Annotated in this window: 92 protein-coding genes and 1 pseudogene (1 of these 93 running past the window's edge); 38 read left to right on the top strand and 55 right to left on the bottom strand. The window is 34.1% G+C overall.

The genetic code is table 11. The features are described 5' to 3' along the window. The 9 genes from glgB to rpsA all read left to right on the top strand — a co-directional run. Positions 1–641: the final stretch of a 1,4-alpha-glucan branching protein GlgB gene (gene glgB / locus FQU23_RS14785; RefSeq protein ID WP_147674510.1), read on the top strand. The gene continues 1,267 nt to the left of window position 1, outside the view; the window shows 641 of its 1,908 coding nt (coding positions 1,268–1,908); its start codon lies beyond the left edge, outside the window; its stop codon occupies positions 639–641. Positions 642–839: 198 nt separating this feature from the next. Then, entirely contained in the window at positions 840–3,239 is a 2,400-nt protein-coding gene (locus tag FQU23_RS14780; protein WP_147674509.1) for a glycoside hydrolase family 31 protein, read from the top strand. Positions 3,240–3,330: 91 nt separating this feature from the next. Beyond that, positions 3,331–4,149: a M48 family metallopeptidase gene (locus tag FQU23_RS14775; RefSeq protein ID WP_147674508.1), complete on the top strand. Its 819-nt coding sequence runs from the start codon at positions 3,331–3,333 to the stop codon at positions 4,147–4,149. 142 nt (positions 4,150–4,291) lie between these two features. Continuing rightward, a complete protein-coding gene (locus FQU23_RS14770; protein WP_147674507.1) occupies positions 4,292–5,599 on the top strand; it encodes an MFS transporter in 1,308 nt (435 codons plus the stop codon). Between the two features lie 238 nt (positions 5,600–5,837). Beyond that, positions 5,838–8,288 (top strand): endopeptidase La, encoded by a 2,451-nt coding sequence (gene lon, locus FQU23_RS14765; protein ID WP_147674506.1) that lies wholly within the window; start codon positions 5,838–5,840, stop codon positions 8,286–8,288. Between the two features lie 188 nt (positions 8,289–8,476). Beyond that, on the top strand, positions 8,477–9,496 hold the full coding sequence (porQ, locus tag FQU23_RS14760) for a type IX secretion system protein PorQ (RefSeq protein ID WP_147674505.1): 1,020 nt from the start codon (positions 8,477–8,479) through the stop codon (positions 9,494–9,496). 37 nt (positions 9,497–9,533) lie between these two features. Next, positions 9,534–10,229 (top strand): (d)CMP kinase, encoded by a 696-nt coding sequence (gene cmk, locus FQU23_RS14755; protein ID WP_147674504.1) that lies wholly within the window; start codon positions 9,534–9,536, stop codon positions 10,227–10,229. 72 nt (positions 10,230–10,301) lie between these two features. Continuing rightward, positions 10,302–11,678, top strand: a complete 1,377-nt coding sequence (locus FQU23_RS14750; RefSeq protein WP_147674503.1) for a nucleoside permease — start codon at positions 10,302–10,304, stop codon at positions 11,676–11,678. Positions 11,679–12,115: 437 nt separating this feature from the next. Beyond that, positions 12,116–13,894: a 30S ribosomal protein S1 gene (gene rpsA / locus FQU23_RS14745; protein ID WP_132112718.1), complete on the top strand. Its 1,779-nt coding sequence runs from the start codon at positions 12,116–12,118 to the stop codon at positions 13,892–13,894. A 355-nt stretch (positions 13,895–14,249) separates the two neighbouring features. On the opposite strand, the gene FQU23_RS14740 is transcribed toward rpsA, so the two are convergent. The 3 genes from FQU23_RS14740 to FQU23_RS14730 all read right to left on the bottom strand — a co-directional run bounded on the left by FQU23_RS14740 (position 14,250) and on the right by FQU23_RS14730 (position 16,621). After that, positions 14,250–15,194 (bottom strand): tRNA dihydrouridine synthase, encoded by a 945-nt coding sequence (locus tag FQU23_RS14740; RefSeq protein ID WP_147674502.1) that lies wholly within the window; start codon positions 15,192–15,194, stop codon positions 14,250–14,252. A 111-nt stretch (positions 15,195–15,305) separates the two neighbouring features. Beyond that, entirely contained in the window at positions 15,306–16,091 is a 786-nt protein-coding gene (locus tag FQU23_RS14735; RefSeq protein WP_147674501.1) for an anti-sigma factor domain-containing protein, read from the bottom strand. Continuing rightward, complete coding sequence (locus FQU23_RS14730; protein ID WP_132112712.1) at positions 16,091–16,621, bottom strand: RNA polymerase sigma factor; 531 nt, start codon at positions 16,619–16,621, stop codon at positions 16,091–16,093. Before FQU23_RS14730 ends, FQU23_RS14735 begins: the two co-directional genes overlap by 1 nt. A 243-nt stretch (positions 16,622–16,864) precedes the next feature. On the opposite strand from FQU23_RS14730, the gene FQU23_RS14725 reads away from it, so the two are divergent. From FQU23_RS14725 to FQU23_RS14705, 5 genes are all read left to right on the top strand, one after another. Continuing rightward, positions 16,865–17,515 carry a DUF4331 family protein gene (locus FQU23_RS14725; RefSeq protein ID WP_147674500.1) on the top strand — a complete coding sequence of 217 codons (651 nt, stop codon included), beginning with the start codon at positions 16,865–16,867 and terminating at the stop codon, positions 17,513–17,515. 28 nt (positions 17,516–17,543) lie between these two features. Further along, a complete protein-coding gene (locus FQU23_RS14720; protein ID WP_147674499.1) occupies positions 17,544–18,143 on the top strand; it encodes a DUF4331 family protein in 600 nt (199 codons plus the stop codon). A 190-nt stretch (positions 18,144–18,333) separates the two neighbouring features. Then, on the top strand, positions 18,334–19,632 hold the full coding sequence (locus FQU23_RS14715) for a tetratricopeptide repeat protein (RefSeq protein ID WP_147674498.1): 1,299 nt from the start codon (positions 18,334–18,336) through the stop codon (positions 19,630–19,632). A gap of 9 nt (positions 19,633–19,641) precedes the next feature. Next, on the top strand, positions 19,642–21,855 hold the full coding sequence (locus tag FQU23_RS14710) for a TonB-dependent receptor (RefSeq protein WP_147674497.1): 2,214 nt from the start codon (positions 19,642–19,644) through the stop codon (positions 21,853–21,855). A 161-nt stretch (positions 21,856–22,016) separates the two neighbouring features. Beyond that, positions 22,017–22,604: a glutathione peroxidase gene (locus FQU23_RS14705; RefSeq protein WP_147674496.1), complete on the top strand. Its 588-nt coding sequence runs from the start codon at positions 22,017–22,019 to the stop codon at positions 22,602–22,604. 104 nt (positions 22,605–22,708) lie between these two features. Here FQU23_RS14705 and FQU23_RS14700 read toward each other — a convergent pair whose 3' ends face one another. Then, positions 22,709–23,206: a GNAT family N-acetyltransferase gene (locus tag FQU23_RS14700; protein WP_147674495.1), complete on the bottom strand. Its 498-nt coding sequence runs from the start codon at positions 23,204–23,206 to the stop codon at positions 22,709–22,711. A gap of 95 nt (positions 23,207–23,301) precedes the next feature. Here FQU23_RS14700 and menD point away from each other — a divergent pair, with 95 nt between their 5' ends. Continuing rightward, positions 23,302–24,963: a 2-succinyl-5-enolpyruvyl-6-hydroxy-3-cyclohexene-1-carboxylic-acid synthase gene (gene menD, locus FQU23_RS14695; RefSeq protein ID WP_147674494.1), complete on the top strand. Its 1,662-nt coding sequence runs from the start codon at positions 23,302–23,304 to the stop codon at positions 24,961–24,963. A gap of 129 nt (positions 24,964–25,092) precedes the next feature. Further along, a complete protein-coding gene (locus FQU23_RS14690; protein ID WP_147674493.1) occupies positions 25,093–25,434 on the top strand; it encodes a DUF2853 family protein in 342 nt (113 codons plus the stop codon). Between the two features lie 85 nt (positions 25,435–25,519). Here the strand turns inward: FQU23_RS14690 and FQU23_RS14685 are convergent, their stop codons facing one another. The 6 genes from FQU23_RS14685 to FQU23_RS14660 all read right to left on the bottom strand — a co-directional run bounded on the left by FQU23_RS14685 (position 25,520) and on the right by FQU23_RS14660 (position 34,080). Continuing rightward, the gene (locus FQU23_RS14685; RefSeq protein ID WP_147674492.1) at positions 25,520–26,140 is read right to left on the bottom strand and encodes a TlpA family protein disulfide reductase; all 621 of its coding nucleotides are present in this window, start codon (positions 26,138–26,140) and stop codon (positions 25,520–25,522) included. Positions 26,141–26,222: 82 nt separating this feature from the next. After that, on the bottom strand, positions 26,223–27,320 hold the full coding sequence (locus FQU23_RS14680) for an efflux RND transporter periplasmic adaptor subunit (protein ID WP_147674491.1): 1,098 nt from the start codon (positions 27,318–27,320) through the stop codon (positions 26,223–26,225). Positions 27,321–27,339: 19 nt separating this feature from the next. Beyond that, positions 27,340–30,498: an efflux RND transporter permease subunit gene (locus tag FQU23_RS14675; RefSeq protein ID WP_147674490.1), complete on the bottom strand. Its 3,159-nt coding sequence runs from the start codon at positions 30,496–30,498 to the stop codon at positions 27,340–27,342. Positions 30,499–30,508: 10 nt separating this feature from the next. Further along, positions 30,509–31,888 (bottom strand): TolC family protein, encoded by a 1,380-nt coding sequence (locus FQU23_RS14670; protein ID WP_147674489.1) that lies wholly within the window; start codon positions 31,886–31,888, stop codon positions 30,509–30,511. Between the two features lie 114 nt (positions 31,889–32,002). Further along, positions 32,003–32,404 carry a hypothetical protein gene (locus tag FQU23_RS14665; protein ID WP_147674488.1) on the bottom strand — a complete coding sequence of 134 codons (402 nt, stop codon included), beginning with the start codon at positions 32,402–32,404 and terminating at the stop codon, positions 32,003–32,005. A 323-nt stretch (positions 32,405–32,727) separates the two neighbouring features. Next, entirely contained in the window at positions 32,728–34,080 is a 1,353-nt protein-coding gene (locus FQU23_RS14660) for a M28 family metallopeptidase (RefSeq protein WP_147674487.1), read from the bottom strand. A gap of 323 nt (positions 34,081–34,403) precedes the next feature. On the opposite strand from FQU23_RS14660, the gene FQU23_RS14655 reads away from it, so the two are divergent. The 8 genes from FQU23_RS14655 (at position 34,404) to FQU23_RS14620 (ending at position 43,079) form a co-directional block, all read left to right on the top strand. After that, positions 34,404–35,258 carry a S1 RNA-binding domain-containing protein gene (locus tag FQU23_RS14655; RefSeq protein WP_147674486.1) on the top strand — a complete coding sequence of 285 codons (855 nt, stop codon included), beginning with the start codon at positions 34,404–34,406 and terminating at the stop codon, positions 35,256–35,258. A gap of 728 nt (positions 35,259–35,986) precedes the next feature. Next, positions 35,987–36,817 carry a 1,4-dihydroxy-2-naphthoyl-CoA synthase gene (locus tag FQU23_RS14650; protein WP_147674485.1) on the top strand — a complete coding sequence of 277 codons (831 nt, stop codon included), beginning with the start codon at positions 35,987–35,989 and terminating at the stop codon, positions 36,815–36,817. Positions 36,818–36,900: 83 nt separating this feature from the next. Beyond that, positions 36,901–37,416, top strand: coding sequence for a PH domain-containing protein (locus FQU23_RS14645; protein WP_147674484.1), 516 nt, complete (start codon positions 36,901–36,903; stop codon positions 37,414–37,416). Next, complete coding sequence (locus FQU23_RS14640) at positions 37,417–38,919, top strand: PH domain-containing protein (RefSeq protein ID WP_147674483.1); 1,503 nt, start codon at positions 37,417–37,419, stop codon at positions 38,917–38,919. It begins immediately after the preceding gene. 55 nt (positions 38,920–38,974) lie between these two features. After that, positions 38,975–39,937, top strand: coding sequence for a 1,4-dihydroxy-2-naphthoate octaprenyltransferase (gene menA, locus FQU23_RS14635; RefSeq protein ID WP_147674482.1), 963 nt, complete (start codon positions 38,975–38,977; stop codon positions 39,935–39,937). Positions 39,938–39,951: 14 nt separating this feature from the next. Then, on the top strand, positions 39,952–40,629 hold the full coding sequence (locus tag FQU23_RS14630; protein WP_147674481.1) for a metal-dependent hydrolase: 678 nt from the start codon (positions 39,952–39,954) through the stop codon (positions 40,627–40,629). Positions 40,630–40,745: 116 nt separating this feature from the next. Continuing rightward, positions 40,746–41,945 carry a hypothetical protein gene (locus tag FQU23_RS14625; RefSeq protein WP_317165208.1) on the top strand — a complete coding sequence of 400 codons (1,200 nt, stop codon included), beginning with the start codon at positions 40,746–40,748 and terminating at the stop codon, positions 41,943–41,945. A gap of 78 nt (positions 41,946–42,023) precedes the next feature. Beyond that, entirely contained in the window at positions 42,024–43,079 is a 1,056-nt protein-coding gene (locus tag FQU23_RS14620; RefSeq protein WP_147674480.1) for an o-succinylbenzoate synthase, read from the top strand. Here the strand turns inward: FQU23_RS14620 and FQU23_RS14615 are convergent. The 4 genes from FQU23_RS14615 to FQU23_RS14600 form a co-directional block, all read right to left on the bottom strand. Continuing rightward, the gene (locus tag FQU23_RS14615; RefSeq protein ID WP_147674479.1) at positions 43,063–44,796 is read right to left on the bottom strand and encodes a PAS domain-containing hybrid sensor histidine kinase/response regulator; all 1,734 of its coding nucleotides are present in this window, start codon (positions 44,794–44,796) and stop codon (positions 43,063–43,065) included. The two genes, FQU23_RS14620 and FQU23_RS14615, sit on opposite strands and share 17 nt — an antisense overlap. Before the next feature lie 278 nt (positions 44,797–45,074). Further along, positions 45,075–45,974: a mechanosensitive ion channel family protein gene (locus FQU23_RS14610; protein WP_147674478.1), complete on the bottom strand. Its 900-nt coding sequence runs from the start codon at positions 45,972–45,974 to the stop codon at positions 45,075–45,077. Between the two features lie 3 nt (positions 45,975–45,977). Then, positions 45,978–46,787 carry a mechanosensitive ion channel family protein gene (locus tag FQU23_RS14605; RefSeq protein ID WP_147674477.1) on the bottom strand — a complete coding sequence of 270 codons (810 nt, stop codon included), beginning with the start codon at positions 46,785–46,787 and terminating at the stop codon, positions 45,978–45,980. A gap of 56 nt (positions 46,788–46,843) precedes the next feature. After that, positions 46,844–48,589 carry an APC family permease gene (locus tag FQU23_RS14600; protein WP_147674476.1) on the bottom strand — a complete coding sequence of 582 codons (1,746 nt, stop codon included), beginning with the start codon at positions 48,587–48,589 and terminating at the stop codon, positions 46,844–46,846. 331 nt (positions 48,590–48,920) lie between these two features. Between FQU23_RS14600 and FQU23_RS14595 the strand changes: the two genes are divergently transcribed. Then, positions 48,921–49,403 carry a hypothetical protein gene (locus FQU23_RS14595; RefSeq protein WP_147674475.1) on the top strand — a complete coding sequence of 161 codons (483 nt, stop codon included), beginning with the start codon at positions 48,921–48,923 and terminating at the stop codon, positions 49,401–49,403. Between the two features lie 55 nt (positions 49,404–49,458). Here FQU23_RS14595 and FQU23_RS16265 read toward each other — a convergent pair. The 15 genes and pseudogenes from FQU23_RS16265 to FQU23_RS14525 form a co-directional block, all read right to left on the bottom strand. Continuing rightward, positions 49,459–49,698 (bottom strand): annotated as a pseudogene (locus FQU23_RS16265) (hypothetical protein); the annotation flags it as partial. Positions 49,699–49,954: 256 nt separating this feature from the next. After that, complete coding sequence (locus tag FQU23_RS14590; protein ID WP_165425776.1) at positions 49,955–50,431, bottom strand: heme-binding protein; 477 nt, start codon at positions 50,429–50,431, stop codon at positions 49,955–49,957. 128 nt (positions 50,432–50,559) lie between these two features. After that, entirely contained in the window at positions 50,560–50,973 is a 414-nt protein-coding gene (gene uraH / locus FQU23_RS14585) for a hydroxyisourate hydrolase (RefSeq protein ID WP_147674474.1), read from the bottom strand. Between the two features lie 6 nt (positions 50,974–50,979). Then, positions 50,980–51,432, bottom strand: a complete 453-nt coding sequence (locus FQU23_RS14580; protein WP_410503924.1) for a GlcG/HbpS family heme-binding protein — start codon at positions 51,430–51,432, stop codon at positions 50,980–50,982. Between the two features lie 115 nt (positions 51,433–51,547). Further along, positions 51,548–52,138, bottom strand: coding sequence for a Crp/Fnr family transcriptional regulator (locus FQU23_RS14575; RefSeq protein WP_147674472.1), 591 nt, complete (start codon positions 52,136–52,138; stop codon positions 51,548–51,550). A 7-nt stretch (positions 52,139–52,145) separates the two neighbouring features. Continuing rightward, positions 52,146–52,739 (bottom strand): cysteine hydrolase family protein, encoded by a 594-nt coding sequence (locus FQU23_RS14570; RefSeq protein WP_147674471.1) that lies wholly within the window; start codon positions 52,737–52,739, stop codon positions 52,146–52,148. A 327-nt stretch (positions 52,740–53,066) separates the two neighbouring features. Further along, a complete protein-coding gene (locus tag FQU23_RS14565; RefSeq protein WP_147674470.1) occupies positions 53,067–54,749 on the bottom strand; it encodes a CoA-disulfide reductase in 1,683 nt (560 codons plus the stop codon). 817 nt (positions 54,750–55,566) lie between these two features. After that, the gene (locus FQU23_RS14560; RefSeq protein ID WP_147674468.1) at positions 55,567–56,097 is read right to left on the bottom strand and encodes a CIA30 family protein; all 531 of its coding nucleotides are present in this window, start codon (positions 56,095–56,097) and stop codon (positions 55,567–55,569) included. A 299-nt stretch (positions 56,098–56,396) separates the two neighbouring features. Continuing rightward, positions 56,397–57,254: an EamA/RhaT family transporter gene (locus FQU23_RS14555; protein ID WP_147674467.1), complete on the bottom strand. Its 858-nt coding sequence runs from the start codon at positions 57,252–57,254 to the stop codon at positions 56,397–56,399. A 125-nt stretch (positions 57,255–57,379) separates the two neighbouring features. Further along, positions 57,380–58,093 carry a YebC/PmpR family DNA-binding transcriptional regulator gene (locus tag FQU23_RS14550; RefSeq protein ID WP_132112632.1) on the bottom strand — a complete coding sequence of 238 codons (714 nt, stop codon included), beginning with the start codon at positions 58,091–58,093 and terminating at the stop codon, positions 57,380–57,382. A gap of 104 nt (positions 58,094–58,197) precedes the next feature. After that, the gene (locus FQU23_RS14545; protein ID WP_147674466.1) at positions 58,198–60,231 is read right to left on the bottom strand and encodes a S41 family peptidase; all 2,034 of its coding nucleotides are present in this window, start codon (positions 60,229–60,231) and stop codon (positions 58,198–58,200) included. 231 nt (positions 60,232–60,462) lie between these two features. Next, positions 60,463–61,545, bottom strand: a complete 1,083-nt coding sequence (gene gcvT, locus FQU23_RS14540; RefSeq protein WP_147674465.1) for a glycine cleavage system aminomethyltransferase GcvT — start codon at positions 61,543–61,545, stop codon at positions 60,463–60,465. 312 nt (positions 61,546–61,857) lie between these two features. After that, positions 61,858–62,574 (bottom strand): AAA family ATPase, encoded by a 717-nt coding sequence (locus tag FQU23_RS14535; RefSeq protein WP_147674464.1) that lies wholly within the window; start codon positions 62,572–62,574, stop codon positions 61,858–61,860. Between the two features lie 285 nt (positions 62,575–62,859). Next, the gene (locus tag FQU23_RS14530) at positions 62,860–64,257 is read right to left on the bottom strand and encodes an alpha/beta hydrolase family protein (protein WP_147674463.1); all 1,398 of its coding nucleotides are present in this window, start codon (positions 64,255–64,257) and stop codon (positions 62,860–62,862) included. 47 nt (positions 64,258–64,304) lie between these two features. Continuing rightward, a complete protein-coding gene (locus tag FQU23_RS14525; protein ID WP_147674462.1) occupies positions 64,305–65,840 on the bottom strand; it encodes a S10 family peptidase in 1,536 nt (511 codons plus the stop codon). A 152-nt stretch (positions 65,841–65,992) separates the two neighbouring features. On the opposite strand from FQU23_RS14525, the gene FQU23_RS14520 reads away from it, so the two are divergent. The 3 genes from FQU23_RS14520 (at position 65,993) to FQU23_RS14510 (ending at position 68,096) form a co-directional block, all read left to right on the top strand. Next, positions 65,993–66,865 carry an NAD(P)H-hydrate dehydratase gene (locus tag FQU23_RS14520; protein ID WP_410503923.1) on the top strand — a complete coding sequence of 291 codons (873 nt, stop codon included), beginning with the start codon at positions 65,993–65,995 and terminating at the stop codon, positions 66,863–66,865. 75 nt (positions 66,866–66,940) lie between these two features. Continuing rightward, positions 66,941–67,735, top strand: a complete 795-nt coding sequence (locus tag FQU23_RS14515; protein ID WP_147674461.1) for a HipA family kinase — start codon at positions 66,941–66,943, stop codon at positions 67,733–67,735. Beyond that, positions 67,713–68,096, top strand: a complete 384-nt coding sequence (locus FQU23_RS14510; RefSeq protein WP_147674460.1) for a DUF3037 domain-containing protein — start codon at positions 67,713–67,715, stop codon at positions 68,094–68,096. The genes FQU23_RS14515 and FQU23_RS14510 overlap by 23 nt, the downstream gene beginning before the upstream one ends. Before the next feature lie 53 nt (positions 68,097–68,149). On the opposite strand, the gene FQU23_RS14505 is transcribed toward FQU23_RS14510, so the two are convergent. Then, positions 68,150–68,659 carry a GNAT family N-acetyltransferase gene (locus FQU23_RS14505; RefSeq protein WP_147674459.1) on the bottom strand — a complete coding sequence of 170 codons (510 nt, stop codon included), beginning with the start codon at positions 68,657–68,659 and terminating at the stop codon, positions 68,150–68,152. Between the two features lie 285 nt (positions 68,660–68,944). Beyond that, positions 68,945–69,529, bottom strand: coding sequence for a fasciclin domain-containing protein (locus FQU23_RS14500; RefSeq protein WP_147674458.1), 585 nt, complete (start codon positions 69,527–69,529; stop codon positions 68,945–68,947). Positions 69,530–69,863: 334 nt separating this feature from the next. On the opposite strand from FQU23_RS14500, the gene FQU23_RS14495 reads away from it, so the two are divergent. Continuing rightward, positions 69,864–70,709: an alpha/beta hydrolase family protein gene (locus FQU23_RS14495; protein WP_147674457.1), complete on the top strand. Its 846-nt coding sequence runs from the start codon at positions 69,864–69,866 to the stop codon at positions 70,707–70,709. Positions 70,710–71,016: 307 nt separating this feature from the next. On the opposite strand, the gene ygiD is transcribed toward FQU23_RS14495, so the two are convergent. The 4 genes from ygiD to FQU23_RS14475 all read right to left on the bottom strand — a co-directional run bounded on the left by ygiD (position 71,017) and on the right by FQU23_RS14475 (position 75,156). Further along, positions 71,017–71,904, bottom strand: a complete 888-nt coding sequence (gene ygiD / locus FQU23_RS14490; protein WP_147674456.1) for a 4,5-DOPA dioxygenase extradiol — start codon at positions 71,902–71,904, stop codon at positions 71,017–71,019. A gap of 90 nt (positions 71,905–71,994) precedes the next feature. Continuing rightward, positions 71,995–72,561 carry a YceI family protein gene (locus FQU23_RS14485; RefSeq protein WP_147674455.1) on the bottom strand — a complete coding sequence of 189 codons (567 nt, stop codon included), beginning with the start codon at positions 72,559–72,561 and terminating at the stop codon, positions 71,995–71,997. 325 nt (positions 72,562–72,886) lie between these two features. Next, on the bottom strand, positions 72,887–74,275 hold the full coding sequence (gene lpdA, locus FQU23_RS14480) for a dihydrolipoyl dehydrogenase (protein WP_147674454.1): 1,389 nt from the start codon (positions 74,273–74,275) through the stop codon (positions 72,887–72,889). 311 nt (positions 74,276–74,586) lie between these two features. Continuing rightward, positions 74,587–75,156: a pentapeptide repeat-containing protein gene (locus FQU23_RS14475; RefSeq protein ID WP_147674453.1), complete on the bottom strand. Its 570-nt coding sequence runs from the start codon at positions 75,154–75,156 to the stop codon at positions 74,587–74,589. A 366-nt stretch (positions 75,157–75,522) separates the two neighbouring features. Between FQU23_RS14475 and FQU23_RS14470 the strand changes: the two genes are divergently transcribed. Both FQU23_RS14470 and FQU23_RS14465 read left to right on the top strand, forming a co-directional pair. Then, positions 75,523–76,746, top strand: a complete 1,224-nt coding sequence (locus FQU23_RS14470; protein ID WP_147674452.1) for an exonuclease SbcCD subunit D — start codon at positions 75,523–75,525, stop codon at positions 76,744–76,746. Positions 76,747–76,757: 11 nt separating this feature from the next. Continuing rightward, entirely contained in the window at positions 76,758–79,802 is a 3,045-nt protein-coding gene (locus FQU23_RS14465) for an SbcC/MukB-like Walker B domain-containing protein (RefSeq protein WP_147674451.1), read from the top strand. Positions 79,803–79,817: 15 nt separating this feature from the next. Here the strand turns inward: FQU23_RS14465 and FQU23_RS14460 are convergent, their stop codons facing one another. The 6 genes from FQU23_RS14460 to FQU23_RS14435 form a co-directional block, all read right to left on the bottom strand. Beyond that, positions 79,818–80,090 carry a PLDc N-terminal domain-containing protein gene (locus tag FQU23_RS14460; RefSeq protein WP_245181126.1) on the bottom strand — a complete coding sequence of 91 codons (273 nt, stop codon included), beginning with the start codon at positions 80,088–80,090 and terminating at the stop codon, positions 79,818–79,820. Positions 80,091–80,188: 98 nt separating this feature from the next. Continuing rightward, positions 80,189–80,635, bottom strand: coding sequence for an META domain-containing protein (locus tag FQU23_RS14455; RefSeq protein WP_147674450.1), 447 nt, complete (start codon positions 80,633–80,635; stop codon positions 80,189–80,191). Between the two features lie 215 nt (positions 80,636–80,850). After that, a complete protein-coding gene (locus FQU23_RS14450; RefSeq protein WP_147674449.1) occupies positions 80,851–81,426 on the bottom strand; it encodes a hypothetical protein in 576 nt (191 codons plus the stop codon). Positions 81,427–81,474: 48 nt separating this feature from the next. Beyond that, entirely contained in the window at positions 81,475–81,681 is a 207-nt protein-coding gene (locus tag FQU23_RS14445; protein WP_147674448.1) for a hypothetical protein, read from the bottom strand. Positions 81,682–81,780: 99 nt separating this feature from the next. Then, positions 81,781–82,284, bottom strand: coding sequence for a YqiA/YcfP family alpha/beta fold hydrolase (locus FQU23_RS14440; RefSeq protein WP_147674447.1), 504 nt, complete (start codon positions 82,282–82,284; stop codon positions 81,781–81,783). 80 nt (positions 82,285–82,364) lie between these two features. Then, entirely contained in the window at positions 82,365–82,511 is a 147-nt protein-coding gene (locus tag FQU23_RS14435) for a hypothetical protein (RefSeq protein WP_165425775.1), read from the bottom strand. 656 nt (positions 82,512–83,167) lie between these two features. Here FQU23_RS14435 and FQU23_RS14430 point away from each other — a divergent pair. The 5 genes from FQU23_RS14430 to FQU23_RS14410 all read left to right on the top strand — a co-directional run bounded on the left by FQU23_RS14430 (position 83,168) and on the right by FQU23_RS14410 (position 93,590). Next, positions 83,168–84,685 carry a sensor histidine kinase gene (locus FQU23_RS14430; RefSeq protein ID WP_147674446.1) on the top strand — a complete coding sequence of 506 codons (1,518 nt, stop codon included), beginning with the start codon at positions 83,168–83,170 and terminating at the stop codon, positions 84,683–84,685. After that, complete coding sequence (locus FQU23_RS14425) at positions 84,672–85,064, top strand: response regulator (RefSeq protein WP_147674445.1); 393 nt, start codon at positions 84,672–84,674, stop codon at positions 85,062–85,064. Before FQU23_RS14430 ends, FQU23_RS14425 begins: the two co-directional genes overlap by 14 nt. Before the next feature lie 723 nt (positions 85,065–85,787). Then, the gene (locus FQU23_RS14420; RefSeq protein WP_147674444.1) at positions 85,788–92,132 is read left to right on the top strand and encodes a PAS domain S-box protein; all 6,345 of its coding nucleotides are present in this window, start codon (positions 85,788–85,790) and stop codon (positions 92,130–92,132) included. Positions 92,133–92,134: 2 nt separating this feature from the next. Further along, entirely contained in the window at positions 92,135–92,575 is a 441-nt protein-coding gene (locus tag FQU23_RS14415; RefSeq protein WP_147674443.1) for a response regulator, read from the top strand. Positions 92,576–92,579: 4 nt separating this feature from the next. Next, complete coding sequence (locus FQU23_RS14410; RefSeq protein ID WP_147674442.1) at positions 92,580–93,590, top strand: response regulator; 1,011 nt, start codon at positions 92,580–92,582, stop codon at positions 93,588–93,590. Between the two features lie 149 nt (positions 93,591–93,739). Here FQU23_RS14410 and FQU23_RS14405 read toward each other — a convergent pair whose 3' ends face one another. From FQU23_RS14405 to FQU23_RS16415, 9 genes are all read right to left on the bottom strand, one after another. Continuing rightward, positions 93,740–94,816 (bottom strand): calcium:proton antiporter, encoded by a 1,077-nt coding sequence (locus FQU23_RS14405; protein WP_147674441.1) that lies wholly within the window; start codon positions 94,814–94,816, stop codon positions 93,740–93,742. Positions 94,817–94,992: 176 nt separating this feature from the next. After that, positions 94,993–95,979, bottom strand: coding sequence for an FAD:protein FMN transferase (locus tag FQU23_RS14400; protein ID WP_147674440.1), 987 nt, complete (start codon positions 95,977–95,979; stop codon positions 94,993–94,995). A 10-nt stretch (positions 95,980–95,989) separates the two neighbouring features. Next, complete coding sequence (locus FQU23_RS14395; RefSeq protein WP_147674439.1) at positions 95,990–98,188, bottom strand: PepSY domain-containing protein; 2,199 nt, start codon at positions 98,186–98,188, stop codon at positions 95,990–95,992. Positions 98,189–98,200: 12 nt separating this feature from the next. Beyond that, a complete protein-coding gene (locus tag FQU23_RS14390) occupies positions 98,201–98,683 on the bottom strand; it encodes a DUF2271 domain-containing protein (protein ID WP_165425774.1) in 483 nt (160 codons plus the stop codon). Positions 98,684–98,689: 6 nt separating this feature from the next. After that, positions 98,690–100,153, bottom strand: a complete 1,464-nt coding sequence (locus tag FQU23_RS14385) for an ankyrin repeat domain-containing protein (RefSeq protein WP_147674438.1) — start codon at positions 100,151–100,153, stop codon at positions 98,690–98,692. Positions 100,154–100,243: 90 nt separating this feature from the next. After that, entirely contained in the window at positions 100,244–101,602 is a 1,359-nt protein-coding gene (locus FQU23_RS14380) for a hypothetical protein (protein ID WP_147674437.1), read from the bottom strand. Between the two features lie 13 nt (positions 101,603–101,615). Continuing rightward, positions 101,616–104,024 carry a TonB-dependent receptor gene (locus FQU23_RS14375; protein ID WP_147674436.1) on the bottom strand — a complete coding sequence of 803 codons (2,409 nt, stop codon included), beginning with the start codon at positions 104,022–104,024 and terminating at the stop codon, positions 101,616–101,618. A gap of 440 nt (positions 104,025–104,464) precedes the next feature. Beyond that, complete coding sequence (locus FQU23_RS14370) at positions 104,465–105,400, bottom strand: IS3 family transposase (RefSeq protein WP_410503922.1); 936 nt, start codon at positions 105,398–105,400, stop codon at positions 104,465–104,467. Between the two features lie 35 nt (positions 105,401–105,435). Continuing rightward, entirely contained in the window at positions 105,436–105,642 is a 207-nt protein-coding gene (locus tag FQU23_RS16415) for a transposase (RefSeq protein ID WP_410503921.1), read from the bottom strand. Between the two features lie 284 nt (positions 105,643–105,926). Between FQU23_RS16415 and FQU23_RS14365 the strand changes: the two genes are divergently transcribed. Next, the gene (locus FQU23_RS14365) at positions 105,927–108,242 is read left to right on the top strand and encodes a glycosyltransferase (protein ID WP_147674435.1); all 2,316 of its coding nucleotides are present in this window, start codon (positions 105,927–105,929) and stop codon (positions 108,240–108,242) included. A gap of 119 nt (positions 108,243–108,361) precedes the next feature. Here FQU23_RS14365 and FQU23_RS14360 read toward each other — a convergent pair whose 3' ends face one another. The 5 genes from FQU23_RS14360 to FQU23_RS14345 form a co-directional block, all read right to left on the bottom strand. Then, entirely contained in the window at positions 108,362–109,822 is a 1,461-nt protein-coding gene (locus FQU23_RS14360; protein WP_147674434.1) for a glycoside hydrolase family 130 protein, read from the bottom strand. Positions 109,823–109,975: 153 nt separating this feature from the next. Beyond that, complete coding sequence (locus FQU23_RS16335) at positions 109,976–110,146, bottom strand: DUF892 family protein (protein WP_317165207.1); 171 nt, start codon at positions 110,144–110,146, stop codon at positions 109,976–109,978. A 76-nt stretch (positions 110,147–110,222) separates the two neighbouring features. Further along, positions 110,223–110,360, bottom strand: a complete 138-nt coding sequence (locus tag FQU23_RS16370) for a DUF892 family protein (RefSeq protein WP_317165209.1) — start codon at positions 110,358–110,360, stop codon at positions 110,223–110,225. A 200-nt stretch (positions 110,361–110,560) separates the two neighbouring features. Then, a complete protein-coding gene (locus FQU23_RS14350) occupies positions 110,561–112,693 on the bottom strand; it encodes a catalase (RefSeq protein WP_147674433.1) in 2,133 nt (710 codons plus the stop codon). A 357-nt stretch (positions 112,694–113,050) separates the two neighbouring features. Continuing rightward, a complete protein-coding gene (locus FQU23_RS14345) occupies positions 113,051–114,067 on the bottom strand; it encodes a helix-turn-helix domain-containing protein (protein ID WP_147674432.1) in 1,017 nt (338 codons plus the stop codon). A gap of 459 nt (positions 114,068–114,526) precedes the next feature. Between FQU23_RS14345 and FQU23_RS14340 the strand changes: the two genes are divergently transcribed. Beyond that, positions 114,527–114,826 carry a transposase gene (locus tag FQU23_RS14340; RefSeq protein WP_147674431.1) on the top strand — a complete coding sequence of 100 codons (300 nt, stop codon included), beginning with the start codon at positions 114,527–114,529 and terminating at the stop codon, positions 114,824–114,826. Positions 114,827–115,343: the final 517 nt, after the last annotated feature.

The raw sequence follows: 115,343 nt of genomic DNA, 5'->3' as shown, positions 1-115,343 counted from the left end.
ATGCGTTTTCCGAAAATTTTATGTTGCCGCTTTCCCATGATGAAGTGGTTTATGGAAAAAAATCTATACTAGGCAGAATGCCTGGAGACGAATGGCAGAAGTTTGCTAATTTACGATTGCTATATGGCTATATGTTTGCGCATCCTGGAACAAAATTACTATTTATGGGATGTGAATTTGGTCAAAGTGCTGAGTGGAATTTCGAAAGTAGCCTTGATTGGCACCTAAATGAATATCCGTACCATGACGGTGTAAAAAAGTTGATCACAGATCTAAATAAGTTATATAAAACGGAACCGGCATTATACGAAAAGCAATTTATTCCAGATGGATTTGAATGGATCAATTATTCAGATCATCAAAATGCAGTGATGTCCTTTATTCGAAAAGGAATCAACGTAAAAGATGATGTTGTGGTCGTTTGTAATTTTACTCAGGTAGTTCGTGAAAATTATAGAATAGGTATTCCTAGAAAAGGGAAGCTAAAAGAAGTTTTTAATAGTGACGCAAAGATTTACGGAGGTAGCGGAATAAAAAATGCTGTTAAGTTAACTATAGAAGCAACGCCATATGACGGACGCGACTATTCAATAGCGCTTACGTTGCCGCCGCTAGCTGTTGTTATTTTTAAAATTATATAAAATAAAGAGATATTGGCCAGCTTATAAAATTAAAACCTAAAGAGACAAACAGTATTGATTCAAAAGGAACAATACAGTTTGTTTTTTAGTTTAAAATTTATAACGATTTCGCGAATAAAGAAGTTTTCTACAAAGGAGGGTTTAGATTTTTTGTAGTTTTGGAAGCGAATAAAGGCCTTAAAATTAATAAGATATAAGATGATTACAAATACAGAATTAGAATTTAAAGGTGATTTATACCCTTCAAAAATAGTTTCTTTCGAACGTGAAGTTGATTCCGTTTTTTTTAATACAGATAACAGTGTAGTTCTAAAAATTACCGTACTGAGAGATAGTATGATACGCTTTCGTTACACCACAAAAGGATATTTCAGTAATGACTTTTCATATGCTATTGATAAAAGCCATACGCATGGATATAACTTTCTGGAAGTTACTGAAGAAGCAGATTATTATCAAATACAAACTAGTAAAGTAATATGTAAAATTCAAAAAATAGATATGAGAGTTTCTATTTTTGATTTAAGCGGTAGTGTTTTGCTCGAAGATGAATTGGGTTTCCATTGGGAAGAAAGTTATGAGTATGGCGGTAACATCGTTAAAATGAGTAAGGCTTCAAAAGAAGGAGAATGCTTCTATGGCCTTGGCGATAAAGCGACCCAAATGAACTTAAAAGGGAAAAGATTAGAAAACTTTGCTACAGACCAATATGCTTTTCAAAAAGATCAAGAACCTTTATATAAGGTAGTGCCTTTTTACATTGGTTTACAAAATAAACAAGCTTACGGTATTTTTTTCGATAATACATTTAGAACATTTTTCGACTTTTGTCACGAAAGAAGAAATGTAACAAGCTTCTGGTCTGAAGGTGGAGAGATGAATTATTATTTCATTTATGGACCTCAAATGGAGGATGTAGTTACAAGCTATACTGATTTGACAGGAAAGCCAGAATTACCGCCATTGTGGGCTTTGGGATATCACCAATGTAAATGGAGTTATTATCCTGAAAGTAATGTAAAAGAAGTTACAGCAAAATTCAGAGAATTAAAAATACCATGTGATGCCATTTATTTGGATATCGATTACATGGAAGGATTTCGATGTTTTACTTGGAACAAGGAATATTTTCCTGATCCCAAAAGAATGGTGGCAGAGTTAGCTGAGGATGGTTTTAAGACGGTCGTAATCATTGATCCGGGAATTAAAATTGACAAGGAGTATTCTGTATATCAAGAAGCATTGGAGAAAGATTATTTTTGTAAACGTGCCGATGGACCTTATATGAAAGGAAAAGTTTGGCCGGGAGAATGTAATTTTCCAGACTATACAAACCCCGAAGTAAGAGAATGGTGGGCGGGTTTATTTAAAGAATTAATTTCAGATATTGGCGTAAAAGGAGTGTGGAATGATATGAATGAGCCTGCAGTTATGGAGGTTCCAAATAAAACATTCCCAATGGATGTGCGTCATGATTATGACGGAAACCCTTGTAGTCATAGAAAAGCGCATAATATTTATGGAACCCAGATGGCGAGAGCCACTTATCATGGTGTAAAAAGATTTGCTTATCCAAAGAGACCTTTTATTATCACAAGATCTGCTTATGCAGGTGCACAACGTTATAGTTCTTCTTGGACTGGTGATAATGTAGCGACTTGGGAACATTTGTGGATTGCAAATGTACAAGTGCAAAGAATGTCAATTTCTGGAATGGGCTTTACCGGATCAGATATTGGTGGCTTTGCAGAACAACCTTCAGGAGAGTTGTACACGCGCTGGATTCAATTGGGTGTTTTTCATCCTTTTTGTAGGACACATTCTTCAGGAGATCACGGAGATCAGGAACCTTGGGCATTTGATGAAGAAGTTATCGATATTACAAGAAAATTTGTAAACCTACGTTATCAGTTGCTTCCGTACTTGTACACTATGTTTTGGCAATATATTGAACAAGGAATTCCGATGCTTAAACCATTAGTGTATTATGACCAAAGTGACATACAAACGCATTATAGAAATGATGAATTTGTTTTTGGAAATCAAATTTTAGTTTGTCCTATTTTAGAACCTAATGCTAAAGGTAGAAGAATGTATATTCCTCGTGGACTGTGGTATAATTACTGGACAAATAGTTTAGTGACTGGCGGGAAAGAAATCTGGGTGGATACTAATTATGATGAAATTCCAGTGTTTGTAAAAGCTGGGGCTATTATTCCAAAGTATCCTGTGCAACAATACGTAGGAGAATTAGAGTTTGATGAGCTGACTTTAGATTTATATTATAAAGAAGGAAAAGAAAAGTCGGTGGTGTACGAAGATGCGCAAGACGGTTATGACTATAAAAAGGGAAGGTACAGTTTCTTGACTTTTAGAGTAACAGGAAAAGAAAAAGAACTTAATGTGCAATTGCATAAAGAAGGTAAGTACGATACTAATTATTCGAAGTATAAGATAAATCTAATTGGATTTCCTTTTAAGGTTAAAAGTATAAAAATTGATAATGAAGAAGTTCCATTCGACAGTGCTAAATTCGAGCAAGATAACTATCTTATTGTAGCTAAAGAATTTAATACTTTGCATATTACTGGAGAATAATAAAAAACAAAAATGTTGAAACATTTGATTTTAATTTTGCAAATACAAACTCAATTATTGTCGTATTTTTGTTTGTATAAAATATAGTATTATGAAAAAACATTCAATATTAGTAGCGATTTGTACATTGGGATTAGTATTCTCATGCGCAACAAATCCACTAACAGGAAAGAAAACATTAAATTTTGTTTCGAACAGCGAACTTTTTCCTTCTTCGTTTGCGGAGTATGGAACTTTTCTGAAGGAAAATAAGGTTATTGTGGGTACTGCTGATGCGAGAAAAGTAGAATCCGTAGGTACAAAAATAAAATTGGCAGCCGAAAAGTATTTGAATTCTTTAGGACAACAAGAATATTTGAATGGTTACCAATGGGAATATAAATTAATTAATGACAAACAAATTAATGCTTGGTGTATGCCCGGTGGAAAAATTGTCGTTTACTCGGGTATTTTACCAGTAACTAAGGACGATGCAGGTCTAGCTACGGTAATGGGACATGAAGTTTCACACGCACTAGCTAACCATGGAGCACAACGTATGAGTGCAGCACAACTTCAAGGTCTTGGAGCTGTAGGAGTAGCGGTTGCTACCGGAGGGAAAAGTGAAGAGACGCAACAAACATGGCAACAAATTTATGGAGTGGGTTCTCAAGTGGGAGTAATGTTACCTTATGGTAGAAATCATGAAACTGAGGCTGATAAAATAGGTCTTGTGTTGATGGCTATTGCGGGTTATAATCCTGAAGAAGCGATTTCTTTCTGGGGCAGAATGGCAGCAAGTTCAAACGGTCAAGCTCCGCCAGAATTTTTAAGTTCGCACCCATCTGATGCTACTAGAATTGCAAACTTAAAAGCGATGGTTCCAGAAGCTAAAGCTATAGCAGCAAAATTTGGAATGATCTATAAATAGTAAAATATAGTATGAAAAAACAGAAGAGCCAATTCATTTGAATTGGCTTTTTGTATTTTTAAATAAATCCAGGTAGGAAGTATTTACACTTTTTTATCTGTTTCCTATCAAAAAATAGATAAATTCGTATAAAAAATAATCTATGAGCGCATTACAAAAAGGAGATAAAAAGTTGATTAATGCATGGGCTTTTTATGACTGGGCTAACTCCGTATATACTTTAGTGATTGCTACAGCCGTTTTTCCTATTTATTATGAAACGGTGACCAGTGATAATAATGGAGTAGTTCAATTTTTAGGTTTTGAATTTAATAATTCCTCCCTTTTATCTTATTCCTTATCATTCTCTTTTTTAATAGTTGCTTTTATGTCTCCCATTTTGTCAGGAATAGCTGATTATACGGGGAATAAGAAACGATTCATGAAATTCTTTTGTTATTTGGGATCACTCTCGGTGATGAGTTTGTTCTTTTTTAAGAGCCAAGATACCTTGTGGATTGGAATATTTGGTACCGTTTTAGCAAGTATTGGTTTCTGGGGAAGTATAGTTTTTTATAATTCCTATTTGCCGGAAATTGCTTTTCCCGAGCAACATGATAGAGTAAGTGCCAAAGGCTTTATGTTAGGATACGCAGGTTCTTTAATATTGCTTGCTTTTAATCTAACGATGGTTATGATGCCGGAAATGTATGGAATATCAGATGCTTCTCTACCAGCGCGTATTTCTTTCTTATCAGTAGGTATATGGTGGATAGGATTTGCTCAAGTTACTTTTCATTATTTACCTAATAACGTGTTTCATAAAAAACCAGAGAAGGATTATATTTTCAAAGGATTTAGAGAGCTTAAAGTAGTATGGCAAAGTTTAAAACGAATGAAAGTTTTAAAACAGTTTTTAGCAGCATTTTTTCTATATAGTATTGGTGTTCAAACAGTAATATTGTTAGCAGGACTTTTTGGAAAAAAAGAATTAGGTATAGATACTAGTAAATTGATAATTATAATTTTACTAATAAATGTAGTTGCTATTTTTGGAGCTTTCCTATTTTCGAGACTGTCAGAGAAAATAGGGAACATAAATACATTAAAAATTACAATCGTAATTTGGGGTTTTATTTGTGTTGCGGCTTACTTACTAGATGCAAAGAGTACGTACATAGATATTCAATTTTATGCTCTTGGAGCTACGATAGGAATGGTTTTAGGAGCGATTCAGTCCTTATCTCGTTCTACCTACTCAAAATTATTACCGCAGACACAAGATCACGCTACCTACTTTAGCTTTTTTGATGTAACCGAGAAAATATCGATAGTAGTAGGAACCTTTGTTTTTGGATTTGTAGCAGCAATTACAAATTCGATGCGAAATTCATTTTTTATTCTCGCTGTTTTCTTTTTACTGGGTTTTATTGTTTTAAGTTTTATGAAACAGACAAAAGAAGCGAAATAGAATTAAAGGAAAATTACAATAATCAAATGGGATTCAATGTTTATCTTTTAAGAATTAGCTTACAGGAAGCATTAACTTTATCTGGATCTTTTTCTTATTATGGCACAGAGATTGCATTTTTATACCAACTAATGAATTATAGGGCTTAATATCGGTTTTATTTACTTTTATACTGCCGATGCTCTATATTTGTTAGTTACACGAAATTTTTTAATGACAAAAAGACTCAAATAACAATATGTCAAATCATAAAATACTTACTATTGACAATCTGTCACTACAGGAATATGACTCAGAAGCTGAATTAATACCATTATTGACTCCTGAAGATGAGGAAGAAATGATAAACGAGGAATTACCTGATTCTTTGCCAATCTTACCTTTACGTAACATGGTTTTATTTCCAGGCGTTGTAATTCCTATTACTGCCGGTCGTGATAAATCCATAAAGCTTATTAATGACGCTAATGCGGCAGGAAAAATTATTGGTGTTGTTGCGCAAAAAAATGAAGAGGACGAAGATCCTACAAAAGAGGATATTCATACAATTGGTACCGTAGCTAGGATTTTACGCGTTTTAAAAATGCCTGATGGGAATACGACTGTTATTCTTCAAGGGAAAAAACGTTTCGAAATAGATACTGTTACTTCTGAAGATCCTTATCTGACGGCTACTATTAAAGATTTTCCTGAAAATAGACCTAAAAAAACGGATACTGAATTTTTAGCAATTCTGGAATCGATTAAAGAAATAGCAATCCAAATTATAAAAGAAAGCCCAAATATTCCGACAGAAGCAACATTTGCTATCAAGAATATCGAAAGCCAATCTTTCTTGATCAATTTTGTCACTTCAAACATGAACTTGTCTGTTAAAGAAAAACAGGACTTGTTAGCGATCAATGACTTGAAAGAAAGAGCGTTGGAGACGCTTCGTTATATGAATATTGAGTTGCAAAAGCTAGAATTAAAAAATGACATCCAGTCTAAAGTTCGTTTTGATTTAGACCAACAACAAAGAGAATATTTCTTGCACCAACAGATGAAAACGATCCAGGAAGAGTTGGGTGGCGCTACACAGGAAGAGGAAATCGAAGAAATGTTGGTTAAGGCGAAAACGAAGAAATGGGATGAAAAAACCAAAAAACATTTCGAAAAAGAAGTCTCAAAGATGCGTCGCATGAATCCGCAAGCTCCTGATTTTGGAATTCAAAGGAATTATCTGGAGCTGTTTTTAGAGTTGCCTTGGAATGAATTTTCAAAAGATAATTTTGACTTAAAACGCGCTCAGAAAATTTTAGACCGCGATCATTTTGGGCTAGAAGATGTAAAGAAAAGAATGATAGAACATTTGGCAGTTTTAAAATTGCGAAATGATATGAAATCCCCTATTATCTGTTTGACAGGACCTCCTGGAGTGGGTAAAACCTCTATTGGACGTTCAGTTGCAGAAGCTTTAGGTAGAGAATATGTACGCATTTCCCTTGGTGGTTTGCGTGATGAGTCTGAAATTAGAGGACATAGAAAAACCTATATTGGCGCGATGCCTGGAAGGATTATTCAAAGTTTAAAGAAGGCTCAGACATCAAATCCAGTTTTTGTATTAGATGAAATCGACAAATTGTCTGTAAGCAATCAAGGTGATCCATCATCAGCATTACTGGAGGTATTAGATCCTGAGCAAAACAATTCTTTTTATGACAATTTCTTAGAAATGGGATTTGACTTGTCTAAGGTGATGTTTATTGCGACTTCTAACAATATGTCAACCATTCAACCGGCTCTAAGAGATCGTATGGAGATTATAAAAATGTCTGGTTATACTATTGAGGAAAAAGTCGAAATAGCGCGTCAGCATTTGCTTCCAAGGCAATTAAAAGAACACGGATTGACTTCTAAAGATTTGACAATTGCGAAAAAGCAATTGGAAAAAATTGTAGAAGGATATACTCGCGAGTCTGGTGTACGTGGACTAGAAGCGAAAATTGCGCAAGTAATTAGAAATGCGGCGAAGTCAGTTGCTATGGAGGAAGAGTACAATAAAAAAGTAACAGATGAAGATATTGTAAAAGTACTGGGTGTTCCAAGGTTAGAAAGAGATAAATACGAGAGCAATGACGTGGCTGGAGTAGTAACTGGATTAGCTTGGACAAGCGTAGGTGGTGATATTCTTTTTATAGAATCTTTGATTTCCCCAGGTAAAGGAACGATGACAATTACCGGAAATTTAGGAACGGTAATGAAAGAATCGGCGACTATTGCTTTAGAATATATCAAAGCCAATGCGGAACTTATGGGTTTAAATCCAGAGATGATATCTAAGTATAATATTCATTTGCACGTACCAGAAGGAGCAACGCCTAAGGACGGACCAAGTGCTGGTATTGCCATGCTGACTTCTTTAGTTTCTGTATTTACTCAAAAACGAGTAAAGAAAAATATTGCAATGACGGGAGAGATTACGCTAAGAGGTAAGGTATTACCTGTAGGCGGAATCAAGGAAAAAATCTTGGCTGCTAAACGTGCAAATATTAAAGAGATTATTCTTTGTCACGAAAATAAAAGTGATATTGACGAAATAAAACAAGAATATATTCAAGGACTTACATTTCATTATGTTAAGGAAATGAGCGATGTTTTGAAAATAGCAATTACAGAGCAAAAGGTTAAAAACGCTAAAGTATTGTAATCCTTTTCGAAAATTTATATTAGAATACTGATGTAATATATACATAATGGATTTAAGCATAATAAATTCCATCTTCCAAAACTTGATTGATAAGAATTGGAATTTGGAATTTGTTTTTTGATCATTTTTAAATTTATAATTTTATCTTCGCCACGGCGTTCTATTTTCTAAAAATGTAGATTTAAAGTATGTTCAAAAAGCTTTTATTATACCTGTTGTTTTTTGTTTGTACTGTAAGTTACAGTCAAGTAGGAGGCAAGTATACCTATCAGTTTTTAAATTTGGTAACCGCTCCAAGACAGGCAGCTCTTGGCGGAAAACCCATTACGATTTATGACGATGATGTGAATCAGGTGAATTTTAATCCTGCAGCAATAAATGTAGAAATGGATAACCGTTTAGCATTAAATTATGGTAATTATTACGGAGAAGTAACTTACGGTAATGCTTCTTATGCTTATACATATGATCGACATTTACAGACATTTCAGGCGGGAGTGAATTATGTGAATTACGGCAGTTTTGATGGTTATGATGAAAACGGTCAGGCCACAACATCCTTTACAGGAAGTGAAATTGCTCTTTCTTTAGGTTATGCGTATAACATTCCATCTACAGATATACATGTAGGCGCCAGTGCGAAATTGATTTCTTCCAGTTTAGAAAGCTATCATTCTTTTGGCGGAGCAATAGATCTTGGAGCTATTTTTATTGATCAGAGAAATGATGTAAACTGGGCTTTGGTTATTCGAAATATAGGAACACAATTTTCTACTTATAATGGTCTCAATGAAAAGTTGCCATTAGAAATCATCTTGGGTGTCTCTCAAGAATTAGAACATGTACCGATACGCTGGCACCTTACGGTAGAAAATTTACAGCAATGGAATATTGCATTTTCAAATCCCGTACGATCAGAATCTTCATTTGATGGAGAATCAACCGAAGAAAAAATATCGTTTGTGAACAATGCATTGCGACATTTAGTTATGGGAGTAGAGCTTTTCCCGAAAAAAGCATTCAATTTGCGTCTTGGATATAACTTTAGAAGAGCTGAAGAATTAAAAATTCTGGAGCAGCGTAACTTCTCAGGAATTTCAGTTGGTTTTGGACTTAAAATGAATAAAATCAAATTCAACTACTCTTATTCGAGATATACCTTAGCTGGAAATACGAGTCTTTTTGGCTTAACGGTGAATTTCCAATAATGATTTTGATAAAACATAAAACTTAAAATAATACATTTTGAATAAAAAAATTACTATCGCGATTGATGGATTTTCATCTACTGGAAAAAGTACTTTGGCAAAGCAGCTCGCTAATCATTTAGGGTATGTTTATGTTGACACTGGAGCAATGTATAGGGCTGTTGCGTTTTTTGCTATGCAAAACGGCTATATTAGTACTGATTTTTTCGAAAAAGAATCATTAATAAATAGTTTGCCATTTATTAAATTACAATTCAAATTTAATGCTGATCTAGGTTTTGCCGAAATGTATTTGAATGATGCGAATGTTGAAACTGAAATTAGAACGATCGAAGTTTCGCGATTTGTTAGCAAAGTGGCTGAGGTTTCTGAAGTTCGAAGCAAGCTAGTAGAGCAGCAAAAAGAAATGGGAAAAGACAAAGCAATTGTCATGGACGGTAGAGATATAGGAACTGTGGTTTTCCCTGATGCCGAGCTTAAAATATTCATGACTTCTAGCGCAACAACTAGAGCGCAAAGGCGTTACGACGAACTGGTACAAAAAGGAGATAGTGTTACATTTGAAGAGGTACTGAAAAATGTTGAAGAGCGAGATTATATCGATACCCACCGCGAAGATTCGCCTTTGGTGATGGCTGACGATGCTATAGAAATTGATAATTCTCACCTGGACAGGAAGGAGCAATTTGACCTTGTTTTAGAATTGGTAACAGATACTATTAAATCAATATAATTATTTGCATATTTCTTTTTTAATAGTAGATTTACGCCCTGTTATTTTTTTTAATAAAATACAATTCATCTTATGGGAATTAAAAATAGATTGGTAATAATGAGTTTTCTACAATTTTTTGTTTGGGGAGCTTGGTTGATTACAATTGCAAATTACTGGTTCGGGACGATGCAATGGGATGGAACTCAGTTTGGTCTTGTTTTCGGCACAATGGGAATTGCTTCTTTGTTTATGCCAACATTAACTGGAATTATTGCAGATAGATGGGTAAATGCTGAAAAGTTATATGGAGTTCTCCATATTCTATATGCGGCTGTTTTATTCTATATTCCGCAAGTTTCAACACCGGAATCCTTTATCTACATTATGCTTCTAGCCATGTGTTTTTATATGCCAACGATTGCTTTGAGTAATTCTATTTCTTATACGGCCCTCAAATTAAATAATAAAGACCTTATTAAGGATTTTCCGCCAATAAGAGTATGGGGAACCATAGGTTTTATCGCAGCGATGTGGATTACAAATTTAACTGGCAATAAAGCGACGGAATACCAATTTTATATCGCAGGAATATCAGCAATAATTCTGGGTGTTTATTCTTTTAGTTTACCAAAGTGTAAGCCAGAACGATTGACCAAGGAAAATGCTACGCTAATGGAAACTTTGGGTTTAGAATCTTTTAAGTTCTTTGCCGACTATAAAATGGCTTTGTTTTTTATTTTTTCTATGTTTTTAGGAGGCGCGTTGCAATTAACTAACGCTTACGGTGATGTGTTCTTGGATGAATTCAAGCATTTTCCTAAATATGCAGATTCATTTGTGGTAGAATATTCGACAATTATAATGTCAATATCTCAAATTTCGGAAACCTTATTTATTCTTGCTATTCCTTTTTTTCTAAAGCGCTTTGGAATAAAACAAGTAATGTTAATAAGCATGTTGGCTTGGGTATTGCGTTTTGGATTGTTTGCTTACGGAAACCCAACAGACGGTTTGTGGATGATTATAATGTCATGTGTAGTGTACGGAATGGCGTTTGATTTCTTTAACATTTCAGGATCTTTATTTGTGGAGACCAATACAGAACCTAAAAATCGTTCGTCTGCACAAGGAATGTTTATGATGATGACTAATGGTTTTGGCGCGGTTCTAGGAAGTTTTACTTCAGGATGGGCTATTGATAAATATTTTACAAAATCATTTAATAACACTAATGAATTGGCAGGTTTTCTAGAAACAGAGATATCAAACCCAAAAATGCTAGAGTTTATTAAAAGCCAAGGAACGTCAATTACTACAGATGGTTTATTGAGTAAAGATATTTTCATGAAAGACTGGCATACAATTTGGTTGGCTTTTGCGATTTATGCCTTGATTATCGCTATCGCTTTTGCCATTTTATTTAAACATAAACACGATCCAAAAATGGTGGAGCAATTTACACATTAAAAGCAATTTTAAATTATTAATGCAACCCGACAGACTCTTTTAAGATTTGTCGGGTTTTTTATGGATTGATTTTTTTATTCAAAGATAATTTTAGCCATAGATTAAACAGATTTTGGTAAATTAGTATGGATGATTGATGCTGTAAATCCTAGTTTATCGGTTTTATCCTAATCATACAGGTGTAGTTTTTATTCCAAGTCAGCTTAGCTAACAGCATTGATTTTTTTACATCCTGAGGGTTAGTTGTTTATGTTTAGAATCTCCATTGATTATCGTTGTTCAAATATTTTGCTAATTAAGATTAAAGTGTTACTTTTGCAAACCTTTTGGTGAATAAGAGTTTCCATTGGGGTTCAATTAATTATACAAACAACTTCTGTTGTTTTCTAGCACATTAAGAAACTCGAGAGAATACAGAATACAAATTTTTTATCAGCATGTCTGAACAAATCCAATCACAAGAAGAGTTTTTAGCAAATTTTAACTGGCATAACTTCGAAGAAGGTATCGATCCAGTTGATCAAGAAAACTTAAAAGAATTCGAAGCATTAGTTACAAAAACATTTATTTCTACTGATCAAGAAGAAGTAGTTGATGGAACTGTTGTTAGAATTACAGATAGAGACGTTATCGTTGATATCAACGCAAAATCGGAAGGTGTTATTTCTTTAAACGAATTCCGTTACAACCCAGCATTAAAAGTAGGTGATACTGTTGAAGTATTAATCGACATTCGTGAAGACAAAACTGGACAACTAGTTTTATCTCATAGAAAAGCTCGTACTATCAAATCTTGGGATAGAGTTATTTCGGCTAACGAAACAGGAGAAATCGTTAATGGTTTTGTAAAATGCAGAACTAAAGGTGGTATGATCGTGGACGTTTTCGGAATTGAAGCGTTTTTACCAGGATCTCAAATTGATGTTAAACCAATTAGAGATTACGATGTATACGTAAACAAAACAATGGAATTCAAAGTTGTGAAAATCAACCACGAATTTAAAAACGTTGTTGTATCTCACAAAGCGCTTATTGAAGCGGATATTGAAGTACAGAAAAAAGAAATCATCGGTCAATTACAAAAAGGACAAGTATTAGAAGGTGTTGTTAAAAACATTACTTCTTATGGTGTCTTTATTGACTTAGGTGGAGTTGATGGATTGATTCACATTACTGACCTTTCTTGGTCAAGAATTAACCACCCATCTGAAGTTCTTGAATTAGACCAAAAATTAAATGTTGTAATCCTTGATTTCGATGATGAGAAAACAAGAATTCAATTAGGATTGAAACAATTAAACGCTCATCCTTGGGATGCTCTAGATGCTAAATTAGCAATTGGAGACAAAGTAAAAGGTAAAGTAGTTGTAATCGCTGATTACGGTGCATTTATCGAAGTTGCTGAAGGTGTTGAAGGTTTGATCCACGTTTCTGAAATGTCTTGGTCTACTCATTTACGTTCTGCTCAAGATTTCGTAAAAGTAGGTGATGTTGTTGAAGCTGTTATCTTAACATTAGATAGAGATGACCGTAAAATGTCATTAGGTATCAAACAATTGTCTCAAGACCCTTGGACTGATATTACTTCTAAATACCCAGTAGGTTCTAAACATTCAGGTATCGTTAGAAACTTTACAAACTTTGGTATCTTCGTAGAACTTGAAGAAGGAATTGATGGATTAATTTACATCTCTGACTTATCTTGGACTAAGAAAATCAAACATCCATCTGAATTTGTAAATGTTGGAGAGAAACTTGATGTAGTAGTATTAGAATTAGATGTTGATGGACGTAAATTATCTTTAGGTCACAAACAAACTACTCCTAATCCTTGGGATCAATACGAAGGTTCATTTGCTGTTGGAACTATTCATACAGGTGAAATCGCTGAGATTGTTGACAAAGGAGCTACTGTAGAATTTGGAGATGATATCGTTGCTTTCATTCCTACTCGTCACCTTGAAAAAGAAGACGGTAAGAAATTGAAAAAAGGTGAATCTGCTGATTTCAAAGTAATCGAATTTAACAAAGAATTCAAAAGAGTAGTTGCCTCTCACACTGCTATCTTCCGTGAAGAAGAAGAGAAAAATGTGAAAACGGCAACTGAAAATACTTCATCTGCTTCGTCTACAAATGCACCAGCTGCAACTTTAGGAGATAACAATGATGTATTAGCTGCATTGAAAGCTAAAATGGAAAAATCAGAGAAAAAATAATCTCTTAATCTTTCTTATAATACATAAGAGGCTGTTTCAAATTTAATTTGAAGCAGCCTCTTTGCTTTTTACGATATTCTCGAAAATCGAATTTTTCTTTATTTTGATTTTATATATTATTTTTCTTCCGTGTAAAACCACAATACTAAAAGACAGAAACGTCACGATAGATTGTAGTTGCTTTAAAGCTATTTAATAGTAGTTAGTTAATTTTCTAAAGCGATAATTGAGGCTATATATTATCGAAAGATACTGCATCCGCAGAAAAAATTTCTCAGAACAAAATATTGCTGTGAGAAAATCAAATTGAAGATTTATCTGAGATAGATTTTATAATTTAATAAGCGGCTCGAAACTATCCCGCTTTTATAATTTCTTTAACCGTTTGTTCGTAATTACGGATGCTTTTTGCTTTTCGAATATTTTTCGCCACTTTGTGGGGATTTGAAAAGATAACAGAAAAGTACTCCCATAAGTGATGCATTTTCAATAATATGTGAGTGGAGCCAGATAAAGATTCGCTATAGCCAGCATATAAAGTGTCATGAAAAGCACTGAATAATTCCATTTTGTTTTCAGGATATTCTAGGCTGTCGCTTTTAATCATACTTGGCAAGAAAGGATCAGAAATTAACCCTCTACCTATCATCCAATGGTCTATACTAGGAAAACGCGCTTGCATTTCGCGGAACTTCGCTACCGAAGTAATATCACCGTTGTAATACAATTTAAGTCTAGTATTATCAACACATTCTTGAAAAGCGTCTAAATGTACGCCGCCTTTGTAAAGCTGTTTTCCAATGCGGGCATGAATAGCCACATTTTTAATTGGATACGTTTCTAAAATGGGTAATACGTCAAGAATTTCTTCTGTATTATCATATCCTAAACGCATTTTCATCGAGACAATTATATCCGACTCTGAATGGACTTTGTGCAGAATATTATTTATTTTCTCTGTATTACTAATAAGTCCTGAACCCATGCCACATTTAGTCACCATTGGATACGGGCAACCCAGATTCCAATTCAGTTCTTTATATCCTAATTCCTGAACATACTTGGATACAAATAGAAATTCATCAGCATCGTTTGTTATTATCTGAGGAATTACTTCTAAATCAAGGTTATTCTCTGGTAGAATATCTCTTTCATAAGATGCTTTAATGACAAGTTTTCCGTTTAAACGGATGTAGGGAGAATAATAAGTATCGATACCTCCAAAGTATTTGTTTACGGCGTTTCTAAAACGAAAGTCGGTAAATCCTTGAAGAGGTGAAGAGAGTAGGGTATAGCTCATGAAAATTTTAATTGTGCAAATATAGACAATGAAAACTATAACTATATGAAACAAAAAAAAAAGACTTTCGATTGAAAGTCTTTTTAATGATTTTATGAGCGCTTTAGAAAATTAAACTTTTCCTAAAGTATAGAGTTGCTCCATTGTAGGGCTTAAACTTCCGCCTGCGGGTTCAAGTGTAATTCCGAAGGCTTCTGCATCACCAGTGCTGTTGACAGCAAACATACGTTGATTGTTTTCATCAAATTTATCCAGTAATCCAATGCTCGTAGGAGTTAGAGGATTTAATTTAAGAGCCCAAACCTGATACACCATTCCTTTTGGTGGTTCTGGTAACCCTGAAGCATCTACATAGACAACTTGGGTTTCTTTGTTCCAATATACTTTTGCAAATGATTCTGGCGCTACAGCTTGACCACCAAGTGCTACAACTGTATTTTTAGTATCACGTACAACGGCTAAGCTAGTTTCGTTTAACTTATTTTTAAGTACCAATTGATTGAGTTCATTTTCAATTTTTACTTTTTCCATCTCCGTACTTACAACTTGATCGTTAGTTTGTTCTAATTGGTTGTATTGGAATCCAATTCCAACTAATAACAGTATCGCAGCTGCCCATCCAATGTATTGTGACCAATTTCTGGACGTTTCCATTTCTATTACAGGAGTATGCTTAAGTTCTAATTTGGCTTTGATTTTCTCATAATTAGCCACTGAATGCCAGGGCGAAAAACTAGAGGACAAAGCCACAATTACTTTTTCGATAGCAATAATTTCATCCATAATTTCAGGATGCGTGTTAGACATAGTTGTTACTTCTTCACTTTCGGTTTCGCTTAGTAAACCATAAACGTAAAGTTCTAAAATTCCGGAGTCGATATATTCTTTTGCTTCCATTATACTTTCAAATAATTTCTTAGATCATTAATACAATTTCTATTGTGCGTCTTTACAGTACCTAAAGGAATTTCCAACTCATCCGACGCTTCTTGTTGTGTATAGCCTTTAAAGAACAATAAATCTATAATTTGAATACATTTTGGTTTCAGTTTTTTTACAAACTCTTGAATTCCAATGGTGTCCATTTTATTGGATAGATTGCTGCTGCTGTCTAATAGATGTACGAAATTATCTGAGGAAAGGTTTTTTTGACTGTTGTTAAAATTTTTAGAACGTAGTTTATCGATCGAGGTATTTCTGGCTATGTTTAAGATCCAAGTATAGAAACGGCCTTTACTCTCATGATAAGAATCTATATTTTTCCAGATTTTAACAAATACATCTTGAAGAACATCTTCTGCTTCTTCTCGGTTTCTTACAAGGACATTTATTACTGAAAATAAACTTTTCGAATACATATCATACAAGTGAGTAAATGCCTTATCGTCCTTCTTATATATTAATACCAATAATTCGTCTTGGGTCATAATTAATTAATTTTAGTTATACAAACATATACATTCTTATCAACAATTAAGATAATAGCTATAAACTTAGTATGAAAAAACATGAAATGTTAATTATTTAGTTCTTTTATTTGTTAGTCAATACATTGTATATTAAGTATTTATGTGTTTTTTAAAAAAATATTTAGAATTATTTAAGATTTTTTAAAACCATAACGGAAACAATCCCGTAAATGACTTTATAACCTTTTAAATTATAACAAAATGAAAAAAACAAAAATGTTATTAGGTCTATCGCTAGTGGCGGTTTCAGGCTTAATCTTAGTAGCAGCGGATCACATTGATGCTCCGGCAGTAACAGGTAATGCAGCAGACATTACAGATTTTTATGCTTTCCAAGGACAAGACAACAACAACATGGTATTTGTAGTGAACACTCAAGGGTTATTGACCCCGAATGCGACGGCTGCAGCAACATTTAATGAAAATGTAATGGTTGAAGTTAATATTGATAATACGGGAGACAATGTAGAAGACTTGGTTATTCAAGCGATCAAAAGAGGAAATAAAATGTATTTCTTTGGACCATACAAACCATCAGCTGCAGGTACTTCTAGTACAATTGATATTAGTAAAGCTTCTGGATCTGTAGATATTTCAGCTTATAAAGCAACTCCAATAACATCTACACAAGCAGGAATGAAATTCTTTGCAGGACCAAGGGACGATCCATTCTTTTTTGATCTAGGTCAATTTCAAAAAATCCTTGGAGGGACAGCAAGTGGATTTACGAACCCAGGTACTGACACATTCAAAGGAACAAATGTTTTATCAATCGTTGTAGAAGTTCCTAAAACAATGTTAGGTACAGCGGCAACTTTAAACACTTGGGCTGAAACTAAGAAAAAACAATAATTAAGTATTATTTCTAAAATTAACAATTATGAAACTACAAGTTCACGAATTCAGAAAAATATTAAATAAAAATATCATGAGTAAAGCAAGTAAATTTAAATTGATAGCATTAGCAGTTGTAACTGCAGTTGTTTCAGTTAACTGTGACGATAATAATAACGATTCTCCTGCAGCAAGTGCTAATTTTTCAGGAACTTATGTTCAACAAGATCAAATGGCTAGACCAGCAATTAATACTGTGTTTATTGCGTCAGGAACACCAAAAGATAATTTTAATGCAACTGTTCCATCCATGATGGGTGCAAGTTATACGAGTGTATTTAAGGCAAGATTATTAGCATTAAATTCTGCATATACTACAAATGCTTTGACTCAAACTGCAGATCAGTTGTCAGGACTTTTGGCTACAGATGTATTAAATGTTAAAACTTCTGGTACAACTACGTTTTTTGATGGTACAAATGTACTAACAGGTAGAGCATTAGCAGATGACGTTATTGATGTTGAGTTGCTATTGATTTTTGGTGGTCCAACAGGCGCATCTAATCCTGGACTTACAAAAGATAACGTAGGAGCAAACGATGCCCCTTTTCTATCTGCATTTCCTTACTTAGCTGCGGCTTGGTAGTAAGTTGGTAACTTAAATAAAAACAGAGTGCTTTCTTATTGATTAATGATAGTACTCTGTTTTTTAATTTTCAAATAAATCTACAATCGTACAAAACATTTTAGATTTTGAATTATTACGCTTAAACAAACAAACAAACAAACAAACAAACAAACAAACAAACAAACAAACAAACAAACAAAAACAGATTATGAAACCGTACAAAATTATCCCTGCATTGGTTTTTACAATCCTTTTTATTTTCGCTTGCGATACTAAAAAAGAAAACCAAATTACAAATACTTCTGATTATAATAAATACTTGACTATTGAAGGAAATAAATCATTGGATTTTGCTAAAAAGGAAATTGATTTTTGGCAAAAAAAATATGATGCAGCTCCAAACCAAGATACTTACCTAGGTTTAATGGCTTCACATTATGCAAAAGTTTTTGAATGTACAGGAGATATAGAAAATTTATATAAAACCGAAGAGTTGTTGACTAAAGTGAATGTTGACAATAACTACTCAAGAGTGTCAAATTTAAGATCATTAGGAAGAAACTATATATCGCAACATAGATTTAAGGAAGCTTTAGTTTTAGCTAATAAAGCTTTAGCAATTGGCGAAGGTCTTAAAGAATCTCAAAAACTACTTTTTGATGTCCAGATGGAACTAGGAAATTATTCTGAAGCTCTAGCAAACTTAAACGCTATAAAGGATATGAATGATTTTGATTATTTAATTCGTTTGGCTAAATGGAATGATCATATTGGAGATCTGGAAACTGCAATCAGTTTCATGGAAAAAGCCAAAGATATTGCTGAAAAGGAAGATAATAAAACCCTAAAAATATGGTCGTATTCTAATTTGGGTGATTTTTATGGTCACGCTGGTAGATTGCAAGAGTCTTATGATAACTATTTAAAAACATTAGAAATAGATCCCAATTACTCCTACGCTTTAAAAGGAATTGCTTGGATTGTGTTTTCTCATGAAAGAAATACCAAAGAAGCAAAAAGAATTGTAGAAGCTATCGAATTGACACACAATACACCAGATTTTTATTTACTAAAATCGGAGATTGCTGAATTTGAAGGAAATGAAAAAGAAGCATTAGTGAATAAAAATGCCTATTTTGCAATGCTCGAAAAAAACAATTATGGAGCAATGTATAATAAGTACAATACTTTAATTTATGCTGATTCGAAAGAAACGGCTTCAAAAGCTTTAGAAATTGCAAAAATTGAAGTGGCTCATAGACCTACTCCGGATTCTTATAATCTATTAGCTTGGTCGTATTTAAATATGGGAGAGAATAAAAAAGCGTTGGAAATAGTAAATAAACATGTTGTAGGTAAAACTTACGAACCTAATGTGCAATATCATTTGGCAATGATTTACAAGTCAAATAATGAAATGAACAAAGTAGCACCCATAAAAAAAGAACTACTTGCTAGCATTTATGAATTAGGACCTAACATGGAAGAAAAAATAAAGCAACTATAAAACTATTACATGAAACATTTTTATATAATTCTAATTTCCCTCATGGGAATGGCTTCCTATGGACAAATCACAAAGGGAGTTGTTGTAGACGACTTTGGGAATGCAATTGAGAACGCATATATCGTAAATAGTAACACAGATTCACATGCCCATACGAATGAGTTGGGAATGTTTAGTGTAGATAAATCACAAGTGGGCAATGTTTTAAAAGTATCTGCTTTCGGATACAAGAAACTAAACTTTACTGTAAACAGTTCAGAAGTTAGAATTGTTTTAGAAGGCGATATCTTTAGACTTGATGAAATTGTGATCCAACAGCAACTTTCGGCAATGAATGTTATTTCGAAAATAGATTTGCAAACCACTCCGGTGAATTCCTCACAGGAAATTTTGAGAAAAGTTCCTGGATTATTTATAGGACAACATGCTGGCGGAGGAAAAGCAGAGCAAATATTTCTTAGAGGTTTTGATATTGATCACGGAACTGATATTGCTATTTCAGTAGATGGAATGCCAGTAAACATGGTCTCTCATGCACATGGTCAAGGCTATGCTGACTTACATTTTGTAATTCCAGAAACAGTGGAGAAGATAGATTTTGGAAAAGGGGCGTATAATGCGAGTAAAGGGGATTTTGCTACAGCAGGGTACGTCGCTTTTCAAACTAAAGAAAAGTTAGACAAAAGCAGTATAAGTGTCGAAGCAGGCCAGTTTAACAGTTTAAGAACAGTAGGATTATTTAATCTTTTGGGAAACCAAAAAAAACAGGCTGCATACATCGCTACCGAGTATATTTTAACAGACGGTCCATTTGATTCTCCTCAAAATTTTAATAGGGTTAATCTATTAGGGAAATACTCGGCCATACATAATGACAATAGTAAGTTTTCAGTTGCTGCTTCTCGTTTTTCTAGTACTTGGGATGCCTCTGGACAAATACCACAGCGATTAGTAGATAATGGAACTATTTCCAGATTTGGAGCAGTTGATGATACCGAAGGAGGCAAAACGTCCAGAACAAATATTAATACTTCACTAAGCAAACCCATTGATGCAAACACATTCTTGAAAGCGAATGCTTTTTATTCTAAATATGATTTTGAGTTGTACTCTAATTTTACTTTTTTCTTAGAAGATCCTGTTAATGGAGACCAAATCAAGCAAAAAGAAGACCGATCTATTTATGGGATGAATGCAGAATTAAATAAAAAAGTAAAAATGAGTGATTGGGATGCTTCGTTTCAATTGGGTGTAGGTTTCCGCGCTGATGCTACTATTGACAGTGAGCTTTCACACACTTTAAATAGAAGTATCATCTTAGAAAATATTAAACTGGGTGATATAGATGAGACTAATATGTTTACCTACTTAAATACAGAGCTAAAGTTTGGTAAACTAACGATAAATCCAGCTGTACGACTGGATTATTTCAAGTTTAATTACAAAGATAAATTAGCGTCAGTTTATAAGAGTCAATCAGAAACTGAAGTAAAAGTGTCACCAAAATTGAACTTTATTTATTCTCAAAATAACAACTTACAATTTTTTGTAAAATCAGGAATAGGATTTCATTCGAATGATACTCGTGTTGTTGTTGAAAATAATGGAAAACAAATATTACCAAGTTCAATTGGAGCAGATGTAGGTACAATTTGGAAACCGTTTCCTAAGTTAATTGTTAATTCGGCACTTTGGTATTTGTACTTAGAACAAGAGTTTGTCTATGTAGGCGATGCGGGAATCATTGAACCAAGCGGAAAGACAAGACGTATGGGAGCTGATTTAGGATTGCGTTATCAATTAAATGACTGGTTGTACTTTGATACTGATGTGACTTATACCTATGCAAGGACTATCGATGAAGTAAAAGGACAAGATTATATTCCGTTAGCACCAGATTTTACAACTACTGGCGGATTGAGTTTTCAAAATTGGAATGGGTTTTCAGGAGGTCTTCGTTATAGATACTTAAAAAAAAGACCAGCAAACGAAGATAATTCGATCGTGGCCACAGGTTATTTTGTAACAGATATGAATGTGAGTTACGAGTACAAGTCGGTTACTTTTGGAGTTTCAGTAGAGAATTTATTGAATACAGAATGGAATGAAACCCAATTTGCCACGGAATCAAGGTTAAAGGACGAAACAAGCAGTGTAGAGGAAATTCACTTTACACCTGGAACACCGTTTTTCATGAAAGCTAAAATAGCTTATAAATTTTAGTTTAAAAATTTGTTTGTTTTGTTAGAAAGGCCTGCCTAAAATAGTATTTCATATTCTATTTTCTGGTAGGCTTTTTGTTTTAACATTTGTTGAACTAAAATAATTGTAAAGAATGGACTGCTATAATTGTGAGTTTGCTTAATTTTATAAAAAATATAAAAATGAAAAAAATAATAGTATTGGCTTGCGCATCGCTGTTGCTTTGTGGAAATCTGGGTCAAGCTCAAAGTAAAAAAGCAAACAAAATTAAAAGTGAAAACCCTATGTCAAAACAAAACATTTATCAATTTAAGGTCGAAGATCTATCAGGAAATGAATTTGATTTTTCCACTTTAAAAGGTAAAAAGATCATGATTGTGAATACCGCATCCAAATGTGGATTGACACCGCAGTACAAAGATTTGGAAGCAATTTATAAAGAATACCAAGACAAAGGTTTTGTGATTGTAGGCTTTCCAGCAAACAATTTTGCATCGCAAGAACCAGGGACAAACGAAGAAATCGCAACTTTTTGCCAGCAAAATTATGGTGTTTCTTTCCCAATGATGGATAAAGTATCGGTAAAAGGAGACGATATGTGTGCATTATATCAGTTCTTGACCCAAAAATCAAAAAATGGATTGCAAGATTCGGAAGTAGCGTGGAATTTTCAAAAATACCTAATCAATGAGAATGGGGAACTAGAAAAAGTGATTGCACCTAAAACCTTGCCTACAGATCCAGAAGTTATTGCCTGGATAAAAGCATAATTTTTTTCTCAAAATAAGTAGCCGCAGACTTTAAGATTATAAAAACGTATATGTTTTGATCTTGAAATCTGCGGCTTTATTATGGATTAGGTAAAGTGAAATTTCTATTTCAGCATCAACTGCATAAAGACGGAATTAAGCCAACGGTCAAATTTATAACCCGATTCTTTCATCGTACCTACTATTTCAAAACCGAACTTTTGGTGAAATAAAATACTTCCCTTGTTTTCAGAATCAACAACACCTATCATCGTGTGATAGCCTTGTTTTATTCCCAACTGAATGAGTTCTGCTAACAAGAATTTTCCGGCACCTTTTCCAATAAATTCATCTGCAACATATACAGAGTGTTCCACTGTAAATCGATATCCCACTTTTTCTCTAAAAGTGCCATAAGTAGCGAATCCGATAGGAGTATTTTCTAACTCAGCCACAATTACTGGAATGTTATGCGCTAGTTTGTCGTCAAACCATTTCTTTTGCGCTTCAAAATCACGAGGCTCATAATCGTATATAGAAGTACTGTGAAGAATCTGGTGATTGACGATTTCCAAAATCGTGTCTAAATCTGAAAAAATGGCTGGCCTGATCTTGATTTGCATAGTAAGTCTATTTTTGCTCAAATTTAATAAAACTATTTTTAGATTAGATAAAAACCCTTACAACTTTGTATCTTTGTTACTCAGAAAAATAGACAATGATTTACCCTAAAATACCTTTAGCGCAAAGCATAATTGAAATTTGCGTAGCCAAAGGAATTACCAACATAATAATTTCACCTGGATCCAGAAATGCTCCTTTAACGATAGGTTTTGTAAATAATCCCGCCTTTAAATGCTACAGTATTGCCGATGAACGTGCAGCCGCTTTTTTTGGTTTGGGAATCGCACAACAAACAAAGCAGCCTGTCGCGTTAGTATGTACCTCAGGTTCGGCTTTATTGAATTATTATCCTGCAATAGCCGAAGCGTTCTACAGTCAGATTCCATTAATCGTGATTTCTGCAGATCGTCCGCAAAATAAAATTGATATTGGTGATGGACAAACTATTCGTCAAGAGGATGTGTTTGCGAATCATTCTATATATAACGCCAATTTAAATGAGAATTTTTCTGCCGAAAACGATACTAAAATTATTGAGGCAATTTCTGTTTCAATTGCTCAAAAAGGCCCAGTACATATTAATGCCCCTTTTGAAGAGCCTTTGTATGAAACGACGTCTGAGCTTTCTGTGAATATAATTGTTGCCGCTTCCGCAAAAGATAAGTCGTTGTTTTCAGACGATGAGGTAGCGGAGTTCGCGACGATTTGGAATAAAGCCACAAAAAAAATGGTCCTAGTGGGCGTGAATGAACCCGATGCCATAAGTGAAAATATAATTGAATCCTTAGCAGCTGATGATTCGGTGGTGGTTTTGACTGAAACAACTTCAAACCTGCATCATCCTACATTTATCAATACCATTGATACTTTAATTACGCCTTTTACCCACGAAGATTTTGAGGATTTCAGACCTGAAATTTTAATTACTTTTGGAGGAATGATTGTTTCGAAGCGAATCAAAGCTTTTTTACGAAAATACAAGCCAAAACACCATTGGCATATCGATTCCTTGCGTGCATACGATACATTCGATGCGCTGACAAAACATTTTGAAGTAGAGCCAAATGTATTTTTTGATGCTTTTTTACCATTGACAAAATCAGTGGCGAGTAATTATTTCAAGGAATTGGATGCTGTGAAAAAATTGCGCACATTAAAAAGTAAAGTTTACTTAGATAAAATTCCGTTTTCGGACTTTAAAGTATTTGAAAAAGTGATTCCGAGTTTGCCAAAAAACGCACAGTTACAAATCAGCAACAGCTCAGCTATTCGTTATGCTCAGCTCGTTGAGGTAGATCCTTCAATCGAAGTCTATTGCAATCGAGGAACAAGCGGAATTGATGGAAGTACTTCGACCGCTATTGGTGCGGCTGTAGCCAATGAAAAACAAACGGTCTTTATTACAGGAGATATTAGTTTTTTATATGATAGCAATGCGTTATGGAACAATTATATTCCAAAAAACTTTAAAATAATAGTGATAAACAATGGAGGAGGCGGAATTTTTAGAATTTTACCTGGTCATAAGGAAACTGCTGTTTTCAACACTTACTTTGAAACTTCCCATTGTTTAACAGCAGAACATTTAGCCAAAATGTTCGGTTTTAACTACACTATTGCGAGTGATGAGTTCAGTTTAGAAAAGGGTTTAGCACATTTTTACAGTCAAAACGAAAAACCTGGGATACTAGAAATATTTACACCAACGCTTGAAAACGATTCTATTTTATTGCAGTATTTTAAGGAATTGGTCTGATTATGTAAAAAAGCGATGAAATGACTTTGTATTTTAGTAGTTTTTTACTTAAAAAGAAGCGGTGCTTCGAATTAATGTTTAAATTTGAGATTGTAATAAGCTATTAACCAAAATATTAAATTTTTATTTATGAGCAAGAGAGACGAATTAATTGAAAAGTATGCTGCAGATTTAAAAGATAAATGTGGTGTAATTCCAAATATGGATTTATTGACAAAAGTTACCATTGGTTGCGGTCCGTCAATATATAATTCAGATGCTGCAACGGTAGCTGGAAGTCAGCAAGCAGAATTAGATACAGTTAAAAATAATTTCCTAATCAAAAAATTAGGTTTAGCAGATGGAGCAAATTTAGATGCAGGAATTGACGCCGTAATGGAAAAATACGGACGTTCTAATGCAAATAAATATAGAGCTGTCGTTTATTACTTATTAGCAGTTCACTTTAAAAAAGAGAGTATCTACAATTAACAGTATATTTTAAATTGTAAAAGCGCCTTTGGGCGCTTTTTTTATTTCTGTGCCATATATAAATAGCCTTTCGGTTATACTAAATTTATTCATCAAGCAGCTGCTGTACCTGAATATGAAATTTTTCCCCGCTATAATCAGCAAAACCTGTATGGCGCATTCTAACGATTCCTTTTTTATCTAATACGACTGAAGTAGGTAATGAGCCAGAATAAATTTCTTCGGGAACCTTAGATACCGCTTGCGCTATTGGCATTGAATAGTTTTTCTTCTGGAAAAACTTTTTCCCTGTGGCAATATCATCATCCAAATTTATCATCACAAATACAATCTTATCATTGTCTTTAAATTCCGAGTGAAACTTTTCGATAGAAGGAAATTCGGCAATACACGGTGGACACCAGGATGCCCAAAAATTGATAAAAACAACTTTCCCTTTCAAGTCAGCTGTACTTCGAATATTACCTTCGTAATCCTTAAAATCAAAATGATTTTCGAGTGTATTATCTGTAGAATTGACCGAGGAAATTTCAGCGTTAAAGAGACCAGTGAACATTAACTGCTTAATTAGAAATGATTTCGCATCTGGACTGAATATTAGAAGTCCAAAGACTATTAGCATTAAAATTGATGAAAAGTGTTTCTTGATTTTATTTAAAACTACAAGCTTAGTAGTTTGTTTCTCGTTTTTATTATTTTCAATCATTGTTATTTATCTTAAATTATATTTTATAGAATAATTTTTTGAAAACCAAGTAACAACGCGTTACTTGGTTTTCAAAAAATTATTATTTAATGATTCCTTCTTTCATCTCTTCCGAAGGTTTTAGAATTATTCGATCTTCATTTGAAAAATTCCCAAATACCTCTGCCAAGGTATCTAATTTAATACCTTCTTTTACAACGACTTTTTTAATTTCATTATTATTAAGTGTAAGAACAAATGTTCCTCTCTGAGTGTTAAGAATACTTCCATTTGGTACCCAATACGATGGTGATTTTCTTTGCAGTTTAAGGTTAACTTCGGCATAATCACCGCCTTGTAGTTCTCCAGAGGTATTATCAACATCAAATTCTATAGTCAAAGAACGATCGTTTCTATTCAAGAATCCTGAACTTCGCGATAGTTTTGTTTCGAAAGTTTTTCCGGGTTGTGAGCTTATCGAAAAAGTGGCTGGCATCCCTTCCGTAATTGAAGCAGCGTGTTTTTCAGGAAGTGAGAGTGTTAATCGCAAGCGGTTCGCTTGCGCAATCATAAACAAAGGAGCACTTGAACCTGTTCCCGCTAAAGCTCCTACAGAAATATTTCTAGCAGTTATTATCCCGTCAAAAGGAGCGGTGATGCGTAAATATTTTTGAAGTTGCGCTGTTCCTGCCGTTCCTGCACTAGCACTTTTATAAGATGCTTGGGCGCTTTCCATTGTACTTTTTGATCTTTCCAGTTCTATTGCCGCAACAGCTCCAGCCGTTTTTGAAGCATCTAGCATTCGGTCATAAGCTTGTTTTGCATACAAGTAATCACTATATGATTTTTGCTCAGATGACTTGTCTGAAATGTGTTTTTGGTTCATTTCTGGAGCCACAAGTTCCGCTAATAATTGTCCTTTTCTGACCTTTTGGCCGCGCTCCACAAATATTTTTTGAACAAAACCGCTAACTCTTGCATAAACTGCCACTTCTTCGTACGGTTGCAATTCTGCTGGCAATGATATTTCGTATTCTGGTTTTATATGTTGGATCACCACTGTCTTAAGATTTTGTAATTTTAAAATTGGTACTTCAACCTTTTTTAAATTCTCTTCTTTCTTATCAGAACAGGCAGTAAAAACAAATAATGAGAAGGTTGTAATCGCTGCAATTTTTATTTTTTTATTTATATCGTACATTTTTTTATTTATTAAAAAGTTATTTTACAAAGTATTGACTCTCTTCATCATCTGGGTCGAGGGATGGATTTTTAATCGCAGTTCTGGTTAGCATGGACGAAAAGAAATGCGGAACCAATAATAGTATTGTTGCGGTAGAAGCTATTAGCCCACCAATCACTGCTCTGGCTAAAGGAGCAACTTGTTCAGCACCATCACCAAATCCAATTGCCATCGGTAACATTCCTGCAAGCATTGCGGCTGCCGTCATTAATATAGGTCTAAGTCTTGACGAAGCAGCAAGGCGCGCTGCATTTGCAGGTTTAAGTAATAAGTTTTTTCGATAAAACTCAGCTTGATTGACTAGTAAAACGGCATTGGATACAGATACACCAATTGACATAATGATTCCCATATAGGACTGCAAATTGAGCGTGCTTTGTGTGATAAATAAAATCAATAAACTTCCTGCGATGACTGCTGGAACCACCGACAAAATAATTAAGGGCACTTTGTACGACTGATAATAAGCCGCCAACATTAGAAATATCGCTATAATTGCAACACCTAATCCCGCTAATAAATTGCTTAATGTCTCATCTAAAAGCTGAATGGTACCTTCGGTCCAAACTTTAACTCCACGCGGTGGTTCTCCAACATCTTTAATTGCTTCTTTTACAGCAGCTGAGGCAGTTCCTAAGTCTTTTTCGTGCAAATTTGCAATTATTGTTACGTAGCGGTTGGCACCTTGTCGATTTACTTGTGCTGGAGTACTTACTCTTCTTACAGTCGCAACATCTTCCAGAACAGGTCTCGTACTTCCTTTCTTTAATGGTAAGGATTTAAGTTTTTGTTCCGATGACATAATTGCTTCGGGAATTTGTACCTGCACCTGAAACACAAGTCCTGACTTTGGATCTATCCATAAATTCTTATCAGTAAAACGAGTCGAGGAAGTCGCGGCAACCAAGCTCTTTGTAATATCTTGAACCGTCAAGCCAAATTGTCCTGCTAGATCTCGATTTATTTCAATTTCTAAGGTAGGATATGCGACAGGTTCTGCAATTCGAACATCTCTCAAGTAGGGAATCGTTTTTAAATTGGCTTCAATTTTAGAGGCAAAAGCAAAAGCGGCTTTCAATTGTCCGGCACCCACTTTTACTTCAATAGGAGTCATGGCACCTTGGCCCATTATCTTTTCAGTAAGTTCCATAGGTTCAAAATTAAGAGCTACTTGCGGATGACTTTTCTTAACCGCTATCCTAATTTGTTCCTTTAAATCTTGGATTGATCCAGTATATAATTCTTGATCAATTGATACTTGTAGAATGGCCTCATGAGAAGCGTTCGTAAAAGTAAAAATCGGATTAATAGGCGAGTTTGCTGGCTGCATCCCAACAAATGCTGACGATATTGCTAGGCCATTTTCAGGAACTAGCGTTTTAATTTCCTGCAAAACTTCTTTTACGATTCTTTCTGTTTTTTCCAATCTACTTCCCGTAGGAGCTTGGATGCGAAGTTGGAAATCACCACTATTCGATAGTGGCATGACATCAGTACCTACATTTGGTAACAATATCGCTACTAGACCTACCGCCACAAATATGTAAAGTAGAAGAAGGGAGATCGCTTTTGTAGACCATTTACGCATTCGATACGAATAATTAACACGAAACTTTTCGAAGAAAGCACGCTTTCTAGGAGTATTAGCCACTTCATTTTTTTTCATTTTCATCATCCAATTTGCCAGAATAGGAACAAATGTTTGAGAGGCGATAAAAGAAGCAACCATTGCAAAAGCTACTGCCATTGATAAAGGCATAAACATATCTTTTGGTATTCCTGTCATAATAAACGCGGGCGTTAACACGGCTAGAATACAAAGTAAAATTAGGAGTTTCGGAATCGAAATTTCAACAAGTGCATCGCTAATCGCCCGCTGTTTGGGTTTGCCCATTTCCATGTGTTGATGAATGTTTTCAATGGTGACCGTGGCCTCATCTACTAATATTCCGATGGAAAGTGCTAGTCCGCTTAAGGTCATTATATTTATTGTTTCGCCTAAGAAATAAAGCGCAGCAACCGCACTTAAAATAGCGATTGGGATCGTTAGAACAACAATTATTGCACCTCGAGTGTCACCTAAAAATAGAAAAATTACCAATCCTGTAAATACAGCACCTAGTATTCCTTCGTGAATTAAATTGGATAGGGAAGTTTCGATGTATTTTGATTGGTCAAATTCATATTTTATACTCACATCTTCAGGAATTTGATCCTTCAACATAGGTAAAGATGCTTTCAAATTTTTAACAGCGTCAAGTGTTGATGCATCTGCTTTTTTTATAATAGGAAGATAGACCGAACGTTTGCCGTTAATTAAAGCATATCCCACAGTTTGATCTGCTCCATCTTGAACACTCGCAACATCTCTTACGTAAATGGTGCGTGAATCATTTGTTTTGATTGGTGTATTAAGAAATTCTTCTGGACTTTTTGCTATAGAATTAATAGGAGCCATTAAATTTTCATCGCCTATACGAATGTTACCAGCAGGCGAGGGTAAACTGTTCTTTGTAATGGCAATAGTAATTTCTTCGGCACTCAAACCATTGGCTTGCATTGCTTGTGGATCTATATTGACAACAATAGATCGTGCGTTTCCACCAAAAGGTGCTGGCGCCGTTATCCCTGGAATGGCAACAAACATGGGACGTACTTTTGTAAGTACTAAAGTCTGAATTTCATTAATGGAACGCTGGTCACTTTCAAATACCAATTGGCCAACCGGTAGTGAACTTCCGTCGAATCGCACTACCATAGGCGGAACGGCTCCTGGTGGAAGAAAGCCCATTGCTCTGGAAACAGAGGTCGAGACTTCACCAGCGGCTTGTGCCATGTTTGTTCCAGGATAAAAAGTCAGTTTCATTAGGGTCAATCCTTGAATACTTTTGAAGTCCATACTTTTTACTCCGCCCACAAATAAAAGGACTTTTTGAAATTCGTTGGCCATGAAACCATCCATATAAGCAGGAGAAAGTCCGCCGTATGGCATGGCGATATACATTGCAGGAAGTTCTACTTCAGGAAATATATCAACATTTATTTTTTTTATTGACGTAATGGATAAGAAAACAATTGCAATAACAGCAACAATTACTGAAATGGGTCTTCTTAACGCAAATCTTATTAAGTTCATCTAAGTAGAATTAAAGATTAGTAAAGAGAAAATTAAAATTCGAAGTGAGCTCTGCTTCATAGGCTACTAGCATCCAGTATTCCCGTGACGCTTCTAAATGTGAATTTTCGGCAACTTCAAATAATTGTTGTATTTGCAGCAGTTCGTTCAAACCTATAAGACCACTTTTGTAGCGAGATAAATACATCGTATATCCATCGCCAGCCTGTTTTACAGCAGAAGATGTTTTTTCGATTTGTTTGAATTGTTGCCTAATTCGAACTTGCACAGCTGTTAAATCTGCTTGCATTGCTTGTTCGTACTGTGCGTGAAGATTTTCTAAGCTTTCGGCTTCCTTTGTTAATCCTTGACTTTTATAGTTATTGGTTAGCAAATTTGAAATGTTCCATGTTATTCCAACTCCTGCTAGAAAATTATTGGCATTATTCGAAAAACCATCCTCCCATTTTCCAGAAACATAGCCGTCGTTGTCAATGCTAGTACCTTTATAAGATAATCCACCTAAAAAATGTACTGATGGCAGCGGAGCGCTTTTTTCAACAGCACTTTTAGAAGTAAAAAAGTCAGCTTGATGTTTTAATGTAGTAAGAATAGGATGTGAACTTTCAATTAATCCACTTCTATGTTCAAGATAAGGAACTGGAGAAGAGAAATGATTAAGTGAACTATTGAGTTCAAAAACTTCTTTTCCAGAAAGCTCCTTTAGCTTAATAAAGGCGGCACTGCTGTTTCCTTCTAATTTATAGTTTTCAGCAAGTGATTGCGTGTGAGCAGAAGAAGCCAGTAAACTGTCAGCGGCAGGTTTTATGCCCGCTTTTGACAAACCAGAAGTGATGGATCGAATTTCGTCTAATCGTTTCACTGTTTTCTCATTCCAGGTAAGTTTAGTTTTGTTGTATAAAAGCGTGATATACCTTTCAGATAAAAGCTTTTTTAGACTCAGTAAATAAGCGTCTTTTTCGCTATTTTTTTTATTTGTTGCTGCGCGAGCGGCTTGATTTTCTTTTCGAAGTTTACCAAAAGAAAAAACTTCCCAATCTACAACTGCAGATCCAAAGGAGTTTGAAGATAGAGAAGCGCCATGCAGAGAAGCATCACCACTAACATTAAAAAAGCCGGCTTGCGGAAAAAAGGCACCACCGCCGCCGTTGTACGTTCCATAGGTGCTTTGTACTTGCGCTTTGATTTGAGGCAACATATTCGATTTTACGGCACGCTCATTTAAGGCTGCAGCATCAGCAGAAGACTGTTTGGCTTTAATACCTGAGTAATTTTCTTCTACGTTTTTCCATAAATTTCCCAATGTCTCGGGAGATTGTTGTGCATATAAGGGAAATGATATTCCCATGACAAGCCACACAAATATGACCGTCAAAAGAGGTTTGACCATAATAAAATAATAGATTTTGAGATCAGATTTTGATCAACTAATTAAAAAATTGATGTACTGAAAGATGCCATAGCGGAGGGTTTCCTTATGGCAATTCTAAAAACTATTAGGGTATCAAATGATCAGTTTGCGGTAAAGCAAAAATATGGGAAAAGAATCACTTATTTTTAAGCTATTGTAAAAAGGGTGTTTTCTCTTTTCTTTTTCAGAAACAGAAAAAAGAAGAAATACAATTGCAGATAAGGTAGCAATTGCTACTAAATTAGCAGTAATCGAAGTTGTTTTTACAGATTGTAATAAATCGGAAGCAAAGGTTTGCGAGCAGAAATTTGTAACGGTGCTAGAAAAAAGAGTAGTTCTTTGGTTTCCCATTTGCTCCAAAGCGATTGGAATTCCGATAATTTCCTTTATTTCATTTTTTATGAAACAGCTAGAAAATAGGACTACGGTTATTGCAACAAATGTAAAAAAATGTCGCAATATTAATTTCGCACTATTTTGTAAAGTCCTATTCATTGCCGCGAAGATATGTTTATTGAGAGCAAACACAAACCACAATCAATATTTTAAGCGTTTTTTAACTTCTCTATAACTTTTCGGTAACTATTTCGAAGTCTTTGTAATTATGTCGTTTTTGATATTTTTTTCGAAAATCGAAAAACTTTATAGGTCTCAGAATATAGTTGAAACTATTTACATTAATATTTTAAATGTATTTCGCCACGAATTTCACTAATTAGCACTAATTAATTAGTGAAGGTTTGTGAAATTCGTGGCGAATTTTTTGGTAGAGCAGTTAGATGCTATAGAATCCATTCTTTCCTGAAGTCTAGAACTCCTTAACGAATTGGAATTGGAAAAACCGGTAAGCTGGCATGTCCTAATTCGTCTATTGCTTGAACTGCAAATAGGAAATTATCTTTAGAATAGGGTATTGTTGCTTTTGTATCTTTTACAAATATTGTTTTCTCCCAGTTTGTTGCTGATGTTTCTCTAATTAGGATTTGGTAGCCGTACACTTTTGTGTTTTCAGCTGCTTTCCAGAGCAGAGTTGAGAAATTTGTCAGGTCTTTTACTTCTATTCCTACATTTGTAGGTGCTTTTGGTGCCCAAGCTAGATTAGCCAACGTGGCTAAATTGGACGCAGAAATTTTTCGAAGGTACTCAAAATCCATAAATTCAGGTAAGTCACCATATTTAACGTCGTTTTCGGTACGTAAGTCTTGATGCTGATGGTTGTAGTTTTCGTTCATTTCGCAAAAACGAATCGCAGTAAATCCATTTTGACTAAAAGGAGTGTGATCACCACCGCGTAAAAAACGATCGTTTCTGTAGACAAGATTTACCTCTAATTGGGCAACATATTGATCCGTTACCGTTCTAATGTAGCGGGCTAATAATCTAGAAGGACTGTCGTTGTCTCTATTGGTTAGTTTTCGCATTTTTCCTTCTTCTTCCGTTTCTAAGTAGGGAGTTGCTTCGCTAAATACTCTTACTTTAGTGTTGTCTCTTAAGTTTGTTCCGCTGGATAAACTATTTCCTATCATATCGTTGTTTATCATCGCCACAATATTCCAGTTTTCTTTTTTGGCAAGTTCTGCTAAGTGTCTGGCACCATATAGTCCTTGTTCTTCGCCTGTTACCGCAACAAAAATGATAGTATAGGGAAATGACCTTTTACTCATGATTTTGGCTAGTTCCATCATAGCTGCTACACCAGATCCATCGTCATTAGCACCCGGCGCATCCGATTTGGAATCCATAACATCTGAAACGCGGGAATCCAAATGACCACTGATAATTAGTACGCGATCATCGCTAGAATCAGTTCCTTTTAATGTTGCCATTACATTTCCCAGTTGGCTGTCGACTGCGATACGTCTTCCATCTGCTTTTATAGTGAAATAATCGATTTTAGAAGTCAATCTTCCGTTTGATTCTAATGCATATTTTTCGAATTCAGATTGTACCCATCGTTGAGCTGCGCCAATTCCGCGCGTTTTACTTTTAGTATCGCTTAAAGTATGTCTAGTTCCAAAAGAAACGAGTTTTACTACTGTATTTTCAAGGTTTTCAGCTTTAATTTCAGTAATCATTTTTTTGATTTCGGGATCGTCAACGATTATTTGGGCGAAGCTCATTTGAGTGAAAAGCAATAAAGCAAAGAGGTAACAAAGAGGATTTGGTTTCATTTATTTTTTGGTATTTTATTTAAAGAATTTAAAATTAAGTAAAAAAAGAAAGTTAATAGCTAGTATAATTAATTTTAATAGTTGTTTAATGAATTTTTTGTTGGTTTATTAAGGAACAAAACGCTGTAATTTAGCCCCGATAGCAGCAAGTATCCTTTTTGGGCTGGGGTTTAGCCCAAAAGATACTGCGGATAGCGGGACTAAACGTTATTGAGAGTGATAGTGTTTTTGCTTCTAAAAAGGAAAATATAAGGGAATTGTAAGAAGGAATGGGGTTACTATTTTCAAACTTCGTACCTTTGCGCCTTAGAAAATACAAGAAAATGATTGAAATAGGAAAATACAATACGCTTACAATACTTCGTGACACAAAAGTTGGTTTATTTCTGGGTACTCCAGAGACAGATCCTGAGGGAATACACGACATACTTTTACCTAATAAATATGTACCTAACGAATTTGAGATAGGTGAGGAGTTGATTGTATTTGTTTATTTAGATCATGAAGAACGTCCTGTAGCTACCACTTTAGAGCCTTATATTTTATTGAATGAATTTGCACTATTGCGTGTGAACTACACCAATCAAATAGGTGCTTTTATGGATTGGGGAATGGAAAAAGATATTTTGGTTCCGTTTAAAGAGCAAGCTCGTCCTATGGAAAAAGGAAAACGCTACTTGGTATACCTTTATATGGATGAAAAAACCAATCGATTAGTTGCTTCAAGTAAGACAAATCAATTTCTTAAAAATGAAGAGCTTACGGTTGAAAAAGGTGAGGAAGTTGAATTAATAGTTTCTCATATTACCGAGATAGGGATTAACGTAATTATCAACGAACGTCATAAAGGTTTGCTTTATAAAGATGAGGTTTATGATGATGCGATTCGTACGGGAGATCGTATGCGTGGGTACATAAAAAACATTCGTCCTGATAATAAAATAGATGTTTCTCTGCAAATTCAAGGCTATGAAAGTATCGAGCCTAATGCCGATAAAATTCTTGACGAATTAAGAGCCAGTCGTGGTTTTTTAAGGCTAACGGATAACTCGCACCCAGAAGACATTAAGACCGTTTTGAAAATGAGTAAGAAAACGTTCAAGAAAGCAATTGGTGCTCTTTATAGAGAAAAGCTAATCGAAATCAAAGAAGATGGAATATACCTGATTAAGGAATAAAAAAAAGAAAGACTAATCGAAAACGGTTAGTCTTTCTCTTTTAAGTGTCGTTTCGTAAATTATAAAACGGCACCAAAATAATTACAATTTCATTTTTTAGTGTAACTTTTTGCTTTTGTACATAGTAGTTTATTATAAACACTATTTTTAAAATATTGACTTAAGCATAAAAGTCCTTCAATGAATACTTGTCTTTAGATGTAGAAAACATATACTTAGTAGCTAAGAATTAATTTCACATTAAAAGCCATTGGTTTTGTATATATATAAAGATTATTTCTCTACTATTTATAAGCTTACAAATTAAGTAAGCGAGAAATGAATTCTTCTTTTTTAACCGTCGGTGTTACTCTTTATCTATTGCTAACGAAATAAATGATTTTCTCATTTGCTCGATTGTCAAGGAAACAGAATTAGTAGTATAATTTAGTACCAAATAACAAGGAGCGACAAAAATTTTAATCGAATTCAAATTATTCTTTTTTTAGGTTAATAAATCAGTGAATTTTTTAAAATAAAGAAGTAGAATTTAATTGTATCCTACTGATTATCTTGGTTTAAAAATAGTAATTATATCAATTGGTAGTTGTTAATATTTTATTTTTTTTGAAAATTTAACACTTTACAGCCGTTTATTTCGAGAAGGATTTCCAAAGCTTCCTAGCTAGAATAGTATATAATGTAAAAAATGATTTATTTTTACACTTCAATAATTTAAAACAATTATAATGGATTGGATCACTGTAAAAGAATACGAAGATATCACCTATAAAAAATGCAATGGAGTTGCCAGAATAGCGTTCAACAGACCTGATGTGCGCAATGCTTTTCGTCCAAAAACTACAGCGGAACTTTACAATGCATTTTATGATGCGCAAGAAGACACTTCCATCGGGGTAGTTTTATTGTCTGCTGAAGGGCCTTCGTCTAAAGATGGAGTTTATTCTTTTTGCAGCGGTGGAGATCAAAACGCAAGAGGGCATCAAGGATACGTGGGAGAGGACGGCCAACATCGTTTGAATATATTAGAAGTACAACGATTAATCCGCTTTATGCCAAAGGTGGTGATTGCTGTGGTTCCTGGTTGGGCTGTTGGTGGCGGTCATAGTTTGCATGTGGTTTGCGATTTGACATTGGCTAGTAAAGAGCACGCTATCTTTAAGCAAACAGATGCTGATGTAACTAGTTTTGACGGTGGTTATGGTTCAGCATACCTTGCAAAAATGGTAGGGCAGAAAAAAGCACGCGAAATATTCTTTCTAGGACGTAATTACTCTGCTCAGGATGCAATGGATATGGGGATGGTTAATGCTGTTATCCCTCATACTGAATTAGAAGATACTGCATATGTATGGGCGCAGGAAATTTTAGGAAAGTCACCAATGGCTATAAAAATGCTAAAATTTGCCATGAATCTTACTGACGACGGAATGGTAGGGCAACAGGTTTTTGCCGGTGAAGCAACAAGACTAGCCTATATGACAGAAGAAGCTAAAGAAGGTAGAAACGCATTCCTTGAAAAGCGTAAGCCAAATTTTGAAAAGAAATGGTTGCCATAATTAGGTTTGGAATTTAAGGCTTAGAGTTGGTTTATAAAACAGGCTTTCAATTTATTGAATGCTAAATTTTAATTAAATAATAAATGGAGAACTTCTCAAACGAGACTATCGATACTACGCAGCTTCCTAAATTTGAAGAAGTGCAATTTTCTGTTTTACATTCCGATTATTGGAAAGTGAGTCTGTTAAATGTAATTATCTTTTTTCTAATAACGGGAACAGGTCTGGGATTATTACTATTTTTTAATAGAGAATTATTGGTTTTTGCAGTCGAAATTTCGGTGGCTTATTTTGTTTTACTTTCTATTGTTTTGTTGCTTTCGAGAATTAGCTTTAAGAAAAAAGGATTTGCTTTCAGGACTCATGATGTGCTTTTTAGATACGGAATCATAGCGACAAATACGATTGTAATTCCTTATAATAGAGTGCAGCACGTAGCTTTACATGAAGGATTACTATCTCGATATTTTGGATTAGCAAAAGTGGAAGTTTTTACTGCAGGTGGTAGTTCGAGTGATATTGAAATTCCAGGAATTAAAAAAGAGCAGGCTGAAAATATCAAACAGCTGTTGATGGGGAAAATTCAAAAACAACTGTAAATGGAGGATTCTTTGCATCAGCCTCAACGGCAGTCCTCTATTGGTATTTTGATACTTTTTGTTGATACGGTTCAAAAATGGGGTCGCGGTTTGTGGCCTATAGCGGTGATTTGGCTTTTTAAATTCGATGAGCTCAACAAAGTATATTTATTGTTAGGTTCGATTCTAGTGGTGATCATAATTGGAATTGTCGCCTACTTAAAATACCTAAACTTTACTTTTTATTTAGATAAGGAGAATGAGGAATTTATTATTAGCGAAGGAATTTTAAATAAAACAAAGACCATTATTCAGCTGGATAAAATTCAACAAGTAGATATAAATCAGTCTTTGATACAGCGACTGATTGGTGTTTATGAATTGAATGTCGACACAGCAGGAAGTGCTAAAAAAGAAGGGAAGATTAAAGCAATTTCGCATTCCTTGGCCTTAGTTTTGAAGGAAAGGTTATTGGAAAGCGATAAAAAAACTGCCTTTTTATCAGAGGAGCAGGTTGTTATGGAAACGGAAAGTGCTGAGAAAGATTCTTTTATTAAGATTAGCTTTTTGAGCTTGCTGAAAGTGGGAATCACTTCTAATTATGTAAAAACGCTGGGATTAATACTGGCTTTTTTCATGACCGTGTATGAGAACAGTAAAAACTTTCTAGCCGAGTCTGAATTTAAAGAAGAACAGTTTGACGCTTATGTTGCCCAACGTTCCGTTATCAGTTCGATTGTGTTATTTTTCATTGTAATGTTTGCTTTGGTATTGATTATAAATCTACTTCGAGTTGTTTTTAAGTATTTCGACTATAAGGTGGCGAAGCAAAACGGTTCTTTGTTTCTTACTTTTGGTTTATTGAGTACGAAGAATACCATTGTGAAACCAGAAAAAGTACAGATTACCACTATAACGAGTAATTATTTTCAGAAGAAAATGAATATTCTCGAAATTAAAATTAAACAAGCGACCAGTAGTGATAAAGAGAATAGCAAGACTGTAATTGAAATTCCGGGTTGTAATAAAACTGAAAAAGAAGCTATTTTTGACTTATTATTTGGTAAAATACCTCAAAAAGGAGTTGTTTTAAAGCCAAATTACCGCAAGCTAGTCTTTTCAATATTTCTGTCGATGCTGCTGCCAGTGATTGCTTTTTTTGCTTTTGCAAAATTTATTCAGCCCGCATTTTTTGATTATGCATATGGGGTTTTATTGTACTTGTTGTTTGTGGGCGTAATTGTTTATTTTGGATTTCAGAACAATAGGCTGTATATTAACGATGATTTTATAATCAAACAAGTGGGTGCTTGGGATATTGATAATATGATAATTGAACCTAGTAAAATCCAAGCTATTACCACTTCACAGTTGTTTTGGCACAAGAAGGCTGATATTGGTTCGATAATAATACATACAGCAGGAGGAAATCTCGCTTTTCAATTAGGTGATTTTAGCACAGTGAAACACTATGTTAATCTGTGGTTGTATAAGATAGAAACATCTAACAATAACTGGATGTAAGCCATTAAAAAAGGCTTAAAATAAAAATTTAAAAAATATAATTAAATAAAATAAAATGAGACATTGGATTGAAGCAGCGCGAATTAGAACATTACCATTATCTGTTTCTGGAATAATAGTAGGAAGTATGTATGCATTGGCAAACCCAACAGACAATATACTTACTCCAACAGAAGTTTTTAATTGGCGGATTTTTGGTTTTGCTATTTTAACGACGCTTGGATTGCAAATCTTATCTAATTTTGCCAATGATTATGGTGATGGGATAAAAGGAACGGATAATGAGGACAGGGTAGGACCAAAAAGAGCGATTCAAAGTGGGGTGATTACGCCACAAGCAATGAAAGTAGCTATTATAATTACAGCCTTGCTCACATTACTTTCGGCAATATTGTTGATTTATTTTGCTTTCACTGACACCAATATTTACTACTCATTATTCTATTTGGTATTGGGGATCCTCGCGATTTTATCGGCAATTCGATACACCATTGGTTCAAAAGCTTATGGTTATAGAGGGTTTGGCGATGTATTTGTATTTGTGTTTTTTGGACTAGTGAGTACATTAGGGGTAAATTTTTTATATTCAGAACAAATCGATGTCGAACTCTTATTACCAGCAGCGGCTATAGGATTCTTGAGTGTAGGTGTTTTGAATTTGAATAATATGCGTGATGAAGAATCAGACAGAAAAGTAGGTAAGAATACTCTGGTTGTTAAAATGGGTGGAAAAAAAGCGAAGCTGTATCATTACTTTTTAGTCATTTTTTCTATGATTTTAGTATTAGTTTTTGCCTTGATTAATAACTTTAAATTTGATCAATACTTGTTTTTACTGGCTTATCTTCCTTTAACTAATCATTTAATTACTGTTTATAAAAACAAAAATGCCAAGGCATTAGATCCCGAATTGAAAAAATTGGCGCTAAGCACATTTTTGCTTTCGGTATTACTGGCCTTATGTATGATTTATTTCTTTTCAGATATCATTGTGAATACTCTTTTAGGTGGGCGATAATTAAACTATAAATTATGAAAATAACATTTTACGGTCATGCCGCACTTGGTATTAAGGTAGGCGGAAAACACATCTTAGTAGATCCTTTCATTTCTGGAAATCCATTAGCGGAGCATATCGATATCAGTACGTTGAAGGCTGATTATATTTTGCTGACACATGCGCACGGCGATCATATTCTGGATGTAGAAGCAATTGCAAAACGCACAAACGCTGTCATCGTTTCAAATGCGGAAATTGCAGGTTATTATGCGACTAGAGGATTGCAAGCACATCCTATGAATCACGGCGGAAGCTGGAATTTTGATTTCGGGAAAGTAAAATATGTAAACGCTGTTCATTCTAGTTCGTTTCCAGACGGTTCTAATGGAGGTAATCCGGGGGGTTTTGTAATTGAGGGCGAACATAAAAACATCTATATCGCGGGAGATACTGCCCTTACAATGGATATGAAGTTGATCCCCATGCGTACCAAACTTGATTTAGCAATTCTTCCTATAGGCGATAATTTTACTATGGATGTCGAGGATGCAATTTTAGCGTCAGACTTTGTGGAATGCGATAAGGTATTGGGTTATCACTATGATACCTTTGGTTATATCGAAATCGACCACAAAGAAGCCATTCAAAAGTTTTTCAATAAAGGAAAAGATCTGATGTTGCTAAAAATAGGCGAGAGTATCGAATTATAATATGATTTAGGAGCTATTTCCAGCTGTATGTTGCAATCTTATGTGCCCAACCCAGGCACATAAGGATTTCCACTTCCATCTGGGCTAGTTTCGTAAATTAAATACAAGAAGCACCAGTGAATAGAATAGTTTTTCTGCTATTGATTAGCATTTTTTATCAGTCTGGGTTTGCTCAGCAAGACGGTTATTGGGACAAAGACAGAGCGACAACAAAAGAAATTATTGTTTCTGCCCGAGACAGAATTATCATCAAAACCGACGATTTCCCTGTTGGAACCACGGAGTTAATTTATCGAATTACACTGCTGGACGACAATCAGAAAATGGCCGGTAGTTTGGTTTCGGTTTTAAAAGCAATTCCAGATCCTACAGGAATTAGTCAAGGTTCTGCGGGTGCAGTTTTCTTGCTTTCTCGCATTTCAGGAGATGACAAAAGCAAGTACGCTGTTTTCTCGTCAAATGAGCTGGCGTTAGCGTATCAAAAAAACGGTAAAATGGATCAGGCTTGCTTAGCGCAAGAAACGCCGCTGAGCAAGGATGCCAAGCGATTATCAATTGATAAATCATCGTGTTTAAAAAGCGCAACTAGAAATTTATGGTTTGGTTTCGAAAGTTCGAATTGGATTATGAAACAAAAAATCGTTCTAGAAGTGGTGCCTTGGGTAGATACTAAATTAAGTAGAGGCTGGACATTAGAAAATAGAAAATTTGTGATCAATCAATGTAAAACCTCGGCCTTAGCTAGGAAATTGGCTAATTCTGATGATTTTTGTATTTGTATTCAAGAGAAAATTCAAAAGAAATATAAGTTTCAGGAATTTCAGGATCTTCTTGCTATAGAGCAAGCGAAGGCGTATAAAGATAGTGGGGAGAGCTGTGTTAACGAAACAGGCGTTTCTAGCGGTATTTATGCTGATTTGCGTACCCAGGCTGCAGTTTTTACTAAGAAAGGCGAATACGGCCGAGCTATTGAGCAGTATCTCAGAATGATCAACGATAAGAAAGCAACAGCTATTGATTATGCTAATATTGGCTACGCCTATATTATAACCAAGCAATACGGCAAAGCAATTAAATTCTTGCAGGAAGGCGAGAAGCTGGATGATACTGAGTTATTGGTAAAACTAAATTTGGCGCACGCTTATTTGTTGAATGATGAATATCGAAATGCAAAATCCATTTACAAAGAATATCAATCTCAAAACGTGAACGAAAGCCTGAGTTGGACTCAAAAAATAAAACAAGATTTTACGTCTTTTAAAAAGGCAGGAATTAAAAATGATGATTTTGAGAGAGTTTTGAAGTTAGTGGAATAAATTTAAAAGTCCAAAGTCCCAAGCTTAAATCCCGAATCCGAAAATCCTAAATCTCTAATTACTAAATCCTCAATCAACTTGAAAGCAACCTATCATAAATACATGCTCGATTTCAAACGTCCATCTGGAACTTCTCGTGGCGTCATGACTGAAAAAGAAACCTGGTTTTTAGTACTTGAAAAAGGTGGAAAAATAGGAGTAGGTGAGTGCGGTATTTTGAGAGGTTTAAGTGTTGACGACCGACCGGATTATGAAGAAAAGCTACAATGGACTTGTGCAAATATTCATCTGGGAAAAGACCAACTTTGGGAAGTACTAATTGAGTTTCCTTCGATACAGTTTGGCGTCGAAATGGCATTTCAATCTTTGCAAAGCGAGACCCCTTTTTTACTGTTTCCTTCGGCCTTCACTGAGGGCAATAAATCAATCCAAATTAACGGTCTCGTTTGGATGGGTGAAGCGGATTTTATGAAGCAGCAAATTGAAGAAAAATTAGCGCAAGGATTCACTTGTGTGAAACTAAAAATTGGAGCTATAGATTTCGATAAAGAATTGCAATTATTGCGCTATATCAGGCAACATTTTACTCCAGAACAAGTTGAAATCAGGGTAGATGCAAATGGTGCTTTTACTGTAAATGAAGCTTTAGATAAATTGATTCAACTATCTGAATTTAAGCTACATAGTATAGAGCAGCCGATATTGAAAAACAATACTGACAGTATGTCAGAACTGTGTAAAACGACTCCTTTTCCTATTGCCTTGGATGAAGAGTTGATTGGTGTGTTTTCATTCGAAGAAAAAGAGCGATTACTACAAAAAATAAAGCCGCAATACATCATTTTAAAGCCTAGCTTTATAGGCGGTTTTCGAGGGACACAAGAATGGATATCGCTGGCCGAAAAGTACCAAATTGGATGGTGGATTACCTCTGCTTTAGAAAGTAATATTGGCTTGAATGCTATTGCACAATGGACCTTTTTACAAGCTAATTTGATGCCGCAAGGACTTGGAACAGGCGCACTTTATACTAATAATTTTGACTGTCCGTTAGAGGTTTCAGAAGGGCAACTTTGGTATAAAAAAGACCTTGGCTGGAAGTTTAATTTAGCTGAATTTAGGAAAGACTCTTAGCAAGCGATTTAACTCTTGAAGTCATTATTTGTTCGTTAATATGATCAATTAATTGTTTTTTATCAATTGGCTTCGAAACGTAGCCATTGCCTCCAACTTCAATTGCTTTTTCAGCTTCATCCGTAAACACGAATGCGCTTTGTGTGATGATAATTACGTCTTGATTAAACTCTCTTATCTTTTTAATTGCTTCGTATCCGTTCATAACAGGCATTTGAATGTCCATTAGAACAATATCAATATCGGGGTTGTTTTTACATAAATTGACCGCTTCAAATCCGTTTCTGGCTATCAATAAATTTTCACCGAATATCTTTAAAATTTTAGAAATAAACTTTAACGAAATACTGTCATCCTCAGCTACTAGTATTTTCAATTGTTGAGTTACGTAAGGAATCTGCGGCAGCGGAGTTTGGAATTCCTTGTCAATTTCATGGGGTTTAATAATGGGGATTTTAAAATAAAAGGCGGCTCCGCTGTCACTATTATTCTCGGCCCAAATTTTACCTCCCAGAAGATCAACGTAGGATTTCGAAATGTATAAACCCAATCCTGCGCCTTCATAACGTCTGTTTAAAGAATCGTCCTCTTGTATGAAACGTTCGAAAATAACATCTTTTTTACTTGGATTAATTCCGATACCGGAATCTTTAACGTAAAAAGTGATCGTGTTTAAGTTTTTAAAACAGCCTATTTCAATGGATCCAGATGCGGTGAATTTTAAGGCATTGCTTAGTAAATGAGAAAGTACAATTCGGACTTTTTCTTGATCTGTCCTTATTAGATTCTCGTTTTCAGCGATAGAATTGTTTATTTTAAGCTGAATGTTTTTTTGTGTGGCTTCATTCTTAAAAATAATATAGATCGATTCAATTTGATCTTTAATTGAAGTTTCTTTATAAGATAGACTCACTTGTCCAGATTCTATTTTTGAGACGCTAACGATGTCATTTATGATATTAAGCATTCGATCGCCACTCTTTTCAATCACACGAATATACTCTCGTTGTTCATCTCCTGAAAGTTTAGGTTCCTTTAAAAGTGCTGTAAAGCCTAAAATACCGTTCATTGGAGTGCGAATTTCGTGACTCATATTTGCTAGAAAAGCCGATTTTAATCGGTCGCCTTCTTCGGCTTTCTCTTTTGCATGTATTAATTCAGTATTGATTTTTTGAATTTGTATAATGCTCTCGTACAACTCTCTATTTCGTGTCTCGAGTTTTGCATTCAGGTCTTTCGATTTTTGTTCTGCTAACTTGCGTTCTGTTATGTCCTGAAAAAAAACAACAATCCCTTCTTTACTTGGAATTATACGATTTTCAAACCAACGATGCCATGGCACGAAATAGTCTTCGAAAATTATTTCCTTTTTGGTTCTCATAGCCTTGTAATATACTTTGTGGAATGGTTTTCCTACAGCTTCAGGAAATATAACCCAAGCATTTTTACCAATGAGGTCTTCTGGTTGTTTTTCAAACATTTGACAGGCTTTTTGGTTTACAAAAGTATATTTCCAGTCATTGTCAATGGCAACAAATGCATCCGACATGTTTTCTAAAGAAACAGTGAGTTTTTCATTAATGTGATTAATCTGATTTTTATTAGTCTGATATTGATCGGCTATGGTATCAAATCGATCTTTTAATGCCTTGTAATCTTGTTGTAGTTTATAAAAATCGGTGGCTACTTTAGTAGTATTTAAATTCGTATAATCCATCCCTAATAAATTCAAGTTAGGTATACAAGTAAATGTATGCCGTATAATTTTTAAAAATTCATAGGTCTAGTTAATCGTAAATTGGGGTGTAATAAATATAATAATTATTAGATAACAAACTCAAAAAAGTATTTTTTTTGTGATTTTCTTTTCAACAATGCGTGTTTGTAAATAATGGAGTTTGTAATTTATTATTTTTATTTGTAATATGCCAATATTTTGCAATTGCTAAAAGCTAAAAAGCATTCGTGCGAAGATATAGTTCTGGCTTTTATTCTTTATTTTCTAACATTAACATTAAAATCAGGTGCTTCTACCAAATGAAATGTTGCTGAGGCCATTTTTACGGCTCCATTCGTAGTTTCAATTTCGGTTAATATTTTGGTAAACAATTCAGATTTTGTACTTCTTCTTTTTTTATAGCCCACTACGTAACGAAGGGTGTATTCTGCCCAGTTGTCATTTGCAACTAAGGTAATCATTGGCTCAGTTTGTGCGTCTTCTAAACGGTATTTGTTTTGTAGTGTTTTCCATTTTTCCTTTGATCTAACAGTTAAATCTCCAGCCACTTCAATTCCGGCTGTTAGGATTATTTCTTTAGCTTTCGCATAATCACTACCATATTGAATAGGAATTTTAATTTCATCCCATAAGAAAGGAAAATCACCAGAGTAATTAAAGACCGGCTCCTTAAAAACATAACTATTGGCAATCAACACAATTCGACCATTATATAAATCGCCGTCAACCCATTGTCCAGTTTCCATTATGGTGGTTCTAAGTACGCCAATATCCATTACGTCACCTTTGATTCCACCAAGTTGTACGCGATCACCTGTATTGTAAAATCCGCCAAACATGATCGCTAACCATCCCGCAAAAGAAGCAATCACTTCTTGAAGCGCAAAAGCAATACCTGCTCCAGCAACCCCGAGCGCAACGGTAAGGTTCCCTAATTTGTCACTGAATATCACCGTTAAAAGAACTATAGTTAAAAAATAACCTATAAAACTGCTAAATTTCTTTGCCTTGTATCGATTATTATTGTCGGCAATTTTAGAAAGCAGATTTTTTTGAATCGCTTTAATAAGTATCCAAATAACGGCTAGTCCAATGAAGAAGCTTACAATTTTACCCACTGTAGGGTTGTAGAGGTATTCTTGAATTTGCTCTTCCATTTGTTATTTATTAATGTGAACAACGCGCTGTGGGAAAGGAATTGTAATATTGTTAGCATTAAAAGATTCGAACATTTTAATTCTCATTTCGCTCTTTATGTTTTCTACGCGAAACAATTCTTCGGACCAAAAAAATATTGAAAAATTCAATGATGAATCTCCAAAATCAGTAAAACGAATAAAGGGAGAAGGTAGTTCTAAAATACCGTTCTGATTGTTAACGGTTTCTTTTAAGAGTGACATTACTTGCTTGATATCAGAAGCGTAATCAACACCTACAGTCACCTCAAATCGAGAAGCGAGATTGCTATGGCTCCAGTTGATGAGTTGGTTTTTGGTTAAATCAGAGTTAGGTAATATGATATACTTGTCATCTCTGGTTAACACAGTGGTTGTTCGCAAATTAATTTCCTGAACCGTGCACACCATTCCGTTTAATTCGATAACATCATTCACTTTTACAGAAGAGTCTAAAAGCAATAAGATTCCAGATATAAAATCACTAAAAAGATTTTGTAATCCCAATCCAACCCCAACTAAAAGGGCAGCTGATCCTGCTACGAGTACTGATAAATTAAAACCGAATAATTGTAATCCAGAGATAATAGCCACCAAAATAATTGCATACCTAACTAATCTATAAATTGAATATTTTTTGGCGACATCAATTTTTTCGACTCTATAAATCGCTTTTCGGATAATTTTTAATACTAATAAGACTACGATTAAAAAAATTATCAGTTTTATAATACTGATAACTGTAATATTTAGATCACTATATTTAAAGAGTGTATAGTCGATTATTTTTTTCATGTACTTTATTTTTCACTTTTTGATAATCTTAGTTTTTAATTTCCCACAACTTAAGTTTACATAATTAATCGAACCCCCCCTAATTCAGCAACGCGATAAGAAAAGCGATCTCCGGGAGAACCAATGAACATAAAGTTCTTTGGAATTTTCCATTTTTCTGAAAGCTCATCAATAATTTCTGGGCCAAAAACTCCTTCAAGTTCGATGAATTCAATATCAATATCTGGGTAGGCGCGGTCTAAAACTTTAAGATCCATAATTAGTGATTCGTTAGAAGGTACTCCCTTCAGTTTTACGTTTACTATTTTTAATTTTTTAGTAGATTCATTATTTTGAACGTACTGCATCACTTTATTCAAAATAGCAACATCATCTCCTTTGGTAAAAAACACAAACTCCTGTGAGTTTATTTTTAAATTCAATTTCATTAAATAGCGATTACTGAAGATGACCATTTTTCGCATTGGTTTGTAAAAGTATTCTAAAGCGTCTATTGTTAGTTGAATGAGAAACGACCTGTTTAACATGATTCCTACAAACAGTAACGAAGGAACGAGATAATTTATAAAAGTATAGAAGGAGTCCACATTCAACTTAATATTGCCTACAAAAGCTACAGCCACCATAGTGACGGCCGCTACCACCGCTATCCCTCTTGCTTTCTCTGGTCGGGGTAATTTTTTGCGCTTGTACTTCAATAATAAATTTCCAATGCCAAATAATCCCATAACGGCAAGGAAGGAGAAAGTATATACGCCAGCTAATGTTACAATATTACCTCCAGTAACAAATAAAACAGAAAGACATAATATTAAAAAACTAATAATTATTCGATAATGTGCACCTCGTTTGTTTTGTTTTAAAAAGTAATTTGGTAAAATCCTGTCTAATGTCATACGGTTCAATAAACCGGACACCCCTACAAAAGAGGTTAAAACAGCTCCACATAAAACTAAAACTGCGTCAATGGAAATTATATAAGCAAGCCAAGTACCGCCTGTTGTTTTACCAAGGAAGGCTAGTAAGGATTGTTGATGTTCGCCCACTTCGGCTAGAGGGATAATACATATTAATAGGAAAGCGATCATTGGATTAAAAAAACTGACGATGGCCCACATGTTGCGAAGTGTTTTTGGAAATACCCCATTTTCTTGCTCCTCAACAAAATTTGCAGAACTTTCGAAACCAGAAATCCCTAACATCGCAGCCGAAAAACCTAAAAACAGTGCATTAACAATACCTCCTGACGAAACTGGCAGGTTCCAGTTGATATGAAAAGTCTGTAAGCCATGATTGATTAGAAACCATCCTGAAGCAATAACTAATAAACAAAGTGTAGCTATGTGGATAATAAATATAATTACCGCAACAAATGCTGATTCTCCAATTCCTAGAATTACTAAACCGGTAAAGGTTAATAATACGATAACCGTTGTGACTGTTATATTTATACCTGGAATAATACTATGGAGATAATGCATTCCTTCGGATGCTGAGATTACTGCAGTTGCCATATATGATAACACCGTTAATGTTGCCGCAAGGGAAGCCATCTTCTTGGTAGAAGTATTTAATAACACATTATACGCACCACCATTAAGCGGAATTGCTCCTACAACTTCGCCATATATCTTTCGAAATAAAAATAAAACAACAGCTACAAATAGTAAAGAAATCCATGCATATTGTCCAGCATACATAATGGTAAGAGCCGAAACGTACAAGCAAGAAGAACTAATATCATTTCCACAAATCGCTGTTGCTTGTAACTCATTTAACTTCTTATGCAGTACTTTTTTCATCGATAGAGTGTTTGGGAAAATTTCTATTTATACTGCAATATAAGCATTTGTGCTAAAATGCCAATTAAGTAAATGAATTCCTTTCTTTCGTATGAGAGTCAAAATCTACATAAAGTGATAATTAATTTAAAAAAGGAGATTTAAGTGTGAGGCATTACAATTGCGAATTATTGACTCAAAAGCGAAGCGCTGTTACGAAAATTAACGACAATACGGTTGTTTTATTTCGAAATTTCGAACCAAAAAAATATAGACATTAACTTTAATAATACAGTGTATTTGCGTAAATTAGCAATGGCTATTGCCAAATTATTAACGAAATCGTAACATTATGAAAAATTCAGGTCTTATTTGTGTGCTATTTGCTTGTATTGGATTCGGAAGTTGTAAAAATGATCAGAGTGAAAAACCCACTAAAACTAAGAAAGTCGAAGCTGCGAAATCGATAAGCGTAGTGTGTTATCAATCTATCTATGAGGCAGATACACTTGATTTGAAAATTAACACTTTTGAAGATGGAAAAGTAACGGGTGATTTGGAGATGGCAATTGCTGATATGCCAAAAAAAGTAGGAGAACTAGCTGGAGAAATTCATGGCGATACCATATTTGTTAGCTATACATTTGTGCAAGGCGGTTATACCAAAAAGACATATAAAAACCCATTGGCTTTGCTGAAACGTGGGGACCAGCTTATTTTAGGTAACGGTAAATTGCAAACTACCTTAGGAGCTACTCACTTTGTAAAAGGTGAGCCAATAGAATTTGATCGTGTGAAATATAAATTTAACGCTGTGGACTGCGTTGAAAAATAAGAATTAAATAGGGGAGAGCAATCTCCCTTTTTTTTATGGGAATTACAGAAAATGTTTAATTAAGCCATTCCTTTTTTTCTATAATTCTAAAACAACGCTCGGTACCAAGATAGAGCGGGTTTAAGTGCTTTTCAGACCAAAAGCCATCTAGCAAGTCCTTAGATAGACATCGATAAACTGCAACTCCTTTATAGATTTTGAGATCTTCTCCTTGGTAATTAAAATTGATGACAAGAATATCGTCTTTAAAAAAACCGGTTCCTATTTGTTCTTGCTCCTTATTGATAAGCCATTTGGTGCATTAGCTTCCGGAGCCATTTCTGGGAAAGGAATGTAATTGAAGAAGTGATCCAGTCCAAAAAAGAGTAGAAAGACACTGAAAAAGATACGAAGCACTAAAATTAATTTTGAATTCGTGTATTTGCTTTTTTTGTTAACTTATAGAATTAATTTTGTGTTTTTATTTTACGACAAACTTTTATAAAGCAGAAAATTATTTAAGTTTGATTCGATTTAAATAAAGCTGACAATTTTTGGCTCTAAAAAATATACTACTCTTGGAGAGCCTTGAGGCCTGCTCTAGCGATTCTAACGTCTTCGCTGCCATGGGCACCACCAACGCCGATGCCTCCAACAATTTTACCATTAATGAAAATGGGTATGCCGCCGTCAAGAGCTAAAATATTTTCATCCAAAAAACGAATATCCTCAGGGATAGAACCATCTTTAATACCTTTAGCAATCTCAGCTGTTTCTCGTTTTTGAGAACACGCAGTAAATGCTTTTTTATAACTAGCTCTTATGGTATGTACGCCAGCATTGTGATGTCTGAGAACTGCAAGCGTTTGCCCTGATTTATCAACCACACTAATCGTCACATAGAGCTGGTCTTTTTCGGCTTCTGAAAAGGCAGCTTGAATCATTTTTGCCGCCATATTTCCCGTGAGAATAGGTTCATTTGGGATATTTTTTTGAGCGTATGTCATAGCTGATAGACTTGTAAGTATAATAAAGATTATTTTCTTCATCAAATGTGTTTTTTACTGCATTAGACTAGTATTCAAAATATAAACGTTCAAAATGTCATTTACACCTTGAACGTTTACAAAAAAAATATAATTTATAGTAACTGTTTACTATTATTTTTGAGCATATATTAGTTACCTCTATAAGTAGAATATCCAAAAGGAGATAAAGTTATTGGAACATGATAATGTTTGTCGTCTTTAATCTCAAAAACCACTTCGATAAAAGGATAGAAAGAGCTTTGATTTAATTTTGTAAAATAAGGCTCTACATAATACGTTAGTTTGTAGATTCCTTTATTATTTTCACCTTTTTCTTCTTTTAAAAAGTCTTTTATACGTCCGTTGTTATCTGTATATTTCTCATCAATGGTCGTCCATTTTCCATTATCTTTTTGTTTGGACAAACTTATTTTAACATTTGGAGCCGGTTCTCCCTGCGTAACATCTAGGATATGACTAGATAATTGGTATTTTGCTTCTTGTGCAAAACTTACACTTGCAAAAGCAAGCATTAGCACGATTAAAAAATTCTTTGTTTTCATTGTAAATTATTTATTGATTTTAAATTCTAAATTTTCTACAGCTTGTACTGCAATGTTGTGATCATTTTCTCCGCTACCACCACCAGAAACGCCTAAACTTCCTATAAGTTCACCGTTTTTCCAGATGGGAACTCCGCCGCCTAATAATAAAAGCTCAGGAAGTGTATTTAAGTTTTTAGCACTTTCGCTGCTTGCTGCGTTTTGCATCAGTTGTAAACTGGGAGTTTTAGTAGATAAGGAGGTAAAAGCTTTTCGTCTTGAAGCCTCTGTATTATGTGGCCCTACATTATCGGCTTTTAGTAACAATAATGTCACGCCCGAGGAATTAAGTATTGCGATCGATACATTTTTATCTATTTTTTGAGCTTGTAGGTTCGCTTGTTCTGCTAATTTTAGCGCGCCCGCCTGATTTAGACTGCTTGATTTTTCTATATATTGAGCTGACATGCTGTAGCTCATAAATACTAGTAGTGCAGTCATTACACCGTTTCTTGTTTTCATATTTTTTTAAATTTCACCCTTATTTTACAAAACGACTGCAGCCGATTTGAATTAAATTTTTAACACGTAGACCTTATTTTTTATCTCTTAATACTCTCTTTCTCACTTTACTTAAAAACTCATGTGATATTCCCAAATAAGCAGCAATTTGATGTTGCGGAATTCTTTGCCCTAGCGTGGGATATCGTTCATTGAAATCTAAATATCGTCTATCGGCAGTTTTATGAAGCATACTTATCATTCGCAATTGCGTCGCTGCCAATGTTTTTTGATTCATGATTCTGAATAGTTTTTCGACTTTAGGAATAGTACGATAAAGTTCTTCTTTTTTGGCTCTATCGATTGTTAGAATGACCGAGTCTTCTAAGGCTTGAATGTTTAGTTTAGAAGGACTTCCTGAAACAAAACTCCCAATATCGAGCACCCACCAATCTTCAATAGCAAAATAAAGTATGTATTCACGAAGATTTTCGTCTTGGTAGAAAATCTTAAAACAGCCTTCAAGAACATAGGATTCATATTCACAAACGTCTCCTTCTTTTAAGATAACCGTGTTTTTATCCACTTTTTCAAGAGTATAATACGAACTGAATTGCGTCCATTCATCGTTTGATAAATCAACATAATTCAAAATGTTATTTTGAAAAGACGGATGCTCGCTCATAAATCTATTATTTTACATAATTTTCGCTTGTTTCTATTTTTGCATAAAGACCACCTAAGGCATTTAGCCCTGCCAAAAAGGATTCCGTTACTTGTTTTGCCGGAATTACTTTGCCGTCGAAATCTCGATTTCTAGTCGTAACAGCATCAGTAATTATAGTGTTTTCAAAACCATAATCCATAGCAGCCCGAGTTGTAGAAGCGATACAAACATCGGTCATCATTCCGCAAAGTACTAATTTAGTAATATTATTTGCCTTTAAATAATTTAATAAATCCGTATCTCTAAAACTATTTGGATAGTTTTTAGTTATTACCTTTTCTCCTTCTAGAGGTGTCACGCTTTTATGTATTTCGGCACCTTTTGTATTTGGCAAAAAGAAGGTTGCACCTTCCTGTAATGCGATATGCTGGACGTGTATCACTGGCATATCAAATTCTCTAAAGTAAGATAAAATCGTGGCAGCATTGTTTGCCGTTTCCTCTGGCGAAACTAATTCCATGGTTCCTTCAGGAAAATAATCATTTTGTATATCTATAATTAGTAATGCTGCTTTTCCTATCTCAGAAATTTTTAATGTATTTGTCGTCTCTTGTCCCATTCGATTTTTGTTTTTACTGTTAGTATTCGTTTGATTAAGATGTGTTTACGGCTGGGAAATAAAAATAGTACTAGACTTTTTTCTGCCGCCTTAATATTTTGTTTAACATTTGTTAGCAAAGATAAAACAAAGGTAATTTATAATTTGTTGAACTAGTTCAAGAAAAGGAAAATTTTATAACAAAAATATGAAATGGCAGTTCAATAAAGTTGCAGTTTCTGTTTGTATAGTTGAGGTATGCCAAAAACAAACAAACCCGAAAGGAAAATTCCGTTCGGGTTTGAGTTAATGAAAAAAATAATCAGAAAGATGTTTTTTATATAAGCTTTATAGAAGCACAGCTTCCTGACTAGTTTCCATTTCTTTGGTACAAGTCTCCCATAATTGATAGCCACCGGACAGATTTAAAACTGATTTATAATTATTTTGTCTTAGTATTCGTTGGGCTAAATAACCTCTTAACCCAGCCTGGCAATAGGTATAAATATTTTTATTTAAATCTAATTCGGTCATTCTATCTCTTAAATGATCTATTGGAATATTGATAGCATTTGGAATCGAACCCGCATTAAATTCCGTTTCAGATCGCACATCAAGTAGAATGTCATTATCTGAAATCTGAGAAAACTGGTCCCAATAGAATATGCGCAATCTATCCTGCAAGATATTTTCGGCTACAAAGCCAGACATATTCACTGGGTCTTTAGCGGAAGAATAGGGCGGGGCATAGGCATGTTCAAACTCGGATAGGTCATAGACTGTCCCTTTATTCTGTATGATTGACGATAAAATATCGATTCTTTTATCAACACCTTTATAACCAGCGACCTGAGCACCTAGCAGCTGTCCGTTCTCTGGAGAGAATGCAATTTGAATATTCATTTGCTTGGAACCAGGATAGTAACCAGCGTGCGAACCACCAGGAATGGTGGAAACGATATGCTTAATGTTTGCTTTAGTTGTTAGATGTTTTGAGGCGATTCCTGCTGTAGCAATGGTCATGTCAAACACTTTCACGATGGCTGTGTTTATCGCTCCATGATATTTTTGTAAATTTCCCAGTACAATATTAGTAGCGCAAATTCGTCCTTGCTTGTTTGCCGGACCCGCTAAATAAGTATTCATCGATTGATTTGTGATCGGGTTTGCAAATTCGATGGCGTCACCAACTGCATAAATATCAGGGTCTGAGGTTTGTAAATATTCATTGACCCAAATTCCTTTAGCATCCCCAATTTTGAGGCCTGAATTAGTCAACAATCTAGTGTCTGGTTTGACACCAATAGACAAAATGACAATATCGGCATCGAGAGTATCGCCACTTTTTAATAGTACTTTTATCGAATTGTTGCTTTTTTCGAAAGCCGTAACAGCAGAATTGAGCAACAATTGAACTCCCTTATAACGGATGTGTTGCTGAGCAATAGCCGCTATTGGATAATCTAAGGGAGCTAAAATTTGATTCCCCATTTCGATTATGCTTACTTCCATGCCAAGATCAAAAAGATTTTCAGCCATTTCGAGTCCTATAAAACCGGCACCAATAATTACTGCTTTCTTGGCTTCCTTTTGCTGTATAAAATCTTTTATATGATCAGTGTCGTTTACATTGCGTAAAGTAAAAATACCAGTATTGTTTATCCCAGCTAAAGGCGGTCGCAAAGGCTCAGCACCAGGAGACAAAACTAATTTGTCGTAGTTTTCTAAATATTCATTGCCTGTAATATGATTCAAGACAGTTATCGTTTTTAATTTTGGATCAATTTTCATAACTTCTGTCATCGTTCTGACATCGATATTGAATCGTTCCTTAAACGATGCCGCGGTTTGAATTAACAATTTATTCCTCTCCTTGATTACGTTACCTAAATAATATGGTAAACCGCAATTAGCATAGGAAACATGTTCTCCTTTTTCGAACATTATAATTTCGGCATGTTCGTCTAATCGTCTAAGTCTTGCGGCAGTACTTGCGCCTCCGGCTACTGCTCCTATAATAATGTATTTCATTGTTATCGAATTAAGTAAACAAATTTAGCGGAGTTACTTTGAGTAAAGTATGAGAAATGTCACATAAGGAAATTATTTTTTGTGTAAAAGTATTTTTTGTAATTTTCCAATTGAAGAAAAATTGATTCAGCTGATTTAATTGGTACAACGCATGACAGGGCGTTTTTATGAATTGGAGAATAATCTTAATTTTCAATTATTCCTTGAATAAATTCAGCTAACTTTAGTGTTAACAGGAGTAACTATCGAAAAATAGAAACTCAGATTCCTAGAATAATGGGTTCATGTACTCTTGGTTTTATTTATTAAGCGGTCTAAAAAACTCTACCTTGCCACATTTGGGGCAACTATACAAATCAAAGGATTCACGGTTTAAGAAGATTTCAAAAATATTTCCGAAAACCCCAGGATTTACGCCTTCATGGAACTTAAATTTTCCCGAATATAACATAGAAACACAACATCTCAAACAATTAAGATTTCGTGAGCTCGCATCCTCATCTGGAAATTCAATTATTTTTTGCTCGGTCAGACTGTAATTGCATTTCCAGCAAACCTCAAATCCTTCTTCAATTTTCTCATTACAGTTTGGACAGTGTGTCATGCGGATATAAGGTTTAGATCATTTGTTAAGACAGCTTTCTCTTGAGATTGGCTATCTAAATTAGTAAAAATAGTTGTATTCACGTTCCCGAAATTTTACTTTTTACTAAAAATTACAATTTTGAGATCTGTTATCGTGCTAATTAGAAATTCCAATTCTTATTGGTAAAGTCTCGTGCACGAGCTGAGTTTTTTATTTTTGGATATAAATGAGCTATTTTAACTCTATTTTATCTATCATGAGCTTGAAGTTTTCCCTTTTTTTATTGCCAATTAAAAATGCGATTTCTTCAATATAATCTTTTGCAAAATTAGCTTGGTCAAGCTTTCGTCCTCTGAAAGATGGATACATGCCTTTTAGGGGAATTTCGATTTCTTGCCAGTCCCCTGAGGTAGAAAAGGGTGCTATGTAGGAGTAATAATCTCCCGAATTAGATTTTATCCTAAACTGATAATTTTTACCATCTGCTTTAATTTTCAAAATAATGCGGGTATAATCCTTTACTTTCGTCTTAGGGAATCTATAACGCACTGAAGAGAATCCGCCATTATTGTCTAATGAAATACTACCTTCGAAAACACCAAAACCATCTGAATTTAATTTAAAAGTGCTGGACGATTCGCCGCCCATAACAATATCATCTACAATTGTCCAGTCGTTAATATCTGAATTTTTGTTGAAGTCAAAAATTACTTTTGGGCTGATGGAAGAAAATAAAAGTATCATACAAATTAAGTGTTTCATAATAACTCGGCTTTTCATTATTAGCCAAACTTGAAAGCAAAACGTCACTTCCGGACGTCGTAGTTAGATTTCTCCAACTAAGATAGGTGTTTTTGCGAAGAAAACGAAGGAAGTAATTTAAATATTGCTAACTGTATTCGTATTTAGTTGCTGATGGAAATTAAATTTTAATCAGTGAAATTCGGTCAAAATCCGTTTCATCCTTGTGCCAATTTTTAAAGTGATATAAATACAGAAATCGTAATAATTGAAAAAGAGACTTCGCAATCTATTTTGGCCAAAGCCATAAAAACAGCATTCTAAATGTAAATTTGCGAAAGCGCAATCAATACTATAGAAACCAACGCCAATGCTAGTCCCACATAATTTCTGGTGCTCATTTTTTCTTTAAAAACAAGAATTCCTATAATGCTCCCAAGAATAATTACTCCCATATTCATTGCCGCAAATACGGTCGAAGGATTGTCAGAAAAGGCTTTATGGGATTTTAGGTAAAAAAGGATATTCCCAAAATTAAATGCGCCTACAAGTCCACCAAAAAGAATATTGATGGCTGTTAAGCGTGCTTTTTGAACAATTACATCATATAAAACAGCTCCAATCATTAGTGTCAACGCTATTGCAAAAATTACTAATAACGAACTCGTAAATGGAAGACCAGTCGATAAAGCGATTTGCTTGAAAAGGATGTCTATGAGTCCAAATCCCATTAGTACTGTAGCAGGATATATCCATTTATTGCTGGTATTGGCAGCTGGTTTAGAAAGGATGAGTAGTAGGGCAGGAAAGCCTATCAAAAAGGCCGTAATCTTTAATAGATTGAATTCTTCGTTAAATATAAGCCAGGCTGCAAGTAGCGGTATAAAAAGTGAAAGCCTTTGGGCAGCATCTGTTTTTACGATTCCCATGTGTTTTATAGAGGCCGCTAAAAAAATAAATATTGACGGAAGTAGAATTCCAAGCGTAACATAGATAGACCATGGCGCTGTGTCATCTATGGTGCTTAAATCAGGGCTAAATACCAGAAAACAAAGTCCTATTGCAAACAGGTAATTCCAACTTACAATTTGGATCACGCTGATATTGTATTTGCGGGATAATTTAAAAATTACACCTACCGTGACGCTGCATAAAATACTTAATAGAAGAAATAACATAGACTGAAAATTAGTGGCTATAAAAGTGAATTGCTATTAATGCTCTTTTGTTTTATAAAATATTCAATTTAGAACTAAAAAAACTCCAGCAGTACTGGAGTTTTATAGGTATAAGAAGAAACGAATTACGCTTCTTCCATGGTGTGATAAACGTTCATGACGTCATCATCTTCTTCCATTTTTTCGATCAATTTTTCTACATCAGCCATTTCAGCTTCTGTTAGTTTTTTAGTGATTTGAGGAATTCTTTCAAAACCAGACGAAAGGATTTCAAGATTGCGGTTTTCAAGTTCTTTTTGGATAGTTCCAAAACTGTTGAAAGGCGCATAAATTAAGATTCCATCTTCGTCTTCAAAAACTTCTTCAGCACCAAAATCAATTAATTCTAGTTCTAATTCTTCTGGATCAAGTCCTTCAGCTGGGATTCTAAAGTTACAAGTATGGTCAAACATAAACTCAACAGAGCCTTGCGTCCCCATATTTCCATTGCATTTATTGAAATAACTTCTCACATTAGCAACGGTTCTATTGTTGTTGTCAGTAGCAGTTTCAACTAAGATCGCAATTCCATGTGGAGCGTAGCCTTCAAATAAAACTTCTTTATAGTTGGCTGTGTCTTTATCGGTTGCTTTTTTAATAGCACGTTCTACATTCTCTTTCGGCATATTTGCTGCCTTAGAGTTCTGAATAACGGCTCTTAATCGTGAATTAGCTTCAGGATTTGGTCCGCCTTCCTTAACGGCCATTACTATGTCTTTTCCAATTCTAGTAAAAGCTTTAGCCATTGCTGACCAACGTTTCATTTTTCTCCCTTTTCTAAATTCAAAAGCTCTTCCCATTTCTTATTTATTATATTGAGTTGCAAAAATACAGTTATTCCGTATTTATACCAAAAACCTGTTCTGTTCTTTTTATGTATTTCGATATTTTTTTCCTTTTTTTATCATTTTGTTGACTTCAATTCATCTATTATCGCAATGGCTTCATTCAAATAGTGGTTTTTTCTCAAGTCCTGCAATTGAAATTCATTGTTTGCTTTTTCAGTCGGATTAATAGTTAACAGGTAATTATTAAGTCGGCAATTATGGATAATCAATTTGTTTGTTTTTGTATCGAAAGCATTTATTTCCTGCCATAATTCATTGATTTCAGCCTTGTCATTAATGATGCTCGCTAGGGTAAGCGGTCTTGAGATTTTTGGGGTGTTCATTAAATTATCAATTTTAGTATTGAGTTCTTTTATTTCGTTGAAATACGAGTTGGCAGCGATTCTATTGGTACTTTTTTTAGCAATTTTTTCTATAACGCTATTTTCTTGGAATTTATTAAACCTTATAGAAGTTACTATGCTGTCATTTTTAAAAGCAGTAGGATAGTTGCGCTCTTTGTCATATATAGTTTCATAAATTTCAGGGACTAGGACATTGGGAATTATGCCAATAGCTTGCACACTTTTTCCAGTTATTCTATAAAATTTATTAATGCTAAGTTTCAAAAAGTTTTCCTCTTCATCATCGTCTAAAGGAACTATGGACTGCATTGTCGCTTTACCAATTGTCGCACTACCTAACAATACTGCCCGATTGTAATCTTGAATTACAGAGGCAAAAAACTCACTTGCTGAAGCCGAATTTCCATTTACGAGTATTACAATTGGGTCTTCATAAATCATTCCTGGATAGGGATCATTGATTATCATCTGCGCTTTTTTATTGTCCAAAATAACTGAAATAGCTCCAGTATCGAGAAACATTCCAGCAAGTTTTATAGCTTCTTCCATCGAGCCACCACCATTGTCTATTAAATCAATGATTACACCTTCAATACTGTCTTTTTGAAGTTTTAGAACTTCTAGCGCTACATCTTCGGCACTTCCTTTGCCGTTGTTTCCTTCAAAATCAGCATAAAAAGCGGGGATTTTAACATAGCCATAGCTGCGTTTTTTATGAGTGATTAGAAAACTGTAAACTGCATTTCCCTTGTCTTTTAAGAGTTTTTTCTCTATTAGTACATCAAAGTTTTTACCTGTGCTTCTTCTCAGCGTCAACACTATTTTTTTATTAGCATCAGATAGAATCATATTCGAAATTGATTCTATACTGGAGCAGGAAACTTGCAATGTTTCTTTGAGGTTAGAAATCGCAATAATCTGGTCCCCTTTTTTTATTGCTCCAGTTTGAAAAGCAGGACCGTTGGGATCTAATTTGATAACTATAATTTCGTTGCGACTGTTCAAACTTACGTTTAGTCCTAATGATAAATGTTCTTTGGATAAAGAAGCCATAAAACTGGATTTGATATCCAAGTTAAAATAGTTAGTATGCGGATCAAAATAACTGCAAAAGTGATCAAATACACTAGTTTCTAATCCTGGTTTTCTTTGGAGTATCGCATTTATTTTACAAATCTCATTTTCGATAATTAGAAATTTAGTTTTTTTTTCTAATGTGGAAAAGTTAGCTTCAATTGAATCTAATTTGATGTTTTGAGAAACAATTTCTTCCAGAATCTCATACTTAATTTTTTTTCTCCAAGCGCTTTCAACTTTGTCTGCTTCCAGATAAAATGGAAATGCTTTTTTGTAATACCGAATCGTATCCTTTTGGCTATAATCAATCACATCAGTTTTCATTTTTTCTAAAATGGTTCTGTTTCTCAAAAGGCCGGTTTTATAAAGCGAGACAATATCTGAGCTAAAGGAGCAATCGTTTCCCTTAATTAAATCGTCTAACTGCAAGCGGTATTTATAAACAAGCGACTCGTATTCTGATTTTAGGAAAACAGTTCGAGAAGGATCAAGGCCGTCGATGAAGGAATCAAATACATAGGTTGACAAACTATCGTCTATCGGTTTTGGCTGTATATGGTAATTCTGAATTAGTGTGTTTATTTTCGAAAGTAAAATACATGCGTCCCTATCATTCTGGCCAAAAAGCGAAAATGCAGCGAGGAAGAAGACTAGAGTTATTTTTTTCATCTTCGTTTAATAATTTTCAAAAACAGCTAAAAGCTAAATAATTTTTGGGATACCTAAAGTTACGTAAAGTGCTATACAGTAACTAATTTTAAAGTGCTATTTAAATAAAAAATTAGACATAAAGTAAGAGAGGATATTGCAAAAAAAAACCGCCAATTCGATAATTTTTAAAACATCTTTGTAGATGTAATGGAAAATTAACGAATTAGCGGTTTAGTACTAAGTATTGATTTATTTCTTGTAGAAAGGTAATTTTACCACTTTAGCAGGTACATCGTTTTTACGAATTCTAATAAAGATATCGCTATCCACGGCACTATTTACTACGGTTACATAACCCAATCCAATTCCTTTATTCATAGATGGAGACATTGTTCCTGAAGTTACAATACCGATTACAGCTCCAGTTGCGTCTACGATTTCGTAGTCATGTCTTGGCACGGCACGTTCTTGCATTTCAAAAGCAACAATTTTTCTAGTAACGCCTTCTTCTTTTTGTTTTTTCAAGTTCTCAGAATTAGTAAACTCTTTTGTGAATTTAGTAATCCAACCCAATCCAGCTTCTAATGGAGAAGTTGTGTCGCTAATGTCGTTCCCGTACAAACAGAAACCCATCTCAAGACGCAAAGTATCACGTGCTGCTAAACCAATTGGTTTGATTCCGAAAGCTGCTCCAGCTTCAAAAACTTTATTCCAAATTGCTTCTGCTTGGTCATTTTTACAATAAATTTCAAAACCTCCAGAACCTGTATATCCAGTTGCCGAAATGATTACATTATCAAAACCAGCAAAATCACCCACTTCAAAATGGTAATAAGGAATTGCAGCTAAATCTAATGATGATAAAGGTTGCATTGCTTCAACAGCCTTTGGCCCTTGAATAGCAAACAAAGAATAGTCATCTGAAAGGTTTTTCATGTCAGCATCTACATCATTTCGAGCCGAAATCCATTCCCAATCTTTTTCAATATTCGAAGCATTTACCACTAACAAATACTCTTCTTCTTTCATTTTATAGATAATCAAATCATCTACAATTCCGCCATCATTGTTTGTCAAGCAAGAATATTGCGCTTTACCAATTGTCAAAGTCGATGCATCATTAGAACAAACTTTTTGGATCAAAGCCAATGCATTTGGACCAGTAAGCAAGAATTCCCCCATGTGAGAAACATCAAAAACTCCCACAGCATTTCGCACTGTTTCGTGCTCAGCATTCACTCCTTCATAAGTAATTGGCATATTGTATCCAGCAAACGGAAGCATTTTAGCTCCTAAACTTTCGTGTATGTGCGTAATCGCAGTATTTTTCATTGTGTGTTTGTATAAAATTTGAAGTCGCTAATTTATTGCTTTTTTATGGAGTGGCAAAGGAGAGCGGGAGCAAAGTTAAAAGATTCAATCGTTTTCGAAAACTCGCATTAATTTTTCAATAAAATTGTTTTTCGGAGCTATTCTAGCTATCCACTGCAAGTCCGCGCCTCGTCACGCCAAAGGGCGCCACGAGACTGTGGGCTTTCTATTTCTATCTGGGCTAGGGCAGTGGTGCTCGGTTCAACTCAGGATTTCCTATTACGAGTTTGCGAAAATCCAGAATATTTACAATAGAATTCTATCGATGATGAATTATTCGAAAGATTCCTCTTTTTCTAATTTTTCGAGTAAGGTCGCTTTAACTATTGTAAAAGCATAATCTCTTGCCTCCGCAAATGAAATGGCGTATTTGCGTTCGATTTTTTGCATTTCGATAGGAAAGGAAGCTAGCAATTTATCGTAATATGTATCTAATATTGCAGCTGAAGGCATTTCAAAATTGATGCGCAATTGAAACCTTCGCATCAGTGCAATATCAATAATTTCGGGGTGGTTAGTCGCGCAGATTAAGAGGGCGTTTTTAGGGAAATAATCGATTAATTGGATAATGGTATTTACTAATCGACGCATTTCGCCCACATCATTATCATCGTTTCCTCTCGCTTTTCCTATTTGGTCAAACTCATCCAAGAAAAGTACTGTTTTTTCTCTTCCAGCTTTATCAAATACTTGCTTGATGTTTTGTGATGTTTCACCAATTCGAGAACAAACGATATTACTTAAATTCAAGCTGAGAATAGGTTTGCCAAGTGCATTTGCAATTGCTTTAGCCGTGGTTGTTTTTCCGCAGCCAGAGTTTCCTTCTAGTAGTATCTTGTTGTTAACAGGCAAGCCGTATTTAGTAAGGGCGTCAACATATTTATGCTCTTTGACAAGTTGCTGAATTTGCTTTTGGTTGTATTCGTTAAGGAAAATGTCATCCAAAGAAACAATTTCTTTGTCGTTGATGATAAGATTAAATAGCTCCATTGTCGTATTGCTGTTTTTTTGCCTGCAAATTTAAACAATAATAACAAATAGGATTATTAATTTAGCTATCTAAAAATTTGACTAAAAGTAGCAGTCATCAAAGTACTTGTACTGTAGAATTTTTAATTTGATTGATAGTAATAATATTTATTTATTTATTTATTTATGATTCTAATGTATATAATTGCGGCAATAGTTGTTGTACAATGTAGTACTTTATGAATATAATCTGGACAAGGGACAAGTGTTGCAATCTCAACGAAACTTTTACTATTAAGTCATTTTTTATCTCGTTTGTATTTTTATCCATTTGGTAATCTCAATTAATGCTGTAGGTGAGAATGTTTGTTCAATAGCCGCATATTCCGCTGGAGAACCGGTTTTAGATTCTTGAAATAAGTGATTCAAGCCAGATAATTCCATTGTGGTTGTGTTTTTATTTCCTCCTTTTGTTAAAGCGTTTTTTATTGCCGTGAGATTTTCTTTTGGTGGAACTTGTAAGTCTTTTTCGCCATTAATAGCTAAGACTGGACATCGTACTTTTTCTAGTGCTGGCGCTGGATTATATTTTAAAAAGTACTGCATCCACGGACTTGTAATTTGATCTACTTGTAAGGAAACATAAGCCTCTTTTGACATTCCGTTTGGAATTTTAGCAGTAGTATCATTTTTTAGAAGTTCATTTATTTGGTTTGTCAGTGCTGTTTTTAGCTTTTGATCGTCATTTGAATTTACGACCATTTCAAAAAGTACTTTGTTGTTCTGAATTGTTTTTTTTATGTCGGTTTCCGTTGCGCCGTTTGCTCTTGCAATTAGCGATTGTTGTAGTAACAACAATTGGTCTCCTTGAATTCCTGTTCCTGCTAAAAGCACAATAAAACTAACGTCTTTTGATTTTGAAGCAACCATAGGGGCAATTAGACCACCTTCACTATGACCTATTAAACCAATCTGTTTTTTGTTGATTTCTTTTCTGGTTTTCAAATAACTAATAGCACTTTCTACATCGGTGGCAAAGTCGGCCGAAGTAGCGGTTTTAAAATCTCCTTTGGATTTTCCAACACCTCTATCGTCATATCGTAGCACTGCAATTCCGTTTTTGGTTAAATAGTCAGAGATAACTAGAAATGGTTTGTGTCCTAATAATTCTTCATCTCTGTTTTGAGGACCACTTCCAGAAATTAAAATCACTACAGGAAAGACACCTTCTTCTTCAGGAAGCGTTAAGGTTCCCGCTAAGGAAATGCGTGCTTTTGGATTCTCAAATGTTATATCTTCAGAATAATAGGAGTACGGTTTTGAAGGCTCTTGTGGTCTTTTTATGACTTCCTTATCGATGGCTTTTCTAGATAAATTCATTGGGAATTCTTGGCCTGCTTGTTTAAAAGTTCCAATGATTTCGTTTTCTTTTAATTCGCCTTCGTATGCAATTCCGGCGTTTGCAATTTCAAATTTAATTCTTGAGTTTTCAAAAGTTGTTTTGGTCACAGGAATCCCTTTTGCGCCTTGATCAGGGCTGTCCATTGACGCGCTAAACGTATTATCCGATTTGGTTACATTAAAAACAAGTCTTAACTGTGTTCCTTGCACTTTTAATACACCATTCCATTGTCCAGTAATATCTTGTGCTCTAACTGTAAATGAGGATAAAAGTATAATCAGTAAAATTGAAAATGTTCTCATGTAATTTATGTTTAATTTGTTGTATTTTTCTCCTAGAAAGAAATAACTTAATATTTCGCTGCTTGACCATCTTTAGGCAATGATTGCTTTATGAACTCTCTAATGTCTTCATTAGCAGTTTCTAAATCTTGCTTTCTTAAATACATCATATGTCCACTTTCATAGCCTTTCCAGCTCATTCTATCTTTCAACTTTCCGCTGGGGTCCATTTGCCATAAATTGTATTTCGAATTAAAATAATCGCAGGCACCATCATAATATCCGGCTTGCACCATGACATGTAAGTATGGATTTTGAGCCATCGCCTGACGAAGATTTTCTCCTGTTTGATCATTTGATCTATCCCAAGGATGCACTGGACCAAACATATTGTATTTAAAGTCGGTTTTGTAATTCAAATTATTTCGAAGATAAATATTGATGGCGGGAGTAAAAGAGTGTAACCATGAAGTTAGCTCAGCGTTAAAATCTGGTCGGTCTCCAGCGTCCTTGCTGTCGATTCCTTTGTAACGAGAATCCAGTCTTCCTACAGTAAAGCCCTGTTCTCTTAAAAGTTCTTTCCAGAAATAATTAAAGGGAACATCTAAGTTATTCTGCTGCACCGCTTTCTCTGAAAGTCCAGAGTAGCGTGCTATTTTTGTCGCTATCTCTTTTCTTTTTCCTTCCTCTAGAAATCCACCTTTGCTAAGTGCGGGTAGTAACTCATTCATTGTAAAGTCTTCGACTTCGGGCAACATTGCGGTTAAGTCTTTGCTTTGCAAATCGGCAGGCAGCATTTTGTGATACCATGCTGTAGCGGCAAAATAAGGCAATTTAAGAGCAGCATCAGCAGCGACTCCGCGAGTTATTCCTAAGGTTGTAGGAGAAACTAATATAACACCATTTAGATACATCCATTCACTGTTTTGCAATTCGAGTGCAAGTCCAGAAACACGTGTTGTTCCGTAGCTTTCGCCGATTAAGTATTTAGGTGAAGCCCAGCGCTCCGTGCGAGTTACAAATCCGCTAATCCAATCGGCAAGGTATTTTACGTCGGCATTTACTCCAAAAAAGGTAGATTTAGGCGTTTCCTTATTTGTCATTCTGGAGTAGCCTGTATTTACTGGATTTACAAAAACTATATCGGCAACATCTAAAATAGAATATGGATTTTCTTTTATTCCATAGGGCTGCAATGGATATCCTTCGTCATCAATATTTAATAGGGCAGGACCAGTATAAGCGATATGCATCCACACGGAAGCAGATCCTGGGCCACCGTTAAACGAAATTACTAGAGGTCGTGCCGCACGATTTTTAACATCAGAGCGTTCATAATAAGTATAAAACAATCCTGCAATTACTTTGCCTTCTTCATCCCAAACAGGCATGGTACCCGTCGTTGCTTTGTAAGGGATTTTTTGACCTTTTATAGTGGTAGTATGGTTAGTGACTACACTTTGGTCTGGATTAAAAATGAGATTCGAAGAGGAACTACTCTCTTTTTTAGGTTCTTTTGATTCTTTAGACTGTGCTGTAGTTTGTTGAGCATACGAAGTGCTGATGCAACCAACTAAGATTAATAAAAATAATGTTTTTTTCATGAGCTTATAAAACTGGTTTAATGGTAAGTATAATTTGAAGTTACTAAAGTATTATATTTTAAATGAAGAACAAATACTGACTACAATATTTGTAAGAATCTATAGCATATTTTATTGGACGCAACTAGTTTGATTTTAAAATTCGTAATTTTATGCAAACAAATTCCACGATGAAACTCATAACTGTTGACGAAATAGAAATACGCAATCGCTACAAAGCAATTGATAGCCAAACCCACAAAGGCGCTCAAGGCCATGCATTAATCATTGCGGGAAGTTATGGGAAGATTGGGGCTGCCGTCTTAGCTTCAAAAGGTTGTCTAAAAACGGGCTGTGGCCTAGTAACTGCTTTTATTCCTAAGTGTGGCTACAATATTGTTCAAATAGCAATTCCGGAAGTTATGGTCATCACGGATGCGGAAAGAAAATACATTTCGAACATTGTATTCGATATTAAACCGCAAGCGATAGCAATTGGTCCTGGATTAGGGCAGGAGGAAGCGACGCAAAAAGCATTTCACGAATTTCTAATTACCAATAACATTCCGCTAGTGGTTGATGCGGATGCACTTAATATTCTTTCCAAAAATAGATCGTGGCTTGCCTTATTGCCGGCTAAAACAATTCTGACACCACATCTCAAAGAATTGGAGCGACTAATTGGAAGTTGGGATTCAGAGGAAGAAAAATTAGAGAAAACAATTACTTTCTCTATGCAGTACGATGTAATAGTAGTTATGAAAGGTGCTCCAACGCATATTATTAATGCCGAAACGGTGTACAGGAACACCACAGGAAATGCCGCCTTGGCAACAGCCGGAAGCGGTGATGTACTAACTGGAATGATTTGCAGTTTATTGGCACAATCTTATGAGCCTATTGACGCGGCAATTCTCGCGGTCTATCTTCATGGATTTACCGCAGATATTGCTTTGCCAGAAATAGGGACTCAAGCTTTTATCGCTTCGGATAGTATTGAAAATATAGGTAAAGCATTTTTGGGGATAGAAAACAGTAATAAATAATTGTGCTTGTACTACAATTCGTCGTAGTTATTCGTACGTTTGCATCCCTGCTTTTAGTACAATTAATAATAGATTATGGAAAACAAATCCGATCTTAGAACCGTAAATGTTACACGGTATATTACCCCTTTGCGAGAAGGTGGTTCGTTGCCAGCATTGGCGGAAGCCGACGATGATTTTAAATATGTTTTAAAATTCAAGGGTGCCGGACATGGTGTGAAAGCCCTAATCGCCGAATTGATAGGCGGTGAAATTGCACGTGTTTTAAAATTACAGATTCCTGAGTTAGTGTATGCTAATCTCGACGAAGCTTTTGGACGCACTGAAGCCGATGAGGAAATACAGGATTTATTGCAAGGAAGTCAAGGTCTTAATCTTGCCTTGCATTTTCTTTCTGGAGCCATCAATTTTGATCCCGTTGTTACAGTAGTAGATGCTAAACTAGCCTCTCAAATTGTATGGTTGGATGCATTTATTACAAATGTAGATCGCACTTTTAGAAATACTAATATGTTGATCTGGCATAAAGAATTATGGCTTATCGATCATGGGGCAAGTTTCTATTTTCATCATTCGTGGACAAATTGGGAGAAGCATGCGCAAAGTCCGTTTGCACTGATTAAAGACCATGTGCTGTTGCCACAAGCTTCCATGTTGCAAGAAGCTGATGCTTTATTCAAAACGATTTTAACAGCCGAAACCCTTAAATCTATAGTAAACCTCATTCCTGTAGAATGGCTTGATTGGCAAGATACAGACGAAAGCCCTGAGGAAGTGCGCGCGGTGTATCTTCAGTTTTTATCCATGCGCCTGAACCATTCTCAAATTTTCATTAAAGAAGCCCAAAATGCAAGAGAAACACTTATATGAGTACTCGGTAATCCGCGTTGTACCAAGGGTAGAACGTGAAGAGTTCCTCAATGTAGGGATTGTTGTTTTTTGCAAGAAAGCAAAATTCATCAAAATGCTTTATACCATTGACGTCGCAAAGATGCAATTGTTTTGTGGGGAGTTAGACCTAGAGCAGCTGCAGTTAAACCTAGAATCTTTCCAGAAAATAGCTCATGGAAGCAAAGAGGGCGGACCCATTGCACAATTTGATATTCCATCTCGTTTTCGTTGGTTAACGGCTTTGCGCAGTTCGGCGATTCAAACCTCTAGACCGCATCCTGGATTATGTGATGATTTAGAAAATAAAACAGAATGGTTATTTAAAGAAATGGTTTTATAATTAAATATTAACTCCTTGAAAATCTATTAATTAAGTTAGTGATATTATATTGGTTAGATTATATTTTTTTCTAATACCATAAATTCCAGAGGTGTTTGTAAAATCGGAATATGAACATCGCTTACTGGAAAAGGTTCTCTTGCTCCTGTATCTAAATAACCGTGACGTTTGTACCAAACAATCAATTCTTCGCGAAGAGAGATAACCGTCATTACAATTTTGGGTAAATCCAATGCTTTTGCGTGAATCTCGGCTTGATGTAGTAATTTTTTTCCAATGCCGCTATTTTGTATCTCGGGCGAAACGGTGAGCATTCCTAAATACAATTGCTGCTCTTTTTCGATCAATAAAACACAGCCTACAATCTGGTTTTTCTCCGTGAATTTTAGTAGTGTGTTGTTCGTATTGGCTATAATTTCTGCTAATTCCACCTCAGTAGTACGGCTGCCTTCCAAAAGTTCGGCTTCGGTGGTCCATCCTTTTTTAGACGATTCGCCACGGTAAGCAGAGTTGATTAATTTATTTAAGCTCGAAATATCTTTGGGTTTCGCTTTTGTAATCATGTATGTTTTCTAAGTTCGGTACTGTGGCTATATAATTTTCAAAGATAAAAAAATGAAGGCTTAATTATCTTGAATTTTTGTAGTTATTATGATGTGATGTGTTTTTTTCAATGCTTCTATTTTTATTACAATTCTAATTATCTGATAGAGTAAAAGCTGTTCTAAAAACTGTAGTAATAAATTCACTTCTCAATTTCATTACCAGCAATTAGAATTTGTTTAAACTTAGAAACAAAAAAACCGCTACACTGCTGTAACGGTTTTGTAATCAAATGAGTTAAAACCTTATTTAGGCATAACTACGGTATCAATTGCATGAATAACTCCGTTTGAAGCAGCTACATCAGCAAGAATAACTGTTGCAGTCCCTCCATTTGCATCAGTCAACATCACTTTTCCGTCCTTCAAGCTTAAGGTAATGGTACCTCCTTGAACAGTTGTAACAGTGTATTTTCCGTTATTTTTGTTTATTGCATCGATTACCGTTGCAGCATCAAATTTTCCTGACACAACATGGTAAGTCAAAACGGATTTTAATTTATCAGCACTTTCTGGTTTTAATAAGCTATCTACAGTTCCTGCTGGAAGCTTTGCAAATGCAGCGTTATTTGGTGCAAAAACCGTAAAAGGACCTTCGCTGCTTAATGTTTCAACTAATCCAGCTGCTTGTACTGCTGTTACAAGGGTAGAGAAGTCTGCATTATCAGATGCGACACCTACAATGTTTGGTGTTTCTGCAACGGCCATTGTATCAACTACAACGGTTGTTGAATCTGTCATATCCATTGATTCCTCTTTTTCTTTTTTCCCACAAGAGGCAGTGATTAATCCTACTAGCACAAGAGTACTAAATGTTTTTGCTAATTTCATAGTTACTATTTTTAGTTTAAAATTAATTAATAGGTTCAAATATAGTTCTTTATATCTTTTGTCTAACATTATTAACAAAAAATTAAACATTTTATTGTTAATGGCTTTTAAATAACTGCTATTGAGTTCTTTGATAACTAGAAATAAGAGGTACTATTCATGGATTGAACCCGTAGAATTTTTTATAAAATTTTCATGAAGTTTAGCCTGATTTAGTAATATTATAGACTGATATAGATGATTAAAACTTCTTTTTTTAGATTACTATTATTTTTTAAGAGCTATAATTCCGCCAACTCCTTATCTTTGTTTATTGCAGTTTAAAAGAAATAGAATGATACTAAATAGAAAATTTATCCTCAAAGGGGCGTTAAATGAGCAATTTGCATTGGATTTAAGTTATTCTGAATCTCCGGAACAAAAAGGGATAATTATTTTTTGTCATGGATTCAAAGGCTTTAAAGACTGGGGTTGTTGGTCAATGATAGCCGATTATTTTGTGAAAAATGGTTTTGCCTTTTTAAAGTTCAATTTTTCGCATAACGGAATGGGACTTGAAGATTCAGTCGAATTTACTGATCTCGATAAATTTGCCAAAAATACTTTGGGTAAAGAAATGGAAGATATAAAGAGTGTAGAGCAATTTATAGTCAATGAATTACCGGAATTTTTATCGAAAATTAACACTAAAAAAATTTTTATTATTGGTCATAGTAAAGGCGGCGTTTCGGCATTATTGTATTGCACTCAATATGAAACTAAAATTGAAAAAGTATGTACCTGGGCGAGTCCATTTGATTTTCATCGTTCTTGGAATTCCAAATTTATTGATAGCTGGCGAGCTGAAGGCGTTCAGTATATTAAAAATGCGAGAACAAATCAGATGATGCCGTTGCACATTGAAGTCTTGGAGGATATAGAAACCAATAAAGAAAAGTATAGCTTGCTTAATTGGAGTAAAAAGCTCCAAATTCCGTATTTAATAGTTCAAGGGACAAATGATGAAGCCGTAAAAATGGAAGAATTCAATTTGCTAAAGAAACATTTTACCAAAGCCAAAAATCATATTATTCCTGAAGCCAATCATGTTTTTGGAGCTTCACATCCCTGTACAGCGACAGAATTACCAGAACATAGCGAAGAATTGGTTAGAGTCACTAAGGAGTTTTTCTTGAGCTAGTTACCTTCTCAATTTCTATTTCATTAATTTTTGAATAAATATTGTGCTTTAACATTTCCCTTTTTTTGTAGAAATGGAAGAAACAAATTTTAGATTAGAGATGTTATTTCGTAGCGTGGTTTTGTATTTTTGATACGATCTCAATATAAAGTCTACTTACAATTAGTAAGCTTTTTATTGGAAAATCTAAAGTAGCACGTTTAACAGCGAAAAATTAATTCCATTAACTCCTCGATTTCGACGAACGGCTTAGGTACTTTGAAGCAATTTTTCATTTAAGATGTTAGCTACTGCCATTTTTTACATCTCAATTAGATTCTATTTTTAAGGACGTCATAGACATTGAACCACCCACAGATTTATCATTAAATAACGTTATTTTTTCATTTTCTTCTTTCAATGCCAAGGTATAAAGCAATGGCAAATAATGTTCAGGTGTTGGGATAGCTAAATCAAAGGCTTTTCCTTGCGATTTAAAATCGATCAATTTTTGATGGTCTCCACTTAAGATATAGCTTTTCATCTTTTCGTTTGCTTCTGTGGCCCAATCAAAAGCATAATGTTCATTCAACTTTTCCCAAGCGACTAAACGTAAATTATGAACCATATTTCCACTTCCAATTATCAAGACTCCCTTTTGGCGAAGGCTACTTATTTCTTTTGCTAGTTCATAATGATATTTTGGAGGCTGCGAATAGTCTATGCTCATTTGTATTACTGGAATATCTGCATTTGGATAAAGATGACTAATCACACTCCAGGCGCCGTGGTCAAGCCCCCATTTATCGTCTAATCCAACTTCTGTTTTGGTGATGCTATTTTTAGTTTCTAGAGCTAATTCTGGACTTCCTGGTGCAGGATATTGAATGTCGAATAATGCTTGTGGAAAACCACCAAAATCGTGAATTGTTCGTGGAGTTTGCATGGCTGTTACAAAAGTTCCTTTGGTTTCCCAATGTGCCGAAACACAAAGTATAGCATTTGGTCGTAGCAATTCTTCCCCCAGTTTTTTGAATACCGAAACAAATTCGTTTTCTTCGATTGCATTCATAGGACTTCCGTGACCAAGGAACAACACAGGCATTTTGCTTGTGTTACTCAATGTTGAAGTCATTTTATTTAAATCTGTTAAATTCATACTTGAAGGTGTTAAAGGCAATAATGCCATTGTTTTTAAAAATTGCTTTCGATTCATTTCTTTTTTATCAAAAAGTCGTTTTGAGCTGTTTTTTACTCAACCAATTATCGATCGAATATTTCTCTGCTCTAAATTTTAAAAACTGTACTACTTGGCAAATTGTAAGTGAACTACAATGGTTACATCTTTTCCAATGCCAACAGCCGTTGGGTCATAATTGATATTATAATCAAATCTATTGATGACTGTTTGGGCTTTCATTCCTAATTTTTCTCCTTTGTAGCTCTTGGCAATTCCTCCATAAATTACATCAAATATCACGTCTCTCGTAACGTTCTTTATGGTAAGCTTACCGTATAGTAAATACTGGTCTGGTTTGCCAGTCGCTAAAATTTTACTGCTTTTGAAAGTCAAATTAGGATATTTTTCAACTTCAAAAAAGTCGGCACTTTGCAAATGTTTGTCCCGGGCTTCGACATTAGTGTTTATACTTTTTACATCAACGGTAAAATCAAAATTTGCATTTTGTAGTTTTTCTCCGCTTGTAGTTAAGTTTCCTGTGTATTCTAAAAATTTCCCGTTTACAATACTAATTCCGGAGTGGGAAATATCAAAATTTAAGGAAGAATGATTAGGGTCTACTTTCCATTGGATCTGTGCGTAAGAACCTAAAGTTATTAAGGTCATTGCTAATAAATAAACTGTCTTTTTCATAATCTTACATTTAAATTTATTGAATTACAAAATTAGCGATAATGCTTCTATTTTTAATGATACTACTCGGTAGTTGAGTTGTAAATATAGGAAATGAAGCAGGATTTCTTTGAGTTTAGGTTACTCATAGGATTTAAAAATTAGTGACAATTCCAGACCACACTTAAATCTAAGCGTAAGTAATAGTGACGCTACTGCAACGGAGTGAAAGTAGGGGCACGCCCTAAAAAAAAAATGAACTATAAAAAAATCCGATTGGCTTGTACCAATCGGATTTCTATATTTAAGACGGGTACTTTTTAAGTTCGTACCTGCTTAATTTAATCTACAAATGGATTACTTCGCCGTAAGCGTCAGCAACTGCTTCCATGACAGCCTCACTCATTGTAGGGTGTGGGTGAATTGATTTTAGGATTTCGTGTCCTGTAGTTTCCAGTTTACGTGCTACAACTGCCTCAGCAATCATATCCGTAACTCCGGCGCCTATCATGTGACATCCTAACCATTCGCCATATTTAGCGTCAAAGATAACTTTTACAAATCCGTCTGGAGTTCCAGCAGCTTTTGCTTTTCCTGATGCTGAGAACGGGAACTTACCAATTTTTAATTCGTATCCTTTTTCTTTAGCTTGTTTTTCAGTCAGTCCTACAGATGCAATTTCGGGAGTCGCATAAGTACAACCCGGTACGTTTCCATAATCGATAGCATCTACATGCATTCCTGCAATTTTCTCCACACAATTAATACCTTCAGCCGAAGCTACGTGAGCCAATGCTTGCCCTGGAGTAACATCACCAATGGCGTAGTAACCTGGAATATTAGTTGCATTGTAAGCGTTTACAAGAATTTTATCTCTGTCAGTTGCGATTCCTACTTCTTCTAGTCCGATGTTTTCAATGTTAGTTTTAATTCCAACAGCCGAAAGCAAGATGTCTGCTTCTAGGACTACTTCTCCTTTGGCCGTTTTTACAAATGCTTTTACACCTGCTCCAGTTGTATCAATTGTTTCAACAGAAGAGTTGGTCATGATTTTTACGCCTGCTTTTTTCATGGAACGTTCCATTTGTTTCGAAATGTCTTCGTCTTCAACAGGAACAATATTTGGCATGAATTCTACAATAGTAACTTCCGTTCCCATTGAGTTGTAAAAATGTGCAAATTCTACTCCTATCGCTCCAGAACCTACGATGATTATCGACTTAGGTTGTGTCGGTAAGGTCATTGCTTGACGGTAGCCAATTACTTTTACGCCATCTTGTGGCAAGTTTGGCAATTCACGAGAGCGAGCTCCTGTAGCAACGATAATATGGTCTGCGCTATATTCTGTAACTTTTTTGTCTTTGTCAGTAACATCAACTTTTTTACCTGGTTTTAGTTTTCCAAAACCATTAATTACGTCAATTTTATTTTTTTTCATCAAGAATTGAACTCCTTTGCTCATGTCTGAAGCAACCGTTCTACTGCGTTGTACAACTGCAGGAAAATCTTTGTCAAATGATGAAACAGTCAATCCATAATCAGAAGCGTGTTTTAGATAATCAAAAACCTGAGCTGATTTCAGTAATGCTTTGGTAGGGATACAACCCCAGTTTAAACAAACACCACCTAAGTTTTCTTTTTCAATTACGGCTACTTTAAAGCCTAATTGTGATGCTCTAATGGCAGTAACATATCCGCCTGGTCCACTTCCTAAAACAATGATATCGTATTTCATTTTTACAAGATTTTCTAAATTAATTGATTTGGCGAATTTAAGGATTTATTCTGTTTTTGGAAAGATTAGAGGAAACAAAGTTTTAAAGATTGAAATACGATAGGGACGATCAAAAAGGGAATGGGATAAAATATACCAAAGTAATGTGGTATAGTTCTGATAAATAACTAGTTCTAAAACTGGTAGACTCAAGGATATGGATAGTTTGTACTATGGGAATTCGATTTATTTTCGACTCTTTTTTTTCAGATGGGATGATTCCAAATTTCGAAATTAAACTAGTTTTTTACAACTTAGGAGGCTATTTCCACTTATTGAACCACGATATCATATTTGTTTAGCAAGCCTTTTAATCCATCCAGTGAAAATTGTGCTTTTTTGAGTTTTGTCCTGCTGGGGTCTATGGAGTAATTATAACTTGATCGAAAATCGGCTTTATCAGCGATTGCTTTATCAAATTCAGAACGGTATAAATCACAGTTGTTAAAGGAAACCGCCGTTAAATTAGTACTCATAAAGTCAACGGCTACAAGGCTACTATTCGTGAATGTCGTTCCTTTCATTTTCAGGGTGTAAAATTTGGAGAAATCCAAAATACAATCTTTAAAATGCACTTCAAAAATAAGTTTGTCGCACATGGCAAAGTTCATATCGGTCATTTTACAATTAGTAAAAAAGACAGTTCTAAAGGCCACATGATTGATTTTTGCACTATTAAAATTACAGTTATTAAAATTGCAATCGATAAATGTTACAGCAATAAAATTACATTGGGTAAAATCACAATTGGTAAAGGTACAAGATTCAAATTCCTTGAAATTAACTTCCTCTTCACCATAAATGATGTCATTGTATTGTAAATCAAGGTAGTATTCTGGCATTTGTTTTTAAGTATGATTGTGATAAAGAGCAAAAGTACAATTATTAAAATTATAGTTATTTGAGTTTCACTATTTCGAGTAGATTTATAAGTAGAACTGTTTAGAATAAAATGTTTTTTTACAAAGACCATATAATGTTCTGTATAATCACAAAAAATAATATTTTTCTAAAATATTCTCAAAAGTGGTATTCAGCTTAATAATTAGACGGTTATATCCATTGTTTATTTTTAATACCAATTGTTGAAAAATAAGCAATCATAATTGGAGAATAAGGACTAATTACAGATTATTTTTAGGATATTGCTATTGGAAAAATCGCGATTTTACAAAGGACAATACAAGTTAAAATAGATAAGGTAAATAATGAGAATACTACATACTGCCGACTGGCATTTAGGGAAAAAACTGGATCATTTTTCTCGTTTGGAAGAACAAAGAATCGTGATGAATGAAATTTGCACTATTGCAGATAGTCAGCATGCTGATGTAGTGATCGTAGCCGGTGATTTATTTGACACCTTCAATCCGCCAGTGGAAGCCATTGATTTACTTTATAAAACCTTGAAAAGGCTTACTAATAATGGGAAACGGCCTGTAATTGCAATTGCGGGAAATCACGATAGTCCAGACCGAATTGACTCTCCAAACCCTTTGGCACGTGAATGCGGAATTCTATTTGTGGGAAATCCAGATGTTACGATTCCTCGGCTTATTATCGAAAATGGATTTGAAATTACACAATCAGAAAATGGATTTATCGAAATAAAATTGCCGCAGTATGAATTTCCTATTCGTGTAATTACCACGCCTTATGCTAATGAAATGCGATTGAAAACGTATTTAGGAGCCGAAAATAAAGAGGAACAATTAAACCATTTATTACAGAATTCCTGGGCCGCACTTGCCGATAAATACTGTGATACAAATGGAGTTAATATTTTGACCACACATTTGTATATGCTCAAACGCGGCGGTGAAATCTTAGAAGAACCAGATGGTGAGAAACCATTACGCATAGGAAATGCCGATATCGTTTACACAGATTGTATTCCGCCTCAAATACAGTATACTGCTTTGGGACATTTGCATCGCTTTCAAAACATAGGCGGTCATCCCAGTCCAGTTGTTTATTCTAGCAGTCCATTATCTTATAGTTTTTCGGAGGCGGGCCAAGAAAAAAAAATAGTTCTAATTGAAGCGCAGCCAAACCAGGAAGTAAAATACACCGCAATTCCAATAGAATCAGGACGGGCTTTATATAGAAAACGTTTTGAATCTATTGATAGTGCAGTCGAATGGTTGCTCGCAAATCCCTATTGTTTAGTCGAATTGACCTTAGTAAGTGATACTTTTTTTATAACTCAGGATTTAAAGCGAATCCATGAAAGTCATGATGGTATTATATTTATAATCCCAATTGTGAACAAGGACGTAAATAGGAATCAGCAAACGGCCAAAGTTAATTTAGACCAGGACATTCAAGGATTATTTAAAGATTATTTTGTTTCCAAATACAAACAAGAACCTAACGAGGAACTGTTTGCATTGTTCAACGAAATTATTGGAAGCCAAGCTAAAAACGAATAAAGAAAGCCATTATGTTACCATTAAAATTAAGTATTAGCGGTTTGTATTCCTATCAGAAAAAACAAACTATTGATTTTGAAGAATTGACGAATGCCGGTTTATTCGGGATTTTTGGAGCTGTGGGTTCTGGAAAATCTTCCGTTTTAGAAGCTATTGGTTTTGTTTTATATGGCGAAACGGAACGTTTGAACAATAGAGACAAACGCTCTTATAATATGCTGAATTTAAAATCAGATAAAGCCAATATCGAATTTGAATTCTTAAATTTTGAAGAACGAAAATTCAAATTTGTAGCTGATTGGAAAAGAAATAAAAAGCGTTTTGAAGAAACCACTTCTATAGAACGGTTGGCTTATGAATGGAAAGCGGAGCAATGGATTCCAATGACTTCAGCCGATGCGACTGACATTATTGGACTTACCTACGAAAATTTTAGACGTACTATTATTATTCCGCAAGGAAAGTTTAAGGAGTTTTTAGAGTTGAAAGGCAAGGACCGTTCGGACATGATGAAAGAAATTTTTCATTTGCAACGCTTTGATTTGGCTTCGAAAGTAGGAATCGCACAAAGTGCTACCAGAACACAATTAGACCAATTAAAAGGTGCTTTGTCTGGATTTGAAGCTATTTCTTCAGAAGCAATTGTAGCTTTAGAAAATGAAGTTGTAGCTGCTACTAGCGAATTGCAAAAGGATAAATTAGAATTGGAATTGGTGGAGAATGAATTCCAAAAAATGACAACTTTAAAGGCGAATTTTGAAGATTTAGAAAAAAAGAAAAATCATCTTTCTAAATTGAATGTTGAAAAAGTTGCGATTGATGCGTTACAGCTAGAAATTGATTTATTCGAAAAAACGGAACGGAATTTTAAATCCAATTTAGTCACATTAAAAACAGAGAAAACGGCTTTAGAAAAATCGAAAGGAAATCTGATTTCGACTGAGAATCAGAAGAAATTAATAGCAGAAATTAATTTGAAAAGGCAAGCCGCTTTAGAAATCTTGCAGCCTGATTTTAACGCTCTCGAGAATTCTAAAAACAAAGTTTCCGATTTAGAATCGATAGAAAAAACCGTAACTGCAAAGGCGGAAGTAGCAATTATTGATGAAAAAATAAAGGTTGAAGAAGCCTTGTTTTTGGAAAGTGAGAAAAAAGAAAAGGATTTAGTAGTTAAATTGGGCACAATTCAGACTCAATTGGTTGATGTCAAAAAAAATCGATTGGATACTTCTTTCATAATTGAGTTAGGAACTTGGTATCATCAACAACTAGTTTTAAAGAATAATTTAGAAGAGAATAACAAAAAACAGGATGCTTCGCAAAAGCAATTAAAATCAAAAACCGATGCTTTTCTGCTCTTGGAATTGCCTTTTGAAAGTTGGAAAACCGTTTTAAAAACAAAGTCAGAAACACTTACTTTAGAAAAGGAAAAAGCAATTGAAAAAAGAACTAAACTTTTAGTTTCAAAACAGTTGGTACAGTATGCTGTGAATTTGCACGATGGTGAAAATTGTCCGCTTTGTGGTTCGCAAGAACATCCGAATGTTATGCAAGGCGAAGATGTTTCGAATCAATTAGAAATTATTTCTAATACAATTACTGATTTAGTTAATGAAGAAACAAAATTCAGTTTGAAAAAGGCAGAATGCGAAAAATTAGCATTCGAAATAAATCATTTTCAAGAGCAATTAAAAGTAATTAGTGCGGAAAGAGAAAGTGTTGAAAATGCGCAAAAAAGCCACTTATCAAAATTCATTTGGAAAGATTTCGATCCAAAAGATTCACAACTTTTTGAATCCAAAAAAACGGAACAACAACTTTTAGAAAAGGCAATAATTAAGTTAGAAGAAAACGAAAAAGAACTTCGCAAGGAGCAAGAAGCTATTGCTTTGTCACTAAAAAATTACAATACTACTAAAGGCGAATTACAAACGAAGAAGGCTGCTAAAAGCGGTAGGATCGAAAATGAATTATCACAATTGAAAGTGCTTTCATTTATGGATTACGAATCAATTTCGGTAGCATCAATTCAAGCCGAAAAAATAGCTTTACACGCTAAAAATTTAAAAATAGCAGAAGATTATCAGATTATAAAAGAGATTATTGCTAAGGAAAATCAAGAATTAGCAACGCTAACTGGAAGTTTAGCAGCTATTGAATTACAAGTTGTTGAGAATGAAAAGGCAGTAGCGCAGACAGCAAAAATTATTGCAGAATTGCTTCAGGAACATTATTTTTCATCTGTTGAAGAAGTGAGAACGATACTTATTAAAAATTGGGACTTAGAGGCTGAAAAAGAGAAAGTAAAACTTTTTTCCGTCAACTTTCTGAGTGCAATTAATTCGGTTTCAGAAGCAGAAAAATTGATACTAGGAAAAACTTTCGAAAGTAAACTTCTAGAGGAAAAAACAACACAATTTGCTGCATTGCAATTAAAATATGAAACCCAGTTAGGTAAGGTCTCGACTTTGCAAGATAACTTAAAAAGAATTCAGGCTGCTTTTGCCGAAAAAGCCGAATTATTAGCACAGTATGAAGTATTGGAAACTCGAGCTACTAACCTGGGAACTCTAGCAAATATGTTCAGCGCGAGTGGTTTTGTGAACTATGTTTCGAGTATTTACTTGCAAAACTTATCTGATGTTGCCAATGTGCGTTTTCATCGAATGACTAAAAATCAGTTGAGTTTAACAATTAATAGTTCCAATGAATTTGAGGTGATTGATTACCTAAATGACGGAAATTCAAGAAGTGTAAAAACGCTTTCTGGAGGTCAAGGTTTTCAGGCTTCTTTATGCTTGGCTTTGGCATTAGCCGAAAGTGTTCAATCCTTAAATAAGAATGATAAGAATTTCTTTTTTATCGATGAAGGTTTTGGAACTCAAGATCCAGAGAGTATCGCGATTGTCTTCGAAACCTTGCAATCGCTATATAAAGAGAACCGAATTGTTGGAATTATTTCACATGTGGGCGAACTGCAAGAACGAATTCCGCGTTCTATAAATGTGGTAAAAGACGCAGATAATGGTAGTGTGGTAAGCGAAAGTTGGAATTAAAATAGTTCCTAAAAACTATAAAAAAGGCGACAACAAGCGAACCAATATTTTATTGTGAATATTCTCCCGAAGCGGCTCGTCTTCCACGATCTTTTTGCTGTAAAGTTTTCGCTTTCGACAATTGATACCAAAGGAAAAATAGAACAGTATTCCTGCTACGGGAACAAAAACGATGAAAAGAATGTACGCCAAAGACTTAGTGCTACTTCGAGTGTCATAAAGCACTCTAAGAATCACAAATAAGATTAAAAGTGAATAAGTAATTTGGGCGATTAGTATCCAGTTCATATTTCATGTAGTTACTATTTTTTGATTTATCTCGGATCAAATAAATAGCAATCAATATTAAATTTCCGCCAAAAACATACCAAATTGTAAATTCTAAATTAATTCATATACACTGCTTCAAAAACAGCTAAAGGCGCTCTTTTTCCCATATTCAAGCATAGAATATCGTCTTTTACAGTGTAATTGTCTGCTAAATTAAAAACCGCTAGAAACTCACTATCGTTAATGGCAAGATCTGGACAAACTTTCATCGTTACAGCCATATTTTTAAAACGGATTCTGTTAACTTCTTCTAGAATAAATTCGCCGGATAAGGCATTACAACCTGCAAATCCAGTGACTCTATTATCATTTGTTTTTAAGATAAAATAGATTTCACGTTCTTGATTTTCTTTCATTTTAATATCTTTCCCTTGCAGTATTTTAAGTTTCCAATATTTTTCGGCAATTGTTTCGCCGTTCGATTCTGGATTTGTTTTTTTAGTAGGATTACAGCTCATCACGATCAGCGCTAATAATGCAATAAGTGGACTTTTTACGTTCATATTTATGAGTTTTATATAAAGATATTAATAGTTGGTAAAATTTGGAGTGAAAATGAAATGATATTCAAAAGTTAAAGATTTTTTTCGGGCTTTAACGGGATAATTTAGTTACGATCAAGTGCAAGATTTAAAGTAATTGATTGGTACAAAAAAGTGCTAAAAGACTGTAAATGTATTAGCGTTTAAACTGAGTTAGGCATTTCGACAATAACAGCTTATTCTATCTCAAAACCTGTTTGGTAAGTAGTAAGTGCATCGCTTTTTACAAAGTTCAAATTTTGGTTTTGATATTTAATATTGGTTAGAAATTGTTCGTTTTGGAATTGGGATGTTGTAAAAGTAAAATCATCAATGTTTAAGCTATCTTTAGCAATTTTTAATTCCATCGAAGCTATTAATCCAATCTCCTTTTTGATTATATAGATGCCACTTTCTAATTGATTTGAATCAAAAATAGGGTTTTTCTCGATTTGGTATAAGGGAAATAAAACCATTTCATTGAATAGCTGGTTTGGTTTTACTTTTAAGACTTTGCGGCGTTTGAACCAAAATTCGATGTGGCTCTTTGGTTTATCTAAAACTCCCGATGTTACAGCGGCCTCTAAGTCTAAAATAGAAGTTAGCTTGCTGTCTCTTAATTGATGATAGAAAAACGGATCCAAGAGTAAGTCGGTTAATGAGCAGTTCTTTCTCTTCGCGATTTCATTCCATTGTTGATACCTATCAGCGTCCAAATGTATTTGCCTGATTTCTATTCCTTCTCCTAATAAGTTGATTTTTATTTTGGACATTAATTTAATTTATTCGTTGCGAAGATAAGGAGTCATGCTTTGTGTTTCTTATTTTATTTCCCAATCTACGTCGCCCAAATCGAGTTCGCCATTCATATCAACCGTTAACCAGGTTGCTCCAGGAAAGGCGTGGTTTAAGGTAATCGAAAATCCTGAAAGTGTGCTGTGTTCTAGATTTTTTCCCGCTTCGTTTTGTAATTTAGCGGTTAGTTTTTCGTGCTGTTCATCTGTTAATTTAATTCGCAATTCCTTCATAATAGGTTGTCATTTGGTTGTTGTTTTTTTGTGTCATTTGTTTTTTCCAATAATAGAATTTGATTGCGCCAAATTGTGAAGCTGCACTCAATTGTAGTTTTATTTCAGAAGGTCCATTTGACGAAAGAATTCAGTTACTTCTATCTCGAAAATGCCTAGTGGGATTTGATGTTCCATTTGCTTGTGAATGGAGATTTTGAAATCGGTATATGGGAGTCGGTTTTCAGCCAGCCATTTTAGATTATCATTGGCTTTGATAACGTCATCTTGAGCACCTAAGGCAAAGTGCAAAAGTGATGCGGTTTTCGAAGGATTTATTGCGGGAATGTTTTGGGGAACGGGTCTATGTGGCAATGCTGGATTATAAAGTAGTGCAGGACAGAGGATTGTGTTAGCGATATAATAGCCCATAAAACCGCCCATGCTGCTTCCAATTACCACATCAAATTGATACTCCTCGTTCATTTTTACAAGTAAATCATAAACATTTGGATTACTATAGTAATCTAAGTCAGGTGCGATGACGGCGCCGAAGCGTTCTAAAACGGTTCTTTTTTCTGGACTTAATTTGCTTTCGAGTCCGTGTAAATATAAAATAGTCATTGGTTTTTTATTTTAGGGTTTAAAATTCGTCGTATAAGTTGTTTTTGAAATACAATTTAATTTCGGCTACTAATTCTTCTTTAGAAGTTACTTGTTTTGGCCAAACGTTCCCATGTAAAGTAGTCTTCATTTACTTCAGCATATTTATCGTCGTCTATGGAACGTCCAGTGGAGCCTGAAGACGGATGCGTTTCCAGTATTTTTTGCTTTATTTCCTCGACAGTCATACGCTGTTATTTATTATACAAAAATAGTGGGTTCTAGCGCCATGACGTGACGTTGTTAATTTGGTTTTTTAATATTACTCCTTTTTCTAGCGGTTATTTTTAAAAGTAGCTGTAATTTGTTAGTAAATTTCTAAATCGCATAATTTAATCACATAAAAGGGCTGTCTCAAATGAAAATTGAGGCCGCTTTTTTTTGCAATGCTGTAAAAAAAGATGGATAGTGGCGATTATTTTGTCCAAAACGAATTAGGGTTTTAGTTCTCCTGATTGTTATTTAGATGATTCTGTTGTATTTTGAAGATATCTTATTTTACAAAATTCGATTGCTGGTTTCCTAAATTTGAGTATTCTAATTAAAGAATTTAGTCATCAGAATTTAGTTTTTTCGAATAAACTTATGATTTTTTTCTGTGCAGAAATAAATTAAACTTAATGGTTGTGCGGTGAAAATTGGACGTTAATATTGATCTAAGTTCTTGGTATAATTTTGTTTTATTTTGTAAGTAAAAAAGCATTAATTAACTATAAATTTGTATTTTATCGAATTAAAATGTATTTTATCGTATTTTTTTATAAATTTGATTATTTTGTTTTAGATCTAACCCGACCATAAAAACACTCAAATTTAAATCTAATTAATTCATGTTTTAAATACTATGGCTACCGAAAGACATTCGAATTCACTCGCTGTTAAGACTGATTTTTATAAAAAATTATTATTTGAATCAACTGATTTAATTTTTCATATGACAATATCGAAAGATGGAACATTTTTTTTTCCTTTTTTGAGTAAGTCTGTGATAACTCATTTCAATTTAACATCCGAAGAAATCAGTGGCGATGCTTTTGCAGTTTTAAAAAGCAAGATTGTAGCGGAGGATTTCAGGGGTTTTCTACAATCCATAGATGAATCTATAAAAGATTTAAAAACGTGGGCTCATGAGTTTCGAGCGACGGTTTCTAATAAAGGAATTTTATGGTTTAAAGGCATTGCAAATGTGGAGTATACAGAAGACAATACAATTAATTTCTATGGAAAAGTCACGGAGGTAACCGAATATAAAAGACGGGAATTAAAGTTAAAGCTTTCAGAAGAGCGTTTTCAATTTGCTCTCGAAGCTTCATCTGAAGGAATTTGGGACTATAATATAAAAGAGGATAAAATATTTTTCTGTTCTCAATCTATGAAAATACTTGGATTTAAAGAAGAAGATACTTTTCATGCCATAGAAATATGGGAAAATAGAATTCATCCATTAGATAAAGAAAAATACCTTAGTGATGTTCAATTGCATATTGACAATGTTACTACAAACTATGAAAATTCAAAACGGATTTTGACAAAATCGGGGGATTATAAATGGATTTTAACTCGTGGAAAAATAATTGAGCGGGATTCAAATAACAACCCTATTCGAGTTATGGGGACTCATACTGATATTTCTTCACAAAAAGAAAAGGAAGGCGAAATTATAAAGTCACTTGAAGTTATTGGCGAGCAAAATAACAGGTTATTAAATTTTGCCTATATCGTTTCGCATAATTTGCGTTCTCATGCTGGAAATATCGAAATGTTATTGAATATAATGGAAGATGAAAAAGATGAAGCTAGTTTAAAGGAAACTAATTTACATTTACGGTCCTCATCTCTTGCTTTAACTGAGACAATCGAGCATTTAAAAGAGTTGGTAGAAATTCAAACGGAGTTGAATCACAAAAGTGAAAAACTAAATTTAAATGCTTATATCACAAAAACCTTAGCCGTTTTAGGTACCGAAATAAGTAAAAATAAGGTTGTAATTCAGAATTCGATTTCAAATGAAGAAACGATAACCTTTAACGCTGTTTTTTTAGAAAGTATATTATTTAATCTTACTTCTAATGCAATAAAGTATTCTCGGGAAGGCATAATTCCAGTCATTAGTTATACGATATTATCAGAAGAATCACGTAAAACATTAGTAATAAAAGACAACGGATTAGGAGTAAATTTAAAGTCAAATGGAGACAAACAAATTGGAATCTATAAAACTTTACACAATAATCATGACTGCAGGGACATTGCATTATTTATTACACAAAACAAGATAAAAGCGATGGGTGGAAGCATAGAAGTAGAAAGTATAGTAGGAGAGGGAACTGTTTTTAAAATACATTTTAATGAAGAAGTATAAAGATGTATATATCATTGACGATGATAAAATTGTGCATTTTGTCATTAAAAAATTATTGGCAAGCCTAAAAATGGATCTTAATTTATCCTTTTTTTTTAATGGATTTGAAGCCATTGAAAAGATAGGTAATGATCTAAGTTCAGGTGCAGATTTACCGGATCTAATTTTACTAGATATAAATATGCCTATTATAGATGGATGGCAGTTTCTGGATGAATTTAGAAAATATAACAATGCTAGCGGTAACAAGACCCATGTTTACATAATTAGTTCATCAAATAGTATTTCAGATATTAATAAAGCCAAAGAATATCAAGATCAAATAAAAGAATATATTCTAAAACCAATAACAAAAGAGGATTTGAAAAAGATCTTTTAGCTAGAAAAGAAGAGCTTGATTTATTAAAATTAGCTAATATTTTAGTTAAGAAATATTAGTTGATTTTAAACCGTAAAACATAAAAAAAACCAACATCTGTTGGGGTTTTGTGACCATGAATGAACAATTTACAAACCATTTTATACAAGATTTGAAGAAATTAGCTATGTGGAATCCTTTATAGGAAGAACAAATCTGTTTCTAGTTTTAAGTAAATTTATGCCAATGTTTTTAGAAAACCCACATCATAATTTAGCTAGGGAAGAGGTGTTTTTTTAACTTGGAATAAGAGGCAAAATATTTATAATAATAATTGAGCTAAATATTTCAGGTAGTTAAAAAATTAATAACAAAATTCAGGTCGTTTTTTCTTATATATATATCGATATTTTATTAGAACATCTAATAATTAATTGTGTGTTTTGACGACAATATTAATTAAGTAATAAATTTTAAGCGTTCTTAAGTACATTCTATTTAAATTAAGGATATATAAATTTGTGCTATTTTTATTATATTAAAACAATAAAAATCCAAAAAACAAAGCCGTAAAACTTTCTATTTCAAATTGATACGAATTTCAGCTTGTTATTGTTAATCATTTAAATTACTTTTGCACCCGAAAAACGATAGCAATTATTCTCCAACTTTCAATTCATCAAATTTTAAGCATTAGAGTAGTAGATGAGTTTAAATAGTCCCCCAAGAGTTTAATTTTTGAATATGAAAAATGAAATTGCAGGTTATCGAAGCCTCTTTTATCAAAATCCTTCCCCGTCCTTTGTTTACGAAATAGAAACTTTTAAAATAGTTGATGTTAATAAAGCTGCACTACAGCTTTATGGATATACAGCGGAGGAATTTCTGTCCTTAACTGTAAAAGATTTTACTGTAAAAGAAGAGATTGCTCCATTATTGAGTATTCATCAAAACATTCAAAGGCGAGACGAAAATTTCTTTTTAGGAAAATTTACGCATCTAGCAAAATCGGGCGAATTGCTGAATATGGAAATCAGTGGCTATCACACTACTTTTCAGGATAGTAACTGTATTTTGGCAGTTTGTCAAGACAATACCAGTATAGAAAAACAAAATACTGACGCAAGTCAATTGCTAAATGCTTCTTTGGACGTTCTTTGTTCAGTAGATGAAGAAGGAAATTTTAAATTTGTTAGTGCTGCGGCAAAGCAACTTTGGGGCTACGAACCTGAGGAATTAGTCGGCGCGCACTTCGGACAATTGCTTGTTGGGGAAGATATATTCAATACCAATAAAATGGAAGAAGCTATTTTAAGTGGTCAACATTTAAACACTTTTGAAAATCGGTATAAGAAAAAGGATGGAGGTATCGCCTATAATCTATGGTCTGCCAAATGGGATAGTGAAACAAAACTTATCTATTGTGTTGCCAGGGATGGCAAGGAAAAATTAAAGCAACAAGAGGCCATTTCACTCAGTGAACAGCGTTTTAAAACATTGGTTCAAGAAGGTTCTGACCTTATAGCAATACTAGATAAGGAAGGAAATTATACTTATGTTAGTGCTACAAGTACTACCGTTCTAGGAATCCCTACAGAAGAGTTAATCGGAAAAAATGCATTTGAATTCATTCATCCAGAGGATGTAGAAAAAACCTTGGCTAGCTTACAAAAAATATTTAAGACTAATAAGGTTACTTTAGAGCCTTTTCGTTTTACAAACAACAAAGGCGAATGGATATGGTTAGAAACGGTATTAACCAATATGTTGGACAACCCTACAGTTCAAGGAATTGTTGCTGACTCTAGAGATATCACAGAATCGGTTAATGCTCAAAAACAAATTGAAGCTAGTGAACTTTTTAACCGTACTGTTTTAGAAAGTAGTCCAGACTGTTTTAAAGTTTTAGATGCCAACGGAAGAATTCAATACATGAATTACAACGGACTTTGTCAGATGGAAATCGATGATTTTTCAACGGTAAAGGGCATGAGCTGGCGGACATTGTGGGGAAGCGAAAACGAAAGCTTGGTAAAAGACGCACTGAATAAAGCCCTAAAAGGAGAAAGAGCACAATTTACTGCTTTTTGCCCTACTGTCAAAGGTAATTTTAAATGGTGGGATGTGTTAGTATCTCCCGTAGGAAAACCTGGCGAACCGATAGCGCAAATTATTTCCGTTTCAAGAGATATTACGGAGCAAAAAAAAGAAGAACATCAATTAAAATTACTCAACAGTGTAGTAACTAACACCACTGATGCCGTTTTAATTACAGAAGCGGAGCCTTTTGATGAACCTGGTCCAAGAATTATCTACGTAAACGATGCGTTCACAAAAATGACTGGCTATACAGCAGATGAAGTAATTGGTAAATCTCCTCGTTTCCTTCAAGGGCCCAATTCTAACAAAAAGGAACTTGCAAAACTGGGTACCGCACTTCGAAATAGGGAGACCTACGAAATAACCACGATTAATTACAAGAAAAATGGAGAGGAATTCTGGATTAATTTTACAGTAACACCAGTTGCTGATGAAAAAGGATGTTATACACACTCGATTGCGATAGAACGGGATGTGACTGAACAAAAGAACAAAGAACTAGAACAAGAATTATTGGCAAAAATTAGTATAAATTTTAATGCCGAGAATGATTATGTAGCTGCATCCTATAAGTTATGCAAATCCATCAGTAAATTTGGAAGTTTTGATTTTGTCGAATTATGGACCCCAAATCTTGAGAAAAGCGAAATGCAACTTTGTAGCCATTATCTAGCTGATTATGGGGATGAAAAGTTTTATGACTACAGTCAAGGTGTAAAAACTTTTAAATTATCCGAAGGTTTAATTGGAAAAGTATGGTCAGATCGAACACAGCATCTTTGGAATGATACTGAAATATCCAAAGGTTTTGTAAGAAAAGAGGCGACCCAAAAAATAGGAATAAAATCGATATTAGGAATTCCATTGTTCTTTAATGATGAAGTGATAGGAGTACTTCAGATTGGTACGAAGAATGACACTAGCTATTTAAAAAACTTTGCTAGAATATTTAAAAAACTCGAGGGATTTATAGGATCTGAACTCAACCGAAAAAAGCTTGAAAACGATCTGAATCATTTATTCGATTCGATACCAGACATTCTTTGCTTAATAGACTTTAAAGGACGATTTTTAAAGATGAATAATGCTGGTTGCGAATTAATGGGCTATGTAGAAGAAGATATACTTTATCATCAATTAGAAGATTTTGTTTGCCCAGAAGATCAAGGAGTTTTCTCAGCAAAACTTATAAATTTAGAAAAAGAAGAAAACGAATATAAACTTGAAAATCGCTTTATTAGTAAAACGGGTAAAATTGTTTGGCTTAGCTGGACTTGTAAGTCTATTTTAAATGAAGGGATTATCTATGCCTCTGCAAAGAACATTACTGAAAAAAAGAAGCTTAGGGAATTATACCGTCAAAGCAATAGTTTGGCCAAAATTGGAAGTTGGAAGATTGACTTAATTAACCAAACGGTATATTGGTCAGATGAGATTTATCAAATGTATGAAACAGATCGAATTTCATTTACTCCAAGTTTGGATGGTACGATCAATTTTTATCGAGAAGATTTTAAAGAACTGGCCCAAACAAGTATTCAGAAATGCATAGATACAGCAGAGCCTTTTGACTTTGAAGCGGTATTAGTGACAGCCAAAAAGAAAGAGGTTTGGATACGTATTATAGGAAGTTGCGAATTGGTTAATGGTCAAAGTACTCGCATTTATGGTAGCTGTCAAGATATTAATGACCGTAAAGAAGCCGAATTGAGACTGCAATCTTTAGCAGATAATTTGCCTGGGGTTGTTTATCAATATCTTATTTATCCGGATGGTACAGATACTCTAAAATATGTCACTAAAGGAGCAGAACAAATATGGGGCTATACAGCTGATCAAGTAATCCAAGATAATCAATTGATCTGGGGCCGCATTAAAACTTCTGGAGAAATTGAAAAACTTAAAGAAAGTATTAGAGAGTCTATAGTCTCCAAATCAAAGTGGAGTGCTCGGTGGAAATACATACTGCCTAGTGGTGAAATAAAAACTCATTTGGGTTATGGAACACCTACTTTTTTAGCTGATGGAACCGTATTATTCAATTCTGTGATTTTGGATATAACAGATGAAGCTAAGAACGAGGAACTCGTAGAACAGGTTACAAATCAAGCAAAGATCGGTAGTTGGGAAGTAGAGTTGGGTGAAAACAAAGCTACAATATCGGATATCATGTATGATATACTAGAAATAGAGCGTAAAGATTATTTAGTTGATTTAGAAAGTTGGATTAATTTTTACAGAGAAGATTTTCGCTCTTTGGCACAATCAAAGATAGCAGATTGTTTTGAAAAAGGCATTTCAGTTGATTATGAAGCGGTTATTATCACTCCCAACAAAAATGAAAAATGGGTTCGAATAATAGGTAGTGTTGAAAAAATAAAGGGTAAGGCTAATAGAATCTATGGTAGTTTTCAGGATATTACTACTCTTAAAGATACGGAGAATAGATTAAGCTCAATTACGGGAAATTTACCCGGAGTTGTATATCAGTATGTTATTAGCCCAGATGGATCAGATTGCGTGAGGTATGTTTCGGCAGGATGCGAAGAATTGTGGGGTTTTACTGTGGAGGAAGTTAGGGAAGATATCAATGTGATATGGGATCAAATTAAAGCAGGTGGACAATTTGAGGAGGTTCAACAAACTATTCTTAAATCGATAGAAACCAAAACGAAATGGGTAAGTCGTATAAAATACGTAATGCCTACAGGGGAGCTTCGGACACATTTAGGTTATGGAGCGCCCATTTTTATGGCAGACGGGACGGTTTTGTTCAACTCAATTATTCTCGATATAACGCAGGAGGTTAGAAACGAGGAATTATTAGCTCAAGCTAGCCATATGGCTAGAATTGGCAGTTGGGAATTGGATTTATTAAACCAAAACGGAGCGCATTTGTACTGGTCTCCTATGATAAAGAAAACTTTAGAATTAGAGGAGAATTATAATCTAACGCTCAAAGAGTCCTTTGCTTTTTATGTAGGTGAAAGTAAAGAACGTATTAAGACCGCTATTGATCTATTAATTAGGGAAAATTTAGAGTTTGATGAAGAAGTATTAATGAAAACAGGCCTAGGTAAAGAACGATGGGTGCGTTTCATTGGTAAAAGTGAAACCGTCAACAATGCCTGCACTAAAATTTATGGCAGTTTTCAGGATATTCATTTCTCGAAATCACTAGAAATGAACGTTGTAGAGATATTAGGGAGTATCTCAGATGCTTTTTATGCTGTTGACAGCGACTGGAATTTTACTTATTTTAACAAAGAGGCCGAACGATTATTAGAGCATTGCGAAAAAGAGGTGATCGGAAAGAGTATATGGGAGGTTTTCCCCGCTGTAGTTAATACTTATCTTCATAAAATGTATACTAAGGTATCTCAAACGCTTGATCCGGAAACGTTTGAATATTTTTATCCTGCTGATGAAAAATGGTATGAAGTAACTGCAAACCCTTCAGATGGTGGTGTATCTGTATATTTCAAAAATATAGATGATCGGAAAATAGCAGCTGAAAAACTCCAAAAAGCATTTGAAGAAAAGGACAAGATTTTGGAAAGTATTGGGGATGCTTTTTTTGCTGTTGACAATGACTGGGTAGTTACCTATTGGAACAAAGAAGCGGAACTAATTTTAGATCGAAAAAAAGAAGCAATAATTGGTAGGTATCTTTGGGATGAATATGAAGATGCCATTGATTCTGACTTTTTCTATGAATACCACAAAGCAGTAGCGACCAAAGAAGCGACTTATTTTGAAAGTTATTATCCAACTCTTAATAAATGGTTTGAAGTATCGGTTTATCCATCTGATGAAGGCTTGTCGGTCTATTTCAAAGATGTAACATTGAGAAAAGAAAGCGATATACGACTGGAAGAAGCAAACGAACGCTTTGAGAAAGTAACCGAAGCGACCAATGACGCCATCTGGGATTGGGATTTAGTTAACGAAACCTATTATCGCTCCAAGGCCATTGAAAAGTTTTTTGGAAAAAAAGTTTCAGCTTCACTTCCTAATAGTGTTTTCTGGAAAGATAGATTTCATCCTGAAGATCTTGAAAATATTCAAAAAAGTATGTCAGAAGCGATAGCTGATCCATTAACGAACCGTTGGGAGTTAGAATATAGAGTATTAAATGAAAATGGAAATATAGTTTATGTGAATGACCGAGGAATAATTGTCAGAAACCATGAGAATAAAGCAATTCGTATGGTAGGGGTAATGACCGACATTTCTATACAAAAACAGATGACAGCCCAACTTAATGAACTTAACGAGTCTCTACAACAACATGCGGCAGAACTAGAACGATCTAACGAAGAGCTAGAACAATTTGCTTTTGTGGCTTCTCATGATTTACAGGAACCACTGCGAATGATTTCTAGTTTTATGGATTTGTTAAAGCGAAAGTATGGCCATCTTCTTGACGAAAAGGGACATCAATATATTTACTTTGCCACTGATGGTGCGAAAAGGATGAAACAAATCATTCTTGATTTATTAGATTATTCTAGATCGACTAAACCTACTGAAGGAAAAGATGAAGTGGATATCAATCTGGTTGTTAATGAATTCAACCAATCAAGAAGAAAACTAATTCTGGAAAAATCTGCTACAATTACGTCTAATGAATTACCGGTATTACTGACTTACAAAGCAGCTGTATCACAAATATTACATTGTTTACTTGACAATGCATTGAAGTATTCTAATCCCAACATTCCGCCAATAGTGGAAATTAATGCTTTGGAGATGGAAGAGGAGTGGCAAATCTCTATCAAGGACAATGGTATAGGAATTGAGACTCAATTTTTTGATAAAATATTTTTAATCTTTCAACGACTTCACAACGCTAACCAATATAGCGGAACCGGAATAGGACTTTCTATTGCTAAAAGGCACGTAGAATACTTAGGAGGACGCATTTGGCTAGAGTCTGAGCCAGAAAAAGGTTCTGTATTTCATTTCACAATTCCAAAAATAAAATAATCATGAATAATCTACCATTAAAATTGGCTCAGATACTTTTAGTAGAAGACAACGAAGGAGATATCTTACTTACTAGGGAAGCATTTGAAGAATGCAAAGTTAAAACAGAGATTATCATTGCAAGAAATGGTAAAGAAGCTCTTGATTTTCTATTTAATAAAGGAGAGTATATTGAGGCTAAAAAGCCAGACCTTATACTTCTTGATATCAATATCCCAATTTATAATGGGCATGAGGTTTTAAAACAAATTAAAGCGGACTCGGAATTGAAAAAAATTCCAGTGATCATGCTAACCACATCGTCTAACCAAAAAGATATAGATCGTGCGTATGGAAATCATTGCAATAGTTATGTAAAAAAACCACTTGACATCGATGAATTTTTAAGTGCCATACTAAAAATAGAGGAGTTTTGGCTACAACTAACAACATTTCCTAAATAAGACGATGCAGCAAATAGACCAATATTCTGAGAATTTATCTGTCCTTATCATAGAGGATAATGAAGGTGATTTTGTTTTAATTGAAGATTATTTAATTGAAAAATTTAAACTTGCAACCATTAATCGTTGTTCTGACTTTGCAAGTTCGATTAATTTTATTCAAGATTCTAAAGAAAAAATCTCTATAATCTTATTAGATTTAAACTTGCCTGATTTAAAAGGTCTAGAATTAATAAACAGCGTTTTAGCTTATGATTTTCAAATTCCAATCGTTATTCTAACGGGATATTCTGATTTATCGATGGCTAGAAGCAGTCTTCGAATGGGGATTTATGATTATCTGGTAAAAGATGAAATGAACCCTGCAATACTTCACAAAACAATTATTTTTGCTTTAAACAGGAGTAGTTATATTAATCAAATTGCAGACGAAAAACGCAATTACGAAAACCTTTTCAATTTTAGCCCGCAACCTACTTGGCTTTTAGATCCTACCTCTTTAAGAATTCTTTATGCAAATTTAGCAGCACAAAGCAAATATGGATATGCTCTGGATGATTTTTTAAATATGTCTTTTCTGGAATTACATCCTGCAGAGGAAGAACAAACCATTAAGCATAAATTAATTGCACAGGAAGATGAAGACATTAGAAACCACTTTACACATTTTTTAAGCAATGGTAAGGAAATTAAAGTAGATGTCTATTTTAAAGAAATTAGTGGTCTGTCAAATATTGGTTTAATTGTACAAAGTAATGATATATCAGAAATTTTAAAACATATAAGCACTATCGAAATTCAAAATACAAAGTTGAGGGATATTGCTTGGACACAATCGCATGTGGTTCGCGCACCTCTTGCTCGAATATTAGGAATTATAAATTTGATTGAAGATGAAAAAGAAAATTTCGATGAAATTTTGTTTTGGATCAAGCAATTAAGAATATCAAGTAATGAAATGGATGATATAGTAAAAAAAATCGTGGAGCAATCAAATCATATTGTACAAGAATAATTTTGATTAAAATCAAATCACAATTACAGAACTAACAGAATTACTCCAGTTGAAGACTATAATATTTTTAACTGGAAACAATTAGATGTAGAGCAATGGATTATTAATCCGCATTCGATGCAGAGCGGTAATTATAGTTTACTCAATTATTAAGGATAGATCATAAGGAATACAAAAGCAAATAGATTAACTAGCAGTACCACACCATAAATAATATTCGATTTACCACTGCTTAAGGACAACATTACGGTAAAAACTGACAATCCTAAAAGCACTATAGATGTAATATCAAGACCGAGTATAATCGGCATTTCCATCATAATACAAACGATGGCCACAGCAGGAATCGTCAGTCCAATACTTGCTAAAGCAGAACCTAAGGCTAAATTGATACTTGTTTGTAATCTGTTCTTTCTGGCAGCTATTATGGCGGCAATAGCTTCGGGTAATAAAATAATGACAGCAATGAAAACACCTACCAACGATTTAGGTAAATTGTTACCAACTATGATACTCTCGATTGTAGGTGAAAGCGTTTTAGCTAATAGCACTACAATACCTAAGCTTAGAATAAGGAAGATCAGACTCGTAGAAAAAACTCTGTTTGTTATGTGAATCGGTTCAGCTACTTCTTCATTTTCGTCAGTGTCAACAGTCAGGAAATATTGTCGGTATCTTCTAGTTTGCGCAAATAAAAACGATCCATAAATTACTACACAGGCAATTGAAGCAAAAACAAGTTGAGGTGTTGAATAGTAAGAACCTTCCACACTTTTAGTGAAAGTAGGAAATACCAAGGTAAATACAATAATGGATACTAATGATACTAAAGCAATAGTTACAGATGAGGCAGAAAAATTTTGTTCGTAATGTTTCAAACCACCAATCAGTAAACACAGACCAATGATTCCATTCAAAATAAGCATAGTCGCAGCATAGACTGTATCTCTGGCTAACGATGCAGCTTCTGTGCCTTCGGTCATCATCAACGAAACGATTATAGAGACTTCAATAACAGTTATTGATATAGCTAAAATAATGGTTCCATAAGGCTCTCCAACGCGCTCTGCAATGATTTCAGAATGATGTACCGCCGACATCACACTAAGAATAAGTAATATACTAGCAATAATTTGGAAGAAACTGTTTTCGGCAATAAGGCCAGTAAATAAAAGTGTCCAGGCAAGTAAAGGGATAATAGTAGTCCACTGAAGTAATAATTTCATTTTTTAATTTCAATAAGTAAATAAATAATTCTGACAACCTATTATTTTAATTGCCGATCCATTTTCGCAAATTAAGTTTATTATTTAAAACTCGCAAATTAAGATAATTTAATGTTGTAATATGATGTGATTTAATCTTTTATTTTAAAGCCTATTTGTTTAATAATAAACTTTTTTTATTCTCTCCAAATGGATTGCTTTTTAATAATGTCCTCTTTTTTAGTTATGATTATGTATTGATAATCATGGAATTTATTAATTAATTTTATTCCTTTTTTTAAACCTAAAACCATGATTGAGGTACTAAAACCATTACACATTTCTGCATTTGGTCCAATTATAGTAACACTTATTAATTCTGTTGAAGGATAGCCAGTTTTTGGATTAATTATATGGGAGTATCTTTTGTCATTAATCTCGGCATACTTTTCATAATTTCCCGAAGTAGTAACCGCATTATTGCCTGAAAATTCTAAAATTTCGATAGTTTCACCCGTTTCTAAAGGATTGTTTACACCTATTCGCCAAGGATTGCCATTAATCTGTGTTCCCCAAGTAGCGATATCACCGGCAGCATTTATAATACCGGCTATGATACCTGATTCTTGCAATAGTTTACGTGCTTTATCTGCAGCATAGCCTTTCCCGATGGAACCAAAACCTATTTTCATTCCTTTTTTTGAAAGAAAAATTGTTGAGTTAATGCTGTCTAAAACTATATTTTTATAATTTACATTTACAATAGAGTTCCTAATTGCTTTTTTTGAAGGTAACTTTTCCATAGTTCCGTCAAATTTCCAAATTTTGTCCATCGCAACTATGCTTATATCAAAAGCGCCATTTGAAATTTCAGAAAACCAAATCGCCTTTTTTGTAAGTTCAAAAACTTCTTTGTCCACCTTAACCGGTTTTATGCCCGCATTTTGGTTTACTTTCGAAATTTGAGTTTGTGGTCGCCATTCAGAAATTAAATTTTCAATGCGTTCAATTTCTAGGATAGCTTTATTGATGTTTTGATGCGCCGAAATACTATCCGAATCAACCAAAGTGATTTGGAAAACACTTCCCATCAAATTTACAGTCTTAGTTTGTTCCACTTGACTGAATGAAAATGTGCTAATTAAAAGTAGTGTTGATTTTAAAAGAATAGGAATGATTTTCATTTACTGAATATTAGTAACAATCGGTTAAAATCTGATTGTTTTCTTTGTACGTCTCGAAGTTTTCTCCATTGTTTTTGCAGATTATAGCCAAAACAGCTTTTACATCTTTTTGCATTTTAAGAGCGCCGCAAATCATAATAACACCATTGTTTCTTAATAATTCTAGGAAGAAGTTTTGGTCTTTTTTTATCAAATCCATCACATATTGTGATGCTTCTTGTCGTGATAAAGCTAAATTAAAGGTGGAAAGTTTTTGCTTGGAAATATGCTTATATGCAATTTTTGAATATTTTTTAGTGAGCTCATCATTATTTCGAAAGCCACAATACAAATGCGTTTCCACCTTGCTTTTATTTTCGGCTAACATTCCTAAAAATGGTGCAATTCCTGTTCCGTTTGAAATCAAAGCCACTTTAGAAGCGTTCTTCGGAAAATGAAAGTGTGAATTCTTGATAATTCGCGCTTTAATTGAAGTGCCTTTTTGCAAGTTATATAAAAATTCGGATCCTAATCCATTTGGGTGCAATCGAACTATTAATTGTACAGAATTATCAACTTTACCGATGGAGTAAAAACGTTCGACCGAATCATTATTTGGATAAATAGCTAATAAATCACCTGATTTAAATTTTGTCAAAGCATTAGGTTTCAAGTTTAGCTTGAAAGTAATGACCTCATCCGAATTTATTTCTGCACGATCGACAACTTTTAAAACTTTTAATTTTGGTGCTTTTTGACTGTATAAAGAAGAGGCTGTTGCTATGGCTAAGCTATTCAAATTGGCCCAAACCGAAAGCCATTGTGTAAATTCTTCTGCAGATTTATCGTTTACAGTATGAAGCTTTACTGATTTCTCTGCCCAACTTTGTTCGGACAATAACACATCAACTTCTTTGGCATAGGCACAGAAATCGTGATAAGATTTAGATCCAAATCCTACAACCGAATACTGAATATTTTGTTTTTGTGGAAATTCACAAACTAGTTTTTTAAACTTTTTGGCATTAATCGGTGCTTCACCTAAACCATAAGTAGAAGTAAAAATAAGGAGTTGCTTCGCACTTGAAAAATTGACATAATTATTCATATCCGTTAGGTACGATTTCTTTCCATTTGCCTGCAACTGCTTATGAATCTGATTCGCAAATCCTAAGGTAGAACCATTTTCTGAACCTACTAAAAGTATAAATTCGCACTCATTTGCCTTATATTTATTCTTAATTCTTGTTTTAGTTCGTTTTAAAGTAATTGCAAAGCCAGAATAAATAAAAAGTAAAATATTGATAGAAGCGAAAGCCAAAATTATAGCCCAAACCCAATTTATTTGGCCGGTATGCAAGTCAAAACTAAACTTTTCTAATACTTGTGTGAAAGGATATTTAACTTCTTTTACGATTTGACCCGTTAGTTGATTTACTGTTATTTCACTATCTTTTAACTTTAAAATGTAAAATTCTTCCGGTTCATCTTCCATAAACGGAAATTCAATCTTTATAACATCAGACAATTTCGTTTCTTTAAATATAGAAAAACCAGTCAATGGAACTTCTTTCAGTTTTGCGTCTTCGGTATAATTAATCGCATTTGCTTTTTGGGTAGGAATAATTTCGAATCGAAGTAAAAATAAATATGTTCCTGTTAAAGCAATAATCAAAACAGGTTGTAACATGATTCTTCCGGTTACCACATGAAAATATTGGGCAAGCGAATCGTTATTTACCTTTGAAAAGAATTTCTTAATACCATTTTGACGTTTAATCAAAAGAATCGTCCCCGAAATAGCGATTAAAAAAAATAAAAACGAGGTCAATCCTACAATAAATCTTCCAGTTTCGTGAAGAAATAGTGAACGATGTAAAGCCAAATTCCATTGGATAAATTCGTTTTTTGGTTTTGGAATGCCTAATTGTTTTCCCGTAGTTGGATCTATATAAGCTTTAATCTCATTACCTTCTCCATCAAAACCTTCTAAAGTTACAAATTGGTTGTGATCTACTGAAATATTCGAGATTTCAGGATACACTTTACGTAATTCTGGTAAGACTTGAAGAAGTGTCAGTTCATTGAAATTGTCTATTTGATACGGATTTGTTTTCTCATTAGCCACATCAATAGCAAGAATAATTCCTGTTAAAGATGCAATAATAAGCACAAATGAGGCCAAAAGAGCTAAAACCAAATGGGCATACCGCCAAATAGACAATGTCATATTAGATTATTTTTAAAGTTTGTTAAGCTTTACATAACGGATAAACCCTTTTCCTTCTTTTTTCTTCGTAATATCAGCTGTTGTTAATGCAATTTCTACATCTCCAACATGATATTTATTGTCTTCCACAGCCGATTCAAATCGAAGTTTGTAACCTTTGTTTAATTTAGATTCATCAATAGAAAAAGTTGTAATACTTCTGTCACCTGCCGCTATAGAGGCACCCGTAATACCATTCAGATTTTCTTTCTTCTTAGCGAAGGTTTTGTTCCATTCTTTAAAACCATTATACCACTGTTTATCTGGTCCCATTACGTATAATGTCTTTTCATATTTTCCTTTAGAATCAATTAAAGAAACAACAACGTAAGCTTCCAAACCTTCATAATTTGTCATTTGCAACATGCATTTATACTTGGCTTGTTGGGCATTTGCTTGGGGCATAAATAGTAGACCAAACAGGCCTACCAATGCAAGTTTTATTATTTTATTCATAGTGTATTATTTTAAAAAATCTACTGATATATTAGCTTTTGTTAGTGACTCATTTTCTTTTGCTAAATCATAAGCAGTTTCATCAAATTCTGTTAGGATGTCTTTTTTAGCACCTGAAGCAACTAAATATTTTAAGATTGAGTCATCTTTTGCTGTTAATGCCGCTTTGTGTAAAGCTGTCATTCCTTCCTGATTTTTAACATTGATATCTATATCCAATGCACTTATTTTTTTAAGTAGATTTAACTCATTTTTTGCAACTGCCAAATGGTATAATGTATTGCCATCCTTTTGTGGAATTGTAATGTCAAATCCAGAATTTTTTAACAAACTTAATTTTTCGTCAAATCCATCTTTTCCATCTTTTCGTACTGATTGAATCAAATAATAAGCTAAATTATTTCCTTTTGCATCAATAACGTTAGTTTTTGCTCCGTTTTCTAGTAGAAATCCCACCATATCTGAAGAACCATTTTCAACTGCAAAGCTCAATGCTGAAAGACCTTTTGAATTTATAGCATTCACATCTTTTACTTTCGAAATGAATGTTTTTACCAATTCAAGATTTCCACGAGTTGCGTTCATTAAAACAGAATTTCCAGCTTTATCTTGGTGGTTTACATCAACACCTTTAGCTAAGAAATAAGCAATAATATCTTCTTGTTTTTGTTTTCTAACTAAATTGTGTAAAACATTTTCACCTTCATCACCTAACGAATTTGGATTGATCTTTAAATCTTCAACCAAATATTTATAAGCATCTAAAGTTGCAGATGAAGATCTGGTTCCTTGAGAAGCAATAATTAAAGCTCTTCCATCGTATTTAATTCCTTTTTTTAGGATAGTTTGCAACAGTTTTACATCACCACTTCTGGCAGCATAATTAAATGCCGTATTCCCTAAATCATCTGTATCCTTTAACGACAAACCTTTTGTAGCAAGATAATCGGCTAATTTTAGTTCTTTGTCGTTTGGAATAGATAAGAGTAATATATTGGCTCCATTTTTAAATTTTTGTTTTGGATTGTTTCCAGCTTTAAAGAACAATTCATATATTTTTGCATTAGCTTGTCCGTTAGCCGCAGCAAAAGCAATTGGAATAGCTCCTTTATCATCGGAAAGATTAATATCTGCTCCTTTTTCTAATAAAAAATTCACTAAATCAACATTTCCTTTACTAGCCGCCCAATGCAAATAAGTACGACCATCATGCGTTAATTTTTTTACACTATTTCCATCTTGTTGAATAAGAAATAGGATACTTTCTAATGTTGCATCGTTATTGATGGCCATAGTAACGGCATCAAAATTACCGCCATTTGCTTCAGAGGGACTATTCCCTTTTGCTATCGTTTCTTTAATAGTAGTTAAATCTGGATTTTTTTTCCAAAAATCTCCATTTAAAAGTGTATTCTGTCCATTTGAAACACTTGCAATTAGCAGTAGTGTACTAAACAATATTTTTTTCATTGCTGTTTTGTTTTTTAAATAAATGAAACTTTTAATTACAATTTAAAAATTCCGTGCTGCAAAAATACAACACGGAATTTATATTGTAACTTAGAAGGCTCCAATAAAATGGTTTCCAGGTTTATTTGTTAATTTAGCTCCAGTAGTTACGACTCCAGTTGAACTGTTAATGATATAAATACGACCATCTTGTCCAACCGGTGCGGCAGTTACATAAACATCAAAACCATCAACAACATAACCTTGATATTGGAAGAAATACATATCTGCGCTGTAAGGTAAATCTAATGTTTTTGCTGTTTTTGCTGTAAGATCTACAAGTGCTAAAAAACTTTGAGATTGACCAGAAAGATTAGAAACTGCTGAGCCACTATGGGTATAAGCTACCACAGCTTTTCCATTTCCAGCATATTTCCAGTTTTCAATATAAGTACCTGATAATCCTAATGCTGTATCTAAATTGAACACATAAGAATTATCGTATTGATTACTTGAATTAATTCTTAAGATGTGAGAACCAGAAGCATCTCTTTGGGTAGCTTGATAAATATTTCCATCATCACCAACAAAACTATTAAAACTACGGTAACCACTAGTATCACCAAATCCTACAGTAGAAGTAATTACTACCGGATTTTCTAATGATGGATAATCAACAACAACTGATTTAGCTCCTAAATGAGTATAAGTACTTTCATTGGTTCCCGTTGCTGGGTTTGTTTTACGCATCCAAGTACCAATAATTAATTTGTTACCTGCTTTATTTAAAACTGGCGCATCTAATCTAAAAATATGATGCCCTTGTGCTTCTTCAGCTGCGCTCAAAGCGATTTCATAAGATTTGGTTTGAGCAATTAATGAATTTACTAAATCTAAAGATAAAACTGTAGCAGTTCCTCTAGTGTGCTCATAGCTTCCATCAGCATTAGTAACAACAGTTGGAGACGTAACATTTACAGCAACTCCAGTTTTATCACCATCATATAATTTAACCCATCTTGGACTTGTTCCTGCATATTGTGAAATATTTACAACACCTCCTGTGGGGCTGAAATTTTGTCCCCCATTTACTTTGTATTTTGAAAATTCACCTCCATTTGTTCCTGTATAAGCGATATTGAAAATCGTAGAACCATCTTGTGAAGATTGCAAACGCGCTGTTCTGTTTGATGGAACTGCAAATCCGTTTTCAAAAACGTCATAAGTCTTAGAAGGATCTTTCGCATTTTCTTTACTTATAGCATATACAATTGTTCCACCATTTCCATCACCTGGCGTAGGATCTGTAGTTCCCATAACGGCTCCAGCTACAGTAATATATCTGCCTTCTGTAATAGGTGGTTCTGTAGTTCCGCCGCTAGTATTGTCATCATCACTGCAACTTGTTGTTAGAGCGAAAACTCCTATAAGTGCCGTAAAAGCCCATAAATTTAAAAATCTGTTTTTCATTATATTTATATATTTAAAAATTATTGATTATGTAATTAAGTTTTAAGTAAAATGCTCTTCCAGGTTTTTGTACGCCCATATTATCGTAACTCTGTTTGTTAAACATATTCTTCGCGTCAAAACTAGCTATGAAGTTTTTGTTTGGAAAAACATAACTTACGCCAGCGTCTTGTATAAATTGTTCTGGGACATTAAAAAAATCAGTTCCGGCTGTATTGCTATATAATTTTCGATTGTAATTAAAAGTGTCTACAAACATGAAATTATAAAATAAGTTCAATTGTGATTTTTTAGCTAATACATCATTAAAGGAATATTGAGCACTTACGTTAGCATTTAAAAAAGGCTCATTTGGCAAGTCATATTTTATACCTCCTGTAACGGTTGTAAGTTCAAATTTTGAGACTCCCATTGCAATATTCAGATTGTTATTATAAGTGTAATTTAATTCGAAATCAACGCCCTTTGATTTTACATTACCTTGATTTACGAAAGGAAGTGTTTGAATATTTGTATTAATTGCTGTTTGCACAGGTGTACCAATTCTGTCCGTTATGCTTCTGATAAAACCATTGGTAGCAATCACTACTTCATGTTTTTGGATTTTGAATTTTCCAAATCTAAAGCCAAGATTATAGTTCTTACTGGTTTCTGGTTTAATGTTTGGATTTTCTGATATGTTATCGCCAGAATCTCCAAAAACTTCATTTTCACTAGGTAATCTAACTGCTTTCTCGGCAGAAGTTAAAAGCGTTACCATCGGTAGAACAGCATAAGAAAACGCTCCACCATAGCCCATAACATTTTTATTGCTACTAACGATATCTTCAACCTTAGTTGGAACACCATTAATATTCTGCACTATCGGGTTCATTCGTTCAATCCTTTGTTGATAATACTTACTAAAAACACTAGCTTTTAATCTACTCTCATGAGCAGTCAATTCATAGGTCAAAGCGCCGATGTTTTTATTTAAATCTCTAGTTCCAAGAAATTTGCGTTCTAAAACCGATTTCATTTCATCATCATCTTCCCTGTTTACTACAGAAAGTGTATAGTTCAATAAAAATTTATGATTTTCATTAATCTCATAAGAAATTCCAGTTCTTATAGCACCAACTTCTCTTTTTATATTGGCTAAAGTTGGAGCTCCTTGTTGTGCTCCTGAAGGACGTGGAATTGGTCGTCCGTTTAAATCCAAACTCAGATTTCCATTCCAATCATAATTCCATTTAACGGTGTCGTTAATAGTTCGATTTCTTTCACCATACAAGCCGTGAAAATTAAACTCTAAACCTTTTACAAAGAGATCTTTCTTATTATAGGTTAAGCTCATCAATGCGGCATCTGATCGTAAAAATCTACCTTTATAAGGAGTTGACATAAACGTTCCGTGCTGTACTTCTTTATACGAATCTGAACTGGTGTAACCAATAAAGAAATTGTCTGCCCATTTTACATCGGTAAATCCAACTTCTACAACACTTCCGGTTGATTTAAATGCATCTTGTAAGCGCTTAGCCCTAATGTAATCGTATCTCCCATTTGGTAAGATATTATAAACTGTTTTTCCCCAAACTTCATAATCGTTATCAGAATAATTGTTGAAAAAAGAAGTTTTAAGAGTAAAACCCGATGCTGCAAAACGATACAAACCATTAAAATTTACCTGCGAAGTGTTAAACGAACCATAAGAAGCCGACGCATTAAAATTATTTCGAGCGGCTTTTTTCAACACAACATTAATCGCACCTCCTAAAGCATCGTCAGATAAATGACCAGGAACAACCCCTTTATAAACTTCAATACGTTCGATGATTGAAGGTGGAATACTATTTAAATCAAAAGATGAACCATAAGTTGAAATAGGAATACCATCGATAAAAATTCGGACAGAATTACCTGATATACCATTAATATTATAATTAACATCTGAACCTAAACCACCATTTTGACGAATTCTTACACCAACAGTTCTACTTAACAATTCATTAGTTTGCATATTTCTTGATGCAGCAGTTTTAGTCTCAATAACATTTACTGCAAAACCTTTTGTTTCAATTTTAGTTTTTTCAGTTTTAACATTAACCACAACTTCACTTAGCTCAACGCTTGTAGCTCTCTCTATAATAATATTTATATTTTTAGTAGTTGCATTTAATTTTATAGCTACAGTCTTTTTATTTGCTTCTATAGAACTAGTTTCAAGAAGATAATTTCCATAAGGAACATTTTCGATTACATAATTTCCGCTTTCATTTGAAACGGCGGATTTAGTGGTTCCTTGAAGAAAAACTAAAACACCAGGTACAGGTTCATTATCTGTGAAATTTATTCTACCGTTAATTTTAGTAGTCTGTGCAATAGCAGAGACGCTAAAGTAGAGGCATGTTAAAAAGACGAAATAGTGAGAGAGTGACATATTTTCTGTTCTAAAGTTTTCGCAAATCTATACTTATTTAGACTAAATACAAATAAAAATATTAAAAATATTAATAATCCAATTCGCAATCCACTGTAAGAATTTGAATATTAGAAGCATAGATTGTAAATTTCTTTTGATAGCGGGTCAAGAATTAAACTTGGCGAATAATTCTTGCAAAAAATTAAAAATTTCTCGAATTAACAAATAAAGATTACTTCTATAGACCTTTTGAAGTCCATGCGACCTGATTTGTTAACGGACCACTTTGATGTGGTTTTTTCTAATAACACAGAGGAGATATTACATCTATATTTTTCAAAGAATATTAAGTTTCAACGTTAAAAGCTGAAGTGGATATGCAAATAAAACCTGCAGTATAAGTTAAGCTACATTTTTGTAATTAATTTGATTGTTAAATTCTTCAATAGTTGCATAATTCAAAGCAGACTCGAGCGATAGCGAACAGGCGAAGCAATGTCTTCTTTTTCTGTTGTACCAAATTTCAATGTATTGCTTCGGCTGTTCGCTTCGCTCGGGTCAAAAATTTCCAGTTTCATTTGGTCTTTAGAAATCAGTTTGTTCCCATAAATGAATTCCGTTTTCAAAGATTTGAAGAAGCTTTCCGCTACAGCATTATCCCAACAATTTCCTTTACGACTCATACTGCGGGTTATTTTTTTATAGGAATCAAGAACATTTACAAACTTTTTACTGGCATATTGGACACCTCTGTCAGACTCGAGAGCTTTGCTCGAACAGGCGAAGCAATGAAAAATCAAACCTTCATCAATATCTCGGTTTTTAACCGCCATTTTCCAAGCTCCAAGCGTAGTTTCTTCTGTACTCATTCCGTTACTCAAACTCCAACCGATAATTTTTCTGTCGTATAAATCCATAATAGTGGTCAGGTACACAAACCCCTCTTTAGTTTGGATATATGTAATATCCGAAACCCAAACTTTTGAAGGCGTTTTTACAATAAACGCTCTGTTTAATACATTTTCGGCAACTAAATAATTATGATTTGAGTTGGTTGTAACTTTGAACTTCTTGCTTAATTTGCTTCGTAAGCCAAGTTCCTTCATATATTTTGCAACTGTGATTGCTTCGCCTGTTCGAGCAAAGCTCTCGGGTCGTGAAACTTTATAGCCTAAATACTGTAATTCCAATGTTATTCTAGGACTTCCATATCTTTGTTTGGCTGCAAAATAAATCAATGTTATCTGTTCTTTTATGGTAATTTTTAGTTGTTGTCTTACTGTGATTGCTTGTTTTTTCCATCGGTAATAACTTCCGCTACTCACTTGTAGAACTTTGCACATTTTTTCAATCGGGAATAGTTGTTCATTGCTTTTTATGAAACTATAAATCATCGACCGCTCTTGGAAAAAATGCCGATTGCTTTTTTTTATATATCACGTTCTAACTCGGCATCTTTGAGTCTTTTCTCCAGTTCGTAAATTTTTTCTTGCTCGGGAGTGAGTTTTAAATTTCCTTTTCCAGGAAAACTTCCTTCTCCAAACTCTTCGAACTCTTTACGCCATTTATACAACTGTGGGGCTGTTACTCCTAACTCTCTGACGAGATCTGATATGTTTGTTCTATCATAACTCAATTGGACTGCTTTCTCTTTAAAAGCCTTGTCATAAATTTTGCGTACTTGTTTAATAGGTTAAAATTAAGATTATTTCTTAACTTTCTGTGATGGCTAAGTTAGCATGTCCAGAGGAATGAAATTTCATTTGAATTTGATTGGGTTAAGAAATTTCTCTTTAAGGATAATGAGAGGCATTCTTATTACATAAATTAGCTTGATCGCTGCTGAAATTGTAAAGTTTAGTATTTCAGTAACATTCATAAAAAACACTTCTATGTATTTAGAAACAAAATTTGAGACTAATGAAAAACCAGAGAAATTTAATAGCAAATAATGGAGACACTCCTTTTAAAGAGAAGAAAAGTGATTTCAAAAGAGTAGCAAGAAATTATAATATAGAATCAAAACCTGCAGCGAAAGTATTAATCTTATCTACTTATCCCCCAAGGGAATGTGGAATTGCTACCTATACGTATGATTTAAAAAAAGCATTGGATTCTAAATTTGATAAATGCTTGGACATAAAAATATGTGCATTACAAACTACAACAGATTATTACAATTATAAAACTATTGATGTTGATGTAGTGCTTAGTACTGATAGCGAAGAATCGTATGCTAGCGTTGCTGACACAATTAATGCCGATAAGGATCTGGATTTGGTAATGATTCAACATGAGTTTGGACTATTCAAATACAATGAGGAGTCACTTATAAATTTTTTAAAAGTACTAACAAAACCAATACTTATTACTTTTCATACAGTACTGCCTTACCCAAATGAAGCTCTAGAGCGCAATGTTAAAGAATTAGTTGCAGTAGCAAGAGCAGTTAGCGTTATGACACATTCCTCTGCTGAATTGCTAAAAAATACGTATGGAGTAGATTCCTGTAAAATAAAAATCATTCCACATGGTACTCATTTAGTAAAACATCAAGACAAATCTATTCTTAAAGAAAAATACAATGTTTTAGAAAGAAAAGTTATATCCACATTTGGTTTCCTCGGACCAGGAAAGAGTATTGAAACGACTTTATATGCCTTACCAGAAATAATCAAAGTGCATCCAGATATACTATTTTTAATAGTAGGGAAAACGCACCCCACGATCTTTAACAATGAAGGAAACTTCTATATGCACTTTTTACAAAAAATAGTTGAAAATTTAGGTATAAAGGACCATGTTCAATTTGTAAATAAGTTTGTACCACTACCCGAATTGTTAGAGTATTTACAACTATCAGATTGTTATATTTTTACTTCCAAAGACCCTAATCAAGCAGTAAGCGGCACTTTTTCTTACGCCGTAAGTTGCGGATGTCCTATTCTCTCAACTCCAATTCCTCATGCTACTGAAGTTTTAAGAGGAGGTAAGGGTTTATTATTCGATTTCGGTAATTCGAAACAATTAGCAGAAAAACTGAATGATTTGCTAAATAATGATAATTTACTTCAGCACATGAAAATGAAAGGTTTACATACCTCGTCTTCTAATTCATGGGATAATGCGGCTATAGCTCACGCACATGTTTTTGTCGAGCAAATGAATAAGAAAGTTACGCTAAGATATAAAAAACCAGATATTGATCTTACTCATTTACTGGCTTTGACAACTAATGTAGGCATTATTCAGTTTTCAAATATTAACACACCTGATCTTGATTCAGGTTACACTTTAGATGATAATTCTAGGGCATTAATTGCTATCTGTGAAAATTATAATCTAACTAAAAACGCTGGGGATCTAATATTCGCAAAAATCTATATTAACTTTATTTTAAATTGTCATCGGGATAATTGTCTGTTTTTTAATTATGTAGATAAAGAAAAGAAATTCACAGGGCAAAATAATGAAGTAAATTTAGAAGACTCTAATGGAAGAGCTATTTGGGCTTTGGGATATGCCTATAATACGATGGTGGAAAGTGTTGATATTGACACAGTACTGTTTCAAAATATCAAATGGTGTATTAATCACTTTAGTCTGGAACTCCACCGTTTTAGCTCACCTCGTGCAATAGCTTTTGCAATTAAGGGTCTACATTTTTTTAATATAAAAGAAAACGACGCAGGCAATACAGCGATTATTAACAAATTAGCTACTAAGCTTTCAGAGTTTTATAATTTTTACACTGAGAAGGATTGGAATTGGTTCGAACCTTATCTTACTTACGGCAATAGTGTACTTCCAGAAGCACTCTTATTTGCCTGGAAATCGACAAGAGATCCTCAATTTAAGTTAATCGCAAAAGAATCTTTTGACTTTTTATTATCTAAAATATTTATTAAAGATTCCATCCGAGTAATTTCTAATAAAAATTGGCTGATTAAAGGTGTAGATGAAAAGTCAAGCAGTGCAGGGGGAGAACAACCCATTGATGTTGCTTACACCATCTTAGCTTTAAAGCAATTTCAAATTGTATTTCCCTTTGAAGGTTATGGTAAAAAAATGGAAATCGCATTTGAATGGTTTTTAGGTAATAATCACTTGAAACAGATCATTTATAATCCCCGTACAGGTGGTTGCCATGACGGATTAGAAGAGTTCAATGTAAATTTAAATCAGGGAGCAGAATCAACAATAAGCTATTTGCTGGCCAGATATTGCTTTGATTAATTGGAAGTTTATACAGCAGTTTAAAAAGAGAGAAGGTGGTTATAACTAATTGTTGTCAAAATCTTCTCTATTGGTGGTGAAATATTTTACTTTTTTTTATAGTATACCAATATGAACGACTAGGTCTTTTTAAGCTCGGCTAACAAATCATCCATGTTTACCGTGACATAAGAAGAAGCATAGTCAGACACAGCATAAGGCAAGATTAATTGATTATTATGTATTAGACTACCGCAGGAATAGACTACGTTAGGGACATAACCCTCTCGTTCTTCTTCTAAGGGAGAGAGTAAAGGCTCCTTAAGACGTCCAAGTTCTTGGGTAGGATCACTTAAATCTAATAGAGATACTCCGATACAATATCGTCTCATAGCGCCCACACCATGAGTAATTAGCAACCAGCCATGTTCTGTATAAATGGGAGAGCCACAATTACCTATTTGGGTAAACTCCCAGGGGAATTTTGGTTCTTGAATTTTTATAGGATCATTCCAGAGTGTTATTCTATCAGAGTAAAATATGTAATTATTAACGCCATCTATTCTTGCTAGCATAGCATATTTCCCATTGATTTTACGTGGAAATAGTGCAAAGTTTTTATTCTGAGCACCATTTCCGTGCATCGGCATAATTCGGAAATTAACAAAATCTTTTGTAGAAAGAAGTTTGGGTAGGATGGTAAATCCATCATAAGCCGTGTATGTGGCATAAATTGTTTCAGAACCATCATCTTCTGTAAAGCGTACAAACCTCGCATCTTCAATTCCACGACTTTCAGAAGATGAAATAGGCAAAATAGCTCTTCCAGATATTTTAGAATCTTTATGAAATTCAATATCATAATAAGAGTTTACAAGCCAAGTCATTTCTTTTAATGCTTTTCTTTGTGGCTCATTAACATCTAAGGTTAATATTTTTCTGACCGCTTCCTTGAGAGTATAATATTCAAACATATCTGGTAAATCGTTCATGATGGGAGTTGAAAATTCTTTAGGGATATTCATTTCTTCCATTTTCTCCATAAAACGCTTTTTATTATGTGACTTTTTCTTGATAATGGTAGGTAGGTCAATATGTTTTTGGGGTTCTACCATTCGCAAATTATTAGATGCATCCAAAATTCCTTTTCTAAATACGATAGAGGATAAATGTCCTTCACCAGTAGCTCTGAAAGATAAAATAACTCTTTTTTCACCCTCAGCTAAAAATGATTGATCGAAATCTTCGACTATAGAGGGATTGAACAAAGCGGCAGCCTCAAGCGAATATTCTAATGTAGAGTATGAACCTATTAATAGTCGTCTTTCAGGTGAAAGTTCCTCAAAATTAATTCCTATCGATTCGATAAGATTTTTATAATTGCTAGCATGTTTTAAGTATATTTCAGCTATATTTCGATGTCTTCCTCTGAATTCATTTAAAATTATTTCAAGTTCGTGTCTTACATCTTCTTCATTTAAAGTCATTATTCGTTTTACTAAATTAATAGTTCTGCTATCACCATTGTTAAAAAAGCGAGCAACCACTCTACTAGAGTCAGGTTTAAAATATAAGTTTTTACGAATTACGGGTACTGGCATGGGCTTTATTTTTACGAATTTAAGTTTGTGAAATCACAGTAAGAAAAGAATTTAACCAATCGAATTTCAACAAATAGGAAAGCACTGTCTATATGCTTCGTTTGAGATGGAATATTCTCATTAGAATCATATAAAAAGTACATTGTTCAAATATTATTTAATTGCTTTTTTATTAAGTCTATTTTCTGCTAATTTATCTAGGACATTATCAACGTTACACTCATCATCTAAAGTATTTTGCAATTTTGAAGCAATATCAACGTGACCCAGCTTCTTGGCAAAACTTACGGCAGTTCCATAGCCCGATAATTCATAATGCTCCACACGTTGTGCTTCCGGCTATAAGCCCAGCATATATAACTTCAATGTTTTCAGCTTTGTCAATGAAACTTCTGTATCTTTAATTAATCCTTTCATGGCTTTGCAAGTTTCTCCTTTTGGAGGTACCTATGCTTTCACAAATTTCTTCAAGTCTTAGCTTGTTCTCTTTTGTTTCTTCAAGATGGGCTTTAAAATCCTTTTTTAATTTTTCATCGATGCTTATTTAAAACCTTTTTCCTCATCGTGAATTCTTTCTAGTAAATCATTTAGAGTATTGCGTAAAGGAGCTGTAAATTTTTCCATAGTTTAGTATTTTTTAAAATGAACATTGGTATTTTATGCGATGCCCATTGTAATAGATCGTTTTTTAATAATAATCAAATATATTGATTTGATGGTTTTCAATTAAAAATAAGTCTACACTGGTATGTGCTTTACATTATCCATTCTTTCCCAATTTCTATGCTTAGCAAGAGCATTCACGAAGCTCTCTGCTTTTTGATTGATCAACACAGCTATATCATCTTTAAAATCGGAGACAAATGTTTTATTGATCAAATCTTCTCCATCGCCATCAGCAGCTATTGCTTTGCAATGCATAAAGGCTTCGTTTATAAATTTTATAAACTTTCCTTCAGTCTTCAATTTTTCGATGGATTTAATTCCGCCTGGAATGTACAAGGCATCAAATAAGACGCTTTCAGTGGTCATTATGGCGGCATCGACTTTGTGTTTTATATTTTCATCGCAAATAACTTGACCTCCGTGAGGAGCTATTAGTTTAATTACGGCACCTTCTTTTTCCAGTACGTCAACCATATTTTTAAAATTTTTCATCGAAAAACCATCCGAAACTAACACAGCGACTTTCCTAGATTCAATGCTTTCAAATTTAGTATTGGCTTGGCTAAGCGTTGGTGCTACTTCCAGATATATTTTCTTTTTTGGAGGCTGTTGTTTATCAATTTCTGCATCCGCTCCTATAGCATGATTTATCGGTTGTTCAATAGTTTTAGGAATTTCAAGACCTAGTCCTTTTGCAACTTGGGTTGCTAAGGTGTTATCTATTTGACTAATAAGCCAAAGCATGCGTTCCTTAATGTAGTCGTGGTTGCATTTGCCAAGTTCAAATGTATATGCATCAGCTATATGTTGCTTTTCCCAATGAGCTAAACTTCTATAAAATAAAGCGGGTTGCGAAAAGTGATCATTAAAACTTTCGCTTCTATTTCTAATTTTTTTAGCATCAATTCGCTCTTCATAAGAATGAAATCCTCCTTCGGCTATTTTAGCGAGGTGAGGGCAGCCACCTGTCAAGCTGTTTGGGAAATAAGCTGTTTGTCCTTTTACGATTTCAGTTTGCATCATTCCATCACGCTGATTGTTATGTGAAGGTACAATAGGTCGATTAATGGGGATTTGATGAAAATTAGGCCCACCTAATCTTGATAATTGAGTATCTCTATAGGAAAATAACCTGCCTTGTAGTAATGGATCATTTGTAAAGTCTATTCCGGGTACGATGTGTCCAGGTAAGAAGGCTACTTGCTCGGTTTCGGCAAAGAAGTTTTCTGGATTTTTATTCAAAGTCATTTTCCCAATAATTTGAACGGGAACCATTTCCTCGGGAATTAATTTAGTAGGATCCAGCAAGTCAAACTCAAATTTAAACTCATCTTCTTGAGGAACAATTTGAATTCCTAATTCCCACTCGGGATAATGACCTGCTTCAATAGCATCCCATAAATCACGTCTGTGAAAATCAGAATCAGCGCCGTTGATTTTAACAGCTTCATCCCAAGTAACAGAATGAACACCTAATTTAGGTTTCCAGTGAAATTTAACAAAGTGAGAATCACCTTTATTATTTATTAATCTGAAAGTATGAATTCCAAAACCTTCCATCATCCTGAAACTTCTAGGAATGGCTCGATCACTCATCACCCATATATGATTATGAAGTGTTTCAGTAGTGTGAGACACAAAATCGTAGAAAGTATCATGTGCAGAGGCAGCTTGCGGGATTTCTCTATTAGGCTCTGGTTTAACTGAATGTATAAGATCAGGAAATTTCATGGCATCTTGAATAAAGAAAATTGGCATATTATTCCCTACTAAATCCCAGGTGCCTTCTTCAGTATAAAATTTCACTGCAAATCCACGTACATCACGAGCTAAATCTGGAGAACCTTTAGAACCTGCTACTGTCGAAAACCTTACAAATACAGGTGTAATTCTATTAATATCAGTAAATATACCAGCTTTGCTATACTGTTCAATGCTATTGTATAGCTCAAAATATCCATGTGCAGCGCTGCCTCGAGCATGCACAATACGCTCCGGAATTCTTTCATGGTCAAAGCTTGTGATTTTTTCGCGAAGTAGAAAATCTTCCAATAATGTAGAACCTCTTTCTCCCGATTTAAGAGAGTTGTTAGTATCATTAACTTTTAAACCTTGATTGGTTGTAAAGGTTTTATTTTCTAAATTCTTATAATTTTTTTCTAAATCAGTAATTTTCTTGGATTCATTTGATGGGTTTGGTTCCATAATATTAAATTTTTCTAGTTATATTGATATCAGGATGATCACAAATTTTGTTTCCAATATTCTTAGTACTAAATTCCAAAAAAAGCCCGACCTCAATTAACTCTAAAGAATATAATATGTGCTCAAAAGCATTAGTTATGGTAACAAACGGAAAGACATTTATATATTTATGCTTTGCATATAATTTTTGTAATTTTTTTGATCTTCTTACTAGGTTTTATTTTAGTTATAAGCCATTGAATCTATTCAGTGAATGGATTTTTTTAGAAATTACGAATGTGAAGCGGAATATTTTATTGAACCAGATTAGGTCTTACAAAATAAAATCAGTTATGGCTAACTGGTTTATTTTAAGTTTTAGGCTGTGATGGCTAACTTCTGTTGATTATTTTGATAATGCTTTGGACTACAATTGTATTTTTCTTTAAAAATCTTAGAAAAATAACTTCTGCTTGTCAGTCCCACTGTGTAAACAATTTCTGAAATATTGAGTTCAGAAGTTCTTATTAGGTTTTCTGCAAATTCAACTCTTACATTTCTTATGAAATCTGTTACCGTTCTATTATGCATAACTTTAAAACCTTCTTGAAGTTTTATAGGTGATAGACCAAATTTTTTGTACAGATAATTTAAACTATATTGAATTTCAGGATTTGTCTTAATATATTCCGATATATTTTTGACCATAATCATCTCAGATTTTGAAAGAATATTTATTGCATTATCTATATTAATTAAATCATTTTTGTGTTGTTCAATTTCTAAAGCTAAAATATGATAAACGGTGCTGCTAATTAGTAGGTTTCTAATCAGCCCTTTTTGGCAAATAGAATTGAGGTCATCAATTTTTTCAACAATTTTTAGGTTTAAAGAACCAATATAAGAAAGCTGGTCATTTTCTTTATTTTTTAAAAAAGTATTTATTAACTGTTCTCTTAGTTCTCCATCATGGACGGCTAACGTATTTACTGTTACCATTGAAACTTTCAATGCTTGGTTTTTACTAAAATTAAAAAAAGTACTTTTTTTAGAAGAATTCGAAAATATCCCGGTTTGAAATTGATTTAGTCTATTCTTCACTCCATCCTCTCCAAAATTTTGAGTAAGATGCCCTTTCGAGCAATATCCAAAATCAATAGAGTTTGAATTATCATGTCTATAAGTTAGTGAAACATCTACTTTGAAATCAATTTCATATTCTAAATAACAAATGGCAGGTTCAACGGTAATTCCCGAAATAAACCCCTTTCCAATTTCGTTATTCAGTTCCAATTTGAATTCCTTTGATTTTATTTCTAGATTTCCACCTAATTGTGTTTTCAATTGTTCGAAAACCTTGGCTAAATTGTTCGATGTTAATGTGATAATTTTCATAGCAACTTTTTTTAATTATTAGGTACAATGTTCGGAAACTATACAATTGAAAAGGGTTACTATTTGATCTCGCTTCTTTTCAAACCTACAGGTAAAATTCTTAAAGTTTTTAAAACGATTTGTTACAAGGTTATAAAGACTTTAGTGAATTATTTAACCGTTAAAGTGCATATAAAAAACACTTTTTCCTTTGTTTTTATATTTAATGCTATTATTGTTATTTCCCTTTAGTATTTTACAAATTGGTTGTTACAAAGTTGCAACAAGTGATAACAGTTTGTTATATAATTATTTCATTGTTTTATATAATTCTACTATAAATTATTTATCAAAAACAGTCATAGTTAAGAAAGTACTGATTGAATACTTTTTGATTAAGTTAAAACAAGTTCTATTTGAGTTATGGACATGCTAACTTAGCCATCACAGAAAGTTAAGAAATAATCTTAATTTTAGCCTATGAAAGAAGTCTGCAAAATTTATGACAAAGCTTTTAAAGATAAAGCCGTTCAATTGAGTTATGATAGAACAAATGTATCAGAACTCGCCAGAGAGTTGGGAGTCACAGCACCACAGTTGTATAAATGGCGTAAAGAGTTCGAGGAATTTGGAGAAGGAAGTTTTCCTGGGAAAGGAAATTTAAAACTAACTCCCGAGCAAGAAAAAATCTACGAACTGGAGAAAAGACTCAAAGATGCCGAGTTAGAACGTGATATATTAAAAAAAGCAATCGGCATTTTTTCCAAGAGCGGTCGATGAAATACTGTTTCATTAAAAAGAATGAATAAATATTTCCGATTGAAAAAATGTGTCGTGTTTTAGAAATCAGTACAGGAAGTTTTTATAGCTGGAAAAAGGCAAATGTTTCAATTACTCAAAAAAGGATAATTGCTTTAAAAGAACAGATAAAGAAGATTTATTTTGAGTCCAAACAACGCTATGGAAGTCCTAGAATAGCAATAGAACTCCAGTGTTGAGGATATCAAATATCCAGAATAACGGTAGCTAAGTATATGAAACTTCTTGGCTTAAAAAGCAAACTCAGCAGGAAGTTTAAAGTAACAACAAACTCTAATCACAATTATCTAACGGTTGAAAATATACTAAACAGAGAGTTTGTTGTCAATAAACTGGTGATTATACAGTGTACCAAAGAGTGTATTAAGAACATATGGGGATTTTGATGTTTTTTACTATATTAGCTCAACTTCCTGATTTTGGATCAATACATATTGTTGTGGGGAAATATTAAAATCTAGATATTTGTATTCCTAAA

The organism is Flavobacterium sp. XN-5, assembly GCF_008033395.2.
GTDB lineage: Bacteria > Bacteroidota > Bacteroidia > Flavobacteriales > Flavobacteriaceae > Flavobacterium > Flavobacterium hiemivividum.
The sequence above is the reverse complement of the archived record's forward strand: the minus strand, read 5'-3'. Positions and strand labels throughout refer to the sequence as shown.

Excerpts from the sequence above, each read along its gene's own strand:
- FQU23_RS14780 (WP_147674509.1), top strand. The coding sequence starts at position 840 with ATGATTACAAATACAGAATTAGAATTTAAAGGTGATTTATACCCTTCA.
- FQU23_RS14775 (WP_147674508.1), top strand. The coding sequence starts at position 3,331 with ATGAAAAAACATTCAATATTAGTAGCGATTTGTACATTGGGATTAGTA.
- FQU23_RS14770 (WP_147674507.1), top strand. The coding sequence starts at position 4,292 with ATGAGCGCATTACAAAAAGGAGATAAAAAGTTGATTAATGCATGGGCT.
- lon (WP_147674506.1), top strand. The coding sequence starts at position 5,838 with ATGTCAAATCATAAAATACTTACTATTGACAATCTGTCACTACAGGAA.
- porQ (WP_147674505.1), top strand. The coding sequence starts at position 8,477 with ATGTTCAAAAAGCTTTTATTATACCTGTTGTTTTTTGTTTGTACTGTA.
- FQU23_RS14750 (WP_147674503.1), top strand. The coding sequence starts at position 10,302 with ATGGGAATTAAAAATAGATTGGTAATAATGAGTTTTCTACAATTTTTT.
- rpsA (WP_132112718.1), top strand. The coding sequence starts at position 12,116 with ATGTCTGAACAAATCCAATCACAAGAAGAGTTTTTAGCAAATTTTAAC.
- FQU23_RS14740 (WP_147674502.1), bottom strand. The coding sequence starts at position 15,194 with ATGAGCTATACCCTACTCTCTTCACCTCTTCAAGGATTTACCGACTTT.
- FQU23_RS14735 (WP_147674501.1), bottom strand. The coding sequence starts at position 16,091 with ATGGAAGCAAAAGAATATATCGACTCCGGAATTTTAGAACTTTACGTT.
- FQU23_RS14730 (WP_132112712.1), bottom strand. The coding sequence starts at position 16,621 with ATGACCCAAGACGAATTATTGGTATTAATATATAAGAAGGACGATAAG.
- FQU23_RS14725 (WP_147674500.1), top strand. The coding sequence starts at position 16,865 with ATGAAAAAAACAAAAATGTTATTAGGTCTATCGCTAGTGGCGGTTTCA.
- FQU23_RS14720 (WP_147674499.1), top strand. The coding sequence starts at position 17,544 with ATGAAACTACAAGTTCACGAATTCAGAAAAATATTAAATAAAAATATC.
- FQU23_RS14715 (WP_147674498.1), top strand. The coding sequence starts at position 18,334 with ATGAAACCGTACAAAATTATCCCTGCATTGGTTTTTACAATCCTTTTT.
- FQU23_RS14710 (WP_147674497.1), top strand. The coding sequence starts at position 19,642 with ATGAAACATTTTTATATAATTCTAATTTCCCTCATGGGAATGGCTTCC.
- FQU23_RS14705 (WP_147674496.1), top strand. The coding sequence starts at position 22,017 with ATGAAAAAAATAATAGTATTGGCTTGCGCATCGCTGTTGCTTTGTGGA.
- FQU23_RS14700 (WP_147674495.1), bottom strand. The coding sequence starts at position 23,206 with ATGCAAATCAAGATCAGGCCAGCCATTTTTTCAGATTTAGACACGATT.
- menD (WP_147674494.1), top strand. The coding sequence starts at position 23,302 with ATGATTTACCCTAAAATACCTTTAGCGCAAAGCATAATTGAAATTTGC.
- FQU23_RS14690 (WP_147674493.1), top strand. The coding sequence starts at position 25,093 with ATGAGCAAGAGAGACGAATTAATTGAAAAGTATGCTGCAGATTTAAAA.
- FQU23_RS14685 (WP_147674492.1), bottom strand. The coding sequence starts at position 26,140 with ATGATTGAAAATAATAAAAACGAGAAACAAACTACTAAGCTTGTAGTT.
- FQU23_RS14680 (WP_147674491.1), bottom strand. The coding sequence starts at position 27,320 with ATGTACGATATAAATAAAAAAATAAAAATTGCAGCGATTACAACCTTC.
- FQU23_RS14675 (WP_147674490.1), bottom strand. The coding sequence starts at position 30,498 with ATGAACTTAATAAGATTTGCGTTAAGAAGACCCATTTCAGTAATTGTT.
- FQU23_RS14670 (WP_147674489.1), bottom strand. The coding sequence starts at position 31,888 with ATGGTCAAACCTCTTTTGACGGTCATATTTGTGTGGCTTGTCATGGGA.
- FQU23_RS14665 (WP_147674488.1), bottom strand. The coding sequence starts at position 32,404 with ATGAATAGGACTTTACAAAATAGTGCGAAATTAATATTGCGACATTTT.
- FQU23_RS14660 (WP_147674487.1), bottom strand. The coding sequence starts at position 34,080 with ATGAAACCAAATCCTCTTTGTTACCTCTTTGCTTTATTGCTTTTCACT.
- FQU23_RS14655 (WP_147674486.1), top strand. The coding sequence starts at position 34,404 with ATGATTGAAATAGGAAAATACAATACGCTTACAATACTTCGTGACACA.
- FQU23_RS14650 (WP_147674485.1), top strand. The coding sequence starts at position 35,987 with ATGGATTGGATCACTGTAAAAGAATACGAAGATATCACCTATAAAAAA.
- FQU23_RS14645 (WP_147674484.1), top strand. The coding sequence starts at position 36,901 with ATGGAGAACTTCTCAAACGAGACTATCGATACTACGCAGCTTCCTAAA.
- FQU23_RS14640 (WP_147674483.1), top strand. The coding sequence starts at position 37,417 with ATGGAGGATTCTTTGCATCAGCCTCAACGGCAGTCCTCTATTGGTATT.
- menA (WP_147674482.1), top strand. The coding sequence starts at position 38,975 with ATGAGACATTGGATTGAAGCAGCGCGAATTAGAACATTACCATTATCT.
- FQU23_RS14630 (WP_147674481.1), top strand. The coding sequence starts at position 39,952 with ATGAAAATAACATTTTACGGTCATGCCGCACTTGGTATTAAGGTAGGC.
- FQU23_RS14615 (WP_147674479.1), bottom strand. The coding sequence starts at position 44,796 with ATGGATTATACGAATTTAAATACTACTAAAGTAGCCACCGATTTTTAT.
- FQU23_RS14610 (WP_147674478.1), bottom strand. The coding sequence starts at position 45,974 with ATGGAAGAGCAAATTCAAGAATACCTCTACAACCCTACAGTGGGTAAA.
- FQU23_RS14605 (WP_147674477.1), bottom strand. The coding sequence starts at position 46,787 with ATGAAAAAAATAATCGACTATACACTCTTTAAATATAGTGATCTAAAT.
- FQU23_RS14600 (WP_147674476.1), bottom strand. The coding sequence starts at position 48,589 with ATGAAAAAAGTACTGCATAAGAAGTTAAATGAGTTACAAGCAACAGCG.
- FQU23_RS14595 (WP_147674475.1), top strand. The coding sequence starts at position 48,921 with ATGAAAAATTCAGGTCTTATTTGTGTGCTATTTGCTTGTATTGGATTC.
- FQU23_RS14590 (WP_165425776.1), bottom strand. The coding sequence starts at position 50,431 with ATGAAGAAAATAATCTTTATTATACTTACAAGTCTATCAGCTATGACA.
- uraH (WP_147674474.1), bottom strand. The coding sequence starts at position 50,973 with ATGAAAACAAAGAATTTTTTAATCGTGCTAATGCTTGCTTTTGCAAGT.
- FQU23_RS14580 (WP_410503924.1), bottom strand. The coding sequence starts at position 51,432 with ATGAGCTACAGCATGTCAGCTCAATATATAGAAAAATCAAGCAGTCTA.
- FQU23_RS14575 (WP_147674472.1), bottom strand. The coding sequence starts at position 52,138 with ATGAGCGAGCATCCGTCTTTTCAAAATAACATTTTGAATTATGTTGAT.
- FQU23_RS14570 (WP_147674471.1), bottom strand. The coding sequence starts at position 52,739 with ATGGGACAAGAGACGACAAATACATTAAAAATTTCTGAGATAGGAAAA.
- FQU23_RS14565 (WP_147674470.1), bottom strand. The coding sequence starts at position 54,749 with ATGAAATACATTATTATAGGAGCAGTAGCCGGAGGCGCAAGTACTGCC.
- FQU23_RS14560 (WP_147674468.1), bottom strand. The coding sequence starts at position 56,097 with ATGAAACACTTAATTTGTATGATACTTTTATTTTCTTCCATCAGCCCA.
- FQU23_RS14555 (WP_147674467.1), bottom strand. The coding sequence starts at position 57,254 with ATGTTATTTCTTCTATTAAGTATTTTATGCAGCGTCACGGTAGGTGTA.
- FQU23_RS14550 (WP_132112632.1), bottom strand. The coding sequence starts at position 58,093 with ATGGGAAGAGCTTTTGAATTTAGAAAAGGGAGAAAAATGAAACGTTGG.
- FQU23_RS14545 (WP_147674466.1), bottom strand. The coding sequence starts at position 60,231 with ATGAAAAAAATAACTCTAGTCTTCTTCCTCGCTGCATTTTCGCTTTTT.
- gcvT (WP_147674465.1), bottom strand. The coding sequence starts at position 61,545 with ATGAAAAATACTGCGATTACGCACATACACGAAAGTTTAGGAGCTAAA.
- FQU23_RS14535 (WP_147674464.1), bottom strand. The coding sequence starts at position 62,574 with ATGGAGCTATTTAATCTTATCATCAACGACAAAGAAATTGTTTCTTTG.
- FQU23_RS14530 (WP_147674463.1), bottom strand. The coding sequence starts at position 64,257 with ATGAGAACATTTTCAATTTTACTGATTATACTTTTATCCTCATTTACA.
- FQU23_RS14525 (WP_147674462.1), bottom strand. The coding sequence starts at position 65,840 with ATGAAAAAAACATTATTTTTATTAATCTTAGTTGGTTGCATCAGCACT.
- FQU23_RS14520 (WP_410503923.1), top strand. The coding sequence starts at position 65,993 with ATGCAAACAAATTCCACGATGAAACTCATAACTGTTGACGAAATAGAA.
- FQU23_RS14515 (WP_147674461.1), top strand. The coding sequence starts at position 66,941 with ATGGAAAACAAATCCGATCTTAGAACCGTAAATGTTACACGGTATATT.
- FQU23_RS14510 (WP_147674460.1), top strand. The coding sequence starts at position 67,713 with ATGCAAGAGAAACACTTATATGAGTACTCGGTAATCCGCGTTGTACCA.
- FQU23_RS14505 (WP_147674459.1), bottom strand. The coding sequence starts at position 68,659 with ATGATTACAAAAGCGAAACCCAAAGATATTTCGAGCTTAAATAAATTA.
- FQU23_RS14500 (WP_147674458.1), bottom strand. The coding sequence starts at position 69,529 with ATGAAATTAGCAAAAACATTTAGTACTCTTGTGCTAGTAGGATTAATC.
- FQU23_RS14495 (WP_147674457.1), top strand. The coding sequence starts at position 69,864 with ATGATACTAAATAGAAAATTTATCCTCAAAGGGGCGTTAAATGAGCAA.
- ygiD (WP_147674456.1), bottom strand. The coding sequence starts at position 71,904 with ATGAATCGAAAGCAATTTTTAAAAACAATGGCATTATTGCCTTTAACA.
- FQU23_RS14485 (WP_147674455.1), bottom strand. The coding sequence starts at position 72,561 with ATGAAAAAGACAGTTTATTTATTAGCAATGACCTTAATAACTTTAGGT.
- lpdA (WP_147674454.1), bottom strand. The coding sequence starts at position 74,275 with ATGAAATACGATATCATTGTTTTAGGAAGTGGACCAGGCGGATATGTT.
- FQU23_RS14475 (WP_147674453.1), bottom strand. The coding sequence starts at position 75,156 with ATGCCAGAATACTACCTTGATTTACAATACAATGACATCATTTATGGT.
- FQU23_RS14470 (WP_147674452.1), top strand. The coding sequence starts at position 75,523 with ATGAGAATACTACATACTGCCGACTGGCATTTAGGGAAAAAACTGGAT.
- FQU23_RS14465 (WP_147674451.1), top strand. The coding sequence starts at position 76,758 with ATGTTACCATTAAAATTAAGTATTAGCGGTTTGTATTCCTATCAGAAA.
- FQU23_RS14460 (WP_245181126.1), bottom strand. The coding sequence starts at position 80,090 with ATGAACTGGATACTAATCGCCCAAATTACTTATTCACTTTTAATCTTA.
- FQU23_RS14455 (WP_147674450.1), bottom strand. The coding sequence starts at position 80,635 with ATGAACGTAAAAAGTCCACTTATTGCATTATTAGCGCTGATCGTGATG.
- FQU23_RS14450 (WP_147674449.1), bottom strand. The coding sequence starts at position 81,426 with ATGTCCAAAATAAAAATCAACTTATTAGGAGAAGGAATAGAAATCAGG.
- FQU23_RS14445 (WP_147674448.1), bottom strand. The coding sequence starts at position 81,681 with ATGAAGGAATTGCGAATTAAATTAACAGATGAACAGCACGAAAAACTA.
- FQU23_RS14440 (WP_147674447.1), bottom strand. The coding sequence starts at position 82,284 with ATGACTATTTTATATTTACACGGACTCGAAAGCAAATTAAGTCCAGAA.
- FQU23_RS14435 (WP_165425775.1), bottom strand. The coding sequence starts at position 82,511 with ATGACTGTCGAGGAAATAAAGCAAAAAATACTGGAAACGCATCCGTCT.
- FQU23_RS14430 (WP_147674446.1), top strand. The coding sequence starts at position 83,168 with ATGGCTACCGAAAGACATTCGAATTCACTCGCTGTTAAGACTGATTTT.
- FQU23_RS14425 (WP_147674445.1), top strand. The coding sequence starts at position 84,672 with ATGAAGAAGTATAAAGATGTATATATCATTGACGATGATAAAATTGTG.
- FQU23_RS14420 (WP_147674444.1), top strand. The coding sequence starts at position 85,788 with ATGAAAAATGAAATTGCAGGTTATCGAAGCCTCTTTTATCAAAATCCT.
- FQU23_RS14415 (WP_147674443.1), top strand. The coding sequence starts at position 92,135 with ATGAATAATCTACCATTAAAATTGGCTCAGATACTTTTAGTAGAAGAC.
- FQU23_RS14410 (WP_147674442.1), top strand. The coding sequence starts at position 92,580 with ATGCAGCAAATAGACCAATATTCTGAGAATTTATCTGTCCTTATCATA.
- FQU23_RS14405 (WP_147674441.1), bottom strand. The coding sequence starts at position 94,816 with ATGAAATTATTACTTCAGTGGACTACTATTATCCCTTTACTTGCCTGG.
- FQU23_RS14400 (WP_147674440.1), bottom strand. The coding sequence starts at position 95,979 with ATGAAAATCATTCCTATTCTTTTAAAATCAACACTACTTTTAATTAGC.
- FQU23_RS14395 (WP_147674439.1), bottom strand. The coding sequence starts at position 98,188 with ATGACATTGTCTATTTGGCGGTATGCCCATTTGGTTTTAGCTCTTTTG.
- FQU23_RS14390 (WP_165425774.1), bottom strand. The coding sequence starts at position 98,683 with ATGAATAAAATAATAAAACTTGCATTGGTAGGCCTGTTTGGTCTACTA.
- FQU23_RS14385 (WP_147674438.1), bottom strand. The coding sequence starts at position 100,153 with ATGAAAAAAATATTGTTTAGTACACTACTGCTAATTGCAAGTGTTTCA.
- FQU23_RS14380 (WP_147674437.1), bottom strand. The coding sequence starts at position 101,602 with ATGAAAAACAGATTTTTAAATTTATGGGCTTTTACGGCACTTATAGGA.
- FQU23_RS14375 (WP_147674436.1), bottom strand. The coding sequence starts at position 104,024 with ATGTCACTCTCTCACTATTTCGTCTTTTTAACATGCCTCTACTTTAGC.
- FQU23_RS14370 (WP_410503922.1), bottom strand. The coding sequence starts at position 105,400 with ATGATTTATAGTTTCATAAAAAGCAATGAACAACTATTCCCGATTGAA.
- FQU23_RS14365 (WP_147674435.1), top strand. The coding sequence starts at position 105,927 with ATGAAAAACCAGAGAAATTTAATAGCAAATAATGGAGACACTCCTTTT.
- FQU23_RS14360 (WP_147674434.1), bottom strand. The coding sequence starts at position 109,822 with ATGCCAGTACCCGTAATTCGTAAAAACTTATATTTTAAACCTGACTCT.
- FQU23_RS14350 (WP_147674433.1), bottom strand. The coding sequence starts at position 112,693 with ATGGAACCAAACCCATCAAATGAATCCAAGAAAATTACTGATTTAGAA.
- FQU23_RS14345 (WP_147674432.1), bottom strand. The coding sequence starts at position 114,067 with ATGAAAATTATCACATTAACATCGAACAATTTAGCCAAGGTTTTCGAA.
- FQU23_RS14340 (WP_147674431.1), top strand. The coding sequence starts at position 114,527 with ATGAAAGAAGTCTGCAAAATTTATGACAAAGCTTTTAAAGATAAAGCC.